The organism is Reinekea blandensis MED297, assembly GCF_000153185.1.
GTDB lineage: Bacteria > Pseudomonadota > Gammaproteobacteria > Pseudomonadales > Natronospirillaceae > Reinekea > Reinekea blandensis.
In genome coordinates this window covers 252586-351672 of the sequence record NZ_CH724150.1, presented here as the reverse complement: position 1 = coordinate 351672, position 99087 = coordinate 252586, and the positions used below count along the sequence as shown (strand labels likewise).

General features: G+C 50.7%; 98 protein-coding genes (1 of these 98 only partly in view). 78 read left to right on the top strand and 20 right to left on the bottom strand.

Annotated features, from left to right (window positions below):
* The 5 genes from MED297_RS21795 to MED297_RS06985 all read left to right on the top strand — a co-directional run.
* Window positions 1–1084, top strand: a 1084-nt coding sequence (locus MED297_RS21795; RefSeq protein ID WP_040556722.1) for a S16 family serine protease, incomplete at its 5' end; no start/stop codon positions are given.
* Window positions 1085–1239: 155 nt separating this feature from the next.
* Window positions 1240–1512: a nucleoid-associated protein HU-beta gene (hupB, locus tag MED297_RS07000; RefSeq protein ID WP_008043584.1), complete on the top strand. Its 273-nt coding sequence runs from the start codon at window positions 1240–1242 to the stop codon at window positions 1510–1512.
* Window positions 1513–1618: 106 nt separating this feature from the next.
* Window positions 1619–3451, top strand: a complete 1833-nt coding sequence (locus MED297_RS06995) for a SurA N-terminal domain-containing protein (RefSeq protein ID WP_008043583.1) — start codon at window positions 1619–1621, stop codon at window positions 3449–3451.
* 64 nt (window positions 3452–3515) lie between these two features.
* On the top strand, window positions 3516–3755 hold the full coding sequence (locus tag MED297_RS06990; RefSeq protein ID WP_008043581.1) for a hypothetical protein: 240 nt from the start codon (window positions 3516–3518) through the stop codon (window positions 3753–3755).
* Complete coding sequence (locus MED297_RS06985; RefSeq protein ID WP_008043580.1) at window positions 3739–4314, top strand: KdsC family phosphatase; 576 nt, start codon at window positions 3739–3741, stop codon at window positions 4312–4314. Before MED297_RS06990 ends, MED297_RS06985 begins: the two co-directional genes overlap by 17 nt.
* 29 nt (window positions 4315–4343) lie before the next feature.
* On the opposite strand, the gene kdsA is transcribed toward MED297_RS06985, so the two are convergent.
* Window positions 4344–5189, bottom strand: coding sequence for a 3-deoxy-8-phosphooctulonate synthase (kdsA, locus tag MED297_RS06980; RefSeq protein ID WP_008043576.1), 846 nt, complete (start codon window positions 5187–5189; stop codon window positions 4344–4346).
* A gap of 65 nt (window positions 5190–5254) precedes the next feature.
* On the opposite strand from kdsA, the gene dinG reads away from it, so the two are divergent.
* Complete coding sequence (dinG, locus tag MED297_RS06975; protein ID WP_008043574.1) at window positions 5255–7369, top strand: ATP-dependent DNA helicase DinG; 2115 nt, start codon at window positions 5255–5257, stop codon at window positions 7367–7369.
* A gap of 22 nt (window positions 7370–7391) precedes the next feature.
* Here the strand turns inward: dinG and MED297_RS06970 are convergent, their stop codons facing one another.
* Complete coding sequence (locus tag MED297_RS06970; protein ID WP_008043571.1) at window positions 7392–8462, bottom strand: agmatine deiminase family protein; 1071 nt, start codon at window positions 8460–8462, stop codon at window positions 7392–7394.
* A 7-nt stretch (window positions 8463–8469) separates the two neighbouring features.
* Window positions 8470–9027 (bottom strand): PilZ domain-containing protein, encoded by a 558-nt coding sequence (locus tag MED297_RS06965; protein WP_008043567.1) that lies wholly within the window; start codon window positions 9025–9027, stop codon window positions 8470–8472.
* A 94-nt stretch (window positions 9028–9121) separates the two neighbouring features.
* On the opposite strand from MED297_RS06965, the gene MED297_RS06960 reads away from it, so the two are divergent.
* The 9 genes from MED297_RS06960 (at window position 9122) to murB (ending at window position 17549) form a co-directional block, all read left to right on the top strand.
* Window positions 9122–10366: a lipoprotein-releasing ABC transporter permease subunit gene (locus tag MED297_RS06960; protein WP_040556721.1), complete on the top strand. Its 1245-nt coding sequence runs from the start codon at window positions 9122–9124 to the stop codon at window positions 10364–10366.
* Window positions 10356–11039, top strand: coding sequence for an ABC transporter ATP-binding protein (locus tag MED297_RS06955; RefSeq protein ID WP_008043563.1), 684 nt, complete (start codon window positions 10356–10358; stop codon window positions 11037–11039). The genes MED297_RS06960 and MED297_RS06955 overlap by 11 nt, the downstream gene beginning before the upstream one ends.
* Window positions 11040–11060: 21 nt before the next feature.
* Window positions 11061–13259 (top strand): DNA internalization-related competence protein ComEC/Rec2, encoded by a 2199-nt coding sequence (locus tag MED297_RS06950; RefSeq protein ID WP_008043561.1) that lies wholly within the window; start codon window positions 11061–11063, stop codon window positions 13257–13259.
* Between the two features lie 62 nt (window positions 13260–13321).
* Entirely contained in the window at window positions 13322–13942 is a 621-nt protein-coding gene (locus tag MED297_RS06945; protein ID WP_040556720.1) for a MotA/TolQ/ExbB proton channel family protein, read from the top strand.
* A gap of 29 nt (window positions 13943–13971) precedes the next feature.
* Window positions 13972–14358: an ExbD/TolR family protein gene (locus tag MED297_RS06940; protein WP_008043556.1), complete on the top strand. Its 387-nt coding sequence runs from the start codon at window positions 13972–13974 to the stop codon at window positions 14356–14358.
* An 18-nt stretch (window positions 14359–14376) separates the two neighbouring features.
* Window positions 14377–15366, top strand: a complete 990-nt coding sequence (lpxK, locus tag MED297_RS06935) for a tetraacyldisaccharide 4'-kinase (RefSeq protein ID WP_008043555.1) — start codon at window positions 14377–14379, stop codon at window positions 15364–15366.
* Complete coding sequence (gene kdsB / locus MED297_RS06930; RefSeq protein ID WP_040556717.1) at window positions 15332–16078, top strand: 3-deoxy-manno-octulosonate cytidylyltransferase; 747 nt, start codon at window positions 15332–15334, stop codon at window positions 16076–16078. The genes lpxK and kdsB overlap by 35 nt, the downstream gene beginning before the upstream one ends.
* Window positions 16078–16545, top strand: coding sequence for a low molecular weight protein-tyrosine-phosphatase (locus MED297_RS06925; RefSeq protein ID WP_008043553.1), 468 nt, complete (start codon window positions 16078–16080; stop codon window positions 16543–16545). Before kdsB ends, MED297_RS06925 begins: the two co-directional genes overlap by 1 nt.
* Window positions 16542–17549, top strand: a complete 1008-nt coding sequence (gene murB / locus MED297_RS06920; RefSeq protein WP_008043552.1) for a UDP-N-acetylmuramate dehydrogenase — start codon at window positions 16542–16544, stop codon at window positions 17547–17549. The genes MED297_RS06925 and murB overlap by 4 nt, the downstream gene beginning before the upstream one ends.
* Window positions 17550–17618: 69 nt before the next feature.
* Here murB and rne read toward each other — a convergent pair whose 3' ends face one another.
* Window positions 17619–20234: a ribonuclease E gene (gene rne / locus MED297_RS06915; RefSeq protein ID WP_419760886.1), complete on the bottom strand. Its 2616-nt coding sequence runs from the start codon at window positions 20232–20234 to the stop codon at window positions 17619–17621.
* Between the two features lie 439 nt (window positions 20235–20673).
* Here rne and rluC point away from each other — a divergent pair, with 439 nt between their 5' ends.
* Window positions 20674–21606 (top strand): 23S rRNA pseudouridine(955/2504/2580) synthase RluC, encoded by a 933-nt coding sequence (gene rluC, locus MED297_RS06910; RefSeq protein WP_237613424.1) that lies wholly within the window; start codon window positions 20674–20676, stop codon window positions 21604–21606.
* A gap of 10 nt (window positions 21607–21616) precedes the next feature.
* Complete coding sequence (gene sppA, locus MED297_RS06905) at window positions 21617–22600, top strand: signal peptide peptidase SppA (protein WP_008043549.1); 984 nt, start codon at window positions 21617–21619, stop codon at window positions 22598–22600.
* Between the two features lie 23 nt (window positions 22601–22623).
* On the opposite strand, the gene MED297_RS06900 is transcribed toward sppA, so the two are convergent.
* A complete protein-coding gene (locus MED297_RS06900) occupies window positions 22624–23199 on the bottom strand; it encodes a Maf family protein (RefSeq protein ID WP_008043548.1) in 576 nt (191 codons plus the stop codon).
* Between the two features lie 164 nt (window positions 23200–23363).
* On the opposite strand from MED297_RS06900, the gene MED297_RS06895 reads away from it, so the two are divergent.
* From MED297_RS06895 to MED297_RS06835, 14 genes are all read left to right on the top strand, one after another.
* Window positions 23364–23825, top strand: coding sequence for a YceD family protein (locus MED297_RS06895; RefSeq protein ID WP_050762884.1), 462 nt, complete (start codon window positions 23364–23366; stop codon window positions 23823–23825).
* Window positions 23826–23861: 36 nt separating this feature from the next.
* The gene (rpmF, locus tag MED297_RS21790) at window positions 23862–24041 is read left to right on the top strand and encodes a 50S ribosomal protein L32 (RefSeq protein WP_008043545.1); all 180 of its coding nucleotides are present in this window, start codon (window positions 23862–23864) and stop codon (window positions 24039–24041) included.
* Between the two features lie 9 nt (window positions 24042–24050).
* Window positions 24051–25055 (top strand): hypothetical protein, encoded by a 1005-nt coding sequence (locus tag MED297_RS06890; RefSeq protein WP_040556714.1) that lies wholly within the window; start codon window positions 24051–24053, stop codon window positions 25053–25055.
* 159 nt (window positions 25056–25214) lie between these two features.
* The gene (fabD, locus tag MED297_RS06885; RefSeq protein ID WP_008043532.1) at window positions 25215–26141 is read left to right on the top strand and encodes an ACP S-malonyltransferase; all 927 of its coding nucleotides are present in this window, start codon (window positions 25215–25217) and stop codon (window positions 26139–26141) included.
* Window positions 26142–26146: 5 nt separating this feature from the next.
* The gene (gene fabG / locus MED297_RS06880) at window positions 26147–26890 is read left to right on the top strand and encodes a 3-oxoacyl-ACP reductase FabG (RefSeq protein WP_008043530.1); all 744 of its coding nucleotides are present in this window, start codon (window positions 26147–26149) and stop codon (window positions 26888–26890) included.
* Window positions 26891–26991: 101 nt separating this feature from the next.
* Window positions 26992–27228, top strand: coding sequence for an acyl carrier protein (gene acpP / locus MED297_RS06875; RefSeq protein ID WP_008043529.1), 237 nt, complete (start codon window positions 26992–26994; stop codon window positions 27226–27228).
* 102 nt (window positions 27229–27330) lie between these two features.
* The gene (gene fabF, locus MED297_RS06870) at window positions 27331–28569 is read left to right on the top strand and encodes a beta-ketoacyl-ACP synthase II (protein WP_008043526.1); all 1239 of its coding nucleotides are present in this window, start codon (window positions 27331–27333) and stop codon (window positions 28567–28569) included.
* Window positions 28570–28621: 52 nt separating this feature from the next.
* Window positions 28622–29425: an aminodeoxychorismate lyase gene (gene pabC / locus MED297_RS06865; RefSeq protein ID WP_008043525.1), complete on the top strand. Its 804-nt coding sequence runs from the start codon at window positions 28622–28624 to the stop codon at window positions 29423–29425.
* Window positions 29419–30462, top strand: a complete 1044-nt coding sequence (gene mltG / locus MED297_RS06860; protein WP_008043524.1) for an endolytic transglycosylase MltG — start codon at window positions 29419–29421, stop codon at window positions 30460–30462. Before pabC ends, mltG begins: the two co-directional genes overlap by 7 nt.
* On the top strand, window positions 30459–31079 hold the full coding sequence (gene tmk / locus MED297_RS06855) for a dTMP kinase (RefSeq protein WP_008043523.1): 621 nt from the start codon (window positions 30459–30461) through the stop codon (window positions 31077–31079). The genes mltG and tmk overlap by 4 nt, the downstream gene beginning before the upstream one ends.
* Window positions 31072–32034 (top strand): DNA polymerase III subunit delta', encoded by a 963-nt coding sequence (gene holB / locus MED297_RS21135; protein WP_008043522.1) that lies wholly within the window; start codon window positions 31072–31074, stop codon window positions 32032–32034. The genes tmk and holB overlap by 8 nt, the downstream gene beginning before the upstream one ends.
* Entirely contained in the window at window positions 32031–32384 is a 354-nt protein-coding gene (locus tag MED297_RS06845) for a PilZ domain-containing protein (RefSeq protein WP_008043521.1), read from the top strand. The genes holB and MED297_RS06845 overlap by 4 nt, the downstream gene beginning before the upstream one ends.
* Window positions 32385–32414: 30 nt before the next feature.
* Entirely contained in the window at window positions 32415–33023 is a 609-nt protein-coding gene (locus tag MED297_RS06840; protein WP_008043520.1) for a TetR/AcrR family transcriptional regulator, read from the top strand.
* Between the two features lie 2 nt (window positions 33024–33025).
* Entirely contained in the window at window positions 33026–33553 is a 528-nt protein-coding gene (locus tag MED297_RS06835) for a DUF1285 domain-containing protein (RefSeq protein ID WP_161599280.1), read from the top strand.
* Between the two features lie 31 nt (window positions 33554–33584).
* Here the strand turns inward: MED297_RS06835 and MED297_RS06830 are convergent, their stop codons facing one another.
* Window positions 33585–35240, bottom strand: coding sequence for an electron transfer flavoprotein-ubiquinone oxidoreductase (locus MED297_RS06830; RefSeq protein WP_008043518.1), 1656 nt, complete (start codon window positions 35238–35240; stop codon window positions 33585–33587).
* Between the two features lie 342 nt (window positions 35241–35582).
* Between MED297_RS06830 and MED297_RS06825 the strand changes: the two genes are divergently transcribed.
* The 4 genes from MED297_RS06825 (at window position 35583) to MED297_RS06810 (ending at window position 39699) form a co-directional block, all read left to right on the top strand.
* Window positions 35583–36335, top strand: a complete 753-nt coding sequence (locus MED297_RS06825) for an electron transfer flavoprotein subunit beta/FixA family protein (protein ID WP_008043516.1) — start codon at window positions 35583–35585, stop codon at window positions 36333–36335.
* On the top strand, window positions 36332–37258 hold the full coding sequence (locus MED297_RS06820; protein WP_008043514.1) for an electron transfer flavoprotein subunit alpha/FixB family protein: 927 nt from the start codon (window positions 36332–36334) through the stop codon (window positions 37256–37258). The genes MED297_RS06825 and MED297_RS06820 overlap by 4 nt, the downstream gene beginning before the upstream one ends.
* A 153-nt stretch (window positions 37259–37411) precedes the next feature.
* Window positions 37412–39091 carry a bicarbonate transporter BicA gene (gene bicA / locus MED297_RS06815; RefSeq protein WP_083779390.1) on the top strand — a complete coding sequence of 560 codons (1680 nt, stop codon included), beginning with the start codon at window positions 37412–37414 and terminating at the stop codon, window positions 39089–39091.
* 50 nt (window positions 39092–39141) lie between these two features.
* The gene (locus MED297_RS06810) at window positions 39142–39699 is read left to right on the top strand and encodes an MOSC domain-containing protein (RefSeq protein ID WP_008043511.1); all 558 of its coding nucleotides are present in this window, start codon (window positions 39142–39144) and stop codon (window positions 39697–39699) included.
* Here the strand turns inward: MED297_RS06810 and MED297_RS06805 are convergent.
* Together MED297_RS06805 and MED297_RS06800 are read right to left on the bottom strand one after the other, a co-directional pair.
* Window positions 39684–39968, bottom strand: coding sequence for a LysR family transcriptional regulator (locus tag MED297_RS06805; protein WP_008043510.1), 285 nt, complete (start codon window positions 39966–39968; stop codon window positions 39684–39686). The genes MED297_RS06810 and MED297_RS06805 overlap by 16 nt on opposite strands.
* A gap of 81 nt (window positions 39969–40049) precedes the next feature.
* Window positions 40050–41387: a substrate-binding domain-containing protein gene (locus tag MED297_RS06800; RefSeq protein ID WP_008043509.1), complete on the bottom strand. Its 1338-nt coding sequence runs from the start codon at window positions 41385–41387 to the stop codon at window positions 40050–40052.
* Between the two features lie 231 nt (window positions 41388–41618).
* Here MED297_RS06800 and MED297_RS06795 point away from each other — a divergent pair, with 231 nt between their 5' ends.
* The 12 genes from MED297_RS06795 (at window position 41619) to gorA (ending at window position 53807) form a co-directional block, all read left to right on the top strand.
* A complete protein-coding gene (locus MED297_RS06795; protein ID WP_008043508.1) occupies window positions 41619–43778 on the top strand; it encodes a hybrid sensor histidine kinase/response regulator in 2160 nt (719 codons plus the stop codon).
* A 176-nt stretch (window positions 43779–43954) separates the two neighbouring features.
* Window positions 43955–45424, top strand: a complete 1470-nt coding sequence (gspE, locus tag MED297_RS06790; RefSeq protein WP_008043506.1) for a type II secretion system ATPase GspE — start codon at window positions 43955–43957, stop codon at window positions 45422–45424.
* Between the two features lie 2 nt (window positions 45425–45426).
* Window positions 45427–46641, top strand: a complete 1215-nt coding sequence (gene gspF, locus MED297_RS06785) for a type II secretion system inner membrane protein GspF (protein WP_008043504.1) — start codon at window positions 45427–45429, stop codon at window positions 46639–46641.
* 16 nt (window positions 46642–46657) lie between these two features.
* Window positions 46658–47074 carry a type II secretion system major pseudopilin GspG gene (gene gspG / locus MED297_RS06780; protein ID WP_008043503.1) on the top strand — a complete coding sequence of 139 codons (417 nt, stop codon included), beginning with the start codon at window positions 46658–46660 and terminating at the stop codon, window positions 47072–47074.
* Window positions 47074–47631: a prepilin-type N-terminal cleavage/methylation domain-containing protein gene (locus tag MED297_RS06775; protein ID WP_008043501.1), complete on the top strand. Its 558-nt coding sequence runs from the start codon at window positions 47074–47076 to the stop codon at window positions 47629–47631. The genes gspG and MED297_RS06775 overlap by 1 nt, the downstream gene beginning before the upstream one ends.
* Window positions 47621–48001, top strand: coding sequence for a type II secretion system protein (locus MED297_RS21130; RefSeq protein ID WP_008043499.1), 381 nt, complete (start codon window positions 47621–47623; stop codon window positions 47999–48001). The genes MED297_RS06775 and MED297_RS21130 overlap by 11 nt, the downstream gene beginning before the upstream one ends.
* Complete coding sequence (gene gspJ / locus MED297_RS06765; RefSeq protein ID WP_008043497.1) at window positions 47998–48705, top strand: type II secretion system minor pseudopilin GspJ; 708 nt, start codon at window positions 47998–48000, stop codon at window positions 48703–48705. The genes MED297_RS21130 and gspJ overlap by 4 nt, the downstream gene beginning before the upstream one ends.
* The gene (gspK, locus tag MED297_RS06760; RefSeq protein ID WP_008043495.1) at window positions 48702–49733 is read left to right on the top strand and encodes a type II secretion system minor pseudopilin GspK; all 1032 of its coding nucleotides are present in this window, start codon (window positions 48702–48704) and stop codon (window positions 49731–49733) included. The genes gspJ and gspK overlap by 4 nt, the downstream gene beginning before the upstream one ends.
* A gap of 11 nt (window positions 49734–49744) precedes the next feature.
* Window positions 49745–51001, top strand: a complete 1257-nt coding sequence (gene gspL / locus MED297_RS06755; protein WP_008043493.1) for a type II secretion system protein GspL — start codon at window positions 49745–49747, stop codon at window positions 50999–51001.
* Window positions 51001–51489, top strand: coding sequence for a type II secretion system protein GspM (gspM, locus tag MED297_RS06750; protein WP_008043492.1), 489 nt, complete (start codon window positions 51001–51003; stop codon window positions 51487–51489). The genes gspL and gspM overlap by 1 nt, the downstream gene beginning before the upstream one ends.
* A 168-nt stretch (window positions 51490–51657) precedes the next feature.
* Window positions 51658–52317: a GNAT family N-acetyltransferase gene (locus MED297_RS06745; RefSeq protein WP_008043491.1), complete on the top strand. Its 660-nt coding sequence runs from the start codon at window positions 51658–51660 to the stop codon at window positions 52315–52317.
* Between the two features lie 107 nt (window positions 52318–52424).
* The gene (gene gorA, locus MED297_RS06740; RefSeq protein WP_008043490.1) at window positions 52425–53807 is read left to right on the top strand and encodes a glutathione-disulfide reductase; all 1383 of its coding nucleotides are present in this window, start codon (window positions 52425–52427) and stop codon (window positions 53805–53807) included.
* On the opposite strand, the gene MED297_RS06735 is transcribed toward gorA, so the two are convergent.
* Together MED297_RS06735 and MED297_RS06730 are read right to left on the bottom strand one after the other, a co-directional pair.
* Entirely contained in the window at window positions 53794–55047 is a 1254-nt protein-coding gene (locus MED297_RS06735) for a tyrosine-type recombinase/integrase (RefSeq protein WP_008043489.1), read from the bottom strand. The two genes, gorA and MED297_RS06735, sit on opposite strands and share 14 nt — an antisense overlap.
* Window positions 55048–55155: 108 nt before the next feature.
* Window positions 55156–55839, bottom strand: coding sequence for a metallophosphoesterase (locus tag MED297_RS06730; protein WP_161599279.1), 684 nt, complete (start codon window positions 55837–55839; stop codon window positions 55156–55158).
* 127 nt (window positions 55840–55966) lie between these two features.
* Between MED297_RS06730 and MED297_RS06725 the strand changes: the two genes are divergently transcribed.
* From MED297_RS06725 to MED297_RS06715, 3 genes are all read left to right on the top strand, one after another.
* Window positions 55967–57106: a sensor histidine kinase gene (locus MED297_RS06725; protein WP_008043487.1), complete on the top strand. Its 1140-nt coding sequence runs from the start codon at window positions 55967–55969 to the stop codon at window positions 57104–57106.
* Entirely contained in the window at window positions 57103–57777 is a 675-nt protein-coding gene (locus tag MED297_RS06720; RefSeq protein ID WP_008043486.1) for a response regulator, read from the top strand. The genes MED297_RS06725 and MED297_RS06720 overlap by 4 nt, the downstream gene beginning before the upstream one ends.
* 105 nt (window positions 57778–57882) lie before the next feature.
* On the top strand, window positions 57883–58605 hold the full coding sequence (locus MED297_RS06715) for a hypothetical protein (protein WP_008043485.1): 723 nt from the start codon (window positions 57883–57885) through the stop codon (window positions 58603–58605).
* 77 nt (window positions 58606–58682) lie between these two features.
* Here the strand turns inward: MED297_RS06715 and MED297_RS06710 are convergent, their stop codons facing one another.
* Complete coding sequence (locus MED297_RS06710; RefSeq protein ID WP_237613419.1) at window positions 58683–60341, bottom strand: carbohydrate-binding protein; 1659 nt, start codon at window positions 60339–60341, stop codon at window positions 58683–58685.
* A 308-nt stretch (window positions 60342–60649) separates the two neighbouring features.
* Between MED297_RS06710 and MED297_RS06705 the strand changes: the two genes are divergently transcribed.
* The 17 genes from MED297_RS06705 (at window position 60650) to MED297_RS06625 (ending at window position 80297) form a co-directional block, all read left to right on the top strand.
* Window positions 60650–61258 carry a TetR/AcrR family transcriptional regulator gene (locus MED297_RS06705; protein ID WP_008043483.1) on the top strand — a complete coding sequence of 203 codons (609 nt, stop codon included), beginning with the start codon at window positions 60650–60652 and terminating at the stop codon, window positions 61256–61258.
* The gene (locus MED297_RS06700) at window positions 61255–62757 is read left to right on the top strand and encodes a class I adenylate-forming enzyme family protein (protein ID WP_008043482.1); all 1503 of its coding nucleotides are present in this window, start codon (window positions 61255–61257) and stop codon (window positions 62755–62757) included. The genes MED297_RS06705 and MED297_RS06700 overlap by 4 nt, the downstream gene beginning before the upstream one ends.
* Window positions 62758–62780: 23 nt before the next feature.
* Window positions 62781–63968 (top strand): substrate-binding domain-containing protein, encoded by a 1188-nt coding sequence (locus MED297_RS06695; protein WP_008043479.1) that lies wholly within the window; start codon window positions 62781–62783, stop codon window positions 63966–63968.
* A 60-nt stretch (window positions 63969–64028) separates the two neighbouring features.
* Entirely contained in the window at window positions 64029–64811 is a 783-nt protein-coding gene (locus tag MED297_RS06690; RefSeq protein WP_008043478.1) for an ABC transporter ATP-binding protein, read from the top strand.
* Window positions 64811–65566 (top strand): ABC transporter ATP-binding protein, encoded by a 756-nt coding sequence (locus MED297_RS06685; protein WP_008043476.1) that lies wholly within the window; start codon window positions 64811–64813, stop codon window positions 65564–65566. Before MED297_RS06690 ends, MED297_RS06685 begins: the two co-directional genes overlap by 1 nt.
* Window positions 65563–66642: a branched-chain amino acid ABC transporter permease gene (locus MED297_RS06680; protein WP_008043475.1), complete on the top strand. Its 1080-nt coding sequence runs from the start codon at window positions 65563–65565 to the stop codon at window positions 66640–66642. The genes MED297_RS06685 and MED297_RS06680 overlap by 4 nt, the downstream gene beginning before the upstream one ends.
* A complete protein-coding gene (locus MED297_RS06675; RefSeq protein WP_202594522.1) occupies window positions 66639–67709 on the top strand; it encodes a branched-chain amino acid ABC transporter permease in 1071 nt (356 codons plus the stop codon). The genes MED297_RS06680 and MED297_RS06675 overlap by 4 nt, the downstream gene beginning before the upstream one ends.
* On the top strand, window positions 67702–68538 hold the full coding sequence (locus MED297_RS06670) for an alpha/beta fold hydrolase (RefSeq protein ID WP_008043470.1): 837 nt from the start codon (window positions 67702–67704) through the stop codon (window positions 68536–68538). Before MED297_RS06675 ends, MED297_RS06670 begins: the two co-directional genes overlap by 8 nt.
* 127 nt (window positions 68539–68665) lie before the next feature.
* The gene (locus MED297_RS06665) at window positions 68666–69640 is read left to right on the top strand and encodes an alpha/beta hydrolase (protein ID WP_008043462.1); all 975 of its coding nucleotides are present in this window, start codon (window positions 68666–68668) and stop codon (window positions 69638–69640) included.
* Window positions 69641–69869: 229 nt separating this feature from the next.
* Window positions 69870–72047 carry an EAL domain-containing response regulator gene (locus tag MED297_RS06660; RefSeq protein WP_008043461.1) on the top strand — a complete coding sequence of 726 codons (2178 nt, stop codon included), beginning with the start codon at window positions 69870–69872 and terminating at the stop codon, window positions 72045–72047.
* Window positions 72044–73921, top strand: coding sequence for a sensor histidine kinase (locus tag MED297_RS06655; protein WP_008043460.1), 1878 nt, complete (start codon window positions 72044–72046; stop codon window positions 73919–73921). The genes MED297_RS06660 and MED297_RS06655 overlap by 4 nt, the downstream gene beginning before the upstream one ends.
* 298 nt (window positions 73922–74219) lie before the next feature.
* The gene (locus MED297_RS06650) at window positions 74220–75212 is read left to right on the top strand and encodes an alpha/beta hydrolase (RefSeq protein WP_008043459.1); all 993 of its coding nucleotides are present in this window, start codon (window positions 74220–74222) and stop codon (window positions 75210–75212) included.
* Window positions 75213–75389: 177 nt separating this feature from the next.
* Window positions 75390–76001: an NAD(P)H-dependent oxidoreductase gene (locus MED297_RS06645; protein WP_008043458.1), complete on the top strand. Its 612-nt coding sequence runs from the start codon at window positions 75390–75392 to the stop codon at window positions 75999–76001.
* 104 nt (window positions 76002–76105) lie between these two features.
* Window positions 76106–76960: a DUF3737 family protein gene (locus MED297_RS06640; RefSeq protein WP_008043452.1), complete on the top strand. Its 855-nt coding sequence runs from the start codon at window positions 76106–76108 to the stop codon at window positions 76958–76960.
* On the top strand, window positions 76957–78126 hold the full coding sequence (locus MED297_RS06635; RefSeq protein WP_008043451.1) for a MalY/PatB family protein: 1170 nt from the start codon (window positions 76957–76959) through the stop codon (window positions 78124–78126). Before MED297_RS06640 ends, MED297_RS06635 begins: the two co-directional genes overlap by 4 nt.
* Before the next feature lie 54 nt (window positions 78127–78180).
* Entirely contained in the window at window positions 78181–79044 is an 864-nt protein-coding gene (locus MED297_RS06630) for an aldo/keto reductase (RefSeq protein ID WP_008043442.1), read from the top strand.
* A 635-nt stretch (window positions 79045–79679) separates the two neighbouring features.
* Entirely contained in the window at window positions 79680–80297 is a 618-nt protein-coding gene (locus MED297_RS06625) for a hypothetical protein (RefSeq protein ID WP_008043440.1), read from the top strand.
* 180 nt (window positions 80298–80477) lie between these two features.
* Here the strand turns inward: MED297_RS06625 and MED297_RS06620 are convergent, their stop codons facing one another.
* Window positions 80478–80747 (bottom strand): hypothetical protein, encoded by a 270-nt coding sequence (locus MED297_RS06620; RefSeq protein ID WP_008043439.1) that lies wholly within the window; start codon window positions 80745–80747, stop codon window positions 80478–80480.
* A 2-nt stretch (window positions 80748–80749) separates the two neighbouring features.
* Window positions 80750–81778, bottom strand: coding sequence for a phage/plasmid replication protein, II/X family (locus MED297_RS06615; RefSeq protein ID WP_008043438.1), 1029 nt, complete (start codon window positions 81776–81778; stop codon window positions 80750–80752).
* Window positions 81779–81947: 169 nt separating this feature from the next.
* On the opposite strand from MED297_RS06615, the gene MED297_RS06610 reads away from it, so the two are divergent.
* On the top strand, window positions 81948–82337 hold the full coding sequence (locus tag MED297_RS06610; RefSeq protein WP_154650861.1) for a helix-turn-helix domain-containing protein: 390 nt from the start codon (window positions 81948–81950) through the stop codon (window positions 82335–82337).
* 611 nt (window positions 82338–82948) lie between these two features.
* Here the strand turns inward: MED297_RS06610 and MED297_RS22700 are convergent.
* Complete coding sequence (locus tag MED297_RS22700) at window positions 82949–83131, bottom strand: hypothetical protein (RefSeq protein WP_419760887.1); 183 nt, start codon at window positions 83129–83131, stop codon at window positions 82949–82951.
* A gap of 287 nt (window positions 83132–83418) precedes the next feature.
* On the opposite strand from MED297_RS22700, the gene MED297_RS06600 reads away from it, so the two are divergent.
* Together MED297_RS06600 and MED297_RS06595 are read left to right on the top strand one after the other, a co-directional pair.
* On the top strand, window positions 83419–83928 hold the full coding sequence (locus MED297_RS06600) for a hypothetical protein (RefSeq protein WP_008043435.1): 510 nt from the start codon (window positions 83419–83421) through the stop codon (window positions 83926–83928).
* A 636-nt stretch (window positions 83929–84564) separates the two neighbouring features.
* Window positions 84565–85917, top strand: a complete 1353-nt coding sequence (locus tag MED297_RS06595; protein WP_008043433.1) for a hypothetical protein — start codon at window positions 84565–84567, stop codon at window positions 85915–85917.
* Window positions 85918–86008: 91 nt separating this feature from the next.
* On the opposite strand, the gene MED297_RS06590 is transcribed toward MED297_RS06595, so the two are convergent.
* From MED297_RS06590 to MED297_RS06580, 3 genes are all read right to left on the bottom strand, one after another.
* The gene (locus MED297_RS06590) at window positions 86009–86347 is read right to left on the bottom strand and encodes a hypothetical protein (protein WP_040556711.1); all 339 of its coding nucleotides are present in this window, start codon (window positions 86345–86347) and stop codon (window positions 86009–86011) included.
* A gap of 183 nt (window positions 86348–86530) precedes the next feature.
* Entirely contained in the window at window positions 86531–88000 is a 1470-nt protein-coding gene (locus MED297_RS06585) for an MDR family MFS transporter (RefSeq protein WP_008043431.1), read from the bottom strand.
* A complete protein-coding gene (locus tag MED297_RS06580; protein WP_202594521.1) occupies window positions 87997–88500 on the bottom strand; it encodes a MarR family transcriptional regulator in 504 nt (167 codons plus the stop codon). The genes MED297_RS06585 and MED297_RS06580 overlap by 4 nt, the downstream gene beginning before the upstream one ends.
* A gap of 247 nt (window positions 88501–88747) precedes the next feature.
* On the opposite strand from MED297_RS06580, the gene MED297_RS06575 reads away from it, so the two are divergent.
* From MED297_RS06575 to MED297_RS06545, 7 genes are all read left to right on the top strand, one after another.
* Window positions 88748–90547 (top strand): extracellular solute-binding protein, encoded by a 1800-nt coding sequence (locus tag MED297_RS06575; protein WP_008043428.1) that lies wholly within the window; start codon window positions 88748–88750, stop codon window positions 90545–90547.
* Window positions 90548–90551: 4 nt separating this feature from the next.
* The gene (locus MED297_RS06570) at window positions 90552–91643 is read left to right on the top strand and encodes a microcin C ABC transporter permease YejB (RefSeq protein WP_008043426.1); all 1092 of its coding nucleotides are present in this window, start codon (window positions 90552–90554) and stop codon (window positions 91641–91643) included.
* On the top strand, window positions 91643–92665 hold the full coding sequence (locus tag MED297_RS06565) for an ABC transporter permease (protein WP_008043424.1): 1023 nt from the start codon (window positions 91643–91645) through the stop codon (window positions 92663–92665). Before MED297_RS06570 ends, MED297_RS06565 begins: the two co-directional genes overlap by 1 nt.
* Window positions 92662–94311 (top strand): ABC transporter ATP-binding protein, encoded by a 1650-nt coding sequence (locus MED297_RS06560; protein WP_008043422.1) that lies wholly within the window; start codon window positions 92662–92664, stop codon window positions 94309–94311. Before MED297_RS06565 ends, MED297_RS06560 begins: the two co-directional genes overlap by 4 nt.
* Before the next feature lie 105 nt (window positions 94312–94416).
* Window positions 94417–94926: a glycine cleavage system transcriptional repressor gene (locus MED297_RS06555; protein WP_008043420.1), complete on the top strand. Its 510-nt coding sequence runs from the start codon at window positions 94417–94419 to the stop codon at window positions 94924–94926.
* Window positions 94927–95144: 218 nt separating this feature from the next.
* Window positions 95145–95879, top strand: coding sequence for a metal ABC transporter ATP-binding protein (locus MED297_RS06550; RefSeq protein WP_008043418.1), 735 nt, complete (start codon window positions 95145–95147; stop codon window positions 95877–95879).
* Window positions 95876–96748: a metal ABC transporter permease gene (locus tag MED297_RS06545; protein ID WP_008043417.1), complete on the top strand. Its 873-nt coding sequence runs from the start codon at window positions 95876–95878 to the stop codon at window positions 96746–96748. Before MED297_RS06550 ends, MED297_RS06545 begins: the two co-directional genes overlap by 4 nt.
* A gap of 6 nt (window positions 96749–96754) precedes the next feature.
* Here the strand turns inward: MED297_RS06545 and MED297_RS06540 are convergent, their stop codons facing one another.
* From MED297_RS06540 to MED297_RS06530, 3 genes are all read right to left on the bottom strand, one after another.
* Window positions 96755–97414 carry an RES family NAD+ phosphorylase gene (locus MED297_RS06540; protein WP_050762883.1) on the bottom strand — a complete coding sequence of 220 codons (660 nt, stop codon included), beginning with the start codon at window positions 97412–97414 and terminating at the stop codon, window positions 96755–96757.
* On the bottom strand, window positions 97407–97862 hold the full coding sequence (locus MED297_RS06535) for an antitoxin Xre-like helix-turn-helix domain-containing protein (protein ID WP_040556710.1): 456 nt from the start codon (window positions 97860–97862) through the stop codon (window positions 97407–97409). The genes MED297_RS06540 and MED297_RS06535 overlap by 8 nt, the downstream gene beginning before the upstream one ends.
* A gap of 81 nt (window positions 97863–97943) precedes the next feature.
* Complete coding sequence (locus MED297_RS06530; RefSeq protein WP_008043411.1) at window positions 97944–98519, bottom strand: thymidine kinase; 576 nt, start codon at window positions 98517–98519, stop codon at window positions 97944–97946.
* Between the two features lie 80 nt (window positions 98520–98599).
* Here MED297_RS06530 and xthA point away from each other — a divergent pair, with 80 nt between their 5' ends.
* Window positions 98600–99087, top strand: the 5' portion of a protein-coding gene (gene xthA, locus MED297_RS06525; RefSeq protein WP_008043409.1) for an exodeoxyribonuclease III. The gene runs 337 nt beyond the window's last position; the window shows 488 of its 825 coding nt (coding positions 1–488); the start codon lies at window positions 98600–98602; its stop codon lies off the right edge, out of view.

The window sequence follows — 99087 nt, the reverse complement described above, 5'->3', positions numbered from 1 at the left end:
GTTGGATCCAGAGCAAAACCACACTTTTAACGATCATTATCTGGAGGTCGATTATGACCTGTCAGATGTGATGTTTATCTGTACATCTAACAGTATGAATATCCCCGGGCCGTTGTTGGATCGGATGGAAGTTATCCGTATTCCTGGTTACACCGAAGACGAAAAACTGAACATTGCTCAGCGATATCTGATTCCGAAGCAAATGAAAAGCAACGGCTTAAAAGAAGGTGAGTTAACCTTAACCGATGAAGCGATTCTGGGGCTGATTCGCCACTATACCCGTGAAGCCGGGGTGCGTGGTTTGGAACGAGAAATTGCCAAAGTCTGCCGTAAGGTGGTCATGCAGAACGTTCTGGACAAATCTAAGCAGGCTCGGTCAATCGAAGCGGAGCAGTTAGAAGATTATTCCGGGGTCCAAAAGTTCAAATACGGCATTGCGGATAAAGAAAACCAGATCGGTATGGTCACCGGGCTGGCATGGACGTCGGTGGGTGGTGAACTGTTAAATCTTGAAGCCAGCTGTGTTGCAGGTAAGGGCGCTGTAATGCGCACCGGCTCCTTGGGTGACGTTATGAAAGAGTCCATCCAGGCGGCACTGACGGTCGTCCGCAGTCGGGCACAGGGTCTCGGTATTCTACCGAATTTTCACGAAACCAAAGACATTCATATCCATGTCCCGGAAGGAGCGACACCAAAAGATGGCCCGTCAGCCGGCATCGGTATGTGTACTGCTTTGGTTTCTGTGCTTGCCCGGATACCGGTTCGTGCAGATGTGGCCATGACCGGTGAAATCGCTCTGCGCGGCCAGGTTCTGCCCATTGGTGGTTTAAAAGAAAAGCTGCTTGCAGCGCACCGTGGCGGGATAAAAACAGTTATCATTCCTGAAGAAAATGTGAGGGATTTGAAAGAGATTCCTGATAACATCAAGAACGAACTCGATATTCGTCCGGTTTCATGGATTGATGAAGTTTTGGACATTGCTTTGGAGCAAAAGCCAGAAGCTCTGTCTGATGAGGAAGTTGCCACAGCAATTTCCAAACAGAAGTCAAAGAACAGCGAAGAAAGCAGTATTAGTACGCACTAAGCTGCTTGACAGCTGTTTTTCGAGGCTGGTATAAATTGACGTTGGTAGAATTACAACGTATTCATAGTCATCTGAAAAGGGTCGTTGGGCCGGAACCGAATCAGGTTGCCCAGGCATCGCTTCGATACCTATAAAACTAAGTAAAGGGGAATAGTGTGAATAAATCCGAATTGATTGATGCAGTTGCTGCTGCTGCAGACATTTCTAAAGCTTCTGCTGGTCGTGCACTGGATGCGATGGTCGATTCTGTAACGAACGCCTTGAAAGAAGGTGATCAGGTCGTTTTGGTTGGCTTCGGTACGTTTGCAGTGAAAGAACGCGCAGCGCGCACCGGTCGCAACCCGCAGACGGGTGAGCCCATTCAAATCGCTGCGGCTAAAGTGCCAGGCTTTAAAGCCGGTAAAGCCCTGAAAGACGCAGTTAACTAAGTGCTCGCGGGCCAATAGCCCGCTGTACTGCTTTTCTAGATAACAGCGTATCGTCTCCGATACGCTTTTTTTATTTTAGAGCTACTAAAACGAGGTCATGATCTCAATGCTCGACGCACTCCGTAACTCAGCAAGAGGAACCGCTGGTAAGGTCATTGTTGGCCTGATCGTCATCACATTTACACTCTTTGGTGCTGAATCGATCATTTCAATCGCCGGAAATTCTGCCCCAGCAACCGTCAACGGCGAAGACATTTCAGAGGTAGAATATCAGCGATTATTAAGTCGTCGTCAGCAGGAATTGACCAGTCAATTTGGTGCTGAAGCTGCGGCTCAATTAATGAACTCATCGTTTGTAACTGATGAAATTATCGAATCTTTAATCAGCCAAGAGCTTCAGATGCAATTGGCCGATAAATTGGCTTTTGACGCTTCTGAAGATCAAGTTGTTCAGTCTTTTGCCGACATTCCCGCCTTTCAAATCGATGGTGAGTTTAGTCAGGATCGGTATCTGAATGTACTGGCGGCCAATGGTTTTAATCATCAGTCATTCGTTGCTGCTCAAAAAGAACAGGCCGCTTTGGCCCAGTTTCAGTCAGGTGTCGCAAACAGTGCGTTTGTTGTTGAAAAAGCCATTGACCGATATGCCAACCTGATTGCTCAGGAGCGTAGTTTTCAGTACAAAGCTTTTGAATCTCAAAACTATTTGGCGCAAGTAGAGGTTAGCGATGGCGAGCTTCGCGATTACTATGAGCAAAACCAGGAGCAGTTTCTCAGTGAAGAAAGCGTAAAAGTACGCTACCTGACGATTTCTCTGGACTCACTTGCAGAACAGCAAAGTGTCACCGAACAGGAAATTCAATCGGAATATGATTCTTATGTCGCGTCACTCAATGAAGACAATGTGCGCGAAATTTCTCATATTTTGTTCGCTGACGGTGACGATAATCAGGCCGAAGCGCAGGCTGCGTTAACTCGCCTGAATCAAGGTGAAGAGTTTGCAGACCTGGCTTCTGAGCTATCTGATGACCCGGGCAGCGCTGAGTTTGGTGGCTCTCTGGGCGAACTCATCCCTGATGTCTATGTCGATGAGTTTTACGATGCGGCACTGGAGCTGTCTGAAGTTGGACAAGTATCTGCACCGGTTGAAACTCAGTATGGGGTTCATTTAATTCGCTTGGATGCTTTAAATGCCAGCGATCCAGAACCGCTGAGCGAAGTTCGTGATGAGCTTGTTGCTGATATTCGTGAACGTAAAGCCCAGGAAGAACTTCTGCTGGTTGAATCTCAGCTTTCAGATGCGGCATTCTCAACTGATACCATTGAAGAAGTAGCCGAGTTATTTCAGACCGAGGTGATTTCCAGCGACTGGATTACCCGAAGTGCAGCCGATACGCCATTTGATAATCCAGAAGCGCTTGAACAAGCCTTCAGCGCTCAAGTCATCGAAGATGGGTTAATCAGTAGTGTTGTTCGACTGGAAAATAGCAGTTTGTTGGCTCTGCAAAAAGAGGCCTATGCTCCTGAGGATGTGGAGTCTTTTGAGGCCGTTGTCGAAGAGGTTCGCACAATTCTGACTGCAGAAAAAGCTGAAGAACTGATGCACAGCGAAATGGCCTCTGTGATCGAAACGCAACAGATCCAGGGTGATGGCTGGGAGACTGCAGACGCGATTACCCGTAACAACAGTGAGCTGCCATCCGCGGTTGTGTCGAAGGCGTTTGAACTGCCTCAGCCGATAGATGGATTAGTGCTGGGTGAGACCTCCGGTGACAGTGTCGCTTATGTTGTAGCGTTAACCTCAGTGACCAATGCGGCACCGGATACAGAACAGCGGGAAATGGCCACTGCTCTGGTTGAAAACCGTATCGGTGGCAGCCAGTATCAGATCATCTACAATCAGGCCAGAAACAAGGCTGATATAACCGTTCGTCGTTAAGTTGTAGGCTGAATTGGTGATAAAGGCTGCCTTGAGCAGCCTTTTTTTTGGAGACACAAAATACATGCAACATCAGGTTCAGAAACTGGCCATCATCATCGATGAGAACGCTTTGGAGATGATTGATTTTGCCAACTGTCTTGGCATCAGTGAACGAAAGGCTCAAGCCATTTGTTCTGGAGAAAAGCCACTCAGTGCGACGTTGGCCCGGCAAATTGAACAAACTTTTTTCAAGCCATATCGATGGTTGGACATTGAGGAATCAGACACTTCGGAGGGACCTTCGAATGACTTATTTGGATGAGCTTGAGAAGATAATCGCCCCGCTTAGAAATGAATTAGCTAAGGTTCGGTTAGCGATCTTTGATGTCGATGGTGTTTTGACGAATGGACAGCTTTGCTATGAGGCAGGGGGCGAGTCCATAAAGATTTTTCATGTGCGCGATGGTGTCGGATTAAAGTTGCTCCAGGACATGGGGATTGCCGTGGCTGTGGTAACCGCGAAAGACTCTGAAATGGTTGCCAGGCGTGTTAAAGAGCTTGGCATTATCCACTATGTTCCAGGCGCTAAAAACAAACTGGACACTGTGATTCAGCTAGCTGAGTCACTCGGTATTACTAAAGGTGAATGCTGTTTTACCGGGGACGATATGGTCGACCTGCCTGTTATGCAGGCGGTTGGCGTTTCGTTTTGCCCGAATGATGCTTATCCCTATGTTGCTGAACGAGCGAACATTCAGTTGAATGTTTCAGGGGGGCAGGGCGTCGCGAGAATGGTATGCGATATGCTCTTATTAGCGAGTAATCAGTACGATGCTGCTTATCAATTGGCGTCAACTGAAGCATTTGAGCGACAGCGCTGATCGAGATCAGCGCTTGAACTCAGCAACGATTAGCCGGTGACGATCTCCGGCATTTCTTTTACGACCGTATCCACGGCTTTCATTTGTTCAAGAAACGCCTTGAGTTTATCCAGCGGTAACGCGGAGGGGCCATCGCATTTTGCCTGCGACGGGTCAGGGTGAGATTCCAGAAACAGTCCGGCAATTTTTTGTGACATACCCGCTCGGGCCAGATCCGTCACTTGAGCACGTCGGCCATCGGCAGAGTCGAGTCGTCCGCCCGGACGCTGCAATGCGTGTGTCACGTCAAAAATAACCGGAAAACCGGTTTCTTTCATGATTCCAAAGCCCAGCATATCGACCACAAGATTGTTGTAACCAAAACTGGTGCCTCGTTCACAGAGGATCAGCTGATCGTTTCCGGCTTCCTGGAACTTCGTTAGAATGTGGGCCATTTCATGCGGCGCAAGAAACTGAGCTTTCTTGATGTTGATCGTTGCTCCGGTTTTTGCCATGGCCATGACCAAATCGGTCTGGCGCGATAGAAAGGCGGGTAACTGGATTATGTCAGCTACTTCGGCAGCCGGTTGAGCTTGGTAAGGCTCGTGCACGTCGGTAATCACCGGAACATTGAATGTGTTTTTCACTTCTTCAAGGATTTTCAGGCCTTCTTCTAAACCCGGGCCCCGAAAACTGTTAATAGAACTGCGATTCGCTTTATCAAAACTGGCCTTGAACACGTAGGGAATGTCCAGTTCTTCCGTGATGCGAACGTATTGTTCAGCCGCTGACATGGCCAGATCCCGGCTTTCCAGTACGTTGATTCCACCAAAGAGCGTGAATGGTTTGTCATTGCTGCATTCGATGTTCTTGATTTTTACGGTGCGTTGCTGCATCCAACGTTCCTCTGAATGTGATTTTCGGCTATTGTAGCCCGCCCAATCCATAAACCAACCGTTAAATGCTCTCTGATGATCTGAAGCAGTCAATTCAGTCTGCTTACACCACCTATCTGAATGCTCGTGACCTGAAAGCCCGTCACGGACAGAAGCATATGCTTGCTCAGGTTGCCCGAACCTTTGGGACGATAGAGCTGGATGAAGAGGGTGTTCGCGTGTCTGAAACACCGGTAGGTGTGATCGAAGCCGGAACTGGCACCGGCAAGACAATCGGCTATGCACTCAGCGCCATTCCTATTGCACAATCGTTGGATAAAAAACTTGTTATCGCGACGGCAACGGTGGCCTTGCAAGAGCAGGTTGTCAGCAAAGACCTGCCGGATATCCTGAGCAATACCGATCTTCAGTTCAATGCCGTGCTGGCTAAGGGGCGAGGACGGTATCTCTGTACTCATAAGCTTGAACAATTGATTCAGTTTTACAGTGGAACGGTCGTGGCCATGTCTCTGTTTGAAGAGACCATGGAAGCGGACGAGGCCACACTTAACCAATATAACGAGATGATGACGTCTTTTGGTTCTGGTGAGTGGTCAGGAGATCGGGATCAGTGGCCAGACAAACTGGACGATTCACTCTGGCGGACGTTAACGTCCAGTCATCGAGAGTGTCTTAACCGGCGCTGTCCGCACTATCAGAACTGCCCATTTTTTGAGGCGAGAAAAGCACTGGATGATGCTGACGTCATCATTGCTAACCATGATTTAGTCTTAGCGGATTTGTCGCTCGGTGGTGGCGCTATTTTGCCAGCCCCGGAAGATACCCTCTATGTTTTTGACGAAGGGCATCATCTTCCTGACAAAGCGCTCATGCATTTCGCAAACCAGATGACGGTTAAGTACTTATTGAATCAGTTTGATAACTGGAAAAAACAGTTACCAAAGTTGCGACTGGAACTGGCTTACGGAGACTCTTCTGAGTTTCTGATCGATCAGTTTTCAGATCAATTGAATGCGGCACATGAACAGCTTTCATTTGCCTGGTCGGCTTTACAGCCTTGGTTTCATCGACTTGAAGAAACCAATGATCAACTCACGTTACATCAGCCCGAGCAGTTGGTGCCGGTCAGCTCGATCCTGGAACCTTTGCTGTCGCCTATGACGGGGGTATATACCAGCTTAACCGCTATTGAAGAAAGCATTCGTAAACGCTTGTCCAATACGACGGATTTAGATGAGAAAGAGCGATTGCAGAACGCCATGCCTTTGATTGGGCGCTGGCTATCCCGAACCGAACCTGCCAAAGATCTGGTCAGTAGTTGGCTGCAGACAGACTCTCCAGACTACGCACCCACGGCGCGATGGATGGAGCGAATTAATACGCCCGACGTACAGGATTTGTCACTGAATACCAGTCCGGTGACCGCAAATGCTGTGCTCAAGGCGTATCTTTGGAACCGATGCTGTGGCGCGATTGTCACGTCGGCAACGTTGACCGTTGAGGCGCGGTTTGATCGTTTTTTAGCCCAGGCTGGAATCTCCGATGCCGCGCATCTTTTGCAGGTGCCCAGTCCATTTGATTATCCTAATCTGGTCACAGCCATTGTGCCCGAGTTTGCGGTTGAAGGCGGGGCGCGTGAAGCGCATTCTGAATCGATCGTTCGTTTGATTGAATCCCAGCTGCCGAAAGAAACCGGGAATCTGATCCTTTTCAGTTCTAGGGCTCAGATGTACGAGGTTTACGAAGCGTTGCCTGTTGACTGGCAAGATGTGATTACGCTGCAGGACGACCTGCCTAAAACCGCGTTGATCGCTCATCACCGAGAGCGCTTGGAAGAAGGCGCGGGCTCAACACTGTTCGGTCTGGCCAGCCTGGCAGAAGGCGTGGATCTTCCTGGCAATTATCTGACCCATTTGGTCATCGCGAAGTTGCCGTTCGGGGTGCCCGACGACCCAATATCCTCAACGTTATCTTTATGGTTGGAATCGAAACAGCTCAATCCGTTTCAGGTCGTCACACTGCCAGCTGCGACTATCCGGATGGTACAGGCCTGTGGGCGCCTGATACGACATGAAAATGATCGCGGCACCATTTGGGTGATGGATCGTCGTTTGGTAACAAAACGGTATGGCAAAACGATCATCAACTCACTTCCTAACTACCGCTGGCAGTTTCAGTAAGCGATCATCGCTTTGGCCAGGGTCAGACGTTAATCGGGATATGGTCAAAGTCCGCGTGCTTCGCAACGGATCCTTCCGGCAGCTGCATGGTGATACAGTGGATCGAACCATGCTCCTCGATCAGCGGCAAGGCATTAACGCCTGTGACAAAGTGCTCAGGGAATGCCTGTTCAATTATGCTTAACGCAATACTGTCTGAAGGATCGTCGTAGGTTGGCACAATGACCTGTCGATTACAGATCAGGAAGTTTGCGTAAGTCGCGGGTAACCGGTGTCCATCCTGAGCGAAACGAGCCATCGGGAAAGGCAGCCCAAGTAACCGGTAAGGACGGCCATCAACTGTTTGCATCTTCTCCAGCTCAGACTTCATCTGCGTCAAGGGTTCATAATGCGTATCTGATTCATCGGTGCATCCCTGAAACACGATAACGTTGTCGGGTGCAAAGCGAGCCAAAGTATCGATGTGGGCGTCTGTATCGTCGCCTTCCAAATGACCATGTTTCAGCCACAAAACCTGTTGGCAGCCAAACCATTCTTTTAACGAAGCCTCCAGTGCCTCCTGAGATACCGGTCCATTTCTGTTTTCATTAAGCAAACAAGCCGTTGTCGTCAACAACGTACCCTGACCATCAGATTCGATGCTGCCGCCTTCAAGGACCCAGTCAATCTGTTTCAGGTCATTAATGATCCCTTTGCGATACATTTGTTCAGTCAGCAGGTTATCTTGTTCGGCTGGGAATTTGTTACCCCAGCCGTTGAACGTAAAATCAAGACACACTGGCGTTTCACCATCGAGAACGGTGATGGGGCCATGATCGCGGGCCCAGGTATCATCGCTGGCGAGCTCGACAAACAGGCAATTGCTCATATCTGCCGCCATGCCGTTCAGGCGATGCACCAGAGTGACGGGATCTGTTCCCGGATGCAGCTGAACAATGACCCGTTGATAATGAGACACCTTCGATACCAGATCCAGATAGGTTTGTTCGACGGCGTCAAGCTGGCTTGCCCAAGCGCTTTCAGCGTGGGGCCAGGTTAACAGCACGGCGTCCTGGGGGTGCCACTCCGGTGGTAATACACGAGTTTGAGACATTGGAATCCTATGCGTTCTTTTGTTCTGTTTGAGCTTGGAACATGTGTTTGACGATTTGCTGGGTTTGGCGATCGGTAAGTTCTTTAAAGCGGAGATGGACACGGGATAAGTTTGATTCCGTTGGTGTCACTTCCACGACTTCTGAAAACATAAACAGAGCAAAGTAGGTTGGTTGGAAAATGATCGCGGTCGCAAACTCGTCACCGATGCTCATAGGACTCGTGACATCAAACGAACAGCCGCCTTCACTGATGTTGACGGTCTGTGACGTCATGTCTCCACTGGTCAGGCTTTGAACAGCGCTGATCTTGGACAGTGCAGAAATCTGCCGCCGCAGAATATCAATGGATTTAAAGGTTGCGAGGTCTTTAATGCGTTCAGCAACCTGGTTGAGTTCCTGATCAAGCTGTTGAAACTGCGCATACAGCGATAGCGTGTGCAGCTGTTGGAAGTAATCCGCTGGATCCACTCGTTCGGGTTCGCGTTTCTGCAATGAGACCGAAGCTTTTATATCTACCCGAAACGCTTCGCGTCGGTCTTCAGGGGTCTTATCATTTTGGGTCATATTCGGCCGTTGTCAGAGTTGTGTAAAATGGGTCTTAACTGGGTATTGTAGTCAATATAGTGGCGGATCGCTGCACTTACTGGACGGTTTTTCTATGCTGCACTCGTTGCCTTTTTACATAGGCCTCAGGTACTTACGCGCCAAACGCAGAAATCACTTTATATCTTTCATCTCCGGCGTGTCTATGATCGGGCTGACATTGGGCGTGATGGTCCTGATCATCGTGTTGTCGGTAATGAATGGGTTCGACCGGGAAATGCGCAATCGCATTTTAGGGATGGTGCCTCATGCAGAAATTTATCTGCCCGGTGAGATGCGAAACGCCGAAGAGGTGCGCCAGGCCGCCCTCGAGCACCCGCTGGTTGTTGGTGCCTCACCGTACATTAAAACGCAAGGCATGGCGATCAGTAACGACCGGACCCAGGGCGCATTACTCACGGGCGTTGACCCGGACACCTTAGGCAGTGTGTCTATCTTGCCAGATCATATGGTGGCTGGTTCATTGGAAGCTTTGGAGCAATCGTCTTTCGGCGTCATCATTGGACAGTCCCTGGCTCGAATCCTGAATGTCTCTGTCGGCGATAAGTTTCGAGTCATGGTGCCAGAACTGTCGGTGAACATCGCTGGCATTCAGCCCCGGTTTAAACGCTTTACCGTGGTGGGGATCTTTAAAGTTGGCGCCGAACTGGATGCCAGTCTGGTGGTAACCCACATTGACGATCTGGCCAAGCTGATGATGTATGGCGACGCCGTTGATGGCGTTCAACTGAAAACGGCCGACCTGTTCAAAGCGACACAAATTGCACTTGAGGTCGGACGAAGCCTGCCACAAGTTTACTATGTGTCGGATTGGACGCGCACTCAAGGCAACCTGTTTCAGGCGATTCAGCTGGAAAAACGATTAGTCGGTCTGCTGTTGTTCATGATCATCGCGGTCGCGGCGTTTAATATTGTTTCTTCACTGGTCATGCTGGTGACGGATAAACAAGGCGAAATTGCGGTTCTGCGAACGTTGGGCGCGACCAGTCGCCAGATACTGGGCGTGTTTATGGTTCAGGGCACAGCCATCGGCATCATCGGCATCAGTATTGGTGTCATGCTTGGGGTCATTGGAGCCTGGACCGTTGCCGACATTTTAGCTTGGTTCGAGTCGACCTTTGGCATTCAGTTCCTGAACGAAAATGTTTATTTCATCAGTTACATCCCATCGGAACTGAAGTGGGGTGATGTTGGGCTGATCGCTTCAGCAACCTTTGTATTGTCTGTTTTGTCGACCATTTATCCTGCCTGGAAAGCCTCCAGGATTTCACCCGCAGAGGTTTTACGCTATGAATCCTGAGTCTGTTTTAAGCTGCGAACAGGTATCCAGAAGCTTCAATCTGATCAATGAACAGGTTCATGTTCTGAAAGACATTTCGTTCAACGTCAGAGCAGGGGAAATGGCCAGTATTGTTGGTACCAGTGGTTCCGGTAAAACGACGTTGCTCAACCTGTTGGCAGGTCTAGACAGCCCGTCCAGCGGGACTGTCACAATGGTTGGTCAGCCACTGAACAAGCTCAGTGACCGTGAAAGAGCGCGTGTGCGGAATGATCACATGGGTTTTGTATTTCAGTTTCATCACTTGTTGCCCGAGTTTTCTGCTTTGGATAACGTGCTGATGCCATGTCGCATTCGGGGCGCGATCGTCAATGAGCAGCGCCAATATGCCGAATACCTACTTGAACAGGTTGGCTTACAGGACCGGATAATTCACCGGCCATCAGAGCTTTCGGGAGGCGAGCGACAGCGGGTTGCGATTGCCCGGGCGCTGGTTCGTCAACCGGATTTTGTCTTGATGGATGAGCCGACCGGAAATCTGGATGAAGAAACTTCGGAGCAAATCCAGGATCTGATCGGACAAATGAATCAGACCACCGGATCGAGTTTTGTAATTGTGACGCACAGTCAGGAATGGGCTCGGCAGCATCCGGTACAGTTTCGGTTAACTAAAGGACAGTTAACCGGAGTGTAAAGCCAAGCGGCAGGATCAGGGATGACCATCGCCATCATACTTGCCGGGCTGATATGGGCCTGGTTTCAATTCGGTCTTGCCAGTGCAGTAGTGTTCACATTGCTTGCTGGCGGGCTGCTGCTTGTGATTTGCGCTTATCGTATTACCGCGGCGATGATTCTGGTGTTGTCTCTGGTGGTCATTGCCATGCTTGAGCATCAGATGCGTCACCCGCTGCCTTCCGCGTTTCAACACGTCACACAATCACTAACGCTTTGTATTGAACAGGTTCCAAGGCAGTACTCTGATGGTACTCAAACGGCGAGAGCGAGAGTACAGGCACAGCCGGAAAGTTTACATCTGCGTAAAATCCGCCTGTGGCTTTACCCCGAAACCACCAATCTCACCCTTAACGCCGGAGATTGTTTTGATGCGGACGTTCGTTTGCGGCAGCCAATTGGACGGCTGATTCCGGGGACCTTTAATGCGGATCGTTATAACTTTGCTGAAAAAATTGACGCATATGGGACAGTTGTAGAGCTTTCGTCTATCGCACATCGTCCCGGGTTTCAGCAACGGCTGTATCTGACAACGGCAGAAAAACTGGGCGACGGTCTGGGGCTTGATGTATGGGCAGCGCTGGCTTTGGGTTGGAGCCGGGCCATGTCACCCGAGCTGAAAACTTTGTTGGCGGACAACCAGGTCATGCATCTGTTTGTGATCAGTGGCATGCATCTGGCCTTTGTTCTGCTCCTTGTTAACCTTCTGATTCAATGGTTAGCTTATGGTTTAGCGCCATGGCTTATGATTTCCCGAACGCAGAGATATTTACTTGCGGGCTTGGTTACCACCGGCTATGTCGCTTTTTTAGGGTTCCCGTTACCCGTGACCCGGGCATTGTTAATGTTTGGCTTACCGATCATTGGCCAATTATCGGCCGTTCGGACCGGGCCACTGACATTGCTGGGTTGGACGGCTGTGATTCTGATGCTTTGGCATCCTGCGGCCTGGTTGGCCATCGGCCCTTGGCTGAGCTTTGGTTCGGTTGCGGTCATATTTTTAATACTTCGATGGCGTCTGCTTCAGAACTTACCTCGGCTCTGGCAACCGATCTTGTTCCAGGTTTTGATGACGATATCGATTTTACCTTGGGCGCTGAGTAGTGGGTTCAGCTTCAACTTGCTGTCTGTGTTCAGCAGTTTGGTGTTATCTGGGCTGATAGGTTTTGTCGGGCTGCCAATGGCGTTGATGATGCCGATCGTCGATTTGACCTGGCTGCACTCAAGCTGGAATCAAGCCGTGGAATGGCTCGTCAGTCTCCTGACGCTAACGGCAAACCCTGGCTTGGAACTGCCTTACCTCGACAGTGCCGCATTGTTTTTGCTGGTTGTGATGGCAGTCTGGGCCATCTGGCGGCGCGATACATCCAGCATTTTGGTCGGGGCGGCACTCCTGTGTTTGAGTATTCTGTTTTGGGGGCAGGGTGGTACAAATCGGGTGCCATCGGTGACTGTGTATGATGTTGGTCATGGTCAGGCATTGTTGCTCGATACAGGGGATGATCGTTTTCTTTACGATACGGGCGGTCGGTTTTCACCCGAACAAAGCCTGGCAGAGGTGGTATTGCACCGTGTTTTGCCGCCTCTGGAGGGTGTTGTCATTTCTCATTCCGATTTGGACCATGCCGCCGGCGCTGGTTTTTTACGCGGTCAGTATCCACGGTTGCCGATCTGGTCGGGTCAGCGAGACCAGATCCCCATCAAATCATCGACTCGGAACTGTCACCAACAGACAAAGCTTCACTCTGCTATTGAGGTGATACCGGTTCCGCCGTCGTTGCGGGGCCGGCAGGACAACAATCAGTCCTGTGTTGTGCTGATCACGCTAAACCATCACCGGCTGCTGATCACGGGTGATGCGGATAAGTACATTGAGTACTACTTACTTCAGACCCACCCGCACTTGTTTCCTGTGGATGTTCTCATTCTTGGTCACCATGGGTCAGGCAGCAGCAGCGCTGGTGCTTTCCTTGAAGCAAACCAATCCGCAATGTTTCTGACCAGCAGCGGTGATCGACTGGCGCCCCGATGGCCAGCTGAGCGAATTGAAAGCTGGTTTTCTGATCAGCAGAAAACCTTGTTGAACACCGCTAAGCTGGGCACGATTCAGCTAACCTTCTACCCACAGCGTATCCGGGTAAAAACTTGGGACTCAGCCTACAGAAATCGGCTTATTTATTGATTTTTATACATTTTCCCGAGATGGCTATGATAAAGTAAGCGCCAATTGTGAGGAGGTAGTCTGTGTTTGAGATAATCCAATCGGGCGGCTTACTGATGCTGCCGATCATTCTGTGTTCTGTCATTGCTCTGGCCATTACCGTAGAACGATATTGGACCTTGCGCGTCTCAAAAGTCCGGCCGAAAGATCAACTGCCTCAAGTCTGGTCATGGATTAAAAAACATGAGCTGGATTCGGAAAAGATCAAGCAGCTGAAGCAAAGCAGTTTGTTCGGTTATGTCCTCAGCGCAGGCCTAACCAGTTCCCGGTATGGGCGTGATGCGATGAAAGACGCCATACAGGAAGCGGGTGATCATGCCGCTCATGAAATGGAAAAGTTTCTCAGTACTCTTGGTACGATTGCCGCTATTTCTCCGTTACTGGGGTTGCTCGGTACCGTTCTGGGGATGGTAGACGTATTTACCGATATTATGATTCAGGGAACTGGTAATACCGCCGTTCTGGCCGGAGGTATTTCAAAAGCTTTGATTACCACGGCAGCAGGTCTCTCGGTCGCGATTCCTTCAGTCATTTTTCACAGGGCCCTGTCGCGCAAAATTGATGAGTTATTGGTGCTGATGGAGCAGGACAGCGCCAAACTGGTAGAAGCCATCCACGCTGAGAATTCGGGTCAGAAAAAATGAGATTCAGACGTTCCTCCCGGCAGGAGGAGGTGTCGGTTAATATCACACCGTTGATCGATGTCGTCTTCCTGTTATTGATCTTTTTTATGGTCACGACGACCTTTACCCGGGAAACTCAGCTTCAGATTGATCTGCCGGAAAGTGAAAGCCAGGTTGCTGCTGAAAGTGAGAAACCCATAGAAATTTTGATTGATCGTCTCGGAACCTATGCCATTAATGACCAGGTACTGATTAAACACGATCTGGATTCGTTAAAGCGCGCGCTGACAGACACGAGTCAGAATCCGGCGACGCCAATTGTCATTACCGCAGACGCTGCAGCACCGCACCAGGCCTTTATCATTGCGTTGGATGCCGTTGCGCAGGTTGGTTTCTCCAAAGTCAGCATTACTACGCAGGAAGAGAGCCAAAACTGATCCCACAACGGAGTAACTATGAAGTTTTGGTATCGTCAACGAATATCGTTTCTGGCTCTGTTGCTTCTGCCACTCAGCGCTTTGGTTTGGTGCGTCAGCCGGTATCGGTACCGACATCGTAACCAGAATACCTATCCGATTCCGGTTGTGGTCGTTGGCAATCTGACGGTCGGTGGGACAGGCAAAACCCCTACCATCATCTGGCTGATCAATACCCTGCAACGCCATCATTACAAGGTTGCCGTTGTGAGCCGAGGATACCGCGCCAAGCCAACGCGCAGTTATCCTGTGTTGGCAGATTACACCGATACAGCAGAAACCATCGGTGACGAGCCCGCACTGATTGCTCAATCGACTCAGGCCATGGTCGTCATTGATCCGGATCGACATCGAGCCGTTCAGTTTTTATGTGATCTACCGGCGGGTCAGCGCCCAGATGTCATCGTCAGTGACGATGGAATGCAGCATTATCGAATGGCGCGGGATATTGAGATTCTCATGTACGATACCTTGCGAGGGTTGGGTAATGGGTGTTTGATTCCTGCCGGCCCTTTGAGAGAGAGCTCGCAGCGTCTGTCATCGGTGAGTTTGGTGCTGGCGAAACAGCAAGGTCCTCAGTTGCCCGAAAGCGCTATCGAGGTCGCTCAGGAGGTCATCGCGCTGGCTAAGAATCGTGAAGGGGTGGAGCTGCCTAGACAAACGGTGAATATCCATACTGCCATCGGCAATGCCGAGTCGTTCCAGCGTACCGCGGAATCCGTTGGCTATACTGTCAATCGTACCGTGGCTTATCGTGATCACGATAAGCTTCCGCTGGAACCGATTCAACGCTCCGATTTCCCCGTTCTGACCACGGAAAAAGACGCTGTTAAACTCAGCTCATGGCCGGATAATGTCTATGTTTTGCCTTATGAGCTGAAATACGGCCCAGAAACCGCTCACTTTCTTTTACACCGGATACAGGAGTTGATCGATGAAAAGCGTCGTCATCATTCCCGCACGCTTTAGTTCTACCCGATTGCCGGGTAAACCCCTGAAGGACATAGCGGGGGAGCCAATGATTGTTCGGGTTTGTCAGGCAGTGGCATCGTCAGGGTTTGATAGCCTCTGCGTGGCGACAGACGACGAGCGTATTGAAAGCGCCGTCAACTTAGCAGGATTTCAGGCCGTCATGACGTCATCTGAGCATGTCAGTGGTACCGATCGCCTGCAGGAAGCAGCCACTATTATGGCGCTTGATGCCGAAGATATAGTCGTAAACCTTCAGGGTGACGAACCGTTGATGCCAGTAAAGAACCTGGTTCAAGTTCGGGATCTGTTAAAAACCAACGTTTCCGCCGCTGTGGCCACACTGTATGTGCAGGAATCCTTAGCTGATATGAACAATGCAAATGCGGTCAAACTGGTAACCGACCGGTTTGGTCAGGTGCTGTATTTCAGCCGGGCAGGGATCCCTTTTGATCGCGATCAGACCCGAACATCAGAAGACTCTTTTAAACGTCATGTCGGTATTTACGCCTATCGCAAATCTGCGCTCGACCAGTTTGTACAGTATGCAGAAGGGACGTTGGAGAAACTCGAAAAGCTCGAACAGCTGCGGTTCATGGAAAACGGTCAGTCGATTGTCGCACAGGAAGCGCACGAGATCATTCCGGCCGGAGTCGACACTCAAGAGGATCTTGAGCGGGTTCGTCAATGGTTTGAACAGAGGAGCTCGTAATGAAACTGTTATTTGTTTGCCTCGGTAATATCTGCCGTTCGCCCACTGCGCATGGTGTGATGGTAAAGCAGTTGGCTGATGCTCGAATCGATTTTGTCGAGGTGGATTCAGCCGGCACCGCTGCCTATCACATCGGTAACCCACCTGATTCACGTACCCAGGCAGCGGCCGAACGGCGTGGTTACGATTTGTCCGGGTTGCGCGCCAGACAGGTGACCCCTGAGGATTTCTACGAGTTTGATTATATTTTTGCGATGGACGAAAGTAACTTGAATGACTTGCAACAGCTGCAACCAGAAGAGTCGAAGGCTCGACTGCTGTTGGCATTAGCGTTCAGCGCCGAACGTGGATCGACGGTGCCAGATCCTTATTATGGCGGCGAGAAAGGCTTTGACGATGTGCTTGATCTCTGTGAAACGCTGTCTCAAGACATCATCAAATCCATTGTTCGTGTGGAAACGCCGTGAACATTGAACAGAATGTGTCGTTAGCACAGTTAAATACGCTCGGTGTTCCGTCGGTAGCCAGTCATCTGTGCCACTTAACCGCGCTTGAACAGTTACCTGACTTATACCGTTGTGTGGAATCGCTGTCATTGCCGGTTCGGGTGCTCGGTGGGGGCAGTAACTTGATTCTAAAACCTGACGTACACGCGTTGGTCATCAAAAACGAACTCACAGGCATCCGTATTCTTGCTGACGAAGGCAATGCCGTTTTTGTTTCAGCCAAGGCGGGCGAAAGCTGGCATGAGTTTGTGCTTTACTGCGTAGAACACGGGTTCTATGGCTTAGAAAACTTAGCGTTGATCCCCGGAACCGTTGGTGCCGCCCCGGTGCAGAATATTGGCGCTTATGGCGTTGAAGTTGGCTCCTATATCGAATGGGTGGATGCCCTGGATCTGAAGACGGGCGAAAGTCATCGTTTTAATCAGACCGCTTGCCGATTCAGTTACCGTGACAGTGTTTTTAAGCAGATGGAAAATCGCTATCTGATCACCGAGGTGTGTTTAAAACTGTCACGTCAGTTCAGTCCGGAGTTGAGTTACGGTCCGCTACAGAACCTGACTGATACGCAGGATCTGACGGCTGCGGATGTGGTCGCGAAGGTCATTGAGGTTCGGCAAAGTAAATTACCTGACCCGCAACAGGTTCCTAACGCTGGCAGCTTTTTTAAGAACCCCATCGTTTCCGAATCGGAACTGTGGCAGCTACAGCAACATTATGATGGCATCCCTAGTTATCCGGCTTTGGGCGGCTTCAAACTGGCCGCAGGATGGTTAATTGAACAGGCGGGTTTGAAAGGGCAGAGCCACCCCTCTCAAGTTGGGTCTTATGAAAAGCAGGCATTGGTTTTGATTAATCCTGCGCGCGCCGGATACGAGGCTGTCGCAGCATGGGCTGAACATGTACGCAAAGAAGTGTTCGCTAAGTTTGGTGTTGAACTCGAAGCAGAGCCTCGTTTGTGGGAGTAGTTTCGACCATGAAAACCATGTTAAAAAAAACGGGGCTCTTAGCCCCGTTTTTAGTGACGAGTAATTAACTTACTCGCTTTGTGATTTTTCAGCCTGTTGTCGGCGTTTCACTTCTCGTGGATCATTTGGAGCACGAGTGGGGGCTGCTGGTTTATCAGCCGCAATCTCTTCTGCTTTAACCTCTTGCGTCTCCTGCGGTTCTGTCGAAACAGGTTCCGAGGCCGTTTTTTCTGGGGCGGTTTCTTCAGGAGCCGCAGCCGTTTTGGTTACGGGTTCCGCTGGTTTGTCCTCAGAATCAGCCTTAATCGGCTCGTGTGCTACCTGTGGTTCAGGTGAGCTCTCAAGCACTGTGTTTTCGCTTTCTTTCACTTCATCAGAACGCTTTTCTGTCTGTTCAGCCGGTTGAGTTTCCGTTGGTGCCGAAGCCGGCGTTTCTGCCTTTTCGACAGGCGTTTCAGCCTTAACCGGAGTCTCAGGTGCCGACTCGTTGGCAACCGGTTGCTCAGCCACATCTGGCTTTTTACCTAGCAGCTCAAAGTCGATTTCCGTGACAGTTTCTTTTGGCTTTTCAGGTTGAACCCGTTTAGCCGCATTTTTACTGTCGCCTCGACTCTTGCGGTTCTGACCCACTTCATCCGACGCAACGCGGCCCGTTTGAGTGTCACGCGTAGGGCGACGTTTTACACTGCTGCGTTTTTGAGTGGTTTCAGTTTCGCTTTTCTCTGCTTTATTCGTCTCCGTTTTGGCTTCTACCGGTTTTTTTACCGGCTTTTCTTTAGCGGTGGTGTCCTTCGCTGGCTTACCGTTACGGCGATTGTTTGAAGAACCACGACGATCTGAGGAATTGCGATTGCCTTTAGAGTTACTCTTTGATTTGTTATCGGTTCGGCGATCTTTATTGTTGCCTGAACCACTTTTTGCCACTGGTTTTTTGGCTTTTGGCGCTTCTTTTTCACCTTCAAACAGACCGCTGAACCACTGCCCAATACGGGCAAACAAACCGGGTTCCGCTTTAGCGACGGGCTTTTTGTTGGCCGGCGCTTTGGTTTTCGGCTTTTCTGGCTCTTGTGCGACAGGCGCTGGAGCGCGAGGTGCCTGAATTGAAGAGATAGCCGCTTCCTGTGGCTTCACTTGGTTCTCGAGAACCGTTTCTGATTCCAGAGGTTGCTCTTCAAACTTGATTGCATAGCTTGGCTCGCCGCTGACCAGGGACTCGTCGTCATCGCGCATACGAATGACTTCGTAGTGCGGCGTTTCCATCTGCGGGTTCGGGACGACTAAAACGTGGACCTTGTGGCGTTTCTCAATGTCTGAAATTGCATCGCGTTTTTCGTTCAGCAGGAAGGTCGCCACAGCCATTGGAACGATCGTTCGGATCTGGGCCGTGCGATCTTTCAGGGCTTCTTCTTCGATTAAGCGAAGAATCGCCAATGACAGTGATTTAACGTCGCGAATGGTGCCATGGCCGTTACAGCGAGGGCAGACAATACCACTGGTTTCGCCCAGTGAAGGTCGCAGACGCTGACGGGACATTTCCAGAAGTCCGAATCGAGAAAGTCGGCCAATCTGTACGCGAGCGCGATCCGATGTCGTGGCCTCTTTGATTTTGGCTTCAATTTCACGTTGATGTTTCGCCTGGTTCATGTCGATGAAGTCGATAACAACCAAGCCGCCCATGTCGCGAAGTCGGAGCTGGCGCGCAATTTCCTCAGCCGCTTCCATATTGGTATTGAAAGCTGTTTCTTCGATATCCACACCCTTGGTGGCGCGTGACGAGTTGATATCGATAGACACCAATGCCTCGGTTGGATCGATGACGATGGAACCTCCACTCGGGAGTTTTACTTCCCGCTGGAACGCGGTTTCGATCTGAGTTTCAATCTGATAGCGGTTGAAGAGTGGGACTGTGTCTTCATACAGCTTGATTTTGTTGGCATAGCCCGGCATGACTTTCTGAACAAAGTCTAACGCATACTGGTAGGCGTCTTTGTTATCGATCATAACCGCATCAATGTCCTGACGCAGATAGTCACGAATGGCGCGCAGAATGACGTTGCTTTCCTGCAAAATCAGGAAGGGAGCCGGGCGGGTCTGAGAGGCTTCCTTAATGGAACCCCAAAGTTGTAGCAGGTAGTCAAGATCCCATTGCAGTTCTTCAGAAGATCGGCCGATTCCGGCCGTGCGAACGATGACGCCCATGCCATCCGGCAGATTGACGTTTTGCAGTGCTTCACGAATCTGAGCGCGCTCATCACCTTCAATTCGACGGGAAATGCCGCCAGCACGAGCATTGTTCGGCATCAGTACCAGGTATCGGCCAGCCAGACTGACCATGGTCGTTAATGCTGCGCCTTTATTGCCGCGCTCTTCTTTATCGACCTGAACAATAACTTCCGTCCCTTCTTTGATCAGCTCTTTAATATTGGAGCGTGACGACATTTTAGGGTCGATAAAATATTCTTTGGCGATTTCTTTGAGAGGGAGGAAGCCATGACGTTCGGCTCCAAATTCGACAAAAGCGGCTTCAAGGCTGGGTTCTATGCGGGTAATTCGGCCCTTGTAGATGTTTGCTTTTTTCTGTTCGCGGAATCCCGCTTCAATATCCAGGTCGTACAGTTTTTGTCCATCGACGAGTGCAACACGGAGCTCTTCGGCTTGTGTTGCGTTAATTAACATTCTCTTCATTGAAGTTTATTACTCTGAATTTCGTTTATTCCAGAGCAGCAAGAAAGGGTTTTACAGGGTCGAACACCGATAGAAGTCGACTACCATGATACAAAAGCAAATAAATGCAGGCCTGACCTGTCGATGCTTTACCTGACACACAGAATTTTAAGGAAAGAGTCTTACGGAGATACCGGCTCTGTTTAGAAATATTCGCTCATTATTTGGAATATTTTCAACCTGACATGCTGCATGTCGTACTGTTTCAATCTGTTCTTGCTGCCCAACCAATTATTTTCTGTTTGGGCTCCGGCCTGAACACCTGTGTTATCTCTGGATGTCAGACTCGATTTTCCAAGCAAATGGAATATAGCAGTAAAGCAGGGCTGCTTCAATGCGGCGGCTGCTGATATGATGCGCCTATGTAATTACTAATGACAGGTCGATCTCTTTGGCAAAGGTGCAGTTTATAGAAGTCAGCGCGGACAGGGCTGAGCAGCGGTTGGACAACTTCCTGCGGTATTACCTTAACAATGTTCCAAAAAGCCGGATTTACCGAATTATCCGTAAGGGTGAAGTTCGGGTGAACAAAAAACGCGCCAAGCCTGATACAAAATTATCGGAAGGTGATGTGGTCAGAGTCCCGCCGGTGACCATGGCGGAGAAAACCATTGAAAACCCTCAGCCGAGCGCAGGCTTGCGGAAAGCCCTCGATCACGCGATTGTTTTTGAAGACTCCGCATTATTGGCCGTTAATAAACCCAGTGGCTTAGCGGTGCACGGTGGTTCTGGCCTAAAGCTTGGTCTGATTGAGGCACTTCGGGCACAACGTGAATCTGAACCGTTTCTGGAGTTGGTGCATCGCTTGGATCGTGATACGTCCGGAGTTGTACTGGTCGCCAAAAAACGCAAAAGTCTGACGTTGCTTCAGGATGAGTTTCGCCAGAAAACCCGGGTTCGGAAAACTTATTGGTGCCTGGTCAAGGGTCATTGGCCGGATGGTTGTTCTGTCGTCGATGCGCCCTTGCTCAGGCATGAAGAGAGTGCTTCGGGTGAACGCCGTGTTTCAGTACAGGCCAACGGAAAGCCTTCACGGACGCATTTCCGGGTATTAAAGCAGTACCAGGATTGCGCATGGGTAGAAGCTCTACCGATTACCGGTCGAACACACCAGATTCGGGTTCATTGTCAGTATGTTGGCTGTCCGATTCTGGGCGACGATAAGTATCAGGATTCTGAAGCAGAATCACTGGCCAGCAAGCTGGGGTTGAATCGACTGTTTTTGCACGCGGCGCAACTGACATTGCCGCACCCGGAAACTCGGGAAGAAATGACTTTTGTCGCAGACTTAGATGAGCGCCTTAAGGCATTATTATTGCGCTTGAAATCATAAGGGTAGAGGTATGTTTGGCAGCAAGAAAGACGAAACAGCCGGGTTGTCCGGCGTAGGAAATCCTGAAAAAGAATGGCGACTCATTGAGCGCGTTGTCATGGCGAACACCCTGGAACTTCGGAAGACCCGTCGTTGGGGGATTTTCTTTAAAATATTGACCTTTACCTATTTGTTTGTCCTGCTGGGTTACGTGATGTTTAACACAAGCGCCACCCAGGATATCGGCCCGACCGGCGGTCATACCGCTGTGATTGACGTTTCCGGCGTGATTGCACAGGGCAATCTCGCGGGGGCGGACAGTGTGGTGGCAAGTCTTCGGCGTGCTGTCGAGCACTCAGACACCCGTGCCGTGATCCTGCGGATAAACAGTCCGGGAGGCAGTCCGGTGCAGTCTGCTTACATTTATAATGAGATCAACCGGCTCCGACAGAAATATGAGGACATCCCGATTTACTCGGTAATTGTCGATTCAGGCGCCAGTGGCGCTTATTACATCGCATCGGCGACTCAGGAAATCTATGCCAATGGTGCAAGTCTTGTCGGGTCCATCGGGGTTACCGCGGCCGGATTCGGATTTCAGGATCTCATCGAGAAAGTCGGGATAGAACGCCGACAGTTCACCTCCGGCGAACATAAAGCCTTTTTGGATCCGTTTATGGAGGTTGATCCGGAAGAGCAGGCGCTGTTCGAGGCCGTATTAAATGATGTGCACGAACAGTTCATCAGAGACGTCCAAGCCGGGCGAGGGGATCGTCTGGCGGATAATGATGATTTGTTCAGCGGGCTTTTCTGGACCGGATCTCAGGCGCTGGACCTGGGTTTAGTGGATGGACTGAAGTCGACATCCGAGCTGGCCCGGGATATTGGTTACCCGAAGACCGTCGATTTTACCTATCATCCGTCACCGCTTGAGCAGTTCGCTCGTAACCTGGGCGTCAGCATGACGAAAACGCTGGTCAGTCTGGCAAATAGTGGGTCTTTGAGTCTGAACTGATAAACGTGCCCCTCTTTATAATGTCAGGGCAGAGCGATGCCGCATTCTCGCAAAATGCGGCACAGCTCAATCATCGGTAAACCGATCAATGCTGAAGGATCGTCAGAACGGACGCTCTCGAAGAGGGTGATTCCTAACGATTCAACTTTAAAACTGCCGGCACAGTCATAGGGTCGGTCGGCATCGACATAGCGTTCAATCTCCTGCAATGACAGGTGACGAAACGCCACCACGGTTGCAACGCAAGTGGATGTCTTATAATCGGCAGAATTTAGAGAGACGCCGCTGTAAAAAGTGACGGTTTTGCCGGAGCAGAGCTGGAGTTGGCGGATGGCATTCTCCCGATTGCCGGGTTTGATCAGTAGTGCACCGTCTGGTCCGATGGCGGTTTGATCGCTTCCGATGACGATGGCATCGGGATGTAACTGGTACACGTTGTCGCTTTTCTGCTGGGCGAGGGCAATAGCCAGTTTTTCCGGATCAGGATCTAGTGCATGATTCTCAGCAACAGATGGGGCAATGCTTTTAAAATTTAACCCCAGGTCGCTCAATTGCTTCTGTTTATAAGGGGATTGACTGGCTAAAATAATCGGAAACATGCCTGTCCTGTCGTTGAGTTTATGACGATGACGGGAAAAGCCCGTCAATGGCGGCTTTTTGGGCAAAAAGCCTTTGACTTAACTACTTGCATACGTATCATACCGCGCCTATGTCAAATTTCGAGCTACCTGCACAGATAAACCCTTACGCCTTGGCGGACAAAATGTCCGAGTTGGAAGGTGAGGTGAGTCTGGACAGGTTAAGTCGCCTGGATGAGGCGACCGAAGGTGTTATCCGAACGGCTCAGGCTTCGCTGAGTTTTGGTCGCGATGCCTCTGGACGTCGGGTTGTTTCCGGGCAGGTAGATGGTGCAGTAAATTTGCTGTGCCAGCGGTGTTTAAAGCCGTTTCAGTATGAACTGGCGGGGTCATTTAAGATGGCGCTGGTTTATAACGATGAAATGGCACGATCACTGCCGACCGATCTGGATTCGCTTTTGTTGCTACCGGATCAGCCGCTTGATGTGGCGCAGATAGTCGAGGACGAGCTGCTGCTTTGTCTTCCGATGCATGCGGTACATCCTGACGGTGAGTGTCAGATAGAAACTCAATTTGGTGCGGAAGAGTCTGAAGGGGAACCCGAGAAGGCTCCGAATCCGTTCGATGTATTAAAAGATCTGAAGTAACCTTCAGGCCAACATATAGTTAGGAGGCTTTCAGCCATGGCAGTTCAGCAAAATAAAGTGACCCGTTCACGTCGAGGCATGCGTCGTTCACATGATGCGTTGTCTACTCCAACGCTTTCCGTTGATGCGACTACCGGTGAAACTCACCGTCGTCACCACGTATCAGCAGACGGTTTTTACAAAGGCCGTAAAGTGACTGCAGGCAAGGACGACTGATCCTAATCTATGGCGCGCATTGCCATTGACCTGCACGGAGGGGATTTCGGCCCCTCCGTCACGCTCCCTTCTTCACTTCAGTTTTTCCGCCAACATCCTCAACATTACGGTGTCTTAGTCGGCAGGGCAGAGCTATGCCGTGTATCTGTTGAACAGTTGCCACCCAATACTGAATGGGTTGAGGCTGATCCGCTTGGTGATCAATCCCATAAGCCCAGTCGTCTTCTTCGTCATGCTGGTAACTCATCCATTGAAGTTGCTTTTCGTATGCTCGAAGATCAAGTGGTGGATGCCCTGGTCTCAGCTGAGCATACCGGCGTACTTTTGGCGCTGGTGACCAAGCACGGCACTTTGCATTCCCTATTAACCCGGCCCGTACTGGCCAGTTGGTTACCTACGAAAGCAAAACCAACGGTGATGTTGGATCTGGGTGCGTCGTTTTCTGCTACATCTGACCAGTTATTGGCTTATGCGGCCATTGGCAGTGGGCTGTTCAGAACGGAATCATCGTTACCGACCTTAGCATTGCTTAATGTCGGTACTGAGTACTTTAAAGGCCCGCCTGAACTTCGCAATGCCAACCAGCTGTTGTCTGAATGGCCTTCTATTCGTTATCAAGGGTTCATCGAAGCCAGTCAGGTGTTTGAAGGAAAGCTGGACGTCATAGTCTGTGATGGATTTACCGGGAACTCGGTCATTAAGGCATCTGAAGGGGCTCTGGATCTAACGCTTGGTTCTTTGCAGTCTGTGTTTAATCGCGGTTTACTGCTGCGATTGCTCGGCTTGGCTTTGAAAAGGCCGATCCAGCAGGCGCTTTCTCCGTTGGATCCACATAAGGCAAACGGCGCTCTGATCGCCGGCAGTAATCTGATGGCTGTAAAAAGCCACGGTAATGCGGGCCAGGTTGCATTTAAAGCTGCTATTGAGCGCTCGGCAGATTTGGTTAACCGCCAGGTTATCCCAGCTGTCTGGCGGGAGCTGAACCGCTTAATTGATGACGATGTTCTGGATTGATTGAGCTGGGTTTTACCGTTTTGTCGACTATTGTTAAGTAATGATCCACAAAAATCGTGTTGGATTGCCTCAAATTCATAAATGTTTTAACGACTTCGCGCTTTAATCCCTCTGAGCAGGGCGGATAATGCAGCGCAATTTATAAAGACAGGTATCGCTATGAGTAAGATTGCATTCGTGTTCCCGGGACAGGGATCGCAACAGGTTGGCATGCTGACAGAGTTTTCTGAACAGTATGACATCGTTAAACAAACTGTTGCAGAGGCCAACGATGCGCTGGGCTATGATCTTGGTGACCTCATCGCTAACGGCCCTGTCGAAGAGCTGAACCGAACGCAGATTACTCAACCGGCCTTACTGACCGCCAGTGTGGCTCTGTATCGACTTTGGCAGGCGGAGGGTGGTGTCGAACCGATGCTGTTTGCGGGTCACAGTCTCGGTGAATACAGCGCCCTGGTTGCTGCTGGCGTCGTAGCATTTTCTGACGCCGTTAAACTGGTAGAGACTCGCGGTCAGCTGATGCAAAACGCCGTACCTGCTGGTGAAGGCCTTATGGCTGCGGTACTGGGACTGGATGATCAGTCGGTAATTGATGGTTGTGCCGCGGCAGCGCAAGGCGATGTCGTATCTGCCGTTAACTTTAACACGGATGGACAGGTTGTCATTGCGGGTGCTAAGGCCGCTGTAGAGCGCGCCATGGATGAATTGAAAACCCGGGGTGCTAAGCGGGTTATGCCGCTGACGGTATCGGTTCCATCTCATTGTGCGCTTATGAAACCGGCCGCTGAGCAGTTGGCTGAGTCGCTCCAGGCGACCTCATTCGCGACGCCATCCGCGCCAGTCGTTCAGAATCGCAGCGCCGAGCCGGCCACAACAGCTGAGCAAATTAAATCGAACCTGCTGGAGCAACTGTATATGCCGGTCCTATGGACTCGTACCGTCAGCTATCTTGTGGACTCCGGAGTCGAAGAAATTATTGAATGCGGGCCGGGTAAGGTTCTGACCGGTCTCAACAAGCGTATGGCGAAGTCACTGACTCATACAGTGATCGGCCAGGTAAGTGCTTTTCAGGAACGAATAGGGTAATAGTCATGACGGACAATCAAAAAGTAGCACTGGTCACCGGTGCCAGCCGAGGAATCGGTGCGGCAGTTGCCGATCGTCTGGGTCAGGAAGGCTTTATTGTCATCGGTACAGCCACTTCCGAGACTGGTGCGGACAAGATTACGCAGCGTTTTGCCGAAAAAGGGCTGGTCGGGCAAGGGTATTGTCTTAATGTGACCGATGCAGAATCGATTACCTCGGTATTAGCAGCCATCAAGGACGCTTATGCTGAGCCTGCGATTCTCGTTAACAATGCAGGTATTACCAAAGACAACCTCTTTTTACGTATGAAAGAAGACGAATGGGGTTCTGTGATCGATACGAACCTGACGTCTGTCTATCGTATGACAAAGGCGGTTATTAAATCGATGACTCGCGCGCGATATGGCCGAATCATTAATATTTCATCGGTGGTCGGATCGATGGGTAATGCTGGCCAGGCTAACTATTGTGCAGCCAAAGCCGGTGTTGAAGGCTTCACGCGCTCGTTGGCCCGCGAAATCGGTAGCCGCAGTATTACGGTGAACTCGGTAGCGCCGGGTTTTATCAAAACAGATATGACGGATGAGTTGACCGACTCTGTCAAAGAAACGATGCTGAGACAGGTGCCATTGGCTCGCTTGGGGAACCCGGACGAAATTGCGCATGCCGTTGCTTTTCTGGCCAGTGAAGGCGCCAGTTACATCACCGGTGAGACGCTGCATGTCAATGGTGGCATGTATATGGGCTAATTCCGCAAGGTTAATAGTCTTTTCACTTGCTCAATCGAATAACGTTTATATAAACTAGCCAGCACTTTTAACGGTGCTAAATACTTTAGGGAGTTCTCATAATGAGCAGCATTGAAGATCGCGTAAAGAAGATTGTTTGTGAACAATTGGGCGCAAAAGAAGAAGACGTGACACCACAAGCATCTTTTATCGATGATTTGGGTGCTGATTCTTTGGATACAGTAAACCTGGTGATGGCTCTGGAAGAAGAGTTTGAAACCGAGATCCCGGACGAAGAATCTGAAAAGCTGTCTACCGTTCAGGACGCGATCGACTACGTTAACACGCACCTGGGTTAATTCGGTCCGATAAATTGCAAAAGCCGTATTGCCTGATGTGCAATACGGCTTTTTTTGTGTTTAAAAGGGGCTTAGGAACGCGAAGCCCATTGGAGGTTTGTCATGGCTAAACGGCGCGTCGTCGTCACTGGTATGGGGTGTATCAGCCCCCTAGGAAACTCCGTCAAGTCGACGTGGGAAGGAATTCTGGCCGGAAAAAGCGGTGTGAATCTGATTGAAGAGTTTGATACCGAGAAATTTACCACCAAGTTTGCCGCTCAGGTCAAAGACTTTGATCCAGCAAACTACATGAATCCGAAAGATACTAAAAAGATGGATGGCTTTATCCAGTACGGTTATGCCGCTGCGATAGAGGCTATCAATGATTCTGGTATCACGGTAACCGAAGAGAACGCGCGCCGCATCGGGGTGGCCATTGGTTCGGGTATTGGCGGTTTGGATACCATTGAAAAGAATTATGCCGCAATGTTGCGAGCCGGCCCGCGCCGAATTTCTCCGTTTTTCGTGCCTGCGGCCATCATTAACATGATCAGCGGTAACCTCTCTATTGAGTATGGCTTTAAAGGGCCGAACATCGCCATTACCACGGCCTGTACTACGGGAACTCACAACATCGGCTATGCCGCGCGAACCATTGCGTATGGTGACGCAGATGCGATGATTGCCGGCGGAGCGGAAATGGCTTCGGGACAGCTTGGTATGGGCGGTTTTGGAGCGGCACGAGCCTTATCTACTCGCAATGATGATCCTGTTCGCGCCAGTCGACCGTGGGACAAGGACCGGGATGGCTTTGTGTTGGGCGACGGTGCCGGTGTTTTGGTTCTGGAAGAGTATGAGCAAGCCAAAGCGCGGGGAGCAACCATTTATGCTGAGGTCACTGGTTTTGGCATGAGTGGCGATGCATACCATATGACATCGCCACCAGAAGATGGTTCGGGCGCTGCAGCGTCTATGCAAAATGCACTGGATGATGCCGGTCTGAATGCTGTTGATGTGAATTACATCAACGCTCACGGAACGTCGACACCGGCCGGTGACGTAGCAGAGTCGCGCGCTGCGAAGAAAATTTACGGAGCAGATGCCGACAAGATCGTGGTCAGTTCAACCAAATCGATGATTGGGCACTTGCTGGGCGCTGCCGGCGCGGTCGAGGCGATCTTCTCCATTCTGGCCATTCGTGATCAGGTGGCACCGCCAACGATTAACCTGGACAATCCGGATCCGGAATGTGATCTCGACTATGTACCCCATACCGCACGTGACATGAAGATTGATCACGCACTGAGCAACTCCTTTGGGTTCGGCGGTACAAACGGATCGTTGGTGTTCAGCAAAGTCTGACATCATCGAAAAGTCTGATAAGATAGGGGGCTGTTTTCAGCCCCTTTTTTGTATGCAAATCTCCCTGCTTAACGGACAACCCGGAACATTCCCACCCGACCATCGGGCTCTCAGCTATGGCGATGGCTTGTTTGAAACCCTGTTGATTCAGGGGGATTCGGCGTGCTTTTTAGATGAACATCTGGCGCGAATGTCAAAAGGTGCAAAGCAGTTGGCTCTGAACTGGACGGAACCGGATGAGCAGGGGTTGCGGAATCAACTGCAGGCGCTGATGAAGGGACTGATGGAACCGCATGTCCTGAAACTGATGTTGCTCAGAAGTGCGCCGGGGCGTGGTTACGCCTACGACCCGGATGCACAGCACACCGACCTGGTCATTCAGATTCAACCTTACGAAGCGCCCGGTTGGGCTGGTAAAGGGATAGCGACGCGGCTGGCAACCACGCCGGTATCGGTTAACCCGCATCTGGCAGGACTGAAGCATTGCAATCGTCTGGATTCAGTCTTGGCGCGAGCCGAGTATCCGCGCTCAGAGTTTCCGGAACTGATTATGGCCGATCCAGACGGTTCTGTGATTCAAGGCACGATGAGCAATCTCCTGGTTCGCAAAAACAACCAGTGGTGTACGCCGGTGCTTAATCATGCCGGCGTGCATGGTATTGTGCGTCAACGACTGCTGGCTCTCGGTATGCTGATTGAACAACCATTGCGGGTCAGCGACCTTGAACAGGCGGACGCTCTGGCAATTTGCAACAGTCTACTGGGTGTTGTACCAGTGAAATCTTTTAATCAATGCTCTCTGGAGCCCCATCCAGAGGTGCTGTCTATGAAACAAGAATTGGGATTCCTGTGGTAAAAAAACTGACTGTTTTGGTGCTTGTCTTCATTGTTGCCGCCGGTCTTGGTGTAGGTAGCTATCTCCTGAAAGCGTTAGAAAAACCGCTAGCGTTACCTGATGACAGCGTGGTCTATACGGTCGTTCCTGGTGCCTCGCTGAAGCGCGTACTGAACGACTTTGAGAGTAATGGGTGGATCCAGTACGCCAGAGTGCATGAGCTTTGGTTAAGGTACCATCAGAAAACCGACATCCATAAAGGCGACTATCAGCTGCAGAAGTCAATGACCGCCATTGATGCGATTGAACGCATGATTGCCGGTGATAAAATTTTGCGTTCGATTCAGTTCATTGAGGGCAAGCGGGTCAGTGATTATCTGGCTGTGCTGGCTTCGAACCCATACGTGAAACAAACACTGACTGGACTGTCGCTCGATGACATCGCCAGACAGGTGTCAGACGATCTTGAGCACTATGAGGGCTGGTTCTTTCCAGATACCTATTTGTTCGAGGATGGCACCAGCGACCTAGAGCTGTTAAAGACGGCGCACCGCAGAATGCAGTCTGTCCTGGACGAAGAGTGGCAGGATCGCTCAGACGACACGGCCGTATCATCACCTTATGAAGCTTTGATACTTGCCTCCATTATTGAGAAAGAGACAGGAGCGGCATTTGAGCGCCCGATGATCAGCGGCGTGTTTACCCGGCGACTGGAACGAAGAATGCGCCTGCAGACCGATCCTACGGTGATATACGGGCTCGGCGAATCGTTTAACGGTAACCTCACTCGACAACATCTGAGAACGGATACGCCATACAATACCTACACCCGGGGCGGTTTACCGCCAACACCGATTGCCAACCCCGGGCGCGAAGCCATTTCTGCCGCTCTGAACCCTGCTGATGGCGATGCGATTTTCTTCGTTGCGAAAGGTGATGGTACTCATTACTTTTCCGTCACCTTAGAAGAGCACAATGCCGCCGTGCGGCAGTATCAACGTTTCGGTCGCCGAAGCGATTACCAATCCGCACCGAGTGAGTCGGAGGCGTCCGAATGAGCGCACAGTTTATTACCATTGAAGGCCTTGAAGGCGCCGGAAAAACGACTCAAGCAGAGGTTCTGTGCAATTGGCTGACCGATCGGGGTATCAGTTTTGTCCGTACGCGTGAGCCAGGGGGAACGCCCATCGCTGAAAAAATCCGCGACCTTGTTCTTGCCCATCATGATGAACGTATGGACCCTTATACCGAGCTTCTGATGGTGTTTGCCGCCCGTCAACAGCATGTGGAAACCCTGATTAAACCGGCGCTGGTAAACGGACAGTGGGTTGTCAGTGATCGATTTACCGATGCGACCTATGCCTATCAGGGAGGAGGTCGCTCGCTCGGGGCAAACTATATTCAGCAGTTGGAACAGCTGGTTTTGGGTGGTTTTCAGCCCGATACCACCTTCTGGTTCGACTGCGATGCGCAAACCGGCCTCAATCGAGCCCGGGCTCGTGGTTCATTGGATCGTATTGAACAGGAGGCGTTGTCATTTTTTAATCGCGCCAGAGCCGCCTACGAACAGCGAGCACTTCAACAGCCGCAGCGGTTTGTCCGATTGGATGCGTCGCAAACGGTTGAAGCGGTCAGTGAACAGCTGATTCAGGCCCTGGAGGCTCGTTATGCCTGAGTTGCCAACCTGGCTAACACCGACAATGAGTGCTTTGTCGCAACAGTTTATCGAGGGCCGTTTACCGCATGGTTTATTGTTGGTCGGTCATCCTGGAAATGGGGCCAACCTGTTCAGCACAAACCTGGCGCAAAGGCTGCTGTGCTTAGACAAAGCGAATCAACCCTGTGGGCGCTGTAAATCGTGCCTGTTGATAGCGTCTGGTCATCATCCGGATCTGAAAGTCGTTGAACCTGAGGGCAAAAGTCAGACCATTAAGGTTGAAGCCATCCGAGAGGTTATTCGTCGCGCGACAGAAACCGCCCAGCAGGGCGGAAATAAGGTCGTTTGGTTGAAATCTGCGGAAACTATGAATGTGAATGCGGCCAATGCTCTGTTAAAAGTATTGGAAGAGCCGCCTGAAAACACCTTCTTACTCGTTCAGGCGGCACAAATGGCCCGATTGCTGCCAACCGTACGATCACGTTGTCGTATCGTGCAACTGGCGCAACCGGAACGGAGCGATGCCTTGTCTTATTTGTCGGCTCACAATCAGCTCAATCAGCCGGTTGATGTGTTGCTGAGTATGGTCTCGGGTCGTCCGCTAGATGCTCTGGATCTGACTCAAGAACAGATTGACACCTGGTTTGAAGTTGAACGAAAATTTGTTGAGAATCAGTCGTTTACGGAACTGAGTCAATTTCTGGCGAAGCAGGAGTTGTCTCAAGTACTGGAACAGGCGATGCTGTGGGTTGATACTGCACTGCGCACTCAGCAAAACCCTAATAGTCAAAGTGATGCGGTTTCACCGACGATGATGAACATTTTACGTCAGCTCGAGCCCGTTTCACTATTTGGTTTTCGAGACTATATTGTTGAGAAGCGGCTGGGGCTACAGCGTCAAGCTAACCTGAATGTTCAGCTGATGGCCGAAGAATTAACCTGGCAGTGGTTAGGTTTGAGAGGAATGCAATGAACCCGAAACTAGGCGGCGCCCGAAGTGGCATACTGTCGATCACGATGAAAGATAAAGCAGTGCTGTACGCAGCTTACATGCCGTTTGTGAAAAATGGTGGGCTTTTCATCGCAACCAACAAGCGTTTTAACATCGGTGATGATGTTTTTCTGCTGCTCACCCTCATGGATGAGCCTGAAAAAATACCCGTTGCAGGCAAAGTCATCTGGATGACGCCTCGTGGAGCGCAAGGGAACCGGGCAACGGGGATTGGCGTTCAGTTTTCTAAGAAGAACGAGCTGGCAAAAGATAAAATTGAGACCTACCTTGCGGGCTCTTTGAATTCTGATAAACCAACCCATACCATGTGATAATGCCGTTGCATGGTTGGGAAGTGACCTATGTATCACGATGAAACCAGCATTGAGGAACCGTCCGCATCTGAGAGTGCGTTGATTGCATCAGCGCTTAACCTGTTTACGATTCATGACGAGTCAACCATTAATGTAACACAGCTGATCAAAGCAGCAGGGGTCAGCCGGTCCTTATTCTATCGTCACTTTTCCGGCAAAGATGATGTTTACGCCGGCATCTTGTTACGCGATGAGCTGTCCATTTCTCTGAAACTTCAAGAACTAGAAACTTCACGCTCTTGTGGCGAGATTATGCGCGAGTTTCTGCGCTTTCGAATACATCAAATTGAGCGTTACCGTGTCATTCTTAGACTCGAAAAACATTTGAATGCGCTCGATCCTGACTTACCGCGTTATCGCCAATGGCAGGTCCTGCGTCGTCGACATGCTCAGGAGTTTAAAGATCTTATTCAACAGAGTCTGGCGGATAAACCCGAACACGCACAAGACAGTGCACACTTTTATTACGGTCTGATTTGGTCTTTGGCTAATGGCGTCGCTCATTTGTCGGACACAGATTTCTTTTATGAATTACTTCAGGATCGACGAGGGTTTCATCGGTTTCTAATGGAGTCGTTGGAGCGAGTAGGAGGTTGATGATGTCAGATCGACTCACGGAAATGCTGTCGTATATCAAAGACATAAAAACGCCGCCCGTTGAGCAATGGAACCCAGAACACTGTGCCGATATGGATCTGATTATCGCCCGCAATGGTGAGTGGATTCATGAAGGACGGATCATGACCCGTAAAAAAATGGTCCGGCTGTTTGCCTCAATACTTAAACAAGAGGGTGATGAGTTTTATCTGGTCACACCGGTAGAAAAGGTTCGAATCACGGTTGAGAACACGCCGTTTCTGATTACATCGGCAGAGCTGATCGAGGACCGTTGGTTTCTGACTAATAACCTCGGCGAAGTGAGAGAGTTCACCAAGGATTGTCAGTTAGACATCGAGGATGATCAGAACCCGATACTCTATTGGCGTCGCAATTTAACGGCCCGGGTTAATCAGTCGGTAATGTATCAATGGCAAATGCATGCATTGGATCACGGCGGGTTGACGGAGGAAGGGCTTTTTCTGAACAGCGGTGACGATCGAATCTGTATCGGTCGGCTTGAACGTTAAAAAGAGCACCTTTCGGTGCTCTTTTTTAATGTTACATGTTCGGGTAGTTCGGACCGCCGCCCCCTTCAGGGGTGACCCAGGTAATGTTTTGTGCCGGGTCCTTAATGTCACACGTTTTACAGTGCACACAGTTTTGCGAATTGATCTGGAAGCGTTTTTCACCGTCATCGGACTCAACCACTTCGTAAACGCCCGCCGGGCAGAAACGCTGAGCCGGTTCTGCGTATTTCGGCAGATTGTCACGAATCGGTAGCTCCGGATCGGTCAGTTTCAGGTGAACCGGCTGGTCCTCTTCATGGTTGGTGTTTGATAGGAACACCGAACTGAGTTTATCAAAGGTGAGTTTGCCATCGTATTTTGGATACTCAATTTTTTGTGACTCGGCTGCCGGTTTTAATGTGGCGTAATCCGGTGTTGGATCCGTCAGAGTCCAGGGCAGGGTGCCACGAAAAATGTTCATATCAATAAACGCATAGGCAGAACCGAAGACGTTGCCCCATTTGTGTTGAGCTGGGCTGAAGTTACGTTGGAAATGGAGCTCTTTTTTCAGATCGCTGTTGGCAAAACGTTCAGCAAAATCTGACAGATCCTGCCCGTATTCGAGACCTTTTTTCAGGGCAGCCATAATCGATTCCGCGGCAAGCATGCCAGACTTCATCGCGGTATGAGACCCTTTGATTTTCGCGCCATTCATGGTGCCAGCATCACAACCAATCAGCAGTCCACCCGGGAAATGCATTTTGGGCAGGGCTTGTGGGCCGCCTTTGTTGAGTGCGCGCGCGCCATAGGAAACCCGCTTGCCACCTTCAAGGTACTTTTTAAAAATTGGATGATGCTTCATGCGTTGAAACTCATCAAAGGGCGACAAATAGGGGTTGTGGTATCCCAGGTCTGTAATCAAGCCGAGCACCACCTGATTGTTTTCGAGGTGATACATGAATGCGCCACCGGAAGCGCCATGCTCTTTCAGCGGCCAGCCAGCAGTATGCACGACCAAACCAGGCTCATGCTTGTCTGATTCAACTTCCCACAGTTCTTTAATACCGATGCCGTAATGCTGGGTATCTTTACCTTTATCCAGTCCGAACCGTGCAATGAGTTGCTTGCCGAGGTGTCCTCGTGCGCCTTCTGCGAAAATTGTCGTTTTCGCATGAAGCTCCATGCCAGGCATATAGCTGTCTTTTTCGGATCCGTCTTCGGCGACACCCATATCGCCGGTAATGATGCCTTTTACCGCACCATTATCGTCATACAAAACTTCCGCCGCGGTAAAGCCCGGGAAAATTTCAACGCCGAGGCCTTCGGCCTGTTCAGCCAGCCAACGACAGAGGTTACCCAGACTGATGATGTAGTTACCATCGTTGTTCATGGTCGTCGGGACAAACATGTGCGGTACTTTGAGATGACTGGTTTCGGAGTTCAGGACGTAGATGTCGTCGCGGGTTACCGGTGTTTCCAGTGGTGCACCGAGCGTTTTCCAGTCGGGAAACAGCTCATTAAGGTAAGTCGGTTCAAAAACAGCGCCGGACAGGATATGGGCGCCAACTTCGGAGCCTTTTTCTACGACGCAGACAGACACCTCTTGCTCATTGCTCTGAGCGTCTTGCATTAACTTGATGGCGGCTGAGAGACCGGCGGGTCCGGCACCAACGATTACAACATCAAATTCCATGGATTCGCGTTCCATAGAAACCTCCTGAGTAGCCACGTTAAGTCGAATGATCCGGCCCGGATGGACTCGACTTGTGAGTTTTTGTTATAAAATTCAGCTTATTACGTCTGAAATTGTGTGTTTAAGTCGAGTTTACCCTGATCAAACGAAAAATTAAAACAACTGTTTGAAATTTCCGTTTAAAACGGCTTAAATGCCCCATGTCAATGAACGTTGAATTATGTCGGATTGATTTCCCGATCACGGGTTCAGAATGGCAGGACTGTCACTCTTCGAGCGGACCGTTAGGCAGAATTCAACACTAATTATTCAGATTTTCACTCGTTGCCGGAAATCATAAGAATTACTGAGGACACTATGAAAATTTTGGTACCCGTAAAGCGCGTTGTTGATTACAACGTCAAGGTCAGAGTCAAGGCCGATCAGTCCGATGTGGACCTGGCCAACGTCAAAATGGACATAAACCCATTTTGTGATATCGCTGTTGAAGAGGCTGTGCGCCTGAAAGAACAGGGTGTTGCCACTGAAATTGTTGTGGTTTCTATTGGTGAAGCCAAAGCGGAAGAGCAGATTCGTCGAGCCATGGCGATTGGTGCTGATCGCGGTATTCTGATCACGACGGAAGCACCGGCGAGCTCATTAACCGTCGCCAAACTGCTGAAAGCCATTGTCGCCGAAGAAGAGCCTGGATTGGTGATTCTTGGTAAGCAGTCGATTGATACAGACAACAACCAGACGGGCCAGATGCTGGGGGCGTTAACCGGCATGCCGCAAGGAACCTTTGCCAGCAAAGTTGAGGTCGCAGACAACAAGGTCAATGTAACCCGTGAAATCGACGGTGGTCTGCAAACCGTTGGGTTGACGTTGCCAGCCATCGTGACGACCGATTTACGCTTGAACGAACCTCGCTACGTGAAACTTCCGGACATCATGAAAGCCAAGCGTAAGCCGCTGGATAAAAAGACACCAGCTGACTACGGCGTTGAAGAAAAGCGTTCGGTCACGACATTAAATGTTGCGCCTCCGGCTGAACGAGAGGCAGGTATCACCGTGTCTTCTGTTGAAGAACTGGTCGAAAAACTGAAAAACGAAGCGAAGGTGTTGTCATGAGTATTTTGGTAATAGCTGAACACAATAACAGTGAACTGGCACCGGTAACACGCAACGTTGTTGCAGCCGCACAGCAAATCGGTGGCGACATTCACGTTTTGGTTGCCGGTAAATCGACGGACTCGGTTGCCGAAGAGGCTGCCAAAATTACCGGCGTGACTAAGGTATTGAACAGCGTCGCAGACCATTACGAACACGCCTTGGCCGAAAATCTCTCCAATCTGGTTGCATCCGTTGCAAGCGACTATGGCCATGTTCTGGCGGCGGCGACCACAACCGGCAAGAACTTTATGCCTCGGGTTGCGGCTTTGATGGACGTGGAGCAAGTGTCTGAAATCATAGCCGTTGAAAGTGCAGATACCTTCAAACGACCGATTTATGCGGGTAACGCCATTGCCACCGTTCAGTCCGCTGATCCGATCAAAGTGCTGACCGTTCGTGGAACCGCCTTTGAACCGGCTGGTTTGGATGGCAGTGCCTCCATAGAGTCATTAGCCGCTCAAGAAGACGCCGGAATCAGCGAGTTTGTTGGTGAAGAGCTGGCCGTGTCCGATCGCCCAGAGTTAACCGCTGCTGGCGTCGTGGTCTCTGGCGGACGTGGTATGCAGAATGGCGATAACTTCGAGTTGCTCTACAAAGTAGCCGATAAACTCGGTGCAGCTGTGGGCGCGTCACGTGCCGCCGTTGATGAAGGTTTTGTGCCAAACGATATGCAGGTTGGTCAAACTGGTAAAATTGTGGCGCCAGAGTTGTATATTGCGGTCGGTATCTCCGGCCAGATTCAACACTTGGCCGGTATGAAGGACAGTAAGGTCATTGTTGCGATCAACAAAGACGAAGAGGCACCCATCTTTCAAGTGGCTGATTACGGCCTGGTTGCGGACCTGTTCGAAGCGTTACCTGAGTTGGAAAAGGCTCTCTAAGCCGTCTGCGTCAGTTGAAAAACCCGCTCTGGCGGGTTTTTTTATGCCTATTGTATTTTCAACGTGCGTTACAAACTGATTGTGCAAGAACGAAACGCTGATTGGGGAAATATTGCGTACAATGATAAGAATGTCGAAGTTTTAGTGTCAGTTATGCAATTATTTAATGATATCCGTTTTGATAATCTCAAAGGCGATGTCTTCGGTGGTCTGACGGCCGCTGTTGTTTCGTTGCCCATGGCGCTGGCCTTTGGTGTGGCTTCCGGAGCTGGCGCCGAAGCCGGGCTTTATGGTGCTGTGCTCGTCGGGCTTTTTGCCGCTCTTTTTGGTGGGACTTCTACTCTGATTTCCGAACCAACCGGGCCAATGACGGTGGTCATGACCGCGGTGTTAACCACGCTTGTCGCTGATAATCCTGAAAGCGGCAAGGCGATGGCGTTTACCGTGGTGATGATGGCCGGCCTGTTCCAGATCGCATTGGGTGCTCTGAAGCTCGGAAAGTACATTACCTTGATGCCTTATAGTGTGATTTCCGGTTTTATGTCCGGAATTGGTATTATTCTGGTGATTCTCCAGTTAGCCCCTTTTCTTGGCCAAGCCAGCCCCCCTGGGGGCGTCACCGGTACATTGAAAGCGTTGCCGGACCTGATTATGAACATACGCCCGGTTGAGTTGATTCTGGGTGTGATGACGCTGGGTATACTGTTTTATGCGCCAAAACAATGGACGCGCTATGTGCCAGCGCAGCTGATTGCGCTCGTGGTCGGGACGTTGGTTTCACTGACGTTGTTCGGTTTTTTTGAGGTCCGGCGGATTGGTGAAATTAACCTCGGCTTGCCGTCTCTTATCGTGCCGACCTTTTCGGCCGAGCAATGGACCACCATGGTTATTGATGCCCTGGTGCTAGGCACACTGGGGTGTATCGACGCATTGCTGACCGCTGTCATCGCAGACAGCCTCACCCGTAAAGAACACAAATCCGACAAAGAACTGGTTGGGCAGGGGATCGGTAACCTGGTCTCCGGTTTGTTTGGCGGGCTACCCGGTGCCGGGGCCACCATGGGGACTGTCGTTAACATTCAGACAGGGGCACGCTCCGCGCTGTCCGGTGTGGTTCGTGCATTAGTGCTGTTGATTGTTGTGTTGTGGGCCGCTGGCTTGACCGAAAGTATCCCACTGGCTGTGCTGGCCGGTATTGCTGTACGCGTGGGTATTAACATTCTGGATTGGAGCTTTGTGAAGCGGGCTCACCGGGTGTCATTGCATGCGACGGTGATCATGTACGGCGTGATGTTTTTGACGGTGTTTTTTGATTTGATCGTTGCGGTTGGCCTTGGCGTGTTCATCGCTAACATTCTGACCATTGAGCGTCTCAGTCGGGTTCAGACCCGAAACATTAAAACCATTACTGACTCTGACGATGCCATTGCCCTGAACCCGGAAGAAAAAACATTGTTGGACAATGCTCAGGGGCGACTGTTGTTGATGTACTTAAGCGGTCCGATGATTTTCGGCGTATCCAAAGCCATTGCTCGTGAACACAATGCGGTCATGTCATGTTCAGCGCTGGTTATTGATATCAGCGACGTTCCGTTGATTGATGCGACCGTCTCTTTAGCAATCGAAAACGCAATCAAAGATGCTCTTGAGGCCGGAAAAACCGTCTATGTCGTTCGCCCCGAAGAAGAAACCTCCCGGTTTCTTGAGGGCGTCGGCGTGTTTGATATGTTGCCGTCTGATCAGTTTTGTTCAACGCGTCTCGATGCATTGCGACTCGCATCTCAGTCATTGACTGGTTCGGAACACACAATTCCGGAATCGGTTGTTGAATGAAGGACAATCAAAGGCCCCTGTTCATTAAATTCATTTAAAAAGGAACACAAATGACCCAAGTAAGCCAGACTGAGCTGCAGGAAAAATTAGCCTATTTCGGGCAGTCACCAACTGACGTTGGCGTTATTAAACAAATTGTTCGTCGTCCTGCCGTTGACCAACGCGAAACGATAACCGAAGGCGTCCTGACTTTGGAAGAAGGATTGGTCGGTGACAGCTGGCGGGCTCGCGGCAACCGCAAAACCCCCGATGGCTCGGCGTTGCTCGACGCTCAGCTGACGTTGATGAATGCCCGGGTCATTGAAGTCATTGCGGGACATCAAGATCAGTGGCCATTAGCCGGTGATCAGTTTTTTGTCGACTTCGATCTCAGTGAAGAGCGGTTACCCGCAGGCACCGTGCTTAAAATCGGCGATGCGTTAATCGAAGTAACGGCGGAGCCGCACTTGGGTTGTCGAAAGTTCAGCGATCGATTCGGTAAAGATGCCACGCTTTTTGTGAACTCTACACCCGGTAAAGCCCTTCGTGCGCGCGGTGTCAATGCGAAAGTGATTCGTGGTGGTGAAGTTCGCGTTAATGACTCAATAAGCGTTTATTCAGAGGGCTGATCTGAGGTTTCTGGCGCCAAGGTGTCTGCTAACAGCTGCAGTGCCTGCATGACATCGGGAATGATTTGTTCTGTTTTTAAGGTTGGCCGCATCCATTTCCCATGGCGCACAAATAACGGATCATCGTAAATCGTTCGAAGCCGCGACAAGGCATTGCTGACCGCAGGCTGAGTAACGCCAAGCTGTTCACCGGCATGGGTTAGGTTTCGGGTACGGTAGATCGTCAGGAAAACCCGATAAAGATTCAGGTCTGAGTCCAACAGTCGCATCAAGGGGCCTGCATTATTATTTTTGTATGCGCCCCAGCTTAAGCCTTCTTTGCGGAAAGGGAAGGTCTGAAAATCAACCCTCTAGCGTATCCAAACCTCAATTCGTTGGTTTCTTAACGCGTATTTGGGGTCGACGTTCGACGCGACCGGATTCAGATGACCGTACCCGGTCAAAGCAGACGATTGAATGCCTTTTTCAGCTAATGCTCGTTTAACCTGAATGACTCGGGCTTCTGAGACAAGCTGCGCTCGAAACTCATTATTTTGCTGATCGGAAAACCCGATCAGGATGAGTTTCCGATCCTTATTTTCAGGGCGTGCCATAAAAGCCGCCAAGCGATCCAGATCGTCCATCGCTTTGTTATCTAGATGATTGGTTCCAGGTCGGAAGCGAAAGTTGGTGGTAATCCGTTCAGAGTTTTCGGAAATAAAGGTGTAACCCGCCGGCAAAGTGCCAGAAACCGGCATTGGCATCGATTGAAGGTTCTGTGAGACGAACCCTGTTTGCGCAACCACCTGTTGTCCCGCTTGGCTGCGCGCAAAGCGCAGAAAGTCTAAAACAAAGGCATTAGCGCTGTTGATTTCATACAGATACAAGCGTCGGGCTAATGGATAGTCTTCAGTGGCAATGGTGGCATTCTGTGGGCGCATCGGCGTGCTGTCGCCATCAATTACAGCGACGGCGTTTGCCTCACCAATGGATGCTAACGAAGTGAACCCGATAGCGCCGGGTGTCGACGATACCGTAGCCGATAACACGTCATTGGATTCATAGCGGGCCGCGTCTGCGGTCAAATCATAACCACGTTTAAGAACCAGTGTGTTAAAGGTGTCATAGGTCCCGGATTGGTTATCCCGAGCGTGCACCGATACCGGTAAGTTCGGGCCTCCGATTTGATTCCAGTTTTGGATTTGGCCCGAAAACAATTGTCCAATCTGTTGAATAGACAAGGATTCCAGGTCAAGAGCCGGATGAACAATGACGGCAATGCCATCGATGGCCAAGACCAGCTCTGATTGAGCTGTGGTCACGTCTACGTCAGGGAAAAGGGCATTCTCACTGTCTTTTGCTGGCCGGGAAGCGGCAGCAATGTCGGCGTGTCCCGCCTGGATTTGTGCGAAACCGGTTCCTGAACCGTGAGCCGCAACAAATATCTGAATGTTGTCGCCGGTCGGTGAACGCGCTGAGATGATGCGCTCGTTTGGCACTGAGGTCATCCGGCTGTTCAGTTGCTCAAAACCGTGACTGACCAGCCAGCTTTGAATCAATGCTGGCGCCAGAGCGGCCCCAATCGTGTTTGAACCATGCATCTCGAAGAGGTAGCCCCGTTCATTGAGTTGAATAGGATGGTCATCAAACACGTCAGCTTGGGCAGCGACACTGACTAGAATGAACAAGACGACAACGAGGCGTGGCATGGTATGAGGACTCCGACAGCTGAAAACGCTGGCGAGGTTATGATGGTTTGATGACAGTTTTGTTACGAGCGGCCCTGACCGCTGATAACCTGGTTTAGAAAGATGGGGCGATGCCCATCACGGAACCGCGTCATAAACCCCACAACTTGCTGTCTCTGAGCGCGCTAAGGGCTTGGGAAAAGCAGGGTTAGCGCGTATAGTTGCCACCTTTACAATCACCTGCTGTTATTTATGAGTTTGTTTTTTAGGCCACACCACAAGGCACAGAAAGACCGATCCATTCTGAAACGGGTTGATCAGACGCTCAGTCGTCAGGGGTTGCCGAGCGCGCTGCTGCATTTTGGTCTGTTCATCATCATTGAATGGAGCCTGTTGATGCAGGCTCCGACACCGAGCGTGGTGTATCTGTTTGGTTTGGCGTTGGTGGTGATGGCGGCCTGGCGTTTCATCATGATCGCGCAGTTTGAAGAGTGGTATGCCCGTGGTCCTGCACGCTGGCGTGACGCATTTATTCTGTCGGGTTTTCTACATGCAGGTATCTGGTCGGCTTACCTGACGTATCGGCTCGCGACGGCGCCAGAAGCGCCTATCCTGCAGCTCGGAATTCTCTATACCGCCGCAATCGCGGCCGGCGGAACGTTTGTTTACTCCCTTTATGGGAAAACGGTTCGCCTTTATTTGTTGGTATTGCTGGGGCCGATTGCCGTCTTTTATTTCTTTTTATCGGCGCTGGAAATCGCCTTGATTCTGGGTATCGGGTTCGTCGCCATGTACTTTTACCTGGTCAGCACGGCACATCGGGTCGGGGATCTCGTCTGGAGCTTTCTGGCCACGAATCATGAGTACAAACTTCGGTTGTCGGTTCTGGAGCAGGCCAGAGAAGCCAGTACAGTAGATAATAAGTCGAACCGGCGGTTTATACAGCAGATTCTGATGCGGGTTAAAAATCCGCTCAGTGGCCTGCTTGGCGTTCTCAGTATGTTGTCTCTGGGAGATCAGGATAATGAAAATCAGGGCATGCTGAGTATTGCCCGCCGATCCGGTTACTCCATGTTGGACTTAATCAATGATCTGGAAGCCTTTATTGAGCAGCGCGATCAGACCCGGGTTCCTCAGTCGATGGTGTTTAATCTGCGTAAAACACTGGAACACGCCATGGCCGACATGGGTGCGAAGGCCCATGAAAACGGACGGGAGCTGTCCTATCTGTACCATCCTGATGTGCCTGAACGTATCGAGGCGGACCCTCAATGGTTGTCGAACGCTTTCCGAAGGCTGTTGGATTTCACCCTCGATATGGCGGAGAGCGGCGAAATCACGGTTCGTGTCGGCATTGATTCCGAAGCCGGACAGGAACAGTTAATCCTGACGTTCTATTTCATTAATACGGAAATGGCCATCGAAGATTTACGCTCCGCGTTGAACCGACAAATGGACATTCTGCCGGAAGATGAAGATGTGGCCGATCAGTTAACTTTGATGGTGGCAACCGCCCAATTCAAAGCGATGGGGGCCGTGCTCAGCGCGACAGCCAATGACGACCTGAGAAAAATCCGCGTCAGTCTGCCAATCAGTACGACCAGTCAGCAGGCCAGCTCATTCAAACCGGCTAAGTATATGGCCGGCAAGTCCATTCTGTTGGTCGATCTTTCTGAACAGAATGAGCGTTCTCTGACCGCTGAGTTCATGAGCTGGAACATGCAGGTTGCCGTCTGGACGCTGGATCGGTTGCTGGACAGCGAAGAGCGCATCGAAACCGACTTTATATTTATCAATGTCCCGGTAGACGACCAGAAAGCACGTCAACAACTCAGAGAGATTGAAAGTCTGAGCGAGCGCTTTGTCGCTCAAACGCACATTGTTTTATACGCTTCGGAACTGCAACGCAGCCTGTTTGCTGATCTTAACGGACGCTACACCTTTGTTGAGAAGCCGGTTGCCCGTGATCAGCTGTTGAGCGCATTACGCGCTGCGACCGATGAATCTGAAGATGCCGAGGCCGATATTTACCGATGCGAGAACTCACGCGTATTGCTTGCAGAAGACAACCTGTTGAATCAGAAAGTTGTGTTGCGAATGCTGGAACAGACCGGTGTTCAGGTCGACACCTGCGTCAATGGGCGTGAAGCCATCGAAAAACTCAAGACCAATCATTACGATTTGGTGCTTATGGATTGCTATATGCCACGTTTGGATGGCTTGGAAGCAACCCGCCTGATTCGCAAGGACGAAATCAACACCGGGCAGCACATCCCCATTGTGGCAATGACGTCTGAACAGACACCCGAAGTGGAGCGAGAGTGTCTGGCTGCGGGCATGGACGACTTTCTCGGGAAACCATTGCAACGGGATCTACTCGTCGGTGCGTTGCAGCGTTGGACCGCTGACTGAGGGTTGTAAAGGCCTCGTGAATCCTCTGGTTTATCAATAATTTAGGGGATAAAGTGAATCCTTTACGCAAAAATGGCAGTAGGGCGTTTTATTGGTTTCGATCATCGTTCACAATGGATCGAAGTAAACTAACCGGGCACCTACCGGCCCGTTGCAAGAGTGGTACCGCTTAAAACATGGACAGACAGTTACCCTTCGCGTTCGCAAAAAAACACGGTGTCGTCATCGATTATGACCACGCCGACGGCGTTCGTATTCTGTATCGGCCCGGTGCCAATCTCGTCGCAATGCAGGAAGCTCAGAGGATTACTGAGTCGGTACTGCCGTTAGAACCCGTCAATGAAAATGATTTTTCCGAAGCATTAAACAAAGCCTATCAATCCGATTCCGACGAAGCGATGCAGATGGTCGAAGGATTGGGCGAGTCCATGGACTTGAGTAGTTTGGCGGAGTCGGTTCCGGAAACCGAAGACCTCATGGAGCAGGTCGACGACGCCCCCATTATCCGTCTGATTAACGCCATTCTGACTGAAGCTGTCCGGGAGGGCGCTTCGGACATTCACATCGAGACCTTTGAAAAACGTCTGTCGATCCGGTTCCGGGTTGATGGGGTATTGCGGGAAGTCGTACAACCCAAACGGGCCCTGGCGCCATTATTGGTTTCCCGTATCAAAGTCATGGCGCGTCTCGATATCGCAGAAAAACGGCTCCCACAAGATGGCCGGATTTCTCTGCGAGTCGCCGGTCGTGAAGTTGATTTACGGGTGTCCACCATCCCTTCTAATCATGGTGAACGGGTTGTGCTTCGATTGCTGGACAAACAGGCCGGCCGGCTTGATCTGGCCCATCTGGGGTTGCACCAGGACGATTACACGCTGTTTAAGGATCTGATCTCCCGGCCCCATGGCATTATTCTGGTCACCGGGCCGACCGGCTCTGGTAAAACCACCAGCTTGTATGCGGCATTGCAATCGCTCAACAGCCAGGTCAGGAATATCATGACGGTCGAAGATCCGATTGAATATGGCCTGCCAGGCATTGGGCAAACTCAGGTGAATTCCAAGGTGGATATGACCTTCGCCCGGGGGTTACGGGCCATCCTGCGACAAGACCCGGATGTTGTAATGATCGGTGAGATCCGGGATCTGGAAACCGCTGAAATTGCGGTACAGGCGAGTTTAACCGGTCACTTGGTGCTGAGCACTTTGCACACGAACTCTGCCGTTGGGGCCGTGACGCGGTTGCAGGATATGGGCATCGAACCGTTTTTGTTAGCCTCCAGCCTGATCGGGCTGGTGTCACAACGTCTTGTCAGAACCCTTTGTCCGGAATGCAAGGTTGCTCATCAGCCCGATGACAGTGAACGCGAGTTACTGAAATTTGCGCCGGATGACGATCAGACGATCTATCAGGCCGGCGGCTGTTCCGCCTGTAAAAACACCGGCTTTAAAGGCCGTGTCGGGGTCTACGAGTTACTCAGAGTTGATGAGGGAATGCGGCAACTGATTCACAAGCAGGCTGGGGACATTGAACTGGAAGCCTATGCCAGGAAATCCAGTCACTCCATTCTTGACGATGGCCTCAGTAAGGTCAGACAGGGCGTCACCACCATTGAAGAAGTTCTGCGCGTCAATCGGAGTTATTGACTATGGGAGCGTACAGCTACGTCGCTCTGGACGGTCAGGGCAAGCGTAAAAAAGGCATTACCGAGGCCGACAGTGCCCGACAGGTTCGCCAGCAATTGCGAGATAAAGGCTGGTTTGTGGAGTCGGTAAATGTCTCCCAGAAAACCAGTAATAAAAAGAGTAGCGGTGGTCTTTTTTCGCCATCATTGAACGTGGCCGATTTGGCTTTGCTCACCCGGCAGTTATCAACACTGGTTGGCTCTGGTATGCCGTTGGAAGAGTGTCTGAAGGCAGCCGCAGAGCAGTCGGAAAAAGCCCGGGTTCGTGGATTGTTGCTCAGTGTGCGTTCCAAAGTTCTTGAAGGTTTCAGTCTCGCATCGGCCCTGAAAGAGTATCCGCGTGCGTTTCCGGTTTTATACCAGGCAACGGTCAATGCCGGGGAGCATTCCGGGCATCTGGATCAGGTCCTCGATCGCCTGGCGGATTACATGGAAGATCAACAACAGATCCGCAACCAGATTCAGATTGCCAGTATCTACCCCAGTATTCTTATTTTTGTCGCCATTGGCATCATTGTGTTCCTGCTGAAGTCTGTTGTCCCGCAGATTGTCGGCGCAATTACCGCAACCGGTGGTGAACTGCCGGGTCCGACTCGCTGGTTACTGGCCTCAAGCGGTTGGATTGAAACCTATTGGCTTCATTCCCTGATCGTTTTCGCATTGATCGGGCTCTGTGTCCACCTGTTTAATCGCCGTAAAGAACGTCGCATTCGCACCCATCGATTGTTTCTTCGACTGCCGCTGATTGGTCGCATTTCGCGAGGGTTTAACACCTCCCGGTTTATTGGCACCGTTGCGATGCTATCCAGCGCGGGTGTACCGTTGGTTGAAGCGATGAAAATCGCCTCTCAGGTGGTGTCAAATCTCGAAATACAAGCTCGGGTTAATCGCGCCGCCATCAGCGTCAGTGAAGGTGGCTCTTTACATAAAGCTTTGAGCGAGGCCGGTTACTTTCGTCCGATGATGTTACATATGATAGGCAGCGGTGAAGCCAGTGGTGAACTGGACAAGATGCTCAGTAAGACCGCCGATGCCGAGGACCGGCAGGTCAAGGACCTGATTTCAACGATTTTAGGGTTAATGGAACCCCTTATGCTGATCGTGATGGGGGGCATCGTTCTGATAATTGTATTGGCTATTGTTCTGCCGATGATGCAGATGAACGCCCTAGCAGGATAATTACAGAGGGAAAACTATGAACAAACAACGCGGCTTTACGCTGATCGAACTGATGGTCGTCCTGGTGATACTGGGCATTATTATGGGCCTGGTGGTCCCTAACGTGGTCGGACGAGGGGATGAAGCGCGGGTGACCGCTGCTCAAACTGACATTCAGACCATTGGCCAGGCCTTGGAAATGTACCGGTTACACAACTCCCACTACCCGTCAACCGATCAGGGCCTGGAAGCGCTTGTCAGTAAGCCTTCTGGCAGTCCGGAGCCGAAAAACTGGCGTGGTCCTTATTTGCAGAAAATGCCGAAAGATCCTTGGGAAAACCCGTATGGTTACATTAACGACGGTGGGCAGCCGGAGGTTATTTCCTACGGAGCGGACGGTCGTGAAGGTGGCGAAGACCTGAACCAGGATATCACCTCATCTGACACCGACTGATGACTGCGCACCATCGCCACAAACAGAGTGGGTTTTCCCTGCTCGAGGTCATGATTGTGGTGCTCATCATCGCCATCGGAGCGGCCACTGTGCGCTTATTAACGGTCTCTGAAAACCCTCTCGATGACGTTGAAAAACAAGGACATGCCTTCGAGTTCTGGTTTGGTCAACAGTTGGATCGTGCGCTATTAAGTGGCCAGGAAGTCGGGCTCTACATCACTGAGCACGATATCGCCGCTCTCAGCTGGCGGGAAGGCGATCCAAACTTAGGAGAAAATGATTTCATGTGGGAGCAGGAGTCCACGTGGACAATTCCGGTTGGCGACGACGTGACGGTGGAACTGCTGCTGGATAACCAGAGTCGGGATTGGATTCCGCTAGAGTCAGAAATACCCGAAGATCCTCTGGACTTGTCGCCTCATATCATTTTATTACCCAGCGAAGAATACCAACCTTCATTCACCCTGTTTATGAGCCACGAAGCCGACCGAGAGCAACAGATTACGGTCGTGGGTGATGGTTACAATCGCCTGAAGGTGGCCCGTGATGAACGCTGATCGCGGATTTACCCTGATAGAAGTCATGATCGCTTTGGTTATTTTCGGGCTAACGGCTGCAACCATTGCGTTAGCTAATGTACAGGCGCTGACGTCAGCACGGCAGATCGAAGAGCAGACACAGGCCCGATGGGTTAACCAAAACGAGTTAGCTCGCATTCGTCTTGAAGATGCCTTACCCAACGCGGGTGAATCCACTCGAGAAGTGACGTTCAACGAGCGAAACTGGGAAGTGGATATTGTGATTCGTAATGTCGAAATGGACGTCATTGGCGGATTTTTACGCCATGTTGAGCTCCATGCGCGTCCGGATGGCGAGGAACAGGTTGCGGACGTTTTGCGCGCCGTTATTGGCGAGGCACCGCAATGATCAGGTTGAACTCCGGGTTTACCCTCATTGAGCTGTTACTGTCATTAGCCATCGCCGCATTGATATCTGTGGGCACTCTGACGTTGTTTAATACCAGCATCGGTGCGAAAGATGTGGTGGAAGAACAGTCTCTAAGGTTTGCATCTCTGAACCGGGCCATCCGCGTCATTGAGCAAGATCTGATACAGGTGGCACCTTACCGGTCGGTCCGTGATCCGTTCGGTGATTACGAAGACGCTGTTCACCTTGACTACAATGGGCTTTTTTTAACCCGCGCCGGTTGGGCTCAAAGTCCTTTTCTGGCCATGGAGCGTTCGTCTTTACAACGGGTTCATTACCGACTTGCCGAACCGGGCAGTGAGGTCTGTCCCTGGGCCGAAGACGATGCGGTCGCCGACGAACAAAGCGGATGCCTAGTACGTAGTTACCGGGTTCATCTGGATGACGACGGCTATCTCTCCTGGCAGCACCAAGTGCTGATGACACAGGTTGAAAGTGTAGAATGGCAGTTTCTTCACTTAAATCCGACAACGTCTGAACAAGAGTTCCGCGATGAACCACCGACGTTGAATCCTTCCAGCGGCGTAAAAGAAACGGTTTTGCAGGGCGTTCAGTTTGACATTTCATTATCTGATGGCGGCACCTACCGCCGGTTAATCCAGGTTCCGTCTGAAGTCGTTGTTCCTGAAGGAGCGGGCCAATGAAGAATCGGATGCCGGCTAATGAACAGGGTTATGTACTGCTGCAAGTGATGTTTGTATTTGCCATTCTGATGGTCATTGTCGCTCAGGTGCAATATCAACAGCGCATTCAGGTCGAACGAACCCGACATGTGTTGTTTCTTTCTCAGGCACAGGCTTATGCTGAAAGTGCGGAGGCTATCGCGGAAGTTGGGTTAAGCTTGGATGCCCAATCCAGCAGTACCGACCATCTGTACGAGCTGTGGAACACCACGGAAGCTGTTTTTCCTCTGGATGAAGGCGGCTTGGTTGCAGTTGAAATTAATGACCTTCAGGGTCGCTTCAACCTGAACTGGCTGTCGATGGACAGTGAGTACCGTTCCGGAGCATTACAAGCTTTTGATAAGTTGCTGCTCTTAATCGGCGCGGATGAGAGCATCGCTCAAGAGTTGTATCAGTGGTTCGATGCTGACACGGGGGCCGACTACTTTTATGCCGATGAACAGCCGAGTTACGCTCCGTCATATACCGCCATGGCCGATGTGACCGAGTTGCTGTTACTGAAGAGTGTGGATCAGGAACAATTCGATTTGCTGTCACCCTGGGTCTCTGCGTTGCCAGCGGACTCGGCACTGAACATTAATACGGCGCCCTCGGAAGTTATTCAGACCATCGCCGGATATATCGGACAGGATATTGCGGCTAAAGCCGTGACCGATCGGGGCGAGGAGGGCTTTGATGCGGTCACTGATTTTTTAAATCAGGATGTGTTTAAAGAAAATGAGCAATCTGGAATCTATCTCTCAGAATTGAGCGTTACCTCCGATTGGTTTGAGCTTTATACTGAAATTACCCTGGGTGAAGACACGCTGTCACAGCGGTCCGTTATTCATCGGGATGCGGATGGCGGTCTGACGGTGACGCTTCGGGATCGGTCTGCTACCGAAGCCAACCAACTGCCTGGTGATCCGGTTAAGGCCGCGGCATCTGCAGCGAACCCTGGGAACAATAACGATGCTACGTCGAGCGATGATCCGGCGGGTGAGTTTTAAATGGAGATTGAATGAGCATTCAACTGAGCCTTTACTGGCGTGCTGTTGATCAACTGGAGTGGTACTGGGCCGGCGATTCCGATCGATATTCTGGCACCCTTGAAGATTTGAGCGATCAAAAACAGGAGCGCAATCTGGATGTCTGCCTGACCCGGTTATTTTTACCACCACAGTGGTTCTCGACCGTGGATGTCTCGTTACCGGCAAAATCCCGACGGGTTAGCCTTACGATGTTGCGTTTCGCCGCTGAAGAGTATTTGGCTCAAGACATCGATACGGTTCATTTGGTACTTAAGCAAAAACCCGTTCAGGGCAAGGCAACAATTGAAGCCACCGATCTGAACCGGCTGTCGCTGATCCTGGGCACCCTGAAATCTGCCCAGTTTCAGGTTATCGAAGCTTACAACGCTCAATCCTTTATTGTGCCGGATGATCAGACAGATGATCTTCTGCTTCTGGTGCACAATGAAACCGTCACTGTCAGTGCCCGTAACACCGTTTTTGATGTACATGCCAAAGGCTTCGCACAATGGTTTGAGCTATGGGCCGAACAACAGCAACTGCCTGACGATGCGCGAATCAAACTCATCAGCGAGTCTGCAGAGGGTTCCGCGAAGGCGCTGGCAACGGAGTTCGAAGCTACCGGATATGTGGTTAACTGGCAGGTTCAACCAACGCGACATCTGGTTGATTGGCACGATCAAGCCGAACAAAGACAACCCATCGGCAATCTAATGACCGGGCCTTTCAGCCAAAATCAGGGGCGGCCGAACTACCAGCAATGGTTACCGGCACTGGTTGCCTCTGTCGCCGTGATTGCGCTTTGGACAACCTTGACCGTCTTCGAAAACCAACGTACTGCCGAAAAAATTGACCAGACCTGGCAGGCCAGCGAGGACGTCTTTTTGCAGGTCTTCGGCCAGAATAAACGGATTCAAAGACCCTTAATGGTGCGGGAAATGCGTACCAGGGTCGCTACCGCGGGCAGCGGGGCTTCCGAAACGGATGCTAATGCTCTGACCATACTGCGCGATATCAGCAATGTGCCGGAGTCCTTCATGCTCGAAGACTTCCGCTACAATGCTGATCGCAGCGAAGCCTTTTTTACCTTGGCGAAACCGGTCGGAACGGATGGGGATGCATACAGCCAGTTTGAAGCGCTTAAGAACACATTGGCTCAACAGGGGTATCAGGTTGAGTACTCTGCCAATCAGGAATCGGACCGTTTCCGGGCACAGTTTAAGACGGTTTTAGGAGGAGATGCCTGATGTTTGAAACCTATCTGGAACCATTGCGGGAAAAGTGGTTGTCACTCAGCCGTCGGGATCAACAAGCAGCCCGCTTACTTGGCATTTCACTGCTCATTGCCATCATCGTGTTTGGATTGATCGTTCCGCTGGCCAGTTGGCGACAAGACTTACAGCGAGAGCTGGCCAATGCGCAACAAACGCTCCAGGAGCTGACAGCCTTAGCGCCCCAAGCCATGGCCGTCACCGGTGGGGCCACTGAACTGAACCCCAGTATTATGAACTCTGAAATCCGACGCCAGGCAGCTCGCTACGGCATCGAAATTCAGCGCTTTGAGCCAGACGGTGAACTGCTCCGGGTCTGGCTCGATGATGCTCGCTACCCCTCTGTGGTACAGTGGTTGGGCGGACTGGAAAATATGGGTATCGGGCACACGGAGCTGGCGCTGGATGACCGACCGAATCCTGGCTTTGTGAATGTCCGGGTAACCTTTGGTGTTGGTGGCTAAGGGAGAGTTCTGAATCAGAGGCTGGTCTGGTTTCTTAGCTAAGATCGGGCTTTCCATTCGCACTTTGCGGCGCGTCAGCGTCAGACTCAGGCTAATCGGCTGACTTGGCAAAACCAGGATAATCAGCCATATTTGAATCCATGGAAAACAACAATAAATAGGATCCTCATGTCGAAACCTCAGATAGACCTAAACGACGTCGAAGTGGTCAGAATTGACGAGCGATATAGCCGCCAGGCCCGCTCATTGCTATATCATTCTTACCGGGATGAACCGACTTTCAAATATCTTCTGGATTCGCATCGCCCAGGGTATAAGCAGCGGATCCGCGCGACCATTCGCGAGTTGATCCGCTTGCACTTCGACCGTGGTGAGTTTGTGTTTGGCGTCATGCACAAAAAAGAAGAGCGTTTACTGGGCGTGGCCTTCTTCAGTGACCTCGAACTGAAAATGGATATTTCCCGGCAACTGCTATGGCGCATGAAGATGGTGCTGACCACGGGCTTTGAAGGTACCCGCCGTTTTGTGCAGTATTTCAACGAAGTTCAGGAAAGCCTGCCGGCGAAAAACCATCGTATGGTCAGCCTTATCGGTATCCATCCGGATTTTCAAAAGCAGGGGTTGGGTAAACGACTACTGGAAACCATTCATGATCTGACGGACAAAGATCAAAACTCCATCGGCCTGTTCCTGGACACGGGTAACAATCGGTACTTAGAATTTTATAAGTCGCTCGGATACGAAGTTTATACCGAGTTACCGTTAGGACCCATTCAGGAGTTTGTTTTGTTCCGACCCAACCCCGGGTATGTCGATCGGGCTGCCTGATTTCGTTTTGCATTGAACTTCTGGCAATACCCCTCATCTAAGACAGCAATCGGAGACCTTTGTGGTCTCCTCACGCTTATTCAAAATACCAATCTAAGGATTGTTCCATGAAATACGATTACGATTTGCTGGTGATCGGCGCCGGGTCCGGCGGTGTCCGAGCCGCCCGCATGTCTGCTCAAAAGGGTGCTAAAGTCGCGGTCATTGAGTCCCGTTATCTCGGCGGCACCTGTGTCAATGTCGGTTGTGTCCCCAAAAAACTGTTTGTTTATGCCTCTGAGTTCGCACATGCTTTTCGGGATTCGGTTGGTTATGGCTACACGGTAGACGAAATACCGCGATTTGATTGGGTAACGTTGCGGGACAACAAAACGCAGGAAATTCAGCGCTTAAACGGCGTCTATCAGCGGATGCTGGAAAACGCCGGCGTCGATATCATAACCGGCGAAGGCGAGTTTGTGTCACCTCACGAAGTTAAAGTCGGGTCTGAGGTGTATTCAGCAGAAAACATTCTTATTGCCACGGGCAGTTGGCCGGTAAAAGCGAAAATTCCCGGGCACGAACACACGCTGACGTCGAATGAGTTTTTCTACATGGAAACTTTTCCGAAAGACGTGATCGTCGTGGGTGGCGGCTATATTGCCGTCGAGTTTGCCGGTATTTTGAACGGGCTCGGTGCCAATACCCATCTGGTTTATCGTGGCGAACCGGTGTTGCGGGGTTTTGATCAGGCCGTACGGCATTTTGTGTCCGGCGAGCTGAAGCAGTCAGGTATTCATCTGCATTACCATTGCACCATCGAACGCATCGAAAAACTGGACAGCGGTCGCCTGCAGGTCTTTTTCAATGATGGCGAACAGATGGAGGTCGATGAAGTCATCAACGCCACCGGACGCAAAGCGCTAGTTGAACCGCTGAATCTCGCCGCCGCTGGTGTTGAGGTGGCCCATCACGGCAATCTGGATGTGAACGAGCATTATCAAACCAATGTCAGTCACATTTACGCCATTGGTGATGTCATTGGTCGGGTTCAGCTGACGCCGGTTGCACTGGCAGAAGGCATGTACCTGTCTGAGTTTCTTTTTGGCAACGCACCGAAGAAGGTCAATTATGATCTGATTCCAACGGCCGTTTTCTGTCAGCCAAACATCGGAACCGTCGGGGTCACGGAAGAGCAGGCTATTGAGGCTTACGATGCCGTCGACGTCTACGAAAGCCAGTTCCGGCCAATGAAAAACACCCTGTCCGGCAGCGCCGAGCGCATGTACATGAAGCTATTGGTCGATGCATCGACGGATCGGGTGATTGGCTGTCATATGGTTGGGCAGGATGCCGGCGAAATCATCCAGGGGATTGGCGTGGCCATGAATGCCGGTGCTACCAAAGCGGACTTTGACCGAACGATCGGAATTCATCCGACGGCCGCGGAAGAGTTTGTGACCATGCGCGAGGTCAGTCGCCGGGTAGGGCGCAGCGTTACGCCGGGTTGATCTTCTTGCTCCGAGCGCTGGCATGTCGGGCCTGTCGCTCGACATCAATATAACGGTCGGTGATGGCGCTGGAGCCATGACCGGCGTCATCCCGGACGTGTTCACGCGGACGAAACTTAACGTCTTCTGAAATGCCCGTATGGCGGAGCCAGTGAACGGTCGCGGTTTCAAGGGCCGCGGCTTCTTCCGTTTCACCCTGCGCTCGTAACCGGTCTGTCGCCAGGTCGAAACATTCCTGAACGATAAAGCGAATCTGCCGCGTGCTTGCAATGCCTCCCTTGCCCCGAACCTTTGGAATCAGCGGAGTATGTTCCCCTGGTAGCGGGAGCGAGCTTAAGCCCAGAAACTGACGAAATCGTCGGAGCGCGACCAACATATCGTCTGACACCGAAATATCGCGTTCTTTGTTGCCTTTACCGACCGTCGTAAACCACCAGTTGTCGTGTGAATCTTTCCAGAAATCGGACATGGACGGTTGCCAGCGTTCGGATTCCGCAAGTTCAGAGATCCGTAAATACAACCCAAACAGACAGCTGACAATAAACAACGCCCGTTCCCATTTGGCCGGGTCTTCATCAAGTACTGCTTGGATGGCATTGAGCACCTCATGCCATTGAGCTTCAGACAGCCGGCGAATTGTGTCAGCACCCTGACGCTTACGAAGAAACTTGCCTTTTTGGCGGATTTGAGCAACCGGGTTCAGGGCAACATGATCTTCCTGAATCAAAAAATTAAAGTAGGTACTGAGCACTGAAAAGATGGCCTGCAAACCGGATTGCGACAGCTCATAGTTTTTCGCGTCGGCGGTTTCTCCGGCTTTTCTGGCTCGCTTGGTCACTTTGGCCACAAAGGGGCGCCATTGTGGATTCACAACCCGCTGACCACCGGAGTTCAGGAAACGTTGGACGCTCTTAGTGCCAATCCAGTGTTTTGGTGGTGATTGGCAAAAATGCACAAAGGCTTCGATATGCTGACGACGAACCTGGTCGAGTGACAAACCTTCAACGAACCAGCACCATTGCAGGAAGCGTTCAATTTCCCGTCGATAAGACGCAAAGGTGTCCGGGCTGCCCCGATAAGTGTACAGAAACTGAGCAGATCGGGTCGCGTCCTGTTGTAAGGCGGTCTTCGAGACGTCGGAGAGTTTTAAAATGTCATCAGAGACCTGAAACGGATATCGAAATGGGTTTTCGAACTCATTCAGGTTATCAAATATCGGTTGTAGCGTATGTTTGCTCAATTCCGGTTCCCAATGACATTGTCACATCGATGTGCGGAAAGTTTACCTTGGGCATGATGGCTTTGCATGGGGTTTGACGGCTTATTGCCGTTTATGAGAACACCGGAATCAGTTTTCGACCAGCCACTGTTGCAGATCAATCAGGGTGATGGGGTTATCCAGGTAGGCGCCTCGTTCGATGAAAACCGAATTACCAAGCTGTTGGGGTTTATCTACGATGGTATGGCCAGAAAACACCCAATCAACGCCTTTCACCGGTTGTCGGTTGTTGCGTTTTAGTCGGGTACGGCCCCAGAGCCATTCGATGATGGCTTCATCCTCAGCATCATAACGCTCACCCCAGTGTTCACCGGTATACTCTGCGTGGCAAATGCCGACCGTGTAATCCTGACAAGGCAGGGTAATGGTCAACGGCAGGTACTGCAGAGTATCGGCCCAATCCTGTTGTGCGACGTCCGGGTGATTCAAAACCCAGCTGCCGCCGTTTAACAGCCAGCGACTCCAGAGTGCATCGGTTTGTTGATTGACCGTTTCGATGAGCATTTGCTCATGGTTCCCCCGCACCGCCCAAAACCAGGGTTCTTCCAGCAGAGAAAGACAGCCGGCGCTGTCCGGCCCACGATCAATCAGATCGCCAACGCTGATCAGCCGATCGTGAGCCTCTGAAAAGTCGACGTCCTGCAATGCCTGATCGAGCTGGGCACGATGGCCGTGCAAGTCTGAGACAATAAAATCTCTGCCGACTTTGTTTTCCGGTAAAATCAGGTGAGGCTGAAATCGGGTACGTTGCACATTCGAGACCATAGCGGCAATATGATCACGCCTTTTCCCCAATAGCAACCATGACCTTAGTCACTGTGCGCAGAGTCACAGTTCGGCTTACACTGCAGGACATCCATTGAACAGAATCTCGCATCTCGTGTATCAGAATTCTATCGCCCAGAATCTCGAAGGTATGACCGGTTATCTGGCCTGGGCGGTTGTGTGCTATCTCACACTCAGTTCTCAGCCAACCGATACATTGAACGGCCAGCTCAGGCTGTTTGCTGTCGTACTTTGTCTGCTGTTATTTATTATCGGCTTTTATCTGACCACACGCGATCAGGAATATACGCGCATGGACAAGCGTATCCGGCAGTGGTCGATAATTGCCCAGCTGGTGTCCGTTATCCTTATTCGGCTGATCACCAACTCGGGAGTCATTGCCATCCTGGGTGTGGCCCTGGCGGCACAGCTGCCCATTCGGTTCAGCCGTCTGGTTGCTTATTTTGGCGTTATGGCTCTGGTCGCTCTGGATTGGTATTTCAATGCGTTCTATTGGTCAGTGGAGGATGCCCTGGTTTGGACCTCCTTAGCAGGCGCCTTCAATCTGTTTGCGTTTCGAATGAGTCAGCGGGTGCTTCAGGAACAGGAAGCGCGTGACGAGATTAGCATGTTGAACCGTGAGCTGATTGCGACTCAGGCCTTGTTGCAGGAGTCGACTAAACAGAGTGAGCGTCTTCGTATTTCCCGTGATCTCCATGACGGCTTGGGTCACCATTTGACGGCACTTATCTTAAAACTGCAGTACTTAACTTACACCACCAGTGGTGAAAACCAGACACTGGTGAAAGAAGCGCATGACATGGCCAAACAACTGCTGACGGATGTCCGCGAGACGGTTAGCGAAATGCGTGAAAATTCAAATATCGGTCTGGAAGATGCGCTGGAAGCACTGATTTCTCAGATTCCACGATTAAAAATTGAGCTGGATATTGATCCGGCCTTGCAACTGCCGGATGCGAAAACGGCCGATACCTTGTTCCGCTGTGTGCAAGAAGGCATCACCAACACACTCAAACATGGTAATGCGTCTGAAATGTCCATTCGATTGACGCAAGTTGACAGCAATGTAGAACTGCAGATTCATGACAACGGATACTGCCAGTTTGGTTTCAGCGAAGGGAACGGGTTAACCGGAATGAGAGAGCGCATTGAAAAACTGCGTGGTCAGTTAACCGTATCAACAAAACGTGGGTTCGGATTGGTTATTCGTATTCCCACCATGGAGGCACTATGAGCTCAGAGGATAAAGCAACCATCAAGGTCATGCTGGTTGATGATCAGAACCTGGTCAGAGAGGGTATTAAATCCCTGTTGAACCTGGCCGGCCATATCACCATTGTCGGTGAAGCAGGGGACGGCGAAGAGGCGCTTACCGTGATGACTGAGCTGCAACCCGATGTTGTGCTCATGGACATCCGCATGCCGAAAATGGATGGCATCACCGCTGTTAAAACCATGAAAGAGCAGAACATCGATATACCGGTCATCATCCTGACGACCTTTGATGATCATGAGTTGGTTCTGAGTGGTATTCGTGCGGGTGCCCGGGGGTTCCTGCTCAAAGATGTCTCTTTGGAAGCATTGGTCGAAGCGATTGATACGGTCTCGTCTGGGGACACCCTGATTCAGCCAGCAGTGACTGAGCGAGTGATCAAGGGCTTTACTGAATTGCAAAAAGAAGGTCAGAGCAAAGTTGAGAAGGAACCCGTACAGGATCCATTGACTCAACGGGAAATTGAAATTCTCCGACTCATGGCCGGCGGTTATTCGAACAAAGAAATTTCCCGGGCGATATTTAAATCAGAGGGAACCATTAAGAATCACGTCTCTAACATTCTCGCAAAGTTGGGGGTCAGAGACCGAACCCGGGCTGTGTTAAAAGCGCTGGAACTGGGTGTGATATGATTTAACGTCTACAAGGTAGTCGTTAATGATTTAGTGAACCACCCTTTACCACGCGGTATGCGCAGGGCTATACTAACTCTTTATTGGCTACCTTGTAGATAAAACATGCCTCGACCACGCTACCAACTGAACGCCGATGACTGGTTCGATTGTCTGGACTGGCTCGATTATCAGTTGCAACAGCCCAACTGGTTAAGTGAACCGGATCATCCGATTCACCGATTTGGGTTATCGACACTGAAAGAATGCGTCGTGCAATGGCGAGACATTGAACGGCCGACGAAAGATCTCTGTCAGTCAACTCAGACCATTCTGGAAGAATCACTGACGATGGACGACTGGGGGCGATTGCGGAAATCCCTCTCAGCACGGAAGCGGCGACGACGGGAACGGCAACGTCATAGTAAGGCCATGAACATCACCTTGACGCCGGCTGCCCATGAAGCTCTGCAAGAGTTTCGGACGCTCTCTGGTGCGGCCACATTCAGTGATGCACTGGAAAATCACCTGACTCAGGCTCTGGCTGAGCTGAGAATCCAGCATGAACGCCAGTTAACCGATGAGCTGAAAGCCAAGCTCGCCCCACTCAAGGCCTCTGAACTGATCCGGGAAGTAGAAAAGTATCTGGAGTTGGCGCAGACCAGGCGATCATTGGCAAACTCCTGCAAAATCGCGCATCAGCTGTTCATCAAGCGACCCGATCGCGACAGTTTGCGTCTGGTTCGTGATCGGTTTATTGAAGATCTGATCTGGAATGAAAGTCACCTGAAAATTGCCCACTCTCAGTTAGTGCCGCTGAAAGTGAAGGACGTAGCATCGCAATCGTAGTGATCGTTTGGATAGGTTAAATAAAAAAGGGGAGCTAAAGTGCTCCCCTTTTGGGTGTTTCTACTCAGTTCTGAGTTTTATTGATAAACGCGAACGTAATCGATATACATCCGGGTAGTCGGGAAGTTCGCATGATCCGGATCACCTGGCCAGTTACCGCCTACGGCCAGGTTCAGCAGGAACCAGAACGGCTGGTCATAAACGTACTCGCCGTATTGTTCCACTTCACCGCGGGTAATGCTGTAGAAGTTGATGTCATCAACAAACCAGCGAATACCATTGGCATCCCATTCTACTGCGTAAACATGATATCCCTGATCAATACTCTGGCTGTGCTCTAACCAGCCGGTGATGGGGGTGTTGCCGGAGTAGCCGGGGCCATGCAGGGCGCCGGAGGTGACATTATTGGTATTCACATGCTCCATAATGTCGATCTCGCCACCTTGCGGCCAGCTCTGGGTATTGTAGGCATCGCCCAACATCCAAAAAGCAGGCCAGATACCCTGAACTCGAGGGAGCTTCATGCGGGCTTCCAGTCGACCGTATTGGAAGCTCTTTTTATATCGTGTGGTGATTTTACCGGATGTGTAGCCACAGTTGCCACCATGCCAGCAGGTTCCGCCCTGTTCCTGACGAGCCTCAATGACGAGCACGTTAGAGCCAGCTTGCTCATCATACTGAATGCTCAGGTTTTGCCCGTTTGAGTACCATTGCAGCTCATTGTTACCAAAGCCATGACCACCGGTTTCGATGTTCCAGACTGATAAATCCAGGGTGTCAAACTCATCGCTCCAGGTCACATTCGTCGGCGGCTCGGGGTCCGGATTGGTAGAGCCACCGCTGACAATCTCAACCCAATTGATGTTAAAACCACCGGTCAGTGCATACAGGCCCAGCGCATGGTTACCTGCGCTCAGGTAAGTAGAAATCTCAACCGTCTGCCAGGACTGCCAACCGCCGGTTTCGGGAATATTGACTGTGCCCACGGCATGAGTACCGGCATCAAAGTCGACGTTCAGTTGACCGCCGGCTTCGCTGGCAACGCGCAGTTTGAGCGTGTAGTTGCCATCCGCCGGAATCGATACAGCAGGGTAAGCCAGCCACTCGCCGGTTTCCCACCAACCGACGTTGTAACCGCCACCGGTATCGGAAGTTGTTTCAATATCAACGGCATCTGAGCGATACGCGCCACCCAGGTTGGCCGGGGTGGTATCGTTAAAATCAACATAATCTTCTGCTTCGATGCGCATGCCGGTTGGGGGAGGGTTGGTATTGACGGGCTCGACGCTGATCCAGTTAAAGTTCACATTACCGGTGCCGGTATAGACGCCTAAGTCGTATTGCCCGGACTGCAGATCGACCGTATGTTCCAACGTTGTCCAGCTTTGCCAGCCGCCGGTGTTTGGCACTTCAAAAGTGCCCAATACCTGAGAGCCGGCGTTTAAATCGACAGAAAGCTGACCACTTTGCCCACTGGCGACACGCACTTTTACCCGATACTGGCCATTTTGTGGGATGTTCAGACCGCCGTAGCTCAGCCATTCGCCAACATCCATCCAGCCAACATTGTAGCCGCCGCCGGTATCCTGAGTGGCTTCAATATCGACAGCGTCACTGCGATAAGCACCTCCACTGTTGCCGGCAGTGGTATCGTAATAGTTAGTGTAATCCTCGGCCTGAAACGTCTGCGCATTGAGCGATGCAGCGGCCATTAACGCCGTGCACAACAGCGACACGCGGCAGGGTACTCCTGATTTTATTATCATTTTATTACCTTCAATCCAAATGAATGTAGAACACCTCGACAGTGTTCAACGGCGTACGATACCAACTCAGTTTTTTCCTTTTCCCCGACTGTGTCGCAAAAAGAGCAAAAAATGTAAGCGGTTACATGATCGTTATTTGATCAGTCCTGGGAAAGAACTCAGCGAAATCATTGATGTGTCATTAAAAGCTGATCCTACCTAAGTACGACTAAACAACGCTTGCCAGCAACCAACGATTTGGTTTAAGTTGAAACCTGAATCACTTGTCAGGTTGGAAAATGGACTCAATCGCTAAGCTCAGTCAGGTCGCTGCGCCTAAAACCCGACGCGGACAGGCAACCTTGGAGAAAATCCTTCTTGCTGCCGAATCAGAGTTTGCGGAAAAAGGTTTTCATGACGGCTCCATCAGTGGCATTGCGCATCGAGCGGGGATCGGGCAGGGGACGTTTTATCTGTATTTTAAATGCAAAGAGGATGTTCTCCGTGAGCTGGTCCTGTTCATTAACCGTTCGCTGCGGGCGTTGTTGTCTGAAGCCATCATCGACGTGTCTGACCGAATTGATGCCGAGCGAATCGGTCTGCGCACATTTCTTGAATACATTCAGGCGCACCCCGGTTTATACCGGATCCTGCAGGAAAGTCAGTTTGTCGATCCTGAAGTTTACCGTGCGTATTACGAGTCCTTCGCTCAGGGTTACAACGACGCGTTAATGGCTGCTCAACAGCGCGGCGGTATCCGCGACGGTGACACCGAAGCCTGGACCTGGTCGATGATGGGCATGATGCATTTCATCGGGCAGCGGTTTGTGGTCTGGGATACCGAGCGTACATTGGATGACATTGTCGACAGCACCATCGATTTACTCAGCCATGGGTTAAAACCATGAACCCGATTAACGACCCGGTCGGACAGTTGGCCACCCGTTTCGAGCGGCGGATAGCCCTGATCGATGCGGATTCCGCTGAACAATGGTCTTATCAGGACCTGCATCGCCAGGTTCAGAACTGGTGTGGATTTTTAAAGGCCAAGGGTCTGCAAAGTGGGCAGGTTGTGGTTTGGATTACACGGAATCGGATTGATTTTTTTGCCGCCTTATTTGCTGCACAGAAAACCGGCGTGGTATTGCTACCACTGAACTGGCGTGAGAGCTTATCCGTTCAGGTTTCGATCCTGAAACTGGCTTCACCGTCGCTGATTATTTATGAGCATCTGTTTCAAGACGCATCCATACACCTGCAACGGCTCACCGGAACGCAATCCGTCGATGTCGCCGATGTGGTTACCCAAAACTGGCCGGCGGCGTCACTACCAAAACAGCCGTCCGATGTGCCCTGGTACTTGATTTTCACCTCCGGTACGACAGGCGTTCCCAAAGCGGTGATCAATACCTGGGATATGCATGAAGCCAATGTTCGCAATGTTGCCAGCCGGGTGGCATTAAGTGAACAGGATCAGACATTGTCCATTCTGCCCCAGTACCATACGGCTGGAATCAACCTCTTTGCCTTGCCTGTGCTGATGAACGGCGGCTCGGTGAGGGTATATGCCGAGGCTGATCCGGACAAACTGTTGGACGATTTAAAAAACACGCCAATTAACCTGATTTTGCTGGTTCCGACGTTACTGCAGAAGCTCGCCGATACCGCCGGTTTTACGGAACTGCCTCAGCACCGCTCTGCATTTAAGCTGTTCGCCAGTGGCGGGGCGCCTTTGAGTCATTCTTTGTGGCAACAATGGCAGGCAACTGGATTTGTCATTCAAAACGGCTGTGGTTTGACGGAGTCCGGCCCGACCCTCTTTTTGCAAACCTATGAAGAAGCCGAGAATCAACCCTGTGCCATTGGTAACCCGGTACCTAACACAGACGTTCGCCTCGTGGGTCCTGACCACCAAGACGTCGAACCCGGGGAACCCGGTGAAATCTGGATTCGCGGTGACGCCGTCACGCTCGGGTACTGGCGCAACAGCAAAGCGAACTCGATGGCTTTTGTCGGTGAATGGTTCAGAACCGGCGACATTGCCCGGCGCGAGCACGATCAGTTTACTTTGGTCGATCGAATGAGCGACATGTACATCTGCGGTGGTGAAAACGTCTTTCCCAATGAAGTCGAAGACGTTCTGTTGCACTTCCGCGGTGTCGAAGAAGTGGTCGTGCTCGGCGAACCGCACCCGCTTTGGGGCGAAACCGGCGTTGCTTTTGTCGTACAGACCCCCGGTTATTTCCTGAAGGCAGACGATCTTCAAACCTTTTGCCGTACCCGATTGGCTCGGTACAAGGTCCCGACACGCATTGAGTTTGTCGACGAATTACCCAAAACCGCGACCGGAAAAATCCGGCGTGGAATCGTGCTGAACTGGGTACGCCCAGAGCAGTACTCGCAATAAAACAACAATAACAGGAGAGTAAAATGACCAAACCACGAGTCGCGATTACCTTCGGGGTGGCGCTGACGGCATTGGCTTCCATTGCATCAGCCGATATAAAAATTGCACACATCTATCCGGGGTCCGGTCCGTTGGGCGTGTATGGTAAACAATCGCATGACGGGTTCATGTTGGGATTGGAATACGCCACAGACGGTTCGATGATGATTAACGGCGAAAAAATCGTCGTCATCGAAAAGGACTCCCAGGCAAACCCGGAAATGGGTCGCTCTTTACTGGAAGAAGCCTACGCCGACGATGAGGTGGATCTTGCCGTCGGACCGGTGTCATCCGGTGTGGCCATGGCGATGCTGCCGGTTGCTGAAGAGTACGAAAAGCTCCTAATTGTAGAACCGGCCGTTGCGGACTCCATTACGGGTCCGGACTCCAACCGGTACATCTTTCATACAGGTCGAAACTCTTCTCAGGATGCCATTGCTAATGCCAAAGCCATTGGCCGCCCGGGCGTGAGCATTGCTGTACTGGCGCAGGATTACGCCTTTGGGCGTGATGGTGTTGCTGCGTTTAAGGCTGCTCTGGAAGGGACTGGTGCCGACTTGGTTCACGAAGAATATGTACCTACCACAACAACGGATTTTACCGCCGCAGGTCAACGGCTGTTTGATGCGCTGAAAGATGAAGACGGTGAAAAGCTCATCTACACCATCTGGGCGGGCAGTGGTAATCCAATGTCAAAATTGCAGGCCATGAACCCTGAACGGTACGACATCGGTTTTGCCCTGGCTGGAAACATTCTAGCGGCATTGCCTGCGTATAAGCAGTTTCCCGGCGCAGAAGGGGCTACCTATTACTATTACGAAAACCCAAACAATGCGATTAACGACTGGCTGGTCAGTGAACATCAAAAACGATTCGATTCACCGCCGGACATGTTCACCGCAGGCGGAATGAGCGCAGCATTGGCTATTGTTAATGCGATTGAATCCGCCAACTCAACGGACACGGAAGATCTGATTGAGACCATGGAAGGCATGAGTTGGGAAACGCCAAAAGGCACCATGACATTCCGCAAAGAAGATCATCAGGCGCTGCAACCGATGTATCACTTCAAGGTTGTGGATGACGACGCCTACGATTGGGCCCGTCTGGAACTGGTTCGTGAAATTCCGGTCTCCGAAATGGATGTCCCGGTCGGTCGAACCAACCGCTAACACGTCTCTGGGGCATGCCGTGCATGCCCCTTCTACTGATAATCGGACGAGAGAGTTTCCATGGTGAATTCATCACGCACGCCCGTGTTGCAGACGGAGGCGTTAACGATTCGTTTTGGCGGTCACGTGGCGGTCGACCGGGTCAGCGCCGCCTTTGAAGCGGGCAGTCTGACCGCCATTGTCGGCCCGAACGGTGCGGGTAAAACGACGTACTTTAATTTGATATCCGGACAGTTACCGCCCAGCTCCGGAACGGTCTATCTGAATGAACGTGACATCTCGCGCTGGCCTGTTGCCAAGCGGGCACGCCACGGTCTGGGCCGGGCCTTTCAGCTGACCCAGCTGTTTCCGAACCTGACCGTTGAAGAAAACCTGGGATTGGTGGTGCAGGCAAGACATGGGCTCGGGCACCGGATCTGGACTTTGGCCAGTCGGCAACAGGCCGTCAGGACGGAAGTGGAATCGCTGCTGGATACCATCGGTTTGACCGAACGGGCTGACGATTTTGCCAGAGCCTTATCGCATGGAGCACAACGCCGGCTGGAAGTCGGCATGATGCTGGCTATGGACCCGCAAGTCATGATGTTTGATGAACCAACCGCCGGCATGAGCGTTGATGAAGCCCCGGTGCTGTTGGAGCTGATCCATCGCATCAAAAATGAACAGGACCGAACGATCTTATTGGTCGAACACAAACTGGATGTCATCCGCACACTTGCCGACCGTATTCTGGTGTTGCACAACGGGCGACTGCTGGCCGACGGCGAACCGGAATCGGTGATGCAGCTCGATGTCGTCAGACAGGCCTATCTCGGTGAGCTCAGTGACGAGGAGGTGGCCTGATGACTGCAAACCTGCAACGAAACGTCAGTGAAACTGACGACCTTTTGAGATTAACCGATGTCCATACCCACATCGGTCAGTACCACATTCTGCATGGCGTCAGTTTCCGGGTACCTCGGAACCAGGTCACCATGCTGCTGGGCCGCAATGGCGCCGGAAAAACCACCACCATGCGCACCATCATGGGGTTATGGCCGGCGCACAGTGGCCAGGTCCATTTAAAGGATCGAGCCATTGAAACCCTCGATACCATGACCATTGCGCGCTCCGGTGTGCACTATGTGCCTGAGAACATGGGCATCTTTGCCGGTTTGACTGTTGAAGAGAATGTCCGGCTGGCCACCCGGCAAAACCGATTCAATCAGGATCGTCTGACCTGGGTCTTCGGACTGTTTCCGGCTCTTGAGAAATTCTGGCATTGGCCGGCCGGGCAGTTGTCCGGAGGGCAAAAACAGATGCTGGCCATCGCACGAGCCATCATAGAGCCGTGTGAAATCTTGCTGGTCGATGAACCCAGTAAAGGGCTAGCGCCATCCATTATCGAGTCGTTGATCCGAGCATTTCGCGAACTGAAAGACGCGGATACGACCATTCTGATGGTCGAACAGAACTTCCGAATGGCCAGTACTCTGGGGGATCACGTAGCGATTATGGATGATGGCTGCATTGTTCATGAAAGTGACATGGCCTCTTTTGTTGCGGACAAAGACAAACAGGCGTCACTGCTGGGGCTGAGTATGGAGGCACACCAATGACGACTCAGATTCAGACCTTAATTAAACAACTGACGAAGCGGGGTGAGCCAATGGCTGACAATTCCGTATCGGTACAACCACTCTCTCACTGGCATCAGAATGCGACGGTTCAGTCCGGCTTGCTGTTGGTGGCGTTCGCCTTCATCGGGTTTGTCTTAATTCCCGATCCCGCTGCGTGGATGACGTTGACCATTGCCGGGTTGGCCATGGGCATGATGCTGTTTGTGATGACTTCTGGTTTTACTCTGGTGTTTGGCCTGATGGACGTACTGAACTTCGGCCATGGTGCTTTTATCTCTTTTGGGGCCTTTGTCGGCTTCAGCGTGATGGCCATGTTTCCTGAGTTGATCGCTGCCGGGTCATTCTGGACCCACATCGGTCTGTTTGTTTTGGCGATGATGGGCGCAGCGGTGGTGGTCGGACTCTTATCCTGGGCATTTGAACGACTGATCATCCGGCATGTTTACGGCAACCACCTGATGCAGATCCTGATTACCACCGGTGGAATGATCGTTGCCGAAGAGATGATTTATGTGCTGTGGGGGCATGAGGAACGTGCCTGGCTGAAACCAGACAGTTTCCAGGGCAGTTTTCAGTTTGGCGACTTTGTCTTTGAGAAGTATCGGTTACTGGCCGTGATCATGGGCGTCGTGCTGTTTATCCTGCTGCGCTGGGTGTTTACCCATACCCGTCTGGGTCTGTTGATCCGTGCCGGCGTGGAAAACCGGGAAATAGTGAAATCGCTGGGCTTCAACATCGAAAAGCTGTTCATCCTGGTGTTCATTGCCGGATCGGCTTTGGCGGGCATGGGCGGCGTCATGTGGGGGTTATACGATGAAGTGATTACCGCCCACATCGGCCAAAACCTGATGATTACCGTCTTCATTGTCGCCATCATCGGCGGGCTTGGTTCCATTGAAGGCTGCTTTCTGGCCGCCTTGATGGTGGGGCTGTTGACCAACTACGTCGGGTTTATTTTTCCCAAACTGGCGTTGGTTTCAACGTTGATTCTGATGGTGGCGGTCTTGCTGTGGCGGCCGAAAGGGCTGGTCCCGGTATCGAAAGGAGATTCATGATGTTTCAATCCATCCGAGATACGCTTCCGCAGAGCCGGATACTCAGGGGCCTGTTGGCGGTGATTGTGGTCTCACTGTTGTTGGCGCCGTTCATTTTTGACGGTAGCCGAGCACTTGATACCGCCGCACGGCTATGCATTTTTATCGTCCTCGTGGCCAGTTACGATTTGCTGTTGGGTTATACCGGTGTGGTGAGCTTTGCGCACACGTTGTTTTTTGGCATCGGCGCTTACAGTGTGGCTATCGCGTTCGATCACGTCGCGCCCGGGTTTGGCGTGTTGTTGGTGGCTGTTGTCGTGGCACTGGGGGTGTCCACGGTTGTGGCGGTAACGATTGGCTTGGTGTCGTTGCGCGTTAAAGCCATCTTCTACGCCATGATTACTTTGGCGGTGGCCAGTGTGGCGACCGTATTGGTCTCGCAACTCTATCTATACACCGGTGGTGAAGACGGTATGACCTACCGGATTCCCCGGGTCCTGACCCCGGCCTTTAAGTTGCTCGATGACAAAGTGCTGGGCGTGCGAATCAACGGAAAATTGCTCAATTACTATCTGATCTTTACCGTATCGACTGTGCTGTTTCTGTTAATGGTCCGGATTGTCGCGTCGCCTTTCGGTAAAGTGCTGAAGGCGCTGCGCGAGAACGATTTCCGAGCTGAGGCAATTGGCTACACCACCGTCTATTATCGAACGGCCGCTACCGTCATCAGTGCCTGTATGGCGACACTCGCGGGTGTGCTGATGGCCATCTGGTTACGCTATACCGGGCCGGACTCCGTGCTGTCACTGAACATCATGATCGACATCCTGCTGATGGTGGTGATCGGTGGCATGGGGTCACTCTATGGCGCAATCATCGGGGCCACGCTGCTGGTTCTGGCGCGTAACTATTTGAACGAAGCCATGGGTGTCGCACACAACGCCTTCATTGATGTGCCGATACTCGCTGAGCTGTTTAACCCGGAACGCTGGCTGTTGTGGTTAGGTGTGCTGTTCGTTGTCATGGTGTATTTCTTCCCGTTGGGTATCGTCGGGCGCTTGGTTCGGGGGAGGGCAGACCATGGTTGAACATGATTTTGTCCTCTGTCATGACCGCGAACTGCACGTTCGGGTGTGGAACCGGAATGCACAAAACACGGTGATATGTTGGCACGGTCTGGCTCGAACCAGTGCAGACTTTGACGAGCTGGGCTTGGCGCTTGCGGAGCAAGGCTACCGGGTTATCGCGCCCGATACCCTGGGCCGTGGTTTATCGCAATGGGCGCAGGACGCCAGTGAATATCAGATTTCCAACTATCTGACTCATGTTCAGGACCTGATTCGTCACTATGGCATTTCGCAGTGCGACTGGGTTGGTACCAGTATGGGCGGGTTGCTCGGGTTAGTGGTGGCCTCAATGACGGACACGGTAACGATCAATAAACTGGTGTTGAATGACATCGGACCGGAAGTGCCAACGTCGGCCCTGGCAAGAATTGCCGAGTACGTCGCCGAGTTTCCGGAGTTTGATCGGTTATCAGCCTTTGAAGATCGGATCCGGCAGTTGTACGCACCCTTTGGTCAACGCAGCGATCAGCAATGGCGGAACATGGCCATGGCTTGTGGTCGTCGTAATCCACAAGGGCGATGGACAAGCCATTACGACCCCAAGGTGGCGGTCCCCTTTGATCCGACCAAAACGCCGGCCGATGCCTGGAGCGTCTTTGCCGCACTTCGCTGCCCGATTCTGTTGGTGCACGGCAAAGAGTCCGATGTATTGACTGACGCGATTGTCGCCGAGATGAAATGTCAGCAACCAACGCTTCAGTACCTTCCGATCGCTGGCTGCGGGCACGCCCCCGGATTGCATCGACCTGACCATATCGGTCCTGTACTGGCGTTTTTGACTGACCTTTGAGTGCCTGGATTGTCCGGATTTTCGGGTCCGGGCCTTTTTCCGAATGTCTGCTTTGGTGTCGCATGACAAATCACGTGAATCCGTTATGATTAAAAAACCATCAAACAAGGACAATAAGGAGAGAGGGATGCTGTTTTTAACGAACCGCCGGCCAAAGCAGTCGGCCAAGTCGAAACTAAACCGTCGGATTTCATTTGACTACGACACCACAACTGTCAGCCAGTTACTGTATTTCTGTGAACGACGCGATAAAGACGATTACATCGAAATCAAAAGCCCGGCGTTTTTCCAAAAACTGAAAGAGCTGCCCGCCAAAACTCAGTTGCTGTTCTACATTCACGGCTATAACAACAACATGGAACCGGAAGTGTTCAGCAATACTCAGGTCTTACAGGAGGAGTTCGACAAAATAGAAAAGGACCTGGTTCTGGTGGTGCCCGTTATCTGGCCTTGCGATGACGATTCCATTCTGGCGATGGTCGATGACTATTGGGACGATCAGGATGCCGCCGATGCCAGCGGCTTTGGCTTTGCACGCGCATTGGCCAAGTTTGATCACTGGCGCCGGTTACCCGCTCAGCAGCAGGTTCCGTGTTTAAGACGTATCAATGTATTGGCGCATTCAATGGGCAATCGGGTACTGGTCAATGCCATGCAACTCTGGGCAGAAAAACACAGTGGGGGGAATGCCCCCATGTTGTTCCGCAATACCTTTATGGTCGCGCCAGATGTACCAAATGAAGTGCTCGAGCCGAAGGAACCCGGTCGTTATATTGTCGACGCCAGTCGCAATGTGGTGGTGTACTTTGCCGGCGATGATCTGGCAATGCCGGCCAGTAAAGTGGCCAACATTAAAAATAAAACACTAACGCGTCGTCTGGGGATGACGGGTCCGGAAAATATGGATAAGTTGCCGCAGCGAGTCTTCGAGGTCGATTGCGATGACTTCAACAACAGTCTGAACCCACCCAGTGGCCATACTTACTTTATGCGCAGTCCGAAAGGCGTAACCAGCCCTTTGATCCCGCATATGGCGCACGCCATCAAATGGGGGCGATTGCCGTCCGGTGATCGGCACCAGCGTTTAGCGTCTCCATTCTAAAGCTGCTCCTATCCTCACGGTTTCTTTTTGGGTTTGTCGGACACTTGAGATCCTTCAAACCCTGTTTGTTTTCTACAATGACTCAGGTTTTTTTGGCCCGGAACCAACCATACCTCGTAACAACGTGAGCGACGTTTAAAAAGAAGCACCCGATTGGTGCGATTTCTTGAACATTGTCGAAATGGTTACTAGTTTAAATTGGTAATAATAAAAATGGGACATTGATCACATGGATCTGAAACTGAAATCGTCCGAACCCATTGAACAGACGAAGCCAGAGGTTACCTGGAAAGTCCTGACGGTTGAGGACAATGCCAACTTTCAGCAGAACCTGATCAACATACTGAACACCGTCGAGTTTGAGGGTGGCAAACTCGATATATTAACCGCGAGCAGTGCTCAGGAGGCCGCCAAAGTCCTTTCCCAGCACGACGATATTGCCATCGTGCTACTCGACGTGGTGATGGAACAAGACGACGCCGGCTTACGGCTGGTGAACACCATTCGCGACATTCTCGGCAACAGCCGAATACGCATCATCATTCTGACCGGCCAACCTGGCATGGCACCGGAAGAGAAAGTACTCGAGCAATACGACATCGACCATTACTACGAAAAGTCGGATCTGAACCCAGCGATTTTACGAGGTTTGATTCGGCTCAACCTGCGAACCTGGACACACATCAATCATCTTTACCGGGCCAAACAAGGGCTGCAGATGATTCTCGATGCCAGCCGGCAGATCTATCGCCACTACGACCTGCAACAGTATACCGACGATGTTTTGGCTCAGATCGGGCACCTGCTGAATCTGCAGGATACCGGTATTCTCTGTTTGCAATGGACTGATGATAACGGATTTGAAATGTTAAGCAGTCAACTTGCCGATTCTGCGCCAAGTTTGTTGGAAGAGAGCTTTCGATCTGATTTGTTGAACGCTTTGAAATCAGGCCTGCATCAGTTTGAACAGGGCTACACGCTGTTGGTTTTTAAAAGCGATGATCACATTGACGTGGATTACCTGGTGTATATCGCTTCAACTCAACCCTTAGATGATTACAGCGTCTATCTGTTGCAGGTCTTCAGTGAAAACATCAAGTCGGGTTTTGCCAATGTCACCCTGTCGAGCAGGTTAGCTCGACATGCCTATTTCGATGAAGACACCGGTTTGTATAACCGCCAGCGGCTTCGGCGTGAATTAGACCTGATGCCCGAGATAGTCTGGGAAAACGGGCAACTGCTGGTTATCGAAATCGCGAACTACGCCAGTCTCATCGCCTCATTGGGTAAAGATTTCATTCTCACCTATCTCGAACTGCTGCATAGCAGAGTTATAGAGCAGTTCAGCGACATCCATGTATGGGCTCGCTTCAGTCCGGATTCTTTAGTTTATCTTATTAACGAAAATGACCAGCCTACTGAGATAGACGATCTGAAAGCCAGGTTAGAAAAACCTTACGACGACATCTTTGAGCTTCATTTAAGCATCCGGGCACTCGTTATTCCGTTGAAGCATCTGGATCAGCGGGATATAGAAGAAGCCTTCAGCTCCATCGATCTGGCGAAATTTTATATGCAGGAAAAGCAAATTTTCGTGATGGAATATAGCCCAAGCATCGTACAGATTGCTGATGTTCGTATTCGGATGATGCAACAGTTGCATGCGGACATCGAAGCGAAACGGCTTTCGGTGGTGTTTCAGCCAAAAGTAGAGTTAGAGACCCGGAAACCCGTGGGTTGTGAAGCGCTGGCTCGCTGGAGTTTTGAAGAAAAGCCGGTACCTCCGGATTCGTTTATCAACATCGCCCAAAACGCAGGCTTTATCGACCAGCTAGACTTGTGCATTGCCGAACAAGTGCTGGAAAAAACCCACTTGCTGAATGAACTGGGTCATAAAATAACCGTGTCTTTAAACATGTCACCCAGTGAAGTCGGGGATCGTAAATTTGAGTCTCAGTTTCTCGACAAGGTAACCCAAACGAATTTGGAAATTGACCGTCTGGAAGTGGAGATTACCGAAGAAGAACCCGTGCGGGACTATGAGTACCTCAGTGAGTTTCTCGAGAAACTGCAAAATGCAGGGTTGCGCATTGCCCTCGATGATTTTGGCAAAGGCTATTCATCGCTTATGCACATCACCAAGCTGACAGTCGATGTCATTAAAGTTGATCGGGAGTTCGTGAACGACTTTCTCCACAATCGTTCCAGCGCGATGGCCATCGAACTCTCCGTGGCACTCGCTGAACGCTTAGGCTTGGAGTTGATTGCTGAGGGCATCGAAACCGAGGAACAGGAAACGAAGTTAAAAGAACTGGGCGTTCGTTTTGGTCAGGGTTACTTTTATGCGAAACCGATGCCCTGGGATGATTTTGTGAACTGGTTGAACACCCACGCAGACGACGAATGAACATCCGGGATCAATGGCAAGCGCTGGCCAAACATGAGTCCATCTTTGATCGTTTACGGGTGTTTTCCTGGCTCCTTGCTGGCGCTCTGTTCGTCGGTTGGTGTGTGTTGAGCTGGCAGGCGTTTCAGTCATCCGTTCAGCAACGGATCGAAACCAATCGCGTCGTTGTCGACACAGTAGGTGACCAGATTGAATCTGAGTTCACGGAAACGGCCTTTTTAACGCTTGCGCTGGCACAACGACTCAGTCTGCTGGCGATTGAAGACCCGACTTTCACCTCTGACCGTTTTATATCCATCTCTGAAACCGCCTTTGAACGAGACTCGTCGCTGTATCAGATCCGCATCATGAGTCTTGATGGCCAGGAACGGTTGCGTATTGAAAAGGGGCGGGGGTTTGCTCCATTGCAGAACAAAGCCGGACGGGAGTATCTTCAATTGCCTTACCTGGCTTTTGGCCAGTTGTATTTGTCGACGCTGAACCTGAATGTGGAAAATGGCGAGCTCGAACAACCTTTGCGACCGACGTATCGTGTTGCCGCCAGGCTGTCGCTCCCGGCACCGAATCAGGATCTGGTTGTGTTTTTAAACTTCAATGCCGAGCCACTGTTTCAATATTTACCAGACCTTCCCGGACAACGTCTCTATATTGCTCGAACTAATGGGGAATGGGTGTTTCATCCGGAGGCAAACAAACGGTTTTCACGACAGACCGGGCAATCCGATTCTTTAAGTGACGAGTTCCCGTTGTTGGATTTTTCCGATGGCGATCTGGCCGGCGGGCAGAGTGCGCGACAAGGATGGTTTCAGTACCATTTTTACGATGCCATCCGGTTTGACAGTACCCTGTGGCAAACCGCACCGGAAGATCGACAGCTCTTAATACTGATCGAACACGACCAGGCACAGATTCGTGGCTTGGCGATCGACATCGGATTGTGGCTGTTTCTGCCGTTGATGATCATGCTGATCGTTCTGCTTTGGGTAACGTTGAAACTGATTGATGCAATGGAACGACGGCGCAGTTTAGTGGAGCAGCTGCGGCAGGAAAGAAATGAGATATCCGAAAAACACAATGATCTGATCATTACCCACAACAACCTGAAACTGGTGCAAAATCAGCTCGTGGAAAGCCAAAAGGTCGCGGCTCTGGGGATGATGGTGTCCGGTGTTGCACATGAACTCAACACGCCTGTCAATGGAGCAGGGTTGTCTGTTGATTCGGCATTGGAAGACATCCCGGAACTGATCCGGCTATACAAGCTGGGCGAACTCACCGAAGAAAAACTGTTATCTTCGTTGAATCATGCCGAACAGTCGTTAAATCTGGCACATGAGCATCTGCACTCCAGTAAAAATCTCATCAGCCGCTTCCGTATGCTGGCTAAACGAGTGGATGCCGATGAATCGTACGAGGTTGATCTGGCAAAAGAGCTGAGCGTTCTGCAGAGGACGTTTAACCGCAATAATCCTGAGTCTCTGCTTAAACTCACCGTTCATTACCCCGATTCAGTTCGTCTCATCAGTCATGGGTTTATGATCACTCAGGTCTTAAACAATCTCGTGGAAAATGCCGTTGCACATGCTTTTGAACCGGGTGTGCCCGGCGAGATAGAGATCGACGTGACTGAGGAAGAAAAAAGCCTCACCATTGCCGTAAGCGACAACGGACGTGGCATTTCTCAACCCGACCGCGTGTTCGAACCGTTTTATTCAACCGGTCGCGGCCACGGACATACCGGTTTGGGGCTGCACATGGTGTACTTGTGGGTGACACAAACGCTGAAAGGTCAAATACGGGTGAGCTCAGAACCTGAAGTCGGAACCACGTTCACCTTAACCCTGCCTAAAAATCTCCAATCGGTTGATTTGTAACTGGCCATAAAGGCGATCAGAAAATCTTACTTATCTTAACGACATTAAGGCCTGACCCTCATTCACGAACATCTGAACTGACGTAACCCTCTGTTTTAACGGACATACCAAACGGTTTTGTAGTCGTCTTGACCATGACGGGGAACGTTTTCCGGCAGGAGTCTGCTTGGGACATCGTTGGTCAAAAATCTCACATTCAGACAATTAGGCAAACATTCCGATGTTTCGTGTTATCGCCTCTTTACTCAGCGAGGGCATAGTAGCGCTACATTTTGAGCACACCTAGAGAGACAGACACATGCAGTTAACACACGAATGGGATAAGACCTTTCCGAAAAGTGATCGGGTTGAACACCAAAAAGTAACCTTTACCAACCGTTATGGCATTACGTTGGCGGCCGACTTGTATCGCCCGAAAAACGATGAGGGTCAACATTTGCCAGCCATCGCCATCAGCGGCCCTTACGGTGCCGTAAAAGAGCAGTCTTCCGGCCTGTATGCACAAACGCTGGCCGAACGCGGGTATGTCACCGTTGCCTTCGATCCATCTTTTACCGGTGAGAGTCGCGGTGTGACCTATGGTGATAACCAGGAAGTCAGAAACCTGGCATCGCCGGAAATATATACCGAAGATTTCAGCGCAGCTGTCGATTTTCTGGGCTTACAACCTCAGGTCGACCGGGAAAAAATCGGCGCCATTGGCATTTGTGGCTTTGGTGGCTTTGTATTAAATGCCGCCGCGGTCGATAAGCGCATTAAAGCTGTGGCGACGACCAGCATGTACAACATGTCGCGCGTGACCGCAAATGGCTATTTCGATGCCATGACGAAAACAGAACGCACCGAAACCCTGGAGCAACTCAGCCAGCAGCGTTGGGCAGACGCGGAAGCGGGTAAGTTTGCTTTGTCAGGCATGGGCTTGCCGGAAAGCCAGGATCTGACCGGAGAAGAACCAGAGTTTTTGTCGAGCTATGTCGATTACTACAAAACCGAACGCGGGTTCCACCCCCGTTCAATTAACTCGAATGGTTCGTTTACGGCAACAAATGCATTGTCCCTGATGAACATGCCAATCATGACCTACATCGATGAGATATCGCCACGCCCAATCCTGCTGATTGCAGGTGAAAAGGCACACTCCCGATATTTCACAGAATCGGCCTATCAGGATGCCGCAGAACCAAAAGAGATGATGATTCTCGATGATCTGGTGCATGTGGATCTGTACGACAAAGTGGATTTGATCCCATTTGATCGAATGGACGCTTTCTTCCGTGAAAATCTGAAATAAAACGCCCAGATATTACAGGCGCGCCTAAGGCTGCGCCTTTTTGGGTTTTTATTAACACCTGAAAAATGTTTTACAGACAAACAGGCAATAATCACGGCGGATTGTGTAGTCGGGTTTTATCCGACGCCATGTATTCTCGAGGTTTTTGCCTACGACTAAGGGTAAAGGGAGCCAGAAATGAACCGACGAAAGTTGATTAAAGGGGGCGTATTGCTAACCCTGGCCCAGACGACAGGGCTGTTAAAAGCACAGGCCGCCGATTCTGTTGAAAAGCTGCATTCAACCGATATTAAGACGTTAATGATCGTGTCTCACCCTTATCCGGAACGTTCCGTGATGATCAAGGGTTTACAACAGGCCGCTGAAACCGTGTCCGGTGTTACTGTGCGCAACCTTGAATCGATCTACGGTTTTGACACCCGCGCGATCGACGGAGCTCTTGAGCGAGAGATCACCCGTGAGCACGATCGTATTGTGTTCATGTTCCCAACGCACTGGTTCAACATTGCGCCCATGATGAAAGCTTATTTGAACGATACCTGGGGCAGCGTTGGTCCCGGCTTGTGGCGGGGCAAGGAGATGTTGCTGGTCACAACGGCGGCTGGCGGTGCGTCGACGTACGGCAGTGAAGGGCGCATTGGTTACCGTTTAGAAGATGTTTTTGCCCCGATGGAAGCCAGTGCATTGCACGCCGGAATGTCCTATTTGGAACCTTTGGCGTTTCAATCGGTAACGGCTTCGAAACTACCTGACTACCAAGCGGCACTCATTAAGCGACTGCAAGTGTAGCCGAACACGTTGTGACCGTTAAATCGTCTTGCTTATTAACGGTCTTAACAACGATTTTTTCTTTTCAAGAGTAAACACTCAATAAAGGTCGCATATTGAAGCAAATGGATATTATTAAAGGTCAGGCATTTGAGGGTGAACGCCCCCTGTTTTCAATTAAAAACCGTCGAATCGAGAATGTTCGGATCGGTCTTGGCGAGTCATCCCTAAAGCATGCCAGCCATGTGAGTGCCCATGACTGTGACTTCCACGGGAAATACCCCTTTTGGCATGGTGACGACATAAAAATAACGGAGTCTGTTTTCCGCGAAACGGCACGAGCAGCAATCTGGTACACCAACGCGCTGGTTATGAGTTCATGTCATGTACAGGCACCTAAAATGTTTCGCCGGGTGTCTGATTTAAGCATCGAGAACTGCTCGTTTTTGAATGCTGAAGAAACACTCTGGAACTGCCGCAGTGTTGTGCTCGATAACAGCGAATTTTTAAATGCCGATTACATCCTGATGAATATTGTCGATGCAGAACTGAACAACTGTAAGATTCAAGGCAACTATTCCTTTCAGGATGGCAAGAACATTGTGATTCGTAACTCCATAATTGAGTCCAAAGATGCCTTCTGGGGAACCGAAAATGTGACCGTCTACGACAGTGTCATTGATGGCGAGTTTTTAGGGTGGTATTCAAAAAACCTTAAACTTATCAATTGCACGATCAGAGGGTCTCAACCGCTTTACTATGCTGAGAATCTTCAGCTTGAGAACTGCCGTATGGAAGGGACGGACCTGTGCTTTGAATATTCGGAGGTTCAGGCAACCATCACTAACGACATTATCAGCGTCCGAAACCCCAAGGGCGGTCGAATTTGCGCACCCAGCATTCAACAGATTATTTTTGATGAGCATTGCGTAAACCCGGATGCCTGCATCATTGAAACGTTACAGGCGGCCTCCGCATGACATTCGATTTTGAGACCCCGATAGACAGACGTGGATCCGGCTCTTACAAGTGGGATTCAGTTGAAGGTGAGGGCGCTTTACCCATGTGGGTGGCTGACATGGATTTTAAGACCGCTCCTGCCGTTATCACCGCGTTGAGTCAACGGGTAGACCATGGTGTTTTTGGATACACGCATGTTCCAGACGCCTATTATGCCGCAGTTACTTCCTGGTTTGCCCGTCGTTATCAGTTCAAAATCGAAAAAGAGTGGATGCTCTATACCTCAGGTGTTGTGCCTGCAATCTCCGCGGTGATTCGGTCATTAACGGAAGAGGGTGATCAAGTCTTGGTGCAAACCCCGGTATACAACTGCTTTTTCTCTTCTATTCGTAACATGGGGTGTGAAGCGGTTGATAACCCGCTGATTAACCTCAACGGTTACTACCAGATCGATTTCGACGATTTAGAGTCAAAGCTGGCTAACCCCCGGTTAAAAGTCATGCTCTTGTGTAACCCACACAACCCGGTTGGCCGCAGTTGGACACGGGATGAGCTGATGCAAATAGGTCGCCTGTGTTTGCAATACGGTGTCACTGTGGTCAGTGACGAAATTCATTGTGACCTGGTCTTTCCCGGCGTTGAACACATCGCCTTTGCGTCCTTATCCACTGATTTTCTCGAAACCTCGGTAACTTGCCTGGCACCGACCAAGTCATTCAACATGGCCGGTCTGCAGATCGCGAACATTGTTGTTAAAAACACTGAATTGCGCGAGAAAATAGATAAGTCACTAAATGTCCACGAAGTCTGCGATGTGAACCCTTTTGGCGTGATTGCCTCGATGGCCGCCTATAACGAGGGTGAAGCCTGGTTAAACGGACTGCGGCGCTATCTGCATACAAACTACCTCACCATAGAAAATTACTTAGCGGACGACTTACCTCAGCTCAAGTTAACGAGTCAGGAAGCGACGTATCTTGCCTGGCTTGATATTCGCGCACTGGGTGTTCGCTCAGATCGGCTGACGAAAGACCTGGCCGAACGCGAAGCACTGTTTGTTAACTCCGGCACGCTCTATGGCGAGGCTGGAGAAGGGTACTTACGTTTGAACTTTGCCTGCCCCCGATCGGTATTAATGGAAGGACTGGAGCGGTTGAGTCGGGCGCTACAGCCCTATATCACCTAAAACCGTTGATTAGCTTCAACGGTGTTAACTTTTAAAAGAGAAAGGAGAGTGAACATGAAATTGAATGACACATTTCAGTTAAGCAATGGCATACACATTCCAAAACTGGGCCTTGGAACCTGGATGATTGAAGGCCAGCAAGCCGAGCAAGCCGTACTCGAGGCGTTAAAACTGGGCTATCGACACCTTGATACCGCTCAGGATTATGGCAATGAAGCACAGGTAGCCGATGGTATCCGGGCCAGCGGTCTGGCTCGCGAAGAGGTTTTCATTACCACCAAACTGGCGGCACAGTATAAAAACTACGCAGATGCTAAAGCCGCAATTGATGACTCGCTGCAGCGCATGCGGTTGGATCATGTCGATCTCATGATCATTCACAGTCCGCAGCCATGGGGTGATTTTGGTGCCGAGGATCGTTATTTTTCTGGTAACTCAGAAGCTTGGCGTGCACTTGAAGAGGCTTACCAGGCTGGCAAAATCAAAGCCATTGGTCTGTCTAATTTTCAGCAACCTGATGTCGAGAACATTTTGCAGTCGGCAACCTTGAAGCCGATGGTCAATCAAATATTAGCGCATGTCACCAATCTGCCGAACGAGTTGATCGACTATTGCCGATCACAGGACATTCTGGTCGAAGCCTATTCTCCGATCGGGCATGGTGAGCTGTTAAAAAACACCGAGTTAAAAGCCATGGCGGACCGGTATCAGGTGTCTTTACCACAGCTGTGCATTCGATTTGTGTTGCAACTGGGATTACTGCCTTTGCCAAAAACAGCAAACCCCGCGCACATGTCCAACAATGCTGACCTGGACTTTGAAATCTCCGAAGACGATATGCAGGCTCTGAGCAACATGAAAAAGATTGCCGATTATGGTGAAGCCAGCGTGTTCCCGGTTTATCGCGAACATTCTTAACGGAAAGAGAGCACGGCCACGAACCGGTTTATGACAGCGTGGCCGTGTTTCTACATGAAGGGCGGAACTACCACATGGATATTTTAAAGTGTGGCTTTCCAGCCCCTCGCATATTCAGCCTACCATCCACTAAGTTCATACGTTAGAGCAGGGGTGGCAACTCAACATTTTCAGACATTCGCCCTCACGCCCATTTCACTCAAGTTGCATCAATGTCGTCGATTCACCACGTTTGAAAGGCTCAACAATACGACTTTGTCCAATAGACTTGTGATTTGCATCGCAAGAATACAAAAGAGTTGAGATCATAATGGCGAGGTTAAATAAGAATCAGTTCAGTTTTTACGGCCATGACTGGTCGCTTTTTGGACAAAAGGTAAGTCGATATGAGATTGATTACAGGGATGTTGTCATCACTATTCTTAGCAGGATGTTTACCTGGCACTGAACCAGGTCCTGATGAGGACTCCTGTGTTAAATCTATAAACTCACGCGATTGCCAGGCGCCCGTCGAAGAACCCGACAACAGCATTGATGATCCAGGCCCCTTAGCGCTGAGTACTGTTAGTGCCAAACCTACAGGCGTGATAACCAATGACAATGAAGCCGCTATAATAGAGTCTGGACTTGCTGGGATGCCATTTATCACTACCGTTCAGTTTTTGCCCAGTTTGTACATGGACACGGCAACCGATACTGATCAGATTAATTGCCAAACCGGTCAAGGAAGTATTGAGACGCTTGAATATGAGCCCGACAGTAATGAACCCTTTGATTTACTCGCGTATCAAACGACACGATACGACTATCAAGACTGTGTTTCCCCGGAACATGCAGCCTTGGGCGTTGCCACAATTGACGGTACGGCGAGTCTTGAGACTCGATTCAGCGGACTCAATCTCTCAGTGAACAAGTATTCGGCAACAAACTTCTATCTCTTTACAAAAGATATGACAGGCAATGAGAAAACTACCATCCTGAACGGTAGCTGGTTGGCGGCGTACTCACTGTCCACGGAGATTACCTCGATTGAGTTCAAGTATCTGTTAGAACAGTACCCGGGAACGGGACTGGGTACGTTTCTCTATAAAAGCCTGGCAACCACTCAAAAAGATGGTACCCATCATTTATCCGGACATTGGGTAATTGAAGATGCGAACGGTGAAACCATCGAGTTTACGGTCAGTGGCGCGCAGGATGATTCCGTTTTTGTGACTGCGCGTGGCGTCGCCATGGGTGAGTACGATCTTTAGCGGTAATGAAGTAGAAACTGCCGTGAATTCGGGCCAAAGAGCTTTTGAGATGATGAGCGATGAGTGCTGGCTATTTGTGAAATCAATCTGAAACGGGCTAAATCGAACTAATCTGTTATTTCCTGTAATAAAGATTACAGGAAATAAGAGAAGGTGTGCTCGAGGGGCCATCTGAGTCCCCTAGTGAGCCAATGTTAAAACAGGCTCACACACAAACTCGACGTGCTTTCGAACGTCATCGATCGCAATGGTAATGAGCTCTGATTGATCAACGGTTTCGAACAGAACGGTAAAGCTATGGCCAGATCGACAAACGCCATCCAGATAAGCCAACTGACCTTTCTGCCACTCAAACAGGTTCGTGTCAGGGCCAAGGCGTTTATCGGTACTGAAGCGAACTTCGTGACCAATGAGCTTGGCGTAATCGATGTGAGTGAGATTCTGAGTCATGGTTAAAGCCTCGCTGAGTGATGAACAAGATTTTGATTGAACGCCCAGTCCGGTATGGACGCTGGTTGAGCTTCCAACACTTTGAGCAGTGGGATCACGTTGGTTTTCTCGATGGATTCTTGGCAGAACGCAATGTCGATGCCCTGTTCCATTAACGCTCGACGGTGCCGGTAATAGGTGTTTTTCGGCAGGATGGATCGAAGGTCGTGACCCTGTTTCCAAAGTATGTAGGTCGAGCACAACCCACGCGGGAGATTCATTTGTTGTTCGTCAGATAAGGCAATTTGTTCATTCATTTCTATCTTCTCCACATAGGTTTGATAGATGCGCTTTACAGCCGCTAAAGTCATTTGAGATGCAGTTTCTATGTTCAATTCACGAAGTTGTTTTTTCTTAATGCGCAATTCAAGGCGCAGCTTGGTATCAGCCCACTTGGCTAAATAGGTGTTGTTGAACGCGGACGGTAAACGATGCTTTGGCGCTTCAATTTCTTCGCCTTTGCTGTACACCTTGAGCGCCCAACGTTGAGAGGATTTCCCCCAATACAACGTGCCACCTTTCATCGATGGTCGGCCGTGACGGGTTTTGGATTTGTACTCAGCCGCACGTATCCAGGCTAATACGTCAGAGCGACTTGGAAGATCGAACGACTGATTGATGTCGACAGACATCAATGGATAAGCACCCTGCTTTACCTGTTTCAGATCATCAAGATTCGGAACGATATCGAGACTGGCTAACACCTTGAGATAGGTGTCCAACATCAATGCAACGAGATCATCACTGCCGAAGACATTGTGACCCTGCAGGAACTTAGAAGGGTTACCGGAAAACCAAAGAGTTGATGCCCTTCCCTGTGCGTCGATGGTCCCGATGCTGCGAACTTGAACACCGGATTCGTGAGAGCCTTCAACCCGGACCCGGCAGGGTGAATGCCATTCAAGACAACCATCCGCGGCCACTTTCATAACGGCGCCGGCATTCAGAGGAACGTGCCGACAGGGCAATTCACAGGTGACCCAATCAATCATAAAGACATCCGTGCCAGTACCCAAAATGGTACAAAAGGCGGGTATTACTAGACTTTCCGCCTCTGATTTCCGACTGCCTCACATCGCACCTCTCAAAAACACGTCAATACCTATTTACTGGTATTTATATATACACATAATTGAGCCGTCAACATAGGAGCGCAAAAACGTGGATATAGAATTACTAAAAAGACAGACCGATTGGTGTGATATGCAATTCCATGAACACTTAAAGACACTTCGATTATCCAAAGGTTTGAACCAGCAGGAGACAGCGGATCAACTCGGAATAGCCAAAAACACCTACATTGGCTACGAGAAAGGCGACAGAGAGCCCACATTGACCGTTCTGAAGAAAATGGCTCAGATGTTCGGGATGACGATCAGCGAGCTGTGCATGGACACTGACAGCCGCAACGTGGATGAGAATCTGGTTTTACTGTTCGAGGCGGTGAAGCAGTTTGACGAACCTGAGATGCAAACCTTTGCCGATCTGGTCGAAGCCATGGTGATCCGACATCACGCCAACCGGGCCAAAAACCTGACTCAAAAACCCTAAATTCTACGTAGACAACGTAGAAAACCAGAGAAAAAGACCTAAGTGGTTGATTTTAAAGGGTTTGAGGGGTGTTGTCGGTTACCAAGAGATATATCGCAGTACCAAAAATGGTACAAAAGTAGGGTATTACATGTACCCTACTTTTTTTGGTGCCCGGTGCTCGCTCGCTACGCTCGCGATCTCCGGGTCCCAAAAAGCAGCCGATAAGATCCAGGAGAATGCATAATATTTTAGGCATCTAAGCCAAAGCCCTAAATATTTATGTGTAAGCGGCTCAGCCCTTGATTAGCAAGGGGTTCATAGGTTTTCTGGAAAATCCCATAGGTCAATATTGTCCCAAGATCGGGGGTATAGAATACCCCCCGATCAAGCCAAAAACCGAGTTGATCAAGGGCGATAATTATTTAAGGGATTCCCCTGGACACGGGGCGCGAAAAAACACCAGGCATTGGAACGGATGGTAGGGTTTCCGCTTCGCTATCAGTTATCTAAGACCAGTGGAACTAAAAAGGCCCTTCAACTTTGACGCTGAGGGGCCTTGTTTTGAGTCCTGAGAGGGTTCGGTGACTTCGCTGCGCTCGGGGCACAAGGCCCATAAAAACAACTCACACCTATCGGTGACGAGGTTCCCTGACATACGGGTTCGGTAGTTCAGGATAAGGCGGATCAATGCCCTGCTCGCTCAAAAACTGTTTTATCAATCGTCGTACCTGCTGCGACATGGTCACATCATCTTCGCGGCAGATCTTCTGAAACCACTCTTTCTGAGTGCGATCCAAATACAACTGAAGCATTACGGAATCTTCAATGATCATTTCGTGAGGGCATCTTGTGGGTGTGCGTAGGCCCTAATGAGAAGGGCCTGAAGGGCTACGCAACCGAGAATACTAAAGATTACAGGAAATAGTGAGCTATACTAGAGCCCCCCTCAAGTCCTCTAACAGATACTTTGCGCTTATGTCGATAATCGGTGATCTTGCTTGGGTATTTCCGTAAATGCCGTCGCCAAGTTTTTTAATGCATTCTTGTCATTTATCCCTTAAAAGTCGATTTCAGGTAATTTTTTCTTTAGGAGGAATGAATGTACCCAATAATAGAAATGCCAATTACCATTGAAGAGTTCAGTAATCACCCTAATTGGAAAAAATCAACATCAAACGCTTTTTGCAATTGGTATAAGGAAGTAACCTTAGACCGAATTGAAATGTTAAAAAGTTATTCAGCTATTAACATTAATTTTCATTCGCAAGATATGTTAGTTGAGTTAGCTGATTTGCTCCTTGAGTTTAAGGATACTGATGAGTTTAAAAAAAAAGGAATCGACTCTGATGATTTAGTAATCCTCACTTTCGATGTAGGTTGTGTTATTACACAGTTTTTTATAAAAATATTTGACGATTTAGAGCTTAAGCCTGGGCTTGGGCCGAGAAATAGCGATATTAAAAATCTACCGACTCTTTATGGCTTTCCAACTGGTGCTATTTATCCTTGTATTACTGGACCAATAAATATCCGGGATAGACTTTTCGATGACGAGGATAATTCAATTATCCTTAAAGCATACCAGCTTAGGTCAGGACCTATTAAATAGTGGAAAGCCCCTACTTCTCAGATTACTGCTTTTCGTTTTCGACATCGGATTGCCATTATCAGAGCATCAATGACCTCGATCCGCTCGAGGTTTAGCTTTTTATGACTATCTATCGTGTTGAGTGATTGTAACGCTACCGGGAGTCTAGAATACAATGGGCTAGCCAATCAAACGATCCCAGAATGGATCGGTAAAAATCGTAAAGTCTGATTTTTTCTCTGGAAAAACAGTAAGTTAGGACGTATCCACGCGAATTTTGGCCCGAACTCGATATTTACCCATCTCCCAGTGTCATGGCCGCTCATAACGGTTTGATGTTATAAATGAGAAAGCATTGCACTAGACCGTATCCATTGGTTGCCAGGAAACAATAAACACAGTTTTTTTGACTTGAACCGCTTGAACGTTCATCAGGTTTTGCTGGAAATGAACTTGATGCGATCTCGCCGTTTAGAAAGTCACTTTACGCAGTGTCAGTGCGTTGTTTTATATCCTTAAGTTATGGTTCAATGCGCCGAGATATCTCAGTCTCATCGTAAAGACGAGCAACTCCCGACCTAATCGTCAGTCCTGTCCGTGCGCAACATTTAATCAATTGTGTAGGCCAGCGGGCATTATTAAAAGGAATCAATCAATATGGACAAACTAGTAGCCACGGTACTGTTCACCAGTACAGCCTTTATCGCATCGGGTTGTACGACAGTGCCGACCTCTCAATCGACCGCCAGTGACACTGCCCTTTCACAATCTCAGGTAGTGACTTTCAAGCTCGATGAAAGTGTACGCGGCGAGCTAACCTCAGCCAGTCAGCTTAACTACAACAATGGTAGCCGATACAAAGTTTTCCAATTGAATGATGCTGAGGCCGATGCGATCGTTCAGTTAGACATGCAAAGCAGTTTTGAAGGTTCGTTTTCCGTTTTTAATAGCTTAAACGAACGAATCGCTTCGGGGTCTCCTGCAAGATTTCAAACCAATGATTTAGGGCCATGGCTTATTGCCGTAAACGGAGATGACGCCGACAACTATGGACCTTTCCGTTTTAAAGCGACGACTGTCGATATAGAACTTCGTGACCGCATTAGTGAAGGCGAAGTGGTGAACGGTTGGCTAGGCGAAAATGACGAAACCACCCTTCAGTTTAGCGTTGCAGAAACGAAACTGTTTCAAATCGACTTACGGTCAGATGATTTTGACGCCGTACTTGCAGTCAACGGTGACCAGATTTCCACACTGGAAGATGATGATGGCGGGGAAAGCGAAAACTCCCGAATCGTTGAAGCTCTCTCGCCTGGAGACTACCAAATTGTCGTTCGCTCCTATGAAGGCAACGGTGGTTTGTTCGATCTGGAAGTGGCTGCCTTGGATGTTGAGTTCGCTACCAACCTGGATTTAACTGTACCAAGTACCGTTAATGGCTGGTTGTCCACTAATGAAGAAAAAACGTTTCAGTTGACAGTTGAAGAAGAGCAACTGTTCAAAATCGATTTACGTTCAAACGACTTTGACACAAAACTTGCGATCATGGGTGACCAGATTGCTACGTTAGAAGACGATGATGGTGGCGAAGGTGAAAACTCGCAACTCGTTGAAGCTCTCTCGCCGGGAACCTACCAGATTATTGCTCGTTCTTACGACGGTGACGGTGGTATGTTTGAGATAGAAGTCGCAGCGCTGGATGTCGAAATTGATACGAACCGGGAACTGACAGCCCCTGCCGTGGTGAATGGCTGGATGCGCAGTGATGAGGACATGTATCAACTGACTATCCAACAAGACGGTTGGTATGTGATTGAAATGCGATCAGAGGTCGTCGACTCGGTTATTACCCTGCGAGGTAGTGATGATTTCTACGCTGAAGATGATGACAGTGCTGGCGGACAGGACTCTCGTTTGGAAGTTGAGTTAGCCGCGGGTGTCTATGAGTTGTTTGCGCAAACTTATGATGGCGGTTCCGGCCAGTACAGGCTGACCGTCAACCCTCGGTAAGTGCACCATAAGCCTATAGTTAATCCAAACCGGGCAAGTGCCCGGTTCTTTTTATCCGAAACCTTTGTAAGCGTTTGCACCACTCTGCTTTTTAAAAGCGCCATATCCAGTTGGCCTGTATTGCACCACCAGGCCCAAAGCTGCGTTGCTTCATTTCAAGGATTGCCCAGCACTCTTTCGTTTCCGTCCCCACTTTGTAGGCGATTTTGTAAAACTTATAGACGAAGTCAGGGTCACTGTATTCCGATTGAAAAGAACAGTTTTGTCTGGAAACCAAATCGCTCCTAAGGAGACTCCCTCCCAACTCATGGACTTTATTATTAATGATTGCCATTCGCTCTTTTTCTACCTGGCCAGACATTCGTAATAACAACCATACCGACACGCCGCCTGCTAGAAACGTCAGTAAAAATGCAATTTGTAAGCTCATATCAGTCCCTTCCATAGTTACCGGATGATCATTGCATCTACTAAATTACACCTTAATGCTCATCCCTACCATCAGAAAATGACGAGATTTAAGCAGGCTTAAAAATGACTCAAAAAAACGGAATTTTGCTAGGTTTGTTGCAAGATTGTTGAATCGGCTGGGCACATCCTTAAGGTTACCTGATTAACTGCGGCTTGTTCGACGTGATGACCAATGCATCCAGATAGCAGGGATGAGAGCCAAGGCAAACACGATGGCCATGACACTGAATGCATCATGGTACGCCAGTAACTCTGAGTGGTTTTTTGGTATCTGAACGAGTTGAGGGTTGAATTCCTCGTCCATTTTTCCTGCATGAACGAGCATTCGAATGTGCAGATAAACCGCAATCAGGTTTACGCCAAAAGCACCACCGAGCTGTCGGACGAAGTTAATGGCACCCGAACCCTGGCTCAGTAAAGCTGGCGGCAGTACACGCATTGAACCGACATTCAGACTGGGCGTGACGAGTGCCAAACCGATTCGTCCCAGCACAATCCAAAACGCCAGTGCCCAAAACGACGTATCCAGTTCTGCTTTGGTCATCAGAAATGACGATAATGCAAAGGCTAACAGGCCTAACGATATGGTGATGACCGCCGGGCTCCGATCAGCCAACCGCCCTGCTATCGGGAAAATTATGCCCATGATCAGACCTGACGGCATCAGCAATAATCCCGCAGAAGTGGCTGAATAACTCAACACCGATTGAACATACAGCGGAATGAGAAACGTTGAACCATACATACCCGCGCCCAACATGAACCCGACCAAGGCGGCATTTGAAAAAGTAACGTTGGCAAACACACTCAGGTTAAACAATGGCGCGGAGCATTTATTCTCCCACCAGATGAAAAACAGCAAGCTCATTACGGCTGCAACTGCACAACTGATCACCGTTACCGATATCCAGCCGTGGGCCGACCCTAAGGTGAATGCCGACAGTAACGTCACCAGGAACGCAGCGATGGCGAACAGTCCAAGCCAATCAAAGGCCAGTCGCTCTTTGTTCTCGGTCTGATTGGGTAAAAAACGGAAAGCCATGAGCAAACCGGTTAAGGAAAACGGGATAGAGACAAAAAACACATATCGCCAGCTAAACAAATCGACCAGAAAACCGCCCAGAGTAGGCCCCAGTGCCGGCGCCAGTACAATCCCAACGCCATAGATGCCCATCGCGGACCCTCGTTTCTCGACGGGAAAAACTTTAAAGATGACCAACATCGACAGCGGTTGCATTAAGCCTGCTGCAATCCCCTGCCCGATACGGGCCAAGATCAGAACCGTCGAGTTTGGGGCAAAACCGCCAACGATGGAGGCAATTACAAAGACGGAAATGACAAGAACGTAAGTGAGCCGTTGCCCGTAGGAATCTACAAACCAGGCCGTTAAAAGCATACTGCCGGTCATCGCCGCCAGAAAACCAGTCGACAACAGCTGTACTCGATCTGGCGTCATTTGTAACGCCTGCATGATATCCGGCAAGGCGACATTCACAATGGTTGCCGTAAGCACGGTCGATATCGTGCCCAGTACGACCGTCAGTGTGACAAACCATTTATAGGCAGGTCCCTGTCGTGTACTCAAACCATTAAGAGTAAGCTCGCCGCTCATTGTGGTTCCCGTTCGTCGTTTTGGGGGGGAACGCTCTCTTGAGTGTTAACGGTTGAAAACTGGTCTAGATTGCGGTGTATCTGTTCAAACACGGACAGACATTGCTGCAGGTCTTCCTCTGCAATACCGTTAAAGATGGCTTTGTTTACATTGTTAATGACGGACTTGATCTGCTTCACCGTTGGCATGGCCTTGTCTGTCAGTAACACGCCCTTGGTTCGTCCGTCACTGGGTAAAGAACGGCGTATGATCAACCCTTGAGCTTGCAGGCCGTCCAGGGTTCGAACCAAGGTTGGCCCCTGTATTCCTAAAATTTCCGCCAGTTCCTGTTGCACAACCGGCCGGTTTTTCTTGTCTAACACAATCAGCACTCGCCAACGTGCTTGAGTCAGACCAAACGGGCTCAAACGGCGGTCCAGTTCCGATCGCCACTGCCTTGCCAACTGAACCATCATGGGACCAAAAGTCTCGGTTGGCCGATCTGTTATCAGGTCTCCCACAGGTTTCCCCTTCCCTCATCGTAAAAAAGTTAAGCTTACGGATATTAAAATAGATAGCTAGCTAACTAACTTAATACTTACAAACCGGTTGTGATGGCACCGAGCCAGAAGCTTTATTTGCGACACCGCTCGCAAAAATATATGTTTAAGACACGGCTTGGCAGATAAAACCGTCTGCCAGGCGCTGAACTTAAACACTGTCGTGCACGTAAAAAGATGGTGAGTCATAAAAAAGTCGAGGGTTAAAATGAAGGCTGTAATTCGAATCTGGCTGCTCCTTTTGGTCGCGCCCTGGGTGGCTGCGGACGTTAACTACATAGACGCGAAAGGCATTGCCCTGCGCGGAGAACCCAAGTACGACGACGATTTCACGCACTTTGAATACGTTAACCCGGATGCCCCCAAGGGCGGCACGCTGCGCAGTTATGCCACCGGGACCTTCGACTCTTTGAATCGCTATGGTCAGCGTGGTGATCGGGTCATTGGATCAGAAGCGTTGAATGACACCCTGATGGTGACATCCGATGATGAAATCTCCGTTTATTATCCGTTGATTGCCGAACGCGTTCGGTTTGCCGATGACTACTCCAGCATTACCTTCTTTATTCACCCGGACGCGACCTTCACCGATGGCGAAGCCATTACCGCTGACGATGTGAAGTTTTCTTTTGAAAAGTTCATGACGCAGGGCGTGCCACAGTTCGCCAGCTATTATGCCTTTGTCACGGATGTGACCGTATCGGATAACAACTCGGTGACTTTTCAGCTGGAAGGCGCCGATCGGGAACAGATGCTGTCATTATGCAGCTTGGCCGTGTTGCCGGAACATTACTGGGCCGATAAAGATCTCAGTGAGCCATTGAAAGAAGTCCCGGTCGGTAGTTCCGGAACAACGATCAGTGATTTTAAGTTCGGTCAGTATGTCATCTACCAGCGAGTTGAAGACTATTGGGCTGAGGATCTTCCGGTCAATCGCGGTCAAAACAACTTCGACTATTACCGTTACGATTACTATCGGGATCAAACCGTCGCCTTTGAAGCCTTCAAAGGTGGCGAAATCGATCTTTGGCAGGAAAACATCGCCAAGCAGTGGGCTACGGGCTATGACATTCCAGCCGTGCGCAACGGTGACGTGATCAAAGAAACCATCGAACACGACATCCCTCAGAAAATGCAGGGATTCATCTTTAACACCAAAGCACCCATGTTCACGGATGTTCGGGTACGCAAGGCACTCAGCTACGCGCTCGACTTTGAATGGATGAACAAAAACCTGTTTTACGATCAGTACACGCGCACGGTCAGTTATTTTCAGGAAACCCAATACATGGCAAGAGACCTTCCCAGCGAAGAAGAGCTGGCCATTCTTGAGCCCATTCGGGATCAGATTCCTCCAGAGGTGTTCACTGACGTTTATGAACCGCCAAAAACTGACGGCAGCGGGAATTTGCGTGCCAACCTGCGCACCGCCCTCGCCTTACTCAAAGACGCTGGCTGGGAAGTAAAAGATCAGAAAATGACTCATGTTGAAACCGGTGAAGTCTTTGCGTTTGAGCTGATGACTTTTTCACCGGTTACTGAACGGGTCGCCATTCCGTTTCAGGAAAACCTGAAGCGTTTGGGTATTGAAATGTCGATCCGCCAGGTCGATACCTCTCAGTTTGTGAACCGTTGGCACAACCACGACTTCGATATGATTTCGTGGTCTTATTCCGCTAACGCCTATCCGTCGTCAGGGCTGCAAATTGTCTGGCATTCGGATTTTATTGATTCGACATACAACCAGGCCAACGTCACCGACCCCGCCATCGATTACCTGATCATGGGCATTGTCGAAAACCAGAAAGACGAGGATGCGTTGCTGCATTGGGGCCGGGCACTCGACCGTGTGTTGTTGTGGAATCATTATGTGATTCCGCAATGGCACATCAGTCAATATCGCATTGCGTATGTGAACAAGTTCAGTCGGCCGGACATCCGACCTAAGTACGCGTTGGGGACCAACACCTGGTGGATTGACCCGGCGAAAGCGGAGGCGCTGAACTGAGTTCATGGGCAGTTATGTAGTACGCCGACTTCTGCTGATGATCCCCACGCTGTGGGCGATCATCACCATTAACTTCTTTATTGTGCAAATCGCTCCGGGTGGTCCGGTTGACCGGATGATTGCACAAATGCGCGGCATTGAAGGCGAACTGCTCGATCGGGTGACCAATGCCAACCAGCAGGAGGTTCAGGACAGTTCGGACGGTGATGAGTCGGTTGCCTATACCGGCGCCAAAGGATTGGACCCGGAAGTCATCGCCGCCATTGAGCAACGTTTTGGCTTTGATCGTCCGATCCACGAGCGGTATTTCGCTATGCTCTGGGATTACATCACCTTTGATTTCGGAGACAGTCTGTTTAAAGCAAACTCCGTTGTCGGGCTGATCATTGAGCGCATGCCGGTAAGTATTTCACTGGGGCTCTGGAGCACATTAATCATCTATCTGGTATCCATTCCGCTGGGCATTAAAAAAGCGATGCAGCACAGCAGTCGGTTTGATGTCTGGACGACCACGGTGCTCATTGCGCTCAACGCCATCCCCGGTTTTCTGTTCGCCGTCTTGTTGGTCATTTTATTTGCCGGCGGTAATTATTTCGATTGGTTTCCTTTACGCGGTTTGGTGTCGGTTGGCTGGGAATCTCTGCCCTGGTGGCAGAAAATTCTGGATTACTTCTGGCACATGACACTGCCCATTGTTGCGACCGTCATTGGCGGCTTTACCGTTCTGGCGATGCTGACTAAAAATTCGTTTTTGGATGAAATCGCGAAACAGTACGTCGTGACCGCCAGAGCAAAAGGCAATACCGAACGACGGGTTCTGTATAAGCATGTCTTTCGCAACGCCATGCTGATCATCATTGCCGGCTTTCCGGCAACCTTTATCAGTTTGTTTTTTACCGGGTCGGTTCTGATTGAGGTGATTTTCTCATTGGAGGGGCTTGGCTTGCTGGGCTTTGAAGCCACTACCCAGCGCGACTATCCGGTGATGTTCGGTACGCTCTACGTGTTTACGTTAATGGGGTTGTTGCTCGGACTGCTGGGCGACTTAATGTACACCATCGTTGATCCCCGTATTGATTTTGAGGCCCGCAGCTGATGACGCTCTCCCCGCTGGCACAACAACGACTGCAGCGTTTTAAGAATAACCGTCGAGCGGTTTGGTCGCTGTGGATCTTTTCCATTATTTTCAGCGTGACATTGGTTTCCGAACTGATTGCAAACGACAAACCCTTGCTGGTTTATTATGACAATGACGTTTATCTGCCGGTTTTCCAATCCTATTCCGAGACGGAGTTCGGCGGCGATTTTCAGACCGAAGCCGACTATCGTGACCCGTATGTGGCCGATCTGATTAATGAAAAGGGGTGGATGATCTGGCCAGCCATTCCATTTAACTACAGCACCATTAACTACAATCTGCCCTCCCCGGCACCCTCGCCTCCCGATGGCACGAACTGGCTCGGAACTGACGACAACGGCCGCGATGTCGTGGCCCGCATACTCTATGGTTTCCGGATTTCCTGCCTGTTTGGCTTCACACTGACCCTTATTTCCGCGTTGATTGGTGTGGCCGCAGGTGCCGTGCAGGGCTATTACGGCGGTTGGCTGGACCTGATGTTTCAACGTTTTATTGAAGTCTGGAGCAGTATGCCAACCCTCTTTATGCTGATTATTCTGGCCAGCGTGGTGCAGCCGAGTTTCTGGATGCTCATGGGCTTTTTATTGCTCTTCAGTTGGATGGGCTTTGTTGGCGTGGTTCGGGCCGAGTTTCTCCGAACCCGAAACTTTGAATATGTTCAGGCCGCCAAAGCGCTGGGGATGAGCAATCTGCGCATCATGTTCCGACATGTACTGCCCAATGCCATGGTCGCGACGCTCACGTTGATGCCATTCGTGTTGAGCGGTTCGGTAACCACCCTAACCTCTCTCGACTTCCTGGGTTTTGGTCTGCCGCCCGGATCGCCATCTTTGGGAGAGCTGCTGGCTCAGGGGAAAGCCAATATTCAGGCGCCGTGGCTCGGGCTCAGTGCCTTTTTCGTCATCGGCACTTTAATGGCCTTGCTGGTGTTTATCGGTGAAGGAGTGCGCGATGCATTTGATCCGAGGGTGAGCTTATGAGCACAACGGCTCCGCTGGTCCGGTACCAAAACCTGAGCATCGATTTGGTGAAAGGTCAGCAACGCACCTCACTGGTCTCTGACCTGTCACTGGAGATTTTTCCCGGCGAAACCGTTGGACTGGTTGGCGAATCCGGGTCTGGTAAGTCTTTGACAGCCCTGTCGCTGCTGAAATTGCTACCCATGCCACCCATGGTCTACGCGCAGGGCGAAATCTGGTTCAACGACATCGATATCATTAAGGCGTCGACGCCCGCGTTGAGAGATCTGCGTGGTGGCGATATTGGTTGTATTTTTCAGGAACCCATGTCGTCTTTGAACCCGCTGCACACCATCGAAAAACAACTGGCTGAGACGTTGTTTCTGCACCGCGGATGGTCGCGTGAACGAGCCCGCCCCGTTGTCCTCGATTGGCTAAAGCGTGTTGAGCTGAATCAGCCGGAGGCCAAACTCAACGCGTATCCCCATCAGCTGTCGGGAGGTGAGCGACAACGCGTAATGATCGCCATGGCGCTGATCAATCACCCCAAGCTGCTGATTGCTGATGAGCCGACAACCGCGCTCGATGTCACCGTTCAGGCGCAGATTCTGGAACTGATTCAGAACCTGCAGCGCGAACTGGGTATGAGTGTCTTGTTTATCAGTCATGACCTGGGCATCGTTCGACATCTAGCCGATCGCGTCGCGGTCATGCAGTCCGGGAAACTGGTTGAAGTGGCAGACACCGCCACGCTGTATCGCCAACCGCAACATCCATACAGTCAAAAACTGCTGAACTCTGAACCGTCCGGCGATCCGGTTGACCTTGCTGAGTCGTCCGCGCCTGCGATACTCCATGCCGACAACGCCCGCATCTGGTTCCCCATTCAGCAGGGAATCTTGCGGCGTACAGTTGATCACATTAAAGCCGTTGATGGTGTGGATTTCAGTCTGAAACGCGGAGAAACGCTGGGCATTGTGGGCGAAAGCGGTTCCGGCAAGTCGACGCTGGCCAAAGCCCTGGTGGGGCTGGTTCGTGCCGACGGTGATCTGCAGTTTGATGGTTTGCCTTTAATCGGGCGATCGAACCGCCAGTGGACGCCGTTGCGAACTCGCATTCAAATTGTCTTTCAGGACCCCTACGGAAGTTTAAGCCCGAGAATGTCCGTTCAGCAGATTATCGCTGAAGGACTGGAAGTTAATCGGATTGGCACTCCCGAATCTCGCGAGGCGGCAGTCATTCAGATGATGAAAGAAGTCGGCCTCGATCCGGACAGCCGTCACCGGTATCCCAATGAGTTCTCGGGTGGTCAACGGCAGCGCATTGCTATTGCCCGGGCGATGATTCTGGAACCGGAGGTTCTGATTCTGGATGAACCGACCTCGTCTCTCGATCGCACCGTTCAGTTTCAGATCATTGAGTTGCTGCGCCGTCTGCAATCGAAAAACGGCATCAGCTATGTGTTTATTTCCCACGATTTGAAAGTTGTTAAGGCCATTGCACACCGGGTACTGGTCATGAAAAACGGCAAACGGGTTGAAAGCGGCACGCATATTTTTACGGCACCGGAGCACCCCTACACCAAGGCACTGGTAGAGACGGCGTTTCAGTATCAGGATTCAGCCCATTCGACGGCGCTGTCCGGGCCCGAAGATAAAGGCTTGTAAGCGCCGCTTGTCGCGGATCAAGAATCCGGAGAGTTTAAGCTTTCAACTCGTTCGGTGGGCGATATACTCCAGAGCTCAAGCCAACGTTTTAGAAAGGGAGTGTCCGTGAAAACACAAGTCATCATTGCTATCTGTGGCGAGGACTATGACGGTCTGATCAACCAGTTAACGGTAAAAACCAAAGCGTTGGGTGGCAAATGGCTGGCCAATAAGCTGACCCATTTGGATGGCTACATCGCCGGGCTGTTAAAAATGGAAATCGACGCTGATCAGCTGGATGCTTTCAAGGCCATGACAAAAGCCTTTTCAGAAGTTCGTTTCAGTATCTATGAAATCTCGGACAACCCGTCTCATCATCGTCCGGCATTTCGGGTCACGATTGAGGGTGAAGACCGATCCGGACTGACCAGTGAAATCACTCAACTGCTCTACGATCAGGATGTCCATCTGCTGCATTTCCAGAGTCAACGGTTCCCGGTTGTCGGCCTCGGAACGGGCGTTTTTGAAGCCACACTGGACATCGAAATGCCGGATACGTTGACCTTCGAGACCCTGAAAACCCGTTTAGAAGCGCTGGACCCACAAATGAAGGTTTTTCTGACGGACTCTGACTGACCTTAAGTTCAACTACTGAAGCCGGTTGAATGCCCTAACCGGTTTCAGACAACAGGTGTGCGCGGAATTGATATGATGTATCATTCACGCTTTAAGACCTTCACCTGAACTGCCGGGGCATCTTCCATGTTGTTTTACTCCTCCAGCTTGACCGTTCGATTAACGGTTATAGTAACGCTGCTGATCGCCCTCGGCCTTTTGCTCTGGAGTGTGCTGTAATGCTGTCGTTTCAGAACCTCACACTCGGCTATGATCGCCACCCGGCGGTTCACCACCTGTCTGCTACCATTGAAACCGGCGATTTTGTTGCTTTGGTCGGGCCTAATGGCGCCGGGAAAAGTACCTTGATGAAAGCCATACTCGGACACATCGAGCCGATGGAGGGGCGCATTGAGCTAGGCGATCTGAACCGCGACGATATCGCCTACCTGCCCCAGGCCAGCCGTGTTGACCGCTCTTTTCCTTTGACGGTGTTTCAGTTTGCGGCCAGTGGTCTGTGGCAGACCCGGGGCTTAATACAGCGGGTGAATCGTGCTGATCGTCAAAGAGTGACCGATGCGCTTTCTCGCGTAGGTTTGCATGGTTTTGAACACCGAACCTTGGATGCGCTTTCCGGTGGCCAGTTCCAGCGGTTGCTGTTTGCGCGCAAACTGGTCCAGAACGGCCGCCTGCTGTTGCTGGATGAGCCATTCAGCGGCGTCGATGAGCAAACAACTGAAGATCTGATGGCGGTGTTGCAGGCGCAGCATCGCCAGGGCGCGACCATTGTCGCGGTTATTCATAACATTAACCTGGTGCGTCGTTATTTCCCGACCAGCCTGTTGTTGTCCCGCGAGCTTATCGCCTTTGGTAAAACAGACGAGGTTCTGACCACACACCATCTGAACCGGGCCAGCACCATAGGCTTCGGAGATCATGTTCATGCGGATATATGCCAGGTGTCTGAATCATGAGCAGTGTACTGATTGCCCCGTTTACTGAGTTTTCTTTCATGAGTCGTTCGCTGGTTGGCATGCTGTTGCTGTGTTTGAGCACCGCACCGGTGGGTGTTTTTCTGATGCTGCGGCGACTCAGTCTGACCGGCGATGCGATGTCTCACGCTATTTTACCGGGCGCGGCTATTGGGTTTATGTTTGCCGGGCTTTCCGTGACGGCCATGACCATCGGTGGGTTCATTGCCGGCAGTCTGGTAGTGGTGTTGTCGGGGCTCACCGCACGTCAGACCGACACCGGTGAAGACAGCAGTCTGGCAGCGTTTTACCTGACGTCACTGGCCATCGGTGTGATGATTATTTCGATGTCCGGCAGCAGTGTCGATCTGATGAATGTGTTGTTTGGCTCCGCACTGGCCCTGGACAACGCGGCGCTGATTCTGCTGTATATAATTTGTGCGCTGACGTTGATCACGCTGACTATTATCTATCGCCCGCTCGTACTGGAAAGTGTTGATCCAGACTTTCTGAAATCGATCAGCCCAATGGGGTCTCTGGCGCATTATGGCTTTCTGATTCTGGTCGTTTTAAATCTGGTCAGTGGGTTTCATGCCATGGGCACACTGATGTCGGTTGGACTGATGATTTTGCCATCGGCGATCGCCCGATTCTGGGTGAAAAGCCTGGAAGTGATGATTGTCAGTGCCATTAGCATTGCGTTTGCCGCCTGCGTCAGCGGCCTGCTCCTGTCTTTTCACTTCAGTGTGCCAACCAGCCCGACGATTATTTCGGTCTTGGGGGGAAGTTACTTCCTGTCTATTTTTATCGGCTGGCGTAAAGGCGTGTTGATTAAACTCATTCAACGTCGACAGCGTCATTTGACCGCCTGACGGCATTCAGCGTCTGGGAATATCCCAATAGTCACTGAGTCGGGCGTACTGCGTAAATGTCTCACCATCCCAATGCACACTGTAATGACCAGCTTGGGTCACAGCGGTGGTGGCCGATGGTTTTAGCAGTGCAATGCACTCGCCCTTTGGATGACGTGTGGACGTAAACAAAAAGCCCGGCTCTCCTGCCCGATACCCGAGCTCACCGCGTTCCTGAGAGGCTTGATAGTCGTCTTGGTGAAGTGAGACGTCGGACCTGACATCCACAAGCGGGACCGTGACCTTTCCGGTATAGGCCCGCACGGTGGCGTCTGCCAGGTCGGTAAAACGATGATCCCGCCAAAAAATGGCCTGGTGATAAGACCACTCAGAAATTGCGCATTCAACCGAGTCCGCCGCGTAATAAGCTCCGAAGTGAACGGTGTTAAAACGACCTGGTCTGAAATGACAAAATGCCGCCATGACCGCGCCCCAACCCGGCCCGCTGTGGAACTCATCGGCCGGCAACCACTCCGACCAGTTCATCAAGCGATCGTTGGTTTCACCTTCGAGTTCAGCCAATAAACGCTGATCATCAAGATCGACCGTGTCAAAGAGGTTGGTCGGGGGAAACCGTGAATGCACCACGCGATGATGAGTCCACGACGGTTGATGGGTGTCAGCCACGGGCGGCATCCAGATAGCGACGCACGGCATAGAGCGCGGCCATGGTCCCTCGACTCAGCAGAAAGGTTTTTACCGATTGTCCCTGAAACAGAGCATGGTCATTGGGCGTCTGAAACCACTCCCCAGCGAGCTCCGGTCGGTTAGCCGGCGTTACCAGCTGATAGGCTTTGTAGATACCTAAAAGCAAACTGAGGCGCTCCATCACATCCCGGGAAAGATCTACCGGTTCCCGGTTCAGAGCTTTCTTTTTCCATACCTGGAACGTTCGACGGGGAATACCGCCAAGCAACTCGCATTGTTCATCGACACTCAGGGCCCATTCTTGCCGGTCACGCATGGTTTCGAACCAACGTAAGGCCGCGGAGGCGTGCACGGGCGACTGAAGCGTACCGCTCCCGCCATTGGGAACCATTGAATAGTGGCTGTATTGGGAGAGTGAACGTGTCATAGCACAGCTCCAAGAGTACGGTCGCAGTTTAATCTGCGTACACCCTTCACTATAGTGCAAAATTGCCCAATTTCAAGTTGATTATGCAGTTTTGCCCAGAGCTTCATGGTAATGCTTACGACACATGGATACATAACGTTCGTTGCCGCCGATTTCGACCTGAGCGCCCTCGGCCAGTGCATTCCCGTTTTCATCCATACGCACCACCATGATTGCTTTGCGCCCGCAATGACAGACGGTTTTCAGTTCGGTCAGCTTGTCAGCAATGGCCAGTAACCGTTCTGAACCTGAAAACAGTTCGCCCTGAAAATCGGTGCGGATGCCGTAGCACAGCACCGGAATATGGAGCTGGTCGACAACCAGAGCCAGGTCATCCACCTGTTTACGCGTTAAAAACTGGGCTTCATCAATCAGGATGCAGTCTACATCTGGCTGTTCGCGAACCCAGGCAATCAGATCGGTGTCGGCATTGAACATATCGGCCGTTTTCTCCAATCCGATACGGGACGCAATCCGGCCCTCGCCGAAGCGGTTGTCCAGTTGCGCCGTCAGCAGTCGGGTCTTCATACCGCGTTCGTGATAGTTGTAATCCGACTGCAGTAACGCAGTGGATTTTCCGGCATTCATTGCCGAGTAATAGAAATAGAGTTGGGCCATGGCAGGAACATCAGTTTTATTTTGTGAACGTCTCGTGAATAATACCGGCCAATCACACCGACCGACAACGGAAAAGCTCAATGAAGATCATTTCTTTTAATATCAATGGCATACGCGCACGTCTTCATCAATTAGAAGAACTGAAAGCGACCCATGATCCCGACATTCTGAGCTTGCAGGAAATCAAGGTGCATTCAGATCTTTACCCTCACGAGGCGGTCGCCGCTGCGTCTGGGTTGGTTTCTCAGGTCCATGGTCAGAAGGCGCACCATGGCGTGGCCACTTTGAGCCGACAACCAGTACCTGCGGAATATGGCTTCCCGACCGATGTAGAAGACGATCAGCGCCGTTTGATTGTCACCCGGCACCCCACCGCCGATGGCCGTGAGCTGGTCGTCATCAATGGCTATTTCCCGCAAGGCGAAAGCAATAAACACGCAACCAAGTGGCCGGCAAAGCGAAAGTTTTATGCGGATTTGCTGACCTGGCTGGAAACCCATGCCAAACCGGATGATTTGCTGATCGTGTTAGGCGACTTCAACATTGCCCCGGTGGACGAGGATATCGG

Coding starts and splice junctions, on each gene's coding strand:
- MED297_RS06995 (WP_008043583.1), top strand. CDS start 1,619: ATGCTCGACGCACTCCGTAACTCAGCAAGAGGAACCGCTGGTAAGGTC.
- MED297_RS06990 (WP_008043581.1), top strand. CDS start 3,516: ATGCAACATCAGGTTCAGAAACTGGCCATCATCATCGATGAGAACGCT.
- MED297_RS06985 (WP_008043580.1), top strand. CDS start 3,739: ATGACTTATTTGGATGAGCTTGAGAAGATAATCGCCCCGCTTAGAAAT.
- kdsA (WP_008043576.1), bottom strand. CDS start 5,189: ATGCAGCAACGCACCGTAAAAATCAAGAACATCGAATGCAGCAATGAC.
- dinG (WP_008043574.1), top strand. CDS start 5,255: ATGCTCTCTGATGATCTGAAGCAGTCAATTCAGTCTGCTTACACCACC.
- MED297_RS06970 (WP_008043571.1), bottom strand. CDS start 8,462: ATGTCTCAAACTCGTGTATTACCACCGGAGTGGCACCCCCAGGACGCC.
- MED297_RS06965 (WP_008043567.1), bottom strand. CDS start 9,027: ATGACCCAAAATGATAAGACCCCTGAAGACCGACGCGAAGCGTTTCGG.
- MED297_RS06960 (WP_040556721.1), top strand. CDS start 9,122: ATGCTGCACTCGTTGCCTTTTTACATAGGCCTCAGGTACTTACGCGCC.
- MED297_RS06955 (WP_008043563.1), top strand. CDS start 10,356: ATGAATCCTGAGTCTGTTTTAAGCTGCGAACAGGTATCCAGAAGCTTC.
- MED297_RS06950 (WP_008043561.1), top strand. CDS start 11,061: ATGACCATCGCCATCATACTTGCCGGGCTGATATGGGCCTGGTTTCAA.
- lpxK (WP_008043555.1), top strand. CDS start 14,377: ATGAAGTTTTGGTATCGTCAACGAATATCGTTTCTGGCTCTGTTGCTT.
- kdsB (WP_040556717.1), top strand. CDS start 15,332: ATGAAAAGCGTCGTCATCATTCCCGCACGCTTTAGTTCTACCCGATTG.
- MED297_RS06925 (WP_008043553.1), top strand. CDS start 16,078: ATGAAACTGTTATTTGTTTGCCTCGGTAATATCTGCCGTTCGCCCACT.
- rne (WP_419760886.1), bottom strand. CDS start 20,234: ATGAAGAGAATGTTAATTAACGCAACACAAGCCGAAGAGCTCCGTGTT.
- sppA (WP_008043549.1), top strand. CDS start 21,617: ATGTTTGGCAGCAAGAAAGACGAAACAGCCGGGTTGTCCGGCGTAGGA.
- MED297_RS06900 (WP_008043548.1), bottom strand. CDS start 23,199: ATGTTTCCGATTATTTTAGCCAGTCAATCCCCTTATAAACAGAAGCAA.
- MED297_RS06895 (WP_050762884.1), top strand. CDS start 23,364: ATGTCCGAGTTGGAAGGTGAGGTGAGTCTGGACAGGTTAAGTCGCCTG.
- rpmF (WP_008043545.1), top strand. CDS start 23,862: ATGGCAGTTCAGCAAAATAAAGTGACCCGTTCACGTCGAGGCATGCGT.
- MED297_RS06890 (WP_040556714.1), top strand. CDS start 24,051: ATGGCGCGCATTGCCATTGACCTGCACGGAGGGGATTTCGGCCCCTCC.
- fabD (WP_008043532.1), top strand. CDS start 25,215: ATGAGTAAGATTGCATTCGTGTTCCCGGGACAGGGATCGCAACAGGTT.
- fabG (WP_008043530.1), top strand. CDS start 26,147: ATGACGGACAATCAAAAAGTAGCACTGGTCACCGGTGCCAGCCGAGGA.
- acpP (WP_008043529.1), top strand. CDS start 26,992: ATGAGCAGCATTGAAGATCGCGTAAAGAAGATTGTTTGTGAACAATTG.
- fabF (WP_008043526.1), top strand. CDS start 27,331: ATGGCTAAACGGCGCGTCGTCGTCACTGGTATGGGGTGTATCAGCCCC.
- pabC (WP_008043525.1), top strand. CDS start 28,622: ATGCAAATCTCCCTGCTTAACGGACAACCCGGAACATTCCCACCCGAC.
- tmk (WP_008043523.1), top strand. CDS start 30,459: ATGAGCGCACAGTTTATTACCATTGAAGGCCTTGAAGGCGCCGGAAAA.
- holB (WP_008043522.1), top strand. CDS start 31,072: ATGCCTGAGTTGCCAACCTGGCTAACACCGACAATGAGTGCTTTGTCG.
- MED297_RS06845 (WP_008043521.1), top strand. CDS start 32,031: ATGAACCCGAAACTAGGCGGCGCCCGAAGTGGCATACTGTCGATCACG.
- MED297_RS06840 (WP_008043520.1), top strand. CDS start 32,415: ATGTATCACGATGAAACCAGCATTGAGGAACCGTCCGCATCTGAGAGT.
- MED297_RS06835 (WP_161599280.1), top strand. CDS start 33,026: ATGTCAGATCGACTCACGGAAATGCTGTCGTATATCAAAGACATAAAA.
- MED297_RS06830 (WP_008043518.1), bottom strand. CDS start 35,240: ATGGAACGCGAATCCATGGAATTTGATGTTGTAATCGTTGGTGCCGGA.
- MED297_RS06825 (WP_008043516.1), top strand. CDS start 35,583: ATGAAAATTTTGGTACCCGTAAAGCGCGTTGTTGATTACAACGTCAAG.
- MED297_RS06820 (WP_008043514.1), top strand. CDS start 36,332: ATGAGTATTTTGGTAATAGCTGAACACAATAACAGTGAACTGGCACCG.
- bicA (WP_083779390.1), top strand. CDS start 37,412: ATGCAATTATTTAATGATATCCGTTTTGATAATCTCAAAGGCGATGTC.
- MED297_RS06810 (WP_008043511.1), top strand. CDS start 39,142: ATGACCCAAGTAAGCCAGACTGAGCTGCAGGAAAAATTAGCCTATTTC.
- MED297_RS06805 (WP_008043510.1), bottom strand. CDS start 39,968: ATGCGACTGTTGGACTCAGACCTGAATCTTTATCGGGTTTTCCTGACG.
- MED297_RS06800 (WP_008043509.1), bottom strand. CDS start 41,387: ATGCCACGCCTCGTTGTCGTCTTGTTCATTCTAGTCAGTGTCGCTGCC.
- MED297_RS06795 (WP_008043508.1), top strand. CDS start 41,619: ATGAGTTTGTTTTTTAGGCCACACCACAAGGCACAGAAAGACCGATCC.
- gspE (WP_008043506.1), top strand. CDS start 43,955: ATGGACAGACAGTTACCCTTCGCGTTCGCAAAAAAACACGGTGTCGTC.
- gspF (WP_008043504.1), top strand. CDS start 45,427: ATGGGAGCGTACAGCTACGTCGCTCTGGACGGTCAGGGCAAGCGTAAA.
- gspG (WP_008043503.1), top strand. CDS start 46,658: ATGAACAAACAACGCGGCTTTACGCTGATCGAACTGATGGTCGTCCTG.
- MED297_RS06775 (WP_008043501.1), top strand. CDS start 47,074: ATGACTGCGCACCATCGCCACAAACAGAGTGGGTTTTCCCTGCTCGAG.
- MED297_RS21130 (WP_008043499.1), top strand. CDS start 47,621: ATGAACGCTGATCGCGGATTTACCCTGATAGAAGTCATGATCGCTTTG.
- gspJ (WP_008043497.1), top strand. CDS start 47,998: ATGATCAGGTTGAACTCCGGGTTTACCCTCATTGAGCTGTTACTGTCA.
- gspK (WP_008043495.1), top strand. CDS start 48,702: ATGAAGAATCGGATGCCGGCTAATGAACAGGGTTATGTACTGCTGCAA.
- gspL (WP_008043493.1), top strand. CDS start 49,745: ATGAGCATTCAACTGAGCCTTTACTGGCGTGCTGTTGATCAACTGGAG.
- gspM (WP_008043492.1), top strand. CDS start 51,001: ATGTTTGAAACCTATCTGGAACCATTGCGGGAAAAGTGGTTGTCACTC.
- MED297_RS06745 (WP_008043491.1), top strand. CDS start 51,658: ATGTCGAAACCTCAGATAGACCTAAACGACGTCGAAGTGGTCAGAATT.
- gorA (WP_008043490.1), top strand. CDS start 52,425: ATGAAATACGATTACGATTTGCTGGTGATCGGCGCCGGGTCCGGCGGT.
- MED297_RS06720 (WP_008043486.1), top strand. CDS start 57,103: ATGAGCTCAGAGGATAAAGCAACCATCAAGGTCATGCTGGTTGATGAT.
- MED297_RS06715 (WP_008043485.1), top strand. CDS start 57,883: ATGCCTCGACCACGCTACCAACTGAACGCCGATGACTGGTTCGATTGT.
- MED297_RS06705 (WP_008043483.1), top strand. CDS start 60,650: ATGGACTCAATCGCTAAGCTCAGTCAGGTCGCTGCGCCTAAAACCCGA.
- MED297_RS06700 (WP_008043482.1), top strand. CDS start 61,255: ATGAACCCGATTAACGACCCGGTCGGACAGTTGGCCACCCGTTTCGAG.
- MED297_RS06695 (WP_008043479.1), top strand. CDS start 62,781: ATGACCAAACCACGAGTCGCGATTACCTTCGGGGTGGCGCTGACGGCA.
- MED297_RS06690 (WP_008043478.1), top strand. CDS start 64,029: ATGGTGAATTCATCACGCACGCCCGTGTTGCAGACGGAGGCGTTAACG.
- MED297_RS06685 (WP_008043476.1), top strand. CDS start 64,811: ATGACTGCAAACCTGCAACGAAACGTCAGTGAAACTGACGACCTTTTG.
- MED297_RS06680 (WP_008043475.1), top strand. CDS start 65,563: ATGACGACTCAGATTCAGACCTTAATTAAACAACTGACGAAGCGGGGT.
- MED297_RS06675 (WP_202594522.1), top strand. CDS start 66,639: ATGATGTTTCAATCCATCCGAGATACGCTTCCGCAGAGCCGGATACTC.
- MED297_RS06670 (WP_008043470.1), top strand. CDS start 67,702: ATGGTTGAACATGATTTTGTCCTCTGTCATGACCGCGAACTGCACGTT.
- MED297_RS06665 (WP_008043462.1), top strand. CDS start 68,666: ATGCTGTTTTTAACGAACCGCCGGCCAAAGCAGTCGGCCAAGTCGAAA.
- MED297_RS06660 (WP_008043461.1), top strand. CDS start 69,870: ATGGATCTGAAACTGAAATCGTCCGAACCCATTGAACAGACGAAGCCA.
- MED297_RS06655 (WP_008043460.1), top strand. CDS start 72,044: ATGAACATCCGGGATCAATGGCAAGCGCTGGCCAAACATGAGTCCATC.
- MED297_RS06650 (WP_008043459.1), top strand. CDS start 74,220: ATGCAGTTAACACACGAATGGGATAAGACCTTTCCGAAAAGTGATCGG.
- MED297_RS06645 (WP_008043458.1), top strand. CDS start 75,390: ATGAACCGACGAAAGTTGATTAAAGGGGGCGTATTGCTAACCCTGGCC.
- MED297_RS06640 (WP_008043452.1), top strand. CDS start 76,106: ATGGATATTATTAAAGGTCAGGCATTTGAGGGTGAACGCCCCCTGTTT.
- MED297_RS06635 (WP_008043451.1), top strand. CDS start 76,957: ATGACATTCGATTTTGAGACCCCGATAGACAGACGTGGATCCGGCTCT.
- MED297_RS06630 (WP_008043442.1), top strand. CDS start 78,181: ATGAAATTGAATGACACATTTCAGTTAAGCAATGGCATACACATTCCA.
- MED297_RS06625 (WP_008043440.1), top strand. CDS start 79,680: ATGCCATTTATCACTACCGTTCAGTTTTTGCCCAGTTTGTACATGGAC.
- MED297_RS06620 (WP_008043439.1), bottom strand. CDS start 80,747: ATGACTCAGAATCTCACTCACATCGATTACGCCAAGCTCATTGGTCAC.
- MED297_RS06615 (WP_008043438.1), bottom strand. CDS start 81,778: ATGATTGATTGGGTCACCTGTGAATTGCCCTGTCGGCACGTTCCTCTG.
- MED297_RS22700 (WP_419760887.1), bottom strand. CDS start 83,131: ATGCTTCAGTTGTATTTGGATCGCACTCAGAAAGAGTGGTTTCAGAAG.
- MED297_RS06600 (WP_008043435.1), top strand. CDS start 83,419: ATGTACCCAATAATAGAAATGCCAATTACCATTGAAGAGTTCAGTAAT.
- MED297_RS06595 (WP_008043433.1), top strand. CDS start 84,565: ATGGACAAACTAGTAGCCACGGTACTGTTCACCAGTACAGCCTTTATC.
- MED297_RS06590 (WP_040556711.1), bottom strand. CDS start 86,347: ATGAGCTTACAAATTGCATTTTTACTGACGTTTCTAGCAGGCGGCGTG.
- MED297_RS06585 (WP_008043431.1), bottom strand. CDS start 88,000: ATGAGCGGCGAGCTTACTCTTAATGGTTTGAGTACACGACAGGGACCT.
- MED297_RS06575 (WP_008043428.1), top strand. CDS start 88,748: ATGAAGGCTGTAATTCGAATCTGGCTGCTCCTTTTGGTCGCGCCCTGG.
- MED297_RS06570 (WP_008043426.1), top strand. CDS start 90,552: ATGGGCAGTTATGTAGTACGCCGACTTCTGCTGATGATCCCCACGCTG.
- MED297_RS06565 (WP_008043424.1), top strand. CDS start 91,643: ATGACGCTCTCCCCGCTGGCACAACAACGACTGCAGCGTTTTAAGAAT.
- MED297_RS06560 (WP_008043422.1), top strand. CDS start 92,662: ATGAGCACAACGGCTCCGCTGGTCCGGTACCAAAACCTGAGCATCGAT.
- MED297_RS06550 (WP_008043418.1), top strand. CDS start 95,145: ATGCTGTCGTTTCAGAACCTCACACTCGGCTATGATCGCCACCCGGCG.
- MED297_RS06545 (WP_008043417.1), top strand. CDS start 95,876: ATGAGCAGTGTACTGATTGCCCCGTTTACTGAGTTTTCTTTCATGAGT.
- MED297_RS06535 (WP_040556710.1), bottom strand. CDS start 97,862: ATGACACGTTCACTCTCCCAATACAGCCACTATTCAATGGTTCCCAAT.
- MED297_RS06530 (WP_008043411.1), bottom strand. CDS start 98,519: ATGGCCCAACTCTATTTCTATTACTCGGCAATGAATGCCGGAAAATCC.